Genomic DNA, 115,343 nt, shown 5'->3' with positions numbered 1-115,343 from the left:
TCAACGCTGCTCGTGGTGCTGTTATTGATACACCAGCTTTAATTGATGCTGTAAATGATGGTACTTTATATGGTGCTGCCATTGACACATATGAAAATGAAGCTGATTACTTCACATATGACTGGACAGGTAAAGAAATTGAAGATAAAACTTTACTTGAATTAATTGAAAATGAAAACATCTTAGTGACACCTCATATTGCTTTCTTCTCAGATGAAGCAGTTAGAAACTTAGTTGAAGGTGGATTAAATGCTGCATTATCTGTCATTAACACAGGTAAATGTGACACTCAATTAAACTAAGATTTGATATATAAAAATGCCTGGGACAACTTATGATGTCCCAGGCATTTTTATGTGTTGGCAGTCGACCACTGAGTGAGTCGACGAATTATTCTGTCTCACTTTTTAATACTTTTTCTTCTATCATTTGAAGTACCCCTTGTTCATCGTTACTTGGCGCTACAAATTTTGCGATATCAAATAATGATTGATCATGGCTATTTGCCATAACATAACTATGCTCTGCAAATTCTAGCATATCTTTATCATTGTTAGCATCACCGAATGCCATTAATTCTGATGGTGACATGTCCCATTTTTTTAACAAACGTTTTAACGCTTGGCCTTTTGTCATATTAGGCATAATAATATCGATACTATCATGGCCACTTGAAACCAGTTTAATTTCTTCTTTAAACTTTGTTTCTAAATCTGTGTCCAAATTGGGATGTGTCTCACGATTAATATTTAATGCAATCTTCACATATTCATCATTAGGTAAAGGTTGAAATGTATCTATTTCTTCTAATTGACGATAATAAAAATGAGCATCCTTTTTAAAGGCTTCTGACGTATCTTTTAAAATATATGCACTTTTAAGTCCACATACAATGAATTCGTCGATGTGTTGATCAAGATGAATATAATTCACTACTTTGTCATATATAGTTTGATCAAAACTACAGTAATTATACAATTGATTGCCATGATAAATCACTGCACCATTCTCAGAAATGAAATACATGTCTCGCTCTCCAAAAATAGACTTTAACTTTGCATATTGATTACCACTGGCTGCAATAAATTCAATATGTTTTCGTTTTAATTCTTGATAAATTGTCTCAAATCGCACTTTGTCATATTCTTTATTTGTATCTAAAAATGTCCCATCCATATCTACTGCAATGGCTCTAATCATGAGTGGTTTCCCCCTTACAATACTTTTCATCGTCCATTATATCCACCTTATGATTGGGATTGAAGTCAGTACTTGAAGAGTGAAACTATATTCACATTTAGAAATTACATACAAAGAATAAAATTTTATGCATAAAAACCGCTCATCAATGAGAAGATGAACGGTCAACTAAAGTATTTATTTAATTTGTTTAGCTACGAAAATTTTTCTTTTTTCCCAAACGCCTGTTTGTTGATTATAATTATCACACGTGATTAATGTCAGTTGATTGGTTTCCCCTTCATGTTCATCTAATACTTGAACATCTTCAGGGTTTACATCTCGGATGCTTGTCATTTTATATTCTCGTGTTTCATCTCCAACTTTAAAATAAACTTTGCTGCCTTTTTTTGCTGCTTTTAAATTTGTAAATTGGTAATGTGGACGATCAGTAAACGTATGTCCTGCAATAGAAATATTTTGATCATCAAGTGATTCATCACCTTCTGCAAAACTTACACCTCTATTAAGTTGTTCAAGTGTCGCAGGACCTGGGTAAACAGGTTCTTTGATTTCCGCATCGGGTACACTGATATACCCTGCCATTTTCGATTTATCTTTTGGAATCGTAGGTCTTTCTTTTGATGTATTGCTTTTATCATTTTTATCGTATTGTTCTACTTTATCGTTATTATCTTTTTGATGTAAGTAATTATCAATATATGGTTTCGCAAATAAATATACTGCTACTAATATCAAAATCACGCCAATCATGGTCATGAGTCGATTTGTCCAATTCTTCACTAAGTAGTACTCCTTTAATTTTAAAATTCTTAATTCATAGTATACCATTTATTTTTCTAAATAAAATGTTAGATTATATGACATATATTTGATTTAACTTCATGCAAGTGCTTAAATTAATAATAAATACTATAAGTAGGTGCTTATCATAATTAGAGAAGCAGAACGTAAAGATTTACCTGATATATTTAATATTTATAATGATGCTATATTGAATACAACGGCTGTATATACTTATCATCCACAAAGTCTTAATGAACGAGAAGTATGGTTCGAAACAAAAGTGCTTGCAAACGAACCTATATTTGTATTTGAAATAGATAATAAAGTAGCTGGGTTTGCCACGTATGGTCAATTTAGACATTGGCCAGCCTATTTATATTCTATTGAGCATTCTATATATGTAAATAAAGACTATCGTAGAAGAGGCGTGGCATCACATTTACTCGAACATTTAATTGATGATGCTAAACACCGCCAGTATCGTACTATAGTTGCAGGTATAGATACATTAAATGAAGCAAGTATTAAACTTCATGAAACATTCAATTTTAAACATGCTGGTACGATTGAAAACGTAGGCTATAAATTTGAACGTTGGCTTGATTTAGCTTTCTATCAATACGATTTAAAAGCGGATACATAATTCATAAAAAAATCGAGACCCTGTTATTCAAATAACTGTCTCGACTTTTTTGTTTATTTTTCATCTCTAAGCTTATCTATTTTGTTATGTTTTCTATTTTCAAGCATAAAACACATATAGTAAAAAAGAAATACAAACATTATACTCATAGACATTGATTGAAGTAAAAGATGCTCCCAAGTTCCTTCGATCGTCCATACACGTGTTAACGTTGTATTAATGATGAAGGCTAAAAATAAGATATATAATCTAAGCATATCATCATCCCCTTTTAAGTTATTCTATATTTAAAAGTGAAATATTGCAATTATTTTTTGAAATTTTCTGATAATTTAAGGCATAAAAAACCATTCTTGAATATGCTATCATTCAAGAATGGTTTAGGATTTTAAATATTATGAAAAACTATTGACTGGATCTTCTGCATTACCAAAGATTTTTTGTTTAATGGCTTCTCCTGTTGGTGTACCTGCTAAACCACCTAGTCCAGTTTCTCTAAGTTGTGCTGGTAAGTTTCGCCCTACTTTGTCCATCGCTTCGATGACTTCATCGACTGGAATTCTACTTTTCACACCAGCTAATGCTAAATCAGCTGAAATTAATGCATTTCCTGAACCAATGGCGTTACGCATGACGCATGGGATTTCAACAAGTCCAGCCACTGGGTCACACACAAGGCCTAATAAGTTACTAATAGCTAATGCCATCGCATGACCCGAAGCTTCTGGTTCACCACCAAAGACCGATACTGCAGCAGCTGCTGCCATAGCTGAAGCTGAACCTACTTCTGCTTGACAACCTCCCGTTGCTCCAGCAACACTCGCATTATTTGCAACTACACGTCCAAATAATGATGCAACAAATAGGAAATCAACCATTTGATCTTCTGTTAAACCATGTGTTTTTTCTAATTTAAATAATACGCCCGGAATCGTACCGGAGGACCCAGCTGTCGGTGTCGCGCAAATAATACCCATTGCCGCATTCACTTCATTTGTTGCTACAGCGCCTTTGACTGCTTCCATCATTTCATGGCCTGATAAAGCATGATGATTTTCGTTGTAATCACGGATTTTAGCTGCATCATGTCCCGTATAACCTGTGACACTTTCTACCCCATCTCCTGTGGTCCCTTTAACTACAGCATCACGCATGACTTGTAAATTTTCTTTCATTAAATCTCTAACTTCATCACGTGATTGACCTGATAATTCCATTTCTTCTTGAATCATAATATCCGCGAATGACATATTGTTTTCAACAGCATAATCTATAGTTTCTCTAATTGAATCGAACATTTTTAATCCTCCTTTATTTTATATAGGATATGTTTAAGTGATTATATTTTTCTTTAATTTGATTTAATGTTGATTCTTTGATTGCTTTTGTTAACGGTAAAACAACTAAACTATTATCATCATCTGTATCAACCAATTCTTCATCTATACTTACGCCAAGTTCGTTTACATCATTTAAGAAATGATTTACTTCCGACTTATTTTTAGATCCATCCATGACTAAAATAGGTAAGCCATGATTAAAGTTAACATCTATACCTTCAACACTAATTCTTCTCAATTTAATGGTACCGCCACCTATAGAATTACCAATTACTTCAATATGACGTCCATTCGCTTCAGCAATTAAATAAGCACAGTTTGGATGTTCTCCAATACTTTCTCCATCTTCTTCAATAATATCAACATGAATACCTAAATCGTTAGCAATAGTTAATGAATCTTTAATTCGACTATCGAACGTACTATAACCCATTGCACCACCTACAATTGCTAAATCTGTACCATGCCCTTGGTGTGTTTTTGCGAATGATTCATAATAATGAATTGCTAATGTTTCTGGTTTAATGCCTCCTAGTACATTAAAAGTAGCATTCCCTATTTTTACTGCTCCAGCTGTATGAGAACTTGAAGGTCCCATCATGACTGGCCCAATAATATCAAACGCACTTTGATAGTCATAACTTTTTTTAGTAGCCATTCTTAAACACTCTCCTTAGGTTGTTTTTGTTTAGATGGTAATTTAATAGATAAATCCATAAGATTGAATTTTTTAATCAATGTACTGATAACGAACGCCAAAATGATACTTGAAATTGCTACAGCAATGATTGTAATTACTGCTTTCATTGGTGTATTAAAGCCAAACAATACAATTGCACCAGCAATTGGTGTAGCCATACCTTTTACATTTATTACTAGTCCACTAAATGTTACAATACATGCATTTACTACACCAATCAAGGCATTTGTTCCATATAATTGTAATGGATATTTAGCAATTAAATCAATTTGAGTGAGTGGTTCAACAAAAACTGCAAATGCTTTAGATGGACCACCAATGTTTAATCTACTAAACATCACGTAGTTAACAAATGAAGCGCCTGTACAAGTTAATGCACCGATTGCCATTGGTACACCTGTTAAACCTAATAAGCTTGTCAGTACCATTGAACTTAATGGTGTCATACCTGTAACTGGAATTACTAATCCAAGTATCACTGCTAAAGCGTATGGATTACTATCTCCTACAGCAGTAATTGCGCCACCAATTTGTTGCAATACAGCCATTACGCCTGGGCTAATTACCGTTGCTAAGCCAAATGCAACAGCTGGAGCAATTAAAATAACTGTAATTAAGTCTAACCCTTCTGGTACTTTCTTCTCAATAAATTTAATACCAAATGAAATAACATACGCTGCAATAAATGCTGGTAGTAATTTAAAATCATGTAATACTAAACCAACGATAACTGCAAATACTGGGGAAATACCTAAATTAACACATGTCAAAATCCCTACTGCAACGCCAGCTAAACTTCCTGCTAAATCTCCAATCACTTGGAAGAAGTGAATATGGAAAACGCCACCTATCGCATAACTTAAGAATGCTTGTGGTAAGAAAGTCGCACAGGCTGCTCCCGACAGTGCTTGTAATCCTTGTTTCCCATATGGTGCAAAGTTTAAGAAAAGTGTCATTACAATTAATACTAATACAAGAGTCCCAACGCCTAAAATAATATTCATTTCCCAATAACCTCTTTCTCTCTAATTTCCTAGCCAATGTCATAGTACACCTGGCAGAAAACGTTTTCAACACCTAATATAGTAAATCCAAAATTTATTTGTGAAATAATTCACATTTTAAGTATTTTAACGAATTTAATTTTCTTGTAAAAAAATTAGACGCAAAATATTAATTTTATTCATAAAAAAACAGTAGAAATGAGAAATATACTCACTTCTACTGAAAAAGATGTTTATAAATACACTCAGTTATAATTCATCTTTTAGTAATATGAATGTTCACCACTTGATTGAATTTTATCAATTATTTATTGTTTTCTTACTCACTCTATTTCTTAACGGGGTGGATCTCTTATACACACAAACATACTTAACTATATCGTTTTACTATTCTAAAACGTTAGAATAAGTTGTTATATTTTGCGTATCGATGAGTGTATACATGATATAAAATAAATCATGAAAATGATTGGAAAAAAGTTGAAAGGATAGAAATGGCATTTCTAAACATGCATACTTATTATAAATTGTACGAATGTATACATAATATTCTAGTAATAATCGTTTAAATAATAAATTTAGGAAAAGATTCATAGAGGGTTTTAAATCATTGGAATTTAAATAAAGGGTCTCAATCATATTTACGTGTGATAGTTGATCAATGAAATGGGTATCGTTCATAACTATCACTCCTTTCCATACTTAACAGATAGTGTTATTTGGAATGAGGAATTTATATATATTATTTAATATCTATATTAGATTTTTGTCAATATATTTTTTATAAATATAATATTTTAATTATAAAAAGGAATGTTAATCGGAATTTACTATTAAAAAAGTAGGGACATAAAAACGATGTCTGTCCCTACTTTGTCATCTGATTCTTCGAGTTTCTTTCTAAATAATCATGGGCTAAACGCTTTAAATCTTTAATAATGCTTCTGTAAGTTGATGTGTATGTTGATAGATTTGTTTATAAATATTGTAATAAGATTCATATTGTTGGTGTCGTTGCAAATTTGGTTCATATATATGTTCAACGTCTATAAATTGTGCTACACAGTCATCAAAAGAATCAAACCATTGTAATCCGTACGCCGCAATCATTGCTGCCCCCATACTTGGTCCTTCTTCATGCTTCAATTTACGTATAGATGCATTAAAAATATCAGCTTGCATTTGAAGCCAAAATTCACTTTTTGCCCCTCCACCAATTGAAGTAATATGTGTAATTTCTTTTCCCGCTTCTCGCATCAATTGAATTGAATCATATAAAGAAAAGGTAATACCTTCTAGTACCGCCCGTGCAAAGTCTGATTTAGAATGGTTACCGCTAATACCAATGAAACTCCCTCGAATAAATGCATCGCCATGTGGTGTACGCTCACCAGCTAGGTAAGGCGCAAATAATAAACGATTTGCACCTATTGACGAGGTACTCGCTTGTTTAACAATTTCATCAAACGTATCGTTATCAAAAAATGTTCTCTTTAACCAATTAAGACTATATCCTGCAGCCAACGTTACTCCCATTGCATAATATGTATTTGGAACACTATGATCAAAAAAATGTATATTATTTTTATAGTGCGTTTGATTACTTTTTTCTACGTTTACGATTACACCAGAAGTACCAATACTACATAATGTATCATTATCATTGATTATACCTGCACCAATAGCACCACAGGCATTGTCTCCACCCCCAGCAAATACTTTTACTGGAGATGTAAAACCAAGTTCACTCGCTAAGGGGTCTTGAATCATTCCAACTTCGTCTGTGGATTTCACAAGTGATGGATAAACATCTCCTATATCAAATGTATCTCCAACTTCTTTTGACCAATCATGCGTTTCTGGACTAAGAAGGAGCGTACTTGCAGCGTCAGAATATTCCATGTGAATCTTACCCGTTAAACAATAACGTACATAATCTTTAGGAAGAACGAACACATCTACTTTCTTCCATAGTTCAGGCTCATGTGTACTTACCCACATCATCTTAGGAAGTGTAAAACCCTCAAGAATCGGATTTCCATTTAATCGCTCTCCATAAACCGATCGAATTTGCTTACATTGTTCTGAATTACGTGTATCATTCCAAAGGATAGCATGTCGTACAGGGTGACCTTCTTTATCTAAGGCTACTAGTCCATGCATTTGACCTGAGAATGAGATGCCCTTCACTTTATACGATTTCATTTCATCAGAATGATTTAACCGATATATGCCTGTTTTAACTGCATTAAACCATTCCTCTGGATCTTGTTCGCTATATCCAGGTTGGGATTGTATTAAATTTAAAGGCACACTTGTTGAAGTAATCACATGGCCTGTTTGATTTACCGCAATAATTTTAACTGCGCTCGTTCCAAGATCAATACCTAATACTGCTTCTTTCATACGACTCACCCTTTATATCACTATTCATATCATTATATTAATGACAATTTATTATTTTTATATTTTCTATTGTAAATAAATTAAATTTAGCTATCTATGTATTTATGATAGCGTTTTAAATAATTATTTCAATACTTATTTTGAGTAAATAAAAAAGGACAAAAACCGATTGATTTTTGTCCTTTTTTATTATCTATTCCCTACATCATGCCCAATTTCCACTGTTCTATCATTCTTATTATAAACGGCACCTTGCACACTACCAAAGTTAGGGTCGTTACGTTTTTCTTCTACACCAAAACCTAGACTTTTGAAAATATTGACATCGTTATCATCCATAGCATTTTCATAGAAGATTGTTCCACCATCATTATAAAAACGTGGCTTATTAATAGATTCTTGCAACGTACCATTTCCTCTTAAATAGTCTACAATGACTTCATTAAGAATCGTTGGAATTTTATTTCCTCCTGGCGTACCAATGCCCATATAGAAGTCGGGTCCAACAATAATAGTAGGTGACGTATAAGAACGTGGTGCTTTATGTTTCTCACCATAGTTTGGACTGTTTGGATCTGTTGAAAAGTTTGTTAGTGAGTTGTTCATGTAAAAACCTTCTTTAACATATTTACCTGTTCCAAAGAAGCTTGATAATGTATTTGTAGTACTTGCTAACTTACCGTTCTTATCAATCACTACAAAGTGCGTTGTACTTGTGTTATCAATACGTTGTGTATTGAAGTCACTACCTTGTGCGTCAAAATTGATACCGTTAATCTTATCTAATAAATAATCTTGAGACAAGTAGGTATTGCTACTAGATTCTTTGCCATTAACAATATCTCTATTTCGATACATAATATCACGAGATTTGACAATCCCTGTAATATAATCTGTACGATCATTTGCAGAATTTACGCTTTCATCAATCTTCAAACCTTGTTCCATTAAGATCCCACCTAATGGGTTAGATGCAGCATAAACAGTATTGTTTAAATATTTTGTACTAATAGGTTTCTTTTCTTCTGTTTTTACTTGTTTAAAATCCTCTTCAGTGAGTTGATTTTTTAATTGTTTAGATAAACTTTTTCCAATATGATTATAAAAATAATCCGGCCCTTTATCTCGAATTTTCTTTAAAGTATTTGCTAAAGCAGGTTGTTTTACAATTGCACCTTCACGAACTGTACGCTTGCCTTTAAAGAAAGGAGAGTTTCGATCAATGTCAGAACCAAATAATTTCAAACTACGTTCTAACTCTGAATCTACTTCAAAGCCATCTTCAGCTAATGGAATGACATAGTTTAAGATTTTTTTCTCATCCATTTTACCTTCTTTTTCATGCATATCATGTAAACCGCGTACAAAACCAGGTGTCCCTATTTTATCTCCTTTTTTGTAATTAAATGAAGATGTTGTTTTATATTCATACATGCGAGGTTCTTCACCATTTTTACCATCGTAGGTAAGTGTAGCGCCGCCACCACCTAATCCAGATGAATGAGGTTCTGTTACTGCAAGCGCGTATGCGACACCTTCCGCTGCGTCAACTGCATTACCACCATCTTCAATAATTTTATTACCTACACGTGTTGCGATAGCATTGTTTGAAGCGACACCATACGTTTTTTGCTCATCAGAGGTTGCTGATTTACGGTTAGCAATCTTGTTTTCATATAGATCATCTTTATCAGGTTTATCTTCTTTATTAAAAAAATAAAATGTAAATGAGATTAAAATTGTAATCACTAAAATGACTGATAGTGTCACTTTATTATAGATATTCATACTACTTGGCCCCTTTAGATAAATATTGCTCCGTGGCTTTATTTAATTCATTTTTTTCGTAATTATCGAGACCTTCATTTGCTCTAGCAAATGTAACCATTAATAAAATAGCAATAATAATGAGTGTTGTAACAATAGGTAACCAATTTTGTTTAATATTCAAAAGAATACCCCCCATTCTTTTCTTTCAGATGAATTGTTTTATCTTTAATATTATTGTAATAACGTTGTGACTCCATACTATTCATATGATCTTTTGTTAATTTTCCATCTGCAGAGCGAACAGGTGTAATTTGAAATTGATGATGCTGACCATCCCAATCATGTTGAACAACTATACTTTTTTGATTTTTTGATAGAAAATCAGCAGAGGTTAAATTTCCTAAACTATAAAAAATACTAGCATGTTTATATTTCTCAATACTTTGTATAACTGTATTATGGCCAATGATTACATCTGCACCTGCATCAACTAATGCATGAGCATAAGCTTTTTGGCGATCTGTTACATTACGTTCGTTAGGAATCCCCCAATCTACGTTCACAACTACAAGATCATTGTTTTCCTTTAAGTTTTTAATTAATGGTACAAAAATTTTAGGATCTAAGCTAATAGATGTCGTATTTTTTAAAGGATCTTCATAATACGATTCAATATCTGTGAACGAAACATTAGCGACTTTTTTATTTTTAACTTTTTGTTGCACTGTTTTACTATTAATTGGATTCGAACCATTTCCAGTTAAAAAATTATAATCTGTTTGTGCTTCAACTTTTTTGGATAAATCTTGCGCTTGTACATTATCTATAGTGCTATTAATTAAATTGATACTTTTAATATTTTGTTTTTTTAAAAACATAATGTTTTCTATGTTTTTGTTTAAATTTTCTTTAGGATTTTTAGAAAATTGGTTCACATATAAAGAAGCTGTGGAAAAATCACTTTGTTGTAATGGCTGTCTTAAACTTTTAAAAACATCATTTAAATTGATTTTTCTGATGTCATTATTCAAAGTGATATTTCCTAAATATGTATTTCTAATACTATTACCTGAATGTGGCATCGTCTCTACAGGTTCAACTTTAACAGCTCGAATAGCAAAAATTAGAAGTACTACTGTGATAACTAAGACAATAAACGTATACAAAAAGTTTCTTCGTTTATGTCGTTTTGATTGCTTAAGTAACCATTCGCTCGCTGATAATCGTTTTGTTTTTTTCATTATTATGCGCTCCTCGCTCGCGATTAATTAATAAAGCTATATAAGAACAAGATGACATAAGTCATACATGTTAATAACATTGTTGTAGCTAATGTAATTACAACACCTTGTTTTTGAATGGTATTGGCAATAATACCAGGAATAACAACTCCGATACCTGAAACCTCTACAACTTCAAATGGAGTGAGTGGATAAATTAAATCAAAAATAAATTTTAGAACCATACCAGTTAAAATCATCGCTGCAAATTTACGTCTACCATAAAGAATGACCCATCTACTAATACCAAACGTAACAATAAAATAAGTGAGACAACTAATGACCAACACAGATAGTAACATAATGGGTTGATCAAAAATAAGGGCTAAATAACCAGGTACAACAAGACCTGCGGGATTAATCCCAAATTTTTCTGCAAAAATTAAACTTAATACAATACCAACAAATAGGGAAAAGTATAACTCCGAACCTATCATTTTATTCTATCCCTTCTATAAATTCTGCTATTTTTCCACCTGGACCATGAATATTTCCCACACAAAATATGAGTGCTTGCTGTGATTCACTAAGAATCGCTTTTTCTATATCTGAAAAATCATGATTTTCAAGATTTATGTATGTCTTTTCAGGTAGACGTTGCATTACATCTGTAACCATTTGCGTGCTTTTTCCTGTGCAAATTAAGGTATCGAATTCGACGTCCTCAATAAAATTTTCAACGAACTGTCGCGTTCGATCTACCCTGTCAGAACGACAGTTCAGAATCACTACTTTTTTTGTATAAGGATAATCGTATGATTCCACTTTATTTAATATCGCTTTCGTAGACTGAGGCTCATTAGCAGCAAACGCATTAACAAATACATTTTTTGTGTTATTTGCATTAAAATATTTAATTTCAACCGCTCCAGGATCGGGAGGCGCATTTAACATTCCGCGCAGCGCAACGTCTTTTTCAACTCCTACAGCTTGAGCTACACCTAAAGCGATGGCTACATTATCAGGAAATACTAAATAATTAAATTTCCTTAAGTATGATTCAGGTATATCATTTTTATCTACAACAATAAGTTCAGTTTTACGTTTTTTAGCTTCTTTAGCAAAAAAGTCTGTAAACTCATCCTTCATGACTACTAATTTTCCATTTCGGGGAATCGTTGCAGTAAATGCTTGAGCAATATCTTGAAGTGTCGGCCCTAATACGTCCATATGGTCTTCCATAACATTGACAATGACACCAATATTCGCTTTTACTAAATCTTCTTGAAAGACAATTTGATAATCTGGATTAACTGCCATACATTCATTAACAAGCGCATTGCCTTTTTGCTTAACTACTTTTTGCACAATGTCTCTTTGTTCTCCTATGTTGGCGCCTTGCGGTTTTCTAAGGACAGGATATTCTTTCTCTGTAAACCAATACAACATTCTGGCATCAGTACCTGTTGTTTTACCAATGACATGATATTGATCTTCTCGCAAAATACTATAAATCATTCTTGTAATAGTTGATTTACCACGAATACCATTAATATTTATTCGTAGAGGAATCTTATTTAAACGGTGTGTATGTCGCTTTTTCTCTCTAATTCCTAGAAATAATATCAAAGCGATACAAATGATAATGAGAATCAAACTGAAGTCCCTCTCTTTAAACATATTTTTTCTTTCATTTAATATTATCTTAATGAATGCGTTAAACACTTTAATAAGGGTATGCTATCATCTTAATATTTAGTCAGTTTTAAAAATGTAAATATTCAGTTAAGAATAGTATAAAATTATAAAAAAGTTAATAAAACATAAATATTTTCTCGGATAAATTATTGATTATTTTAAATTACTATAAACAAATTTAATTATCGTACATTTATTAATAGTAAATTGATAAATATTTACTTCTTATTTACATTTACTTAAAACTCTCATGTTAGTTTATAAGTAAACATTGCTATGACTCTAGGAGGACATAAATGGATAAATCTATGGCTAAACCTGTTAAAATTGCAGTTGGCATTTATCTTGCTTTAGTTTTACTGGCTTGTTCTAGTTATCTCATCTTTATTTTGATTGGCAGTCTACAAGGAAATGACATGAGTCATTCTGTCCTAGATACTGACCCTCGTTATATCAACAATCGTTCTCAATCTTCTAACGAGACAATCAACAAAAATGAATCACCACATTCGACTTCAAACTTTACTGAAATTAAAAAAGAAGATGCTCTACCTTCACATAAAAATACTATTAATACTCAATATAAAGAAACAGATACTAACTCTAGAGAATAATACAAGTTAGTATCTGTTTTTATATTTATATAAAAATTGTAATATCGTTTATAGAGGTACATCATATGGACACTACTCATAAACGAACAAGAGAAATACTGTTTACTATGATAGGTGCCATAGTTATTATGGGACTAAGTGGTACAGTATCTGATTTACTATTCAATCAACGTCATATACATGCGGATGGGTATGTTACTTACTGCTAGACTATTAATAAGTAACATGCTGTTATTGAATTTTGATAAAATTTCTCAACCTAAACATTCGATTTTCATTGTATTTCAAATTCTTAGAATGATACTCATTTTACTCATTATTTTATTATTACCTTTTAAAAAACAGCCTAGGCAGATGTGATATCAAAGATATTTTATTCTTTATTTGAATGCTTTTAAAAATAACACTAACGTTCAAACTAGTATTTAATCTTTTCCCATTATATTTTTTAGTTGTGTAAAGAACTTTTGACGTTCTGGTAATGGGAAAATAGGATAAATATGGAATAAGTTATACCCTGGTGTAAAATCATGTTCAATCCCTTTATCATTTAACATTTTAGAGAGCTTTAATGCATCTGGATATAACGTTTCTTTTGTTCCTATAAAAATAGATATACGACCAAGACCTTCTAAATCTCCGTTAATTGGCGATATTTTATAGTCTTCTATTGGCGTATCACCAGACCATAATTGAATGAAATATTTACTTCCTTCAATTCCTAACATAGGATCTATTTTTTCATATTTTTTAGCTTCGGGATTGCTAAATGTTGCATCAAGAACTGGAGACAGCATCACAATATGTCCTGGTTGTGGTAATGGTGTTTCTTTTTTAAGATATTGTGCGAATGATAAAGCGATTTGACCGCCTGCTGAATCTCCCATTATCGTCATATGTTGCGGATTTTCAACTTCTAATATTTCTTTTTGATAAATATTTTTTAGTAATTCAAATGTTGTTCGATAGTCTCTATGAGGTACTTTAGGATAGACAGGCATAATCACTCGTGCATCCAATTCTCCTGCAAGTTGATCAATAAAATCAAAATGATTATCTAATGGATCTTGGAACCAAGCACCCCCATGAATGTAAAGCACAACATCTTGATGAGGCTCTCTTTTATCATTAACAATATATGTGACAGAACCATTAATACTTCTAGTATGCGCACGATGTTTAAACTCATAATCTGTCCCATCATATTTACCAGCTGTTAAGGGTTTGACCTCCTCTAATGCTTTTTTAGCATCATTCACATTTTCAAATGTTTTTTTCATTCCAGACATACGAATATATTTTTCAGTAATAAAGCTTTGATAACTGCGTTTTTCTTTTACTTTAATGTAAGCTAAAGTTCCAAGAATTGCAGATGTCGCTACGGTTAACAATCGTTTTTTCATTTTTTAACCTCCTATACTCTATATTATTATATACCTCATAGTCATTATATTTTAGTAAATCGCTTATTCAACTTTTAAAGATTTAAAAAAATAGTGATACGTGCTATTCTAAATACAATTATCAGAATTTTTATTTTATTTTAGAAAGTAGGTTATGATGAATGAAAAGAAATAAAATTGTGCTTATTGGTAGTGGATTCGTAGGTTCTGCCTTTGCACATGCAGTTGTAGATAAAGGACTAGTCGATGAGCTAGCTATTATTGATATTGATGAAGATAAAGCAAAAGCAGATGTATGGGATTTAAACCATGCTACACCTTTTGGAGATAAGTTTGTAGATGTACATCTTGGTTCGTATAGTGATTGTAGTGATGCTGATATCGTCGTCATTTGTGCAAGTGCAAAATTAGATAAAGGCGACACACGTTTAAAATTATTAGAAGATAATGTAAATATCTTTGTGCCTATGATTCAAAAAGTCATTGCTCATGGTTTCGATGGTTATTTTGTACTTCCATCTAATCCAGTCGATATTATGAGTTATGTCATAAAACGTGTGTCTCAATTTCCTAAGAATAAAATTATTGGATCAGGCACTTCATTAGATACAGCCCGCTTCGAATTTTTCTTAAGTCGCACGTTTGATGTGGCACCACAAAATGTCTATGCGCCTGTTATTGGCGAACATGGTGATTCTCAAGTAGCTGTTTGGTCTCATGCTCAAATTGCCGGCGAACCTGTTCTTGATTTATTGAATAAAGGAGTAGACCAAACCGCGTTCAAACAATCTATCGCTTCTCAAACTACTCAAGTGGGATATGATATTTACGTTCGAAAAGGTACTACAAACTTCGGCATATCATTAAGTTTAGTACGTATTGTAGAAGCTATTTTATTTAATAAAAATGTGATTATGAATGTGTCAAGTTATCTTGAAGGTGAATATGGATTAAATGACCTTTATATTGGAACGCCAACAGTGATTAACGGTAATGGTGCTGATCGTGTCATTGAACTGAAATTAGAAGAAGATGAACTTACTCGTTTCAAACAATCAAGTCATATTATTTTAGAGCATCAACAACGTGCTGATGCTATCATTGAATCAATCTTAAATAAATAGTAAAAAAAGCCTAAACACAACAATTCATTTATCGTGTTTAGGCTTTCTTAACTTAATTTAAACTCTCATGCATTAAACTTAACTGGTGCTCAAAATCTTGCATATCGATAAAACGCGCTTGTCGATGCATTTCTTTTCCGTCCAAAAATATTAAATCCACTGGAACAGTAAATATAGATAGTTCTCCCGCAATAGCTTCTACATTAGATTGATTGATAACAGCAAAATGTACTTTAGAATAATCATTGACGATATCTTCAATTTGTGGCAATACCGCATGACATACTGAACAATGATTCCGCATAACATGAATCACTACTAATCGATGCGTTTGAATAAATTGATGAAATTGTTCTATACTTTCAATATTTTTAGTCATATTTTCACCTACTTATTTAATTTAACGGTCTAGTTCTCTTATACATATTTATTTTACGATGTTACACTTATTTTTTCATCTAAATCCTCTTGTTAAATACGTTTAACAAGAGTTCAATGATTTTCTCTTCAAAATAGAATACATCTTATTAAATTAATGTTATAATGTTTGTGAAATAATTCACAATTTATATTGGAGGAATCAACATGAAAGCTTACATCTATGAAAAACCTGGCGTAGCTAAGCTCGTCGATAAAGAAAAACCAGTTGTTACGGAAAGTACTGACGCTATTATTAGAATAGTCAAAACAACAATTTGTGGTACTGATTTACATATTATTAAAGGGGACACACCTGAAGTTCCTCAATATACCACATTAGGTCACGAAGGTATTGGTATTGTTGAATCTGTTGGTTCTAATGTCAATAACTTCAAAGTCGGCGATAAAGTCATTGTGTCTTGTATCTCATCTTGTGGCAAATGTTATTACTGTAAAAAAGGTATCTATGCTCATTGTGAAAATGGAGGTGGATGGATATTAGGACATCTTGTTGATGGTACGCAAGCAGAATATGTGAAAGTCCCTTTTGCAGATAATTCTTTATATCATGCTCCTACTTCTTTATCTGATGAAGCACTCGTGATGCTTTCAGATATTTTACCGACTGGTTATGAAATTGGCGTATTAAAAGGAAAAGTAAAACCTGGAAGCACTGTTGCTATTGTAGGTGCTGGACCAGTTGGATTAGCTTCTTTATTAACTGCTCAATTCTACTCACCTTCAAAAATAATTATGATTGATTTAGACGATCATCGTTTAGCTACAGCCAAAAAATTTGGCGCGACTCATACAATTAATTCTAGTCATGTGAATGAAGTAATTCAACAAATCAAAGATATCAATCATCGTGGTGTCGATGTTGCTATTGAAGCAGTTGGTATTCCAGCAACATTTGATTTATGTCAAAAGTTGATTGGCGTCGATGGAACAATTGCTAATGTTGGTGTTCACGGCTTACCCGTTCAATTTGATATCGAAAAATTATGGATTAAAAATATCAACATTACAACGGGTTTAGTTTCTGCTAATACCACTGAAGAATTGTTGGAAGCTCTCAAATCTAAAATCATTCAACCAGAACAACTCGTGACACATTATAGTAAATTAAGTGACATTGAAAATGCTTATGACTTATTTAGAAATGCTACAGATCATAAAGCTATCAAATTATTAATTGAGAATGATATAACTGAATAATGTTGTATATTAAATAAAAAATAAGGGGGACAGAATTCTTTCTGAATTCGTCGTCCCGCCATGGCAAAGAGGATTAGAATTGAAAAACTTGAGACCACACCTTTTCAATTCAGTCATCGACTGTCAACACATTAAAAATGCCTGAGACACATATGATGTCCCAGGCTTGTTTTATTACTTAATTGTCATAATGCGTTTACCAGCATCTACTGAATCAACATCATCGAATGTTAATGTTTTATCACCTTGATTTGTAATAATCACTGGTGTAACGACACTTGGCGCATGTTCTTTTAAGTATGCTAAATTAATTTTCATTAATGGTTGACCTTGTGTGACAGGTTCATTGACATCGACTAAACTTTCGAAGCCTTCACCATTCAATTTCACTGTATCGATACCAATATGAATTAATACTTCAATTCCTGTATCAGATTCTAAACCGATGGCATGTTTCGTTGGGAAAATCGTTTTAACTGTACCATCAAATGGTGCTACAATTTCGCCTTTTTCAGGAACAAATCCAATACCGTCACCCATCATTTTTTCTGAGAATACTTTATCTGGCACTTCAGATAATGGAATTATATGACCTGTACCTGGCGCATAGATATCCGTTTCTTTTACCTCTTCCAACTGTACTGGCTCATCTGATGTATCTTCAGTCACAGTGGTTTCACTAGGTTTTGTGATATCTCCATTCATAATGCGTGCCATATCATGTTTAATTTGATCTGATTTAGGACCAAAAATCGCTTGCATATTATTTCCTACTTCAAGCACCCCTGAAGCACCAAGGGCTTTTAGTCCTTCAACGTCTACTTTAGATTTATCATTGACTTCAACACGTAAACGCGTAATACAAGCATCTAAATGCTTGATATTTTCTTTACCGCCCATTGCATCTAACACATCAAAAGGTAATTTACTTGCAGATGTATTAGCTACAGAGGCTTGTTTATCTTCACGACCTGGCGTTTTAAAGTTGAATTTAACAATCAAGAATCTAAATACAACATAATAAATAACAGCGTAAACTAATCCTACTGGAATCACTAACCACCATGGTGTTTTATTTGGAAGAATACCTAATAAAACAAAATCTATGAATCCTCCAGAGAATGTATATCCTAGATGTAAATGTAGTAGATAAAGTGTTAAAAATGATAATCCATCAAGTACTGCATGAATAAAGAATAATAATGGTGCTACGAATAAGAATGAAAATTCTAGTGGTTCAGTAATACCAGTTAAGAATGATGTTAAAGCTGCTGATAACATCAAGCCTCCAACTACCTTTTTATTCTCAGGTTTAGCTGTTTGATAAATTGCTAATGCTGCTGCTGGTAATCCAAACATCATAACAGGAAATTCACCTTGCATGAATTTACCTGAAGTTAAATGAACACCTTCACGTATTTGCTCAATAAAAATACGTTGATCTCCTCGAATAATTTCTCCAGCTGCATTTTTCCAAGAACCAAATTCAAACCAGAATGGCGCATGGAAAATATGATGTAAACCAAATGGAATAAGTAATCGTTTAATAAATCCAAATAAGAATACTGCCAATCCAGTATTAGAATCTAATAAACCTGTACTAAATGCATTTAATCCATTTTGAATGGATGGCCAAATCCAAGCCATTGGGAAAGCTAAAATAAACGATGTCGTTGCCATCATAATCGGCACAAAACGTTTACCCGCAAAGAACCCTAAATACGATGGTAAGGAAATATTATAAAACTTGTTATAACACCAAGCTGCTAAAGCACCTATAATAATCCCACCAAACACTCCAGTTTGAAGTGTAGGTATGCCTAAAACATTTGCGAATCCTTTAGATGGGTCTTCCAATTGTGCTGGTGTAACATTTAAGAATGCTCCCATGGTTTTATTCATAATAATAAATCCGACAAAAGCTGCAATGGCTGCTACACCATCTCCACCTGCTAGTCCTATTGCTACACCGAGTGCAAAAATGATAGGTAAGTTATCAAAAATAATACCACCAGCACCTGTCATCATATTAGCAATATTTTGAATTACTCCATTTTTAATAAATGGAAGATATTGCTGTAATGCTTCACCTTGAAAAGCTGTTCCAATTGCTAGTAATAATCCAGCTGCAGGCAAGATTGCCACAGGTAACATCAATGCTTTACCAATACGTTGCAATTGTCCAAATAGCTTTTTAAACATTTTGATTCAATCCTTTCAATATATCTTTTTTACGCATTAAAAAAGCATGACCAAATAAGCCCATCATTTATGACAAAAATAATGATAGCTTATCTGCTCATGCCTAATCGAATAGTAACACGCAGTTCTTTTTTAACAATTTAATTATACCTATAATATAAAGCGTTTTCAATATCTTTTTTACTAATATTTTACATTTTTTATATTTTAAATATTCATAAAAAAACACTGACAAAAGCATTACTTTCGTCAGTGTGTCGAATCTATTTCTTATAAGAAACGTTTAGCAGCTACAGAGATTGGTGGTACTTTATCAAAGTCAAATTCTTTATCTTCTGTGATAGATCTGTAAGCCCATTTACCATAACCATATGCTTCTTCGTTAACGATTTGACCTGGTAATGGCGCAGCGTTTGGATCAACATGTACATCAACAACAGTTGGTACATTTTCATTTAATGCTGCTTCAACAATTTCATCAATACGGTTAGGGTCTTTTAATACATAACCTTTACCACCAGCAGCTTCAGCGAATTTAGCATGATCCATATCAGAGAAGTCAATGGCATATTCTAATTCACCAGCAGCTTGTTGTTCATATTTGATGAATGATAGTTGTTTGTTATTTAATACGAAGACTGTCATTGGTAAATCGTATTGAACAGCAGTTGCGAAGTCTTGCATTACCATTTGGAATGCACCGTCACCAGTAATTGCAATTGCTTGACGACCTGGGTAAGCAATATTAGAAGCAAGGACACCTGGAAGACCGCAACCCATTGTACCTAACCATGCTGAGATAATAAATTTATTATTAACATTTAAGTCTAAGTAACGTGTACCCCAAACAGTTGAAGTACCAACATCGATTGAGTATACAGCGTCATCTTTACTGTAATCATTGATAGCTTTCATTAAACGTTCTGGACGAATTGGAGCACTTGTATTATTCATGTCTTTTTCCATCCATTTATCCCATACAGCTTTACGTTTTAACGTTTTGTCTAAGAATGAACGATGAGGTACTGGTTTGATTGCTTCAGTTAATTGATGGAATGCTAATTTAACGTCACCAACAATACCAACATTAATATCGAAACGTTCACCAATTACGTTTGGATTTGTGTCGATTTGAATCGCTTTAATATTTTTCTTAGGTAAGTAATTTGCATAAGGGAAGTTAGTACCAGCCATGATTAATAAATCAGCATCTTGAATAGTTTGATAAGACGTTTTTGTACCAATTTTACCTAAGTTACCCACACTGTATGGATGTGAATCAGGTAAAACAGTTTTAGCTGGTAATGTATGAATTACAGGGATTTTAGCTGCTTCAATGAAGTCTTGTAATTCAGTTGAAGCATTTTTTGCACCTACCCCAACAAGCATAACTGGTTTTTTACTTTTGTTAATTAATTTAGCAGCTTTTTTAATGCTACGATAAGATGGTGTTGGTAACACTGGTCTAGACGTATCTACTGGACGATTTGTAGTGTCTTTAATTTTTTGAGTTAATAGATCATTTGGACAAATAATAACGGCTATACCATTTTTTTCATATGCAGTACGAATCGCTTCATTTGTAATTTCAAATAAGTCATCACCTTTTTGAACTTGGTGATGGAATACTGCTACGTCGTCAACCATTTTAGAAATGTTAGTTTCTTGGAAGAATTTTGTACCTAATAATGTACTATTCGTTTGACCTGTAATAATAAGTTGAGGTACACGGTCCATTTTAGCGTCATACATACCATTTAATAAGTGAACAATCCCAGGTCCACCAATACTTAAAGCTACACCGATTTTACCTGTTAACTTTGTATATGCTGCAGCTGATAAGCTTGCAACTTCTTCATGACGTACATGATAAAATTTGAAAGTATCTCTAACTGTTCTTAAATTATCTACTACTGCGTCAACTGAGTCACCTGGAATACCCCATAAGTGATCAATATCCCAAGCTTGTAATGCTTTAACTAATGCTTCATTTGCTTTAATCTTCGCCATTTGATTAAATAGCCCCTTTCCTAAATATACATTTTATTTCTGTATTCCCTTTAGTAAAACAACTTAATCATAATTGGAATAAGAATTGAACTAATAACTGCTGTTAAAATCATTCCAATTGAGCTAAATGCGCCAGATTCGATGTCGTGTTCTAACGCTTTTGCAGTTCCAAAAGCATGTGATGCATTTCCGTATGTTAAACCTCTCGCGATTGATGTTTTAAATTGACCAACCTTAAGTAGCATTGAACCCATCATACTACCTATCAATCCAGTAGTAATGATAAACAGTACTGTAATCGTATCTGTACCTCCAAGTTCTTGAGAAACTTCAATTCCTACAGCAGCTGTGATTGATCTAGGTAGTATAGTTACGATTGTTTCTTCTGAGTAACCTAATAACTTTAACGAACTAAACACTAACACAAAATTCAATATCACGCCAGCCATGACGCTTGAAAAAATGACCCCAATATTTTCTACAATCTTATCTTTATTTTTATAAAGTGGATAAGCAAGACATACAACAGTGGCATTTAATAGATGGTTAATCCATTGACCGCCAATCATGTAATCGTGATAGTTTTGACGTGTTAAAAGTAAAACAATAATTATTCCAAGTGAACCGATTAATGCTGGATTCAATAATGGGTTATTATATTTACGTTGTAATATTTGAGCAAGTTTATACATTACAACAGTTAATAATATCATTAAAACGCCTTTTAATATATCCATTTTTAATGATTTCCTTTCTTAGTATGAGGTTTTTTCTTAGACATTGTTTCAGCAATAAATCCAGAAACAAGTGCCACACAGCTTGTACCAATAATAATCAAGAGGAAGAAAATAATATAACTTGTAGTGATATTAGAAACAATATCCATAATTCCTACAACTGAAGGAATAAAGAAGAAGACCATTGTAGTTAATAAGAAGTCGGCTCCTTTAGAAACCCATTCAACACGAATAATTTTAAAATGTAATAAAATATAAAATAATATCATACCGATAATACTTCCTGCTAATGGTATATGTAGCCATTTTTGTAGCAGTGAACCTATAATACTAATCGCTACCACCAATACGATTTGAAGAATAATCTCTATAATATTTAATGCTTTTTTCAAAACGACTGACCTCCATAAATTTGTCGAATTTGTTACAGCGATTTTTTAGTCTATATTCAAAATTGTAATCTATATTGATAGATTATAAAAATATTGATTTTATATATAACTTATAGTTATTTTCTATGGAACCGTTTTAAAAATAAAAAAATAGTGAGAGAACCTACGTTAAGGTTTTTCACTATTTGTAAAAATGAACCGTTTACTTGTTTTCCAATCTCTCAGTCATAAATTTTATCCATTTAGAAGTTGCATAACTTAAAAGTTTATCTTTTTTCCAAATTGCTCCAAGTTCCCAGCTCATACCTGAGTCTTCAATTTTTATACTTTTAATCTCATCTTTTAACATCTTGGCAATATGTTCTGGTAAAATACTAACGCCTAATCGTGCTATTACTAAATATTCGATGAAATTCCATTGTGATACATTGGACACTGTATTTGGGATAAAACCAGCATTTTTTGCAGCAGCTATAATTTTATCATTAAGATAAAAGTCCTCATTGAATAATATAAAATCTTCATTTTTCAAATCAGCCATAGTCACAGATGAACACTTAGCTAACTGATGTTCTTCACTCACTATAAGTCTTAAATCTTCACTATATAAAGACACGTAATCAAATGTGTTCTCATCTATAGGAATGGTCGTAATGCCAATGTCTATTTGATCGTTAATCAAACGATTTTCAATCGATTTACCGCCACTTTCATTAAGACTATAGGTAACGTTTGGATATAATTTATGAAACTCCGCCAAAATATTAATAAACTGTTGCATATCCATCACTGCTGACATCCCAATATTAATATGACCTGTTTCTAAACCAAGCAAGCCATTAATTTCATTTGGAATATTATCATATAATGCTAAAATTTCTTCACATTTTTTATAAAATACTTTTCCTGCATCTGTAAGAACTAAATAACGTTTTTGTCGATCGAATAAAGGCATGTCTAATTCTTTTTCAATATCTTTTATTGCTTTACTTATAGTTGGTTGAGCAATATATAAAGATTTAGAAGCATTTGTCATACCACCTTGATTCACAACTTCCATAAAATATTTCATATGCTTGATATCCAATTGCTCACCTTCTTAAAAAATTCTTTTTTTTATTATACATTATTTTTGTAAAAAAAATGTAAATTCATTCAATTTGAATTCATTCGAGAACTGACTCAAATATGTATACTTTATGGAAAAATAATATTTATAAATAAATTATTTTTCATATAAACAAAACTATATTTTCAAATTACAAAAAATGTTATAATCAAAATCGGCTCAAGCGAATATGAGGTGATGAATTGAGCTTTTACGAATTTATGCAAAATTTTATAGGCGATGACACACCATTAGGTGAATTGGTAAATTGGATTAATCAAGATAACACTTTTCCTAAAGACGTGAAGAGCCAAAACGAAATATTGCTATATTTTCGAACAAATCCGTGTCTTGAAAACATACCGGTGACTAGTGTTAAAAGAGCATTAGCTGTTTTTAACCAATTCACAGATGTATGATTTCAATAAAATGTAGTTATACATTACATGGAAGTATCATCTCACTAAGGCGCCCTCGTGGCGTCTTTTTTTATGCAAAGATTTAGTTACAATGTATTACATATATTTCAGAAGTATTACAGTTATTTGTATAATTCATTTCTTATATTGTATTACAACTTTTTAAATAATAATATTATTTTAGACTTTAAATTATTTAATTTTTGAGGAGAACTTAATGAAAATTAAAACATTCATTTTACGTTTAATATTAGCTACGGCAATTATTTTTACTGGAACTTATACATATCAAAATGTTGAACATACACATACTTCTGAAGCAGCTGGCTATAACTATTATAATAAATATCAATGTACTTGGTGGGCATATCAACGTCGTGTTCAATTAGGTAAACCGGTTTCAAATCAATGGGGTAATGCCAAAAACTGGTACTATAGAGCTCAGCGTGCTGGTTATAGAACAGGACATAAGCCTAAACGCTATGCTATTATGCAATCAACTGCAGGATATTACGGTCATGTTGCCATCGTTGAACGTGTTTACAGTAGTGGAAAAATTCTTGTTTCAGAATATAATTATAACCGTCCACTAGCCTACAGTACGCGTTATATTAGTGCATCTGCTGCGCGTAATTACAATTACATTTATTAATTGACATAACATAATAAGCCATGAAAGTTTAGTGATGGAATCTCTTCCATTTCTAAATTCTCATGGCTTATTTTTAAGATTGACGTATTGATTTTAAAATACGTTTAGCCGCTTCGGTATTTGCTTTAGGTTCTTGTTTAAGTTGCTCAGCAACTTTTGAAATTTCTTCACCTTTAGCGCCTACAACAATCGCTAATGATTTATATTGCAAACTCATATGTCCTTTTTGAATACCTTCTGAAACAAGGGCTCTACAAGCTGAAAAGTTCTGTGCTAAACCTACTGCAGCCACTACATGTCCTAATTCTCTAGCAGACTCAACGTTGAGTAAATCTAGAGAAGCTTTCGCGACTGGTAATACTTTCGTTCCTCCGCCAACGATGGCTAAAGTCATCGGTACTTCAATTGTGCCCACAAGACGTCCACGGGCTTTATCATATTTCCACGTGGCCATGCCTCTATACTGACCATCACGTGCTGCATAAGCATGCGCACTTGCTTCAGCACCTCGTGTATCGTTACCTGTAGCTAGAACAACGGCATGAATTCCATTCATGACTCCTTTGTTATGTGTTGCTGCCCGATGAATATCGACTTGTGCAAGCACTGACGCACGCTCCATTCTCTTAGCTACTTCTTCACCAGAATAATCGCCGCGATTTAAATCATTGATATCAATCTCACCTTCTACCCTTACAACAGAAGACGTTGCATGATTAGATAAGATACTCATTAATATCTCTTGATCTGTTAACTCATTTTTTAGATAGGCTGTCACTGCTTCTAAAATGGTATTAAGCATATTTGCGCCCATCGCATCTTTAGTATCAACAAATACTTTAAGAGATAATAACTGTTCATTAGGAAACGCATCTATGTCAATACCACGATAGCCACCCCCACGACGGATGATAGAAGGATAGGCTTCATCTGCAATACGTTTAATTTGGTTTTCTTGTTTTTGAATGCGTTGTGTTAAGTCTTCTGTATCTTTAACATCATCAAATACGATTTGTCCAATCATCAATCGTTCACTTTTTATCGTTTTAAATCCTCCAGTTTGGTTAACAAGTTTCGCTCCATAACTCGCAGCAGCAACAACTGACGGCTCTTCAACCATCATAGGTACCACATATTCTTTTTCATCTACGATAATTTTAGGTAATAATCCAACTGGTAACGTACCCTGGCCAATGACATTTTCGATGAGACTGTTTGCCACTTCCTCATCAATAACTGGATTGCTTAATAATGTTTGATAATTCGTTTTATCTAACCATCCGTAGTCTACTAATTGTTTTAATTTATCTTCTCTTGATAAATGACGAAAGTTTTTATCTAAACTTTTCATATTAATGTACTCCCTTTTCAATCATTAAAGCAATGCCTAGTCCTCCACCAATGCAAGCTGTTGCGATACCTGTATGTTGATGTTCTTGTTCTAAAGCATTCACAAGTGTTGTAACGAGACGTGCACCACTTGCACCAATAGGATGTCCTAATGCAATGGCACCACCATAAATATTTAAAATGCTATCAGGAATTTTTAAATGATCCTTAACAGGTATACTTTGAGCTGCAAATGCTTCAGTCATTTCTATAATATCAATATCATTAATGTTTTGATGTGTTTTTTCTAATAATTTTTCTACTGCATAAAAAGGTGCATAACCCATGTATTGTGGATCGCAACCTACTTCAGCGTAATCTCCTACTATGCCAAGAATTTCAAATCCATGTTCTTTTGCAAATGTTGCTTCCATTAAAATAAGGGCAGATGATCCATCATTAATACTCGAAGCATTACCACCAGTGACTGTTCCATTCTCTTTAAATATTGTTTTCAAAGTAGATAATTTTTCAACACTACTATTTGATCTTATACCTTCATCAGAAGTCATCTCATTACCTTCAGCGTCTGTCATTTTTATAATTTCGTTATCAAATTTACCTTCTTCAACGGCTTTTGCAGCTTTAGCATGAGAATGGTTAGCAAACTCGTCTTGCATTTCACGTGTTACATGATATTTTTCAGCTATATTTTCTGCTGTGACACCCATCGGAACATAATGGAAAGCATCCGTTAATCCATCATGCATAAAACTTTCTACAGGGTCTTCTCCGTCTTTTAAAATAAGTTTAGGTGCATTAGTCATACTTTCAACACCACCAACAGCAACGACTTTAGCTTCTCCTAATTGAATAAGTTGCTTCCCTAAAATAATTGCTTTAAGTCCTGAACCACATACTTCATTAATCGTCATCGCTGGAGTTGTATCAGGAATACCTGATTTAATAGCAATTTGTCGTGCAGAGTTTTGTCCTATACCACTTTGTAAGACATTTCCGAAAATAACTTGTTCAATAAGAGATGGATCGATATCAATTGATTCAATAGCTCCTTTTAAAGCTGTTGTACCTAGTTCAACAGCTGAATAATTTCTCAATTTCCCTTTATATTTGCCAATTGGCGTTCTTTTAGCACTTACAATAGCGATTTGTTTCATTCTTTATCTCCTTGCCTGTAATATAGATATAATTGTATTTTAGTAATTTATTTTGGTAAAATACAGAGTATTGTATTGTTAAAATTAGACTATTCGAAAGGATGACATGCCTGTGAATATAGGTATCGATAAAATCAATTTTTATGTCCCTAAATACTATGTAGACATGGCGAAGCTTGCAGAGGCTCGTCAAGTTGATCCAAACAAATTTTTAATTGGGATTGGACAAACACAAATGGCAGTAAGTCCAGTATCTCAAGATATCGTATCAATGGGAGCCAATGCTGCTAAAGATATTATAACAGAAGATGATAAAAAACATATTGGAATGGTTATCGTTGCTACTGAATCTGCTATCGACAACGCTAAAGCCGCAGCAGTTCAAATTCACCATTTATTAAATATCCAACCTTTTGCACGTTGTTTTGAAATGAAAGAAGCTTGCTATGCAGCTACACCTGCAATTCAACTTGCTAAAGATTATCTTGCAAACCGTCCTAACGAAAAAGTATTGGTCATTGCAAGTGATACAGCACGTTATGGTATCGAGTCAGGCGGTGAACCTACACAAGGTGCTGGTGCAGTGGCAATGTTAATTTCACATCAGCCTCGCATTTTACAATTAAACAATGATGCTGTTGCTTATACAGCAGATGTGTATGATTTCTGGAGACCGACTGGTTATAAATATCCACTTGTTGCAGGTGCATTATCAAAAGATGCATATATTGAATCATTCCAAGAAAGTTGGAAAGAGTATGCACGTCGTGAAGATAAATCATTATCCGATTTTGAATCATTATGTTTCCATGTGCCTTTTACTAAAATGGGCAAAAAAGCATTAGATTCTATCATTAATGATACTGATGAAACGACTCAATCTCGATTAACGTCTGGTTATGAAGATGCTGTATACTATAATCGTTATGTAGGTAATATATATACTGGATCACTTTATTTAAGTTTAATTTCATTACTTGAAAACAGAACTTTAACTCCTGGTCAAACAATTGGATTATTTAGTTATGGTTCTGGGTCAGTGGGAGAATTCTTTAGCGCCACAGTAGTGGAAGGTTTTGAACAACACTTAGATAAAAAAGCACATCAAGCTTTATTAAATGAGCGTCAAGAAGTATCTGTAAAAGAATACGAATCGTTCTTCAGACGTTTTGATGATTTATCTTTTAATCATGAGATTGAAAACGTAGAAAACGATAAAAATATCTTTTATTTAGAAAACATTGAAGATGATATTAGATATTATCATTCTCCTGAATAATGTATATCAATCCGATATTAAAAAAGGTGGGACGATGTACTCAAAATGAATTCGTCATCCCATCTCCCCAAAACATTATAAACGCCTAAGACAACTCATTATGTCTTAGGCGCCTTTTATTTATGGTTTAGTTGTGTATAATGGTCGATATAATTGACTCATATTCACATTTTCAATTTCTAACAATTTAATTTTATTATCAATTGTTCCACCATATCCTGTTAAACTACCATCTTTTCCTACAACGCGATGACAAGGAATGATGATAGAAATTGGATTTTTTCCTACAGCTCCACCTACAGCTTGTGCAGACATTTTTGGTTTGTTTAATACTTGACCAATATGTTTTGCAATGGTTCCGTAAGTAGTAAGCTCTCCATATGGGATCGTATTAAGATAAGCCCATACTTCTTGTTGAAAAGATGTACCATGAGGTTGTAAAGGAAAATCAATCTCTGGATTATTTCCTAAGAAATAGTCATCAAGCCATCGCTTTACTTTTTTTAAAATATATAGTTCATGATCTGTAGGAAAACGTAAATGCGTGTATTGATATAAATATTCTAATTGCGTCACTACTTCTCCGTCTGTAACGATTTCTAAATTACCTACTGGAGAGTGATAAAGCATTGAATAGAACATAATAGCTTCCTCCTTACTCTATTGTATTGTAATAAAAAATAAGAAGCGAGACTGAATTCATTTGAATTCCTCTTCTCGCTTCCATTAATCAATTCTGACACATTGATTTATAACTGTTTAATACTAAGTTTATTTTAAGAATACAATCGTTCTTAATTGAAGTTATATAATTCATAGCCTTTATCTTTAGCATATTCTAATGCTAAAATTTCTAATATATTGATAAATGCTGGCTCATCTTTAACATTTACATATTGGAATTTTAATCCATAATCTTCAGCAGTGATTGATTTAATATCGTCTTCGTTCAAGCCTTTTTGTTGAGCTAAGCCTTTTTTAAATTTTGTTGTGCCTACACCAGATTTTAAGTTATATTGTCCCATTTTGTTAAATAAGTCTTTCGTAATAGGTTGATAACCTGTTGAATATCCTCCAGTTTGACCTACAAATATTGGTGTTTTTTTATCAAAAATAACATATACACCAAATTTATCTTGAACTTTTTCACGATCTGGTTTACTAAATGATAAAGCATTATTTTTGTCATACTTAAATAATTTTTTAAGTTGTTTTTTATTATCTTCTTTAATTTGATTTAATCTTTTACTACCTTTCATATTTTACCATCCTCCAGTATAGAGTATTTTTATATTTTATAGAATTATCATTGAATCATTCTATAAAGAATACTATTTTTCTATAATTTTTTAATTTTTATTTATAATTCTAATTAATTTCTTTAAAATTTGTATACCCTATTCATCCTAGTTAAAACTTTTCTATATTATAAATTATTTAACGCTAAACATAAAAAATCATTTCTTTTATTAAATTGTAATTTATTAGTTATTCTCTATTTATTTATAGATATTTCTATTCTATAATCATATATTATGTATCTCTATATAAATATTTTATAGTTTACATGTTAGGGGAGAAAGACATGAATGATAAAGATTTAAGAGTGATAAAGACTAAGAAAGCGTTAACGAGTAGTTTATATGCTTTACTAGAAATAGAACCCTTCTCTTCTATTACAGTTCATAAAATTTGTGAAAATGCTGGTATTCATCGTACTACATTTTATAAACACTTTTATGATAAATATGAACTACTCGTCTATTTACTTGAAGTCATTGGGAAAAATTACTTTGCAATTGATATTAAGGAACGTATTAATCGTCCGTTTCAAGTTTTGTCTAATTCATTAAATCGTGAAACATTGTCTAGAATCGAACACATGCAAGAAGAGGATAATGAATACAACAAAGTTAGAAATCAGTTTCTTATAGATATTATCAAAAATGATGTTTATGAAAATATGGATCGGATAGCACTTGAAGAAACCATTCCTAAAAGCTTAGTTTTCTATGTTTTTGGTTCAATTATAGGTGGTTTTTTAGAGTGGCAAAAAAATGAGGAGACAACACTTACGCCTAAAGAAATGGATGACGTTTTTCATAAATTAGTTAATATTAAAACGATTAATTACTGATCAAACCATCGTTATATCGTTTTAATAAATAACCCCCGTCTTAATTCGACGGGGGTTATTTATTATTAATTATTGTTTTTTATATGATTTAATTTTAATTCATTTAACTCGCTAGATGCATTAATATCACAATTACAATCTGTATCGCAACTACCACATTTTCCTTGAGTAGAGCGATTAAAGAATTTATATAATGTATACGCAGCGTAACCAAAAATAGCAACAAAAATGATTACGTTTATTAATAAAGTCATTGTCATCATCCTTATATAAGTAATTTTGTTATTTGATAAAATGCAAATGTTAATATATACGCTGTAAAAATTGGATAAATTAATGCTGTAAGTGTCCATTTCCATGATGTTGTTTCTTTACGAATTGTTGCAACAGTTGAAATACATGGCACATATAATAATATAAAAATCATAAAGGCATATGCAGATAACGGTGTGAACTGTTGTTGAATGACATTGACTAAACCACCTTCACTAGAAGAATACAAGATAGCCATAGAACTTACAATGACTTCTTTAGCTAAGAATCCTGGAATTAACGTAGCGCCTGCTTGCCAACTACCAAATCCTAATGGAGCAATGAGATGTCCAAAGAATTCTCCAATACTGTGCATGAAGCTTTCATCAATCTGTACATTCACTCCATGAGGACCGATGTAACTCAATGCCCAAATGACTACAGAACCACCAAAAATAAATGTTCCTGCTTTTTTTACAAATCCTTTTGCTTTTTCCCAAGTACTTCTCCATAACGTTTTAATTGATGGAACTCTATATGTAGGTAGTTCCACAATAAATACGGAATTCTCACTTTTAAGAATAAACTTGTTAAGTAATGTACTTACAATTAATGCCACTACAATTCCTAATACATATAAACTTAGGACTACAAGAGATTGATACTTTTCAAAAAATACTCCTACAAAAATAGCATATACTGGCAATCGCGCCGAACATGACATGAAAGGTGCAATTAAAATAGTAATTAGTCTTTCTTTTTCATTTTCAATACTCCGTGTTGCCATAATACTGGGTACATTACAACCAAATCCAATAATCATGGGAATAAATGATTTTCCACTTAATCCTATTGATTCCATTGTTCTATCCATTAAAACTGCAATTCGTGCCATATATCCTGAATCTTCTAAAAGTGAAATAAAGAAGAATAATACAATAATTTGTGGCACAAATACTAAGACTGAACCTACTCCAGCTACAATACCATCTGTAATCAAATTTTGTAGAAATGGCGCAACATGTATATAATGCATGCCTGCCTTTAACCAATCTGTGAGTGGTCCGCTAAAGAAAGCATCTAGCTGATCTGATAATGGTGTTCCTATCCAAGTAAATGTCGTTTGAAAAATCAGCCACATAATGACTAGAAATATTGGAATACCTAAGTATCTATTCATTATTATTTTATCGAGTTTTTCAGTTAAAAATTGCTGTTCTTCATTCGGATATTCAATGACACCATCTAATAGACGATCAATGTATTGATTTCGAATGATTTCAATATGTTGTCGTATTGATACATCTAAGTGTTGACTTAACTTCTCTTTAATAGGTTCAATTTGTTCGGAAATAACTGAAGGTAGTTCTCGCTCGATTTCCGGATTGTCTAATAAATACTGAATTGCTATAAAGCGTAAACGTTTTGAAGGATATTCTGTATGTGCTTGAATGATAGAAGTCATTTGCTTAATCGCATCTTCAGTTTCTTTACCATAACTGATTTTGAAGTTACGTCTTTCTTTTGGGTTTAAAAAAGACAATTCATTTAGCAATTCCTCCGTACCTTTTCCTTTACGAGCAACAATGGGAAATACAGGTACTTTCAGTTTTCTCATTAGACCTTCGTATTTAATTTTAATACCTCTTTGCGTTGCCACATCTACCATATTTAATCCAATGATAATAGGTTCATTTAATTCCATTAATTGTATTGTAAGTTGAAGGTTTCTCTTTAATTGACTGGCATCAATAATGTTAATCATACCTGTAAATGTATTTGTCATCAGATAGTCTGTGACAACTGTTTCATCTTTAGAAATAGGTGATAAATCATAAATACCCGGTAAATCGATTAAATTGCCAATATCTTTCTTTAATTGTCCAACTTTCTTTTCAACTGTAACGCCACTCCAGTTTCCAATGTATTCATACGAACCGGTTAGTGCATTAAACAATGATGTCTTTCCTACATTTGGATTACCTAATATACAGAAGCTTTCGTGCATAGGCTTACTCCTCTAACATAATTAAACGTGCATCACGTTGACGAATGCTTACACATTGGCCATTAATTTCAACAACACTTGGTCCATTTAACAAGCACTTTTGTTTAATACTGATTTTACTACCTACATTTAAGCCAAAGGCACCTAAACGATATAGCATATTTTTATTTTGAATATCAATTTGTTTAACTACATACTTTTTATCTTTTGATGCAGTGTTTACATTTATCATTCCAGTCACACTTTCTATTTGTAATTAATAATCATTCTCAACACTTAAATGATAACCTTTTTCACTTACTTTTACAATCATTTATTTATTCATTTTTCATAAATTTTAGATATGATTCATACATTGTTTAGCGTATTTATTTTTTTGAGAGTATAAAAAAGCTGTGAAAAATCGAACGAATTCGACTTTCCACAGCACCTACCACTTAGTGATGTTAAAACATCTCTGATACCACTTTTTGTTCTAAAAAGTTTAATAAATAGTCAGGACTGCCTGTTTTAGCGTCTGTACCTGACATTTTGAAACCACCAAATGGGTGGTAACCTACAACAGCTGCAGTACATCCACGATTTAGATATAAGTTACCTACATCAAATTCATTTACAGCTTGAATCCAATGTTCACGATTGTTTGTGATGACCGCGCCTGTTAAGCCATAATCTGTATCATTTGCAATATCAATGGCTTCATTAAAGTTATCGAATTTGGTGAAGCCAACTACAGGGCCAAAGATTTCTTCTTGCATCACTTGATCAGAAGATGTTAATCCTGAAATGATTGTTGGATGGATAAAGTAACCTGTTGAATCATCCGCTTCTCCACCAATTTCAATTTTTCCTTCTTTACTACCAATTTCAATATATTTTTTAATTTTATCGAATTGTTTTTTATTAATAACAGGTCCCATAAATGTATTATCAACAGTATTACCTACTGTTAAATCTTTTGTTAACTCAATTGCCTTTTCTAAGACTTCATCATAAACAGCGCTATGCACAATGGCACGTGAACATGCTGAACACTTTTGACCGGAGAATCCAAACGCTGACGTTACAATAGAGTGTGCAGCTAAGTCTGTATCTACACCTTCATCTACTACAATCGCATCTTTACCACCCATTTCAGCAATCACACGTTTTAAGAAAGTTTGACCTTCTTGTACAACTGCACTACGCTCGTAAATGCGTGTTCCTGTTGCACGAGACCCCGTGAATGTCACAAAATGTGTATGCACAGAATCAACTAAGTAATCACCAATGTCTTTAGGATCACCAGGCACAAAGTTTACCACACCTTTAGGTAAGCCTGCTTCTTCTAAAATTTCAATCAGTTTATATGCAGTAAGCACTGTATCTTCAGCAGGTTTCAATAACACCGTATTACCTGCAACCACTGGTGCTAATGTTGTACCCGCCATAATTGCAAATGGGAAGTTCCAAGGTGGAATGGTTACACCTGTACCAATCGGTTTATAGAAATATTGATTGTGTTCACCTTCACGATCTAAGACCGGTTTACCATCTGCAAGTTCCATCATTGAACGAGCATAATATTCTATAAAATCAATACCTTCAGCCGCATCTCCAACTGCTTCATCCCAAGGTTTACCCGCTTCATATACCATGACTGCTGAAATTTCTTCTTTACGACGACGAATGATTGCTGCGACACGAAGCATTAATTCAGCACGATCTTTGTGTGACCATTTACGCCATGCGTCATAAGCCTTGTTTGAAGATTCAAATGCGTTATCTACATCGTCTTTTGTCGCTTTTGACACTTTAGCTACTAATTCAGATGTATTCGCTGGATTAATTGAATCGAATGTATCATCCTTAATGATATGTTCACCATCAATGACAATAGGAAGCGTTTGGCCTAAGCTATGTTTTACTTTTTCTAACGTTTTTTGAAATCTTTCAACATTTTCTTGTACAGAAAAATCAATACCAGGTTCATTTTTGAAAGGTACTACCATACTTCATTACCCCCTATATGTTTTAAATATTTAAATTCATTCTCTAACCCTTTGTTTCTTAATCATGATATTTTCTATCATTAACTTCATTTTACTATGCTTACTCCTTTATTTGCAACCGCTTACAAAATTGTTTGTTTAAACTTTTCTTCAAATACCAATATAGCCCTATCAGTACATTTTTATATAAATAATTTATAATTTAAATAAAATAAAGTATAATAATCACAACATAATTAACCGACATCTAGAAAAGGAAGTATTTATATGAAAGTACTTATCACTGGGGGAGCAGGTTTTATTGGCTCCCATGTAGCAGAATATTTTATGAAACATGACACAGAAGTACATATTATTGACAACTTAAGTTCCGGCTTTTTAAAGAATATACCTTTTGTGAACAATGAACATATTTATATCAAAGACATCACCGATTTTGAATTTGTAACACAGTTAATACAAAAAGAACAATTTGATTTTGTCATTCATTTAGCTGCTATGGTAAGTGTAGTAGAAACTATTGAAAAACCAGAATTATCCAATCGTATTAATATAGATGCTACTGTCAATATATTAGAAGCAATTCGAATATATAATCCAAATATTAAAAAAGTCATATTTGCTTCTTCTGCAGCTATTTATGGTCATCTACCCGATTTACCTAAATCTGTAGAACAATCGAAACCATTTCCATTATCTCCATATGCTATTCAAAAGTACACCGGAGAACAATATACTAAGATTTATAATCATTTATATCAAATTCCTTGTACTTGTTTAAGATTCTTTAATATTTACGGTCCTAGACAAAATCCAACATCTGATTATTCAGGAGTCATTTCTATTATGAATACTAAGTTTTTAAATCATTCAACCTTTACATTTTATGGAGATGGTGAACAAACACGTGATTTTGTTTATATCGATGATTTAATCAATGCTCTATCAATTGTTCTTAATACTACTCTAACGGATGGTTTTATCTATAACGTAGGCACAGGAACACAAACAAATTTGAAAGCTGTTTTTCAATCGTTCGAACATGGCTTTGATTATCATATACCTTATCAATTTGAAGCCCCACGTCTTGGAGATATTAAACATTCTTGTGCTGACATTACCCCGCTCAAAGCATTAGGTTACAATCCTAGATATAGTATTGAAGAAGGTATTACAGCTTATTTGACTTATAATAAACATAACAACATCACTATTTAATAGAAAAACGGTTAGCTTTTATTAATATGCTAACCGTTTTTTACTATTTGAGTAGTTTATAAAACTCTTTAAGTGCTAATTGATTATATTCTTGTGCGTTAAATACTTCATATTGAGATGATCGTTTTTGAATACACTGTTCTAATGCGACTGTGATATCATCAATATCATGACTCACAAGAGTACCATATTTACCATTACCGAGTACATAGCGGTTTGCTATAATATCTGACGCGATAATATGAACTTTTAAAGTTAATGCTTCAAGTAATACCATTGATTGTCCTTCATAATGAGACGTTAAGCAGAAGACGTCTGCTTGTTTCATGATATAGTATGGATTCTTCCTTTGTCCTAATAAAAAGACATGTTTTTCTAATTTCAACCTTTTTATTTGTTGTTCTAATTGAACACGGATAGGGCCTTCCCCCATAATATATAACTTTGTATGCGGATGACTGACATGTACTTTACTAAATGCATCAATAAGTAAGTCAAAACCTTTTTCAGGTGATAATCGTCCTGCAGTTACAATTTTGAAATCGTCTTCCTTAAATGGTACTGAACTTATATCCCTATTATTGATGCGTACGAGTACGGATTGGTGTTGTTTTTCAAATTTTTCAGAGTCATCTAATTTTAGTTGATTGATTTTATTCAAATTAATCGTATTTCTGGAAGTAACAAATTTCTTATTCAATGATTTATCATTGATCTTCTGTTTATTTTGATCTTTAGAAGCATCGGATACACATACTAATTGATCAAATTGACTATACAGCGAGCGTACACCTTTTAAATTTTGATAATGTATTTTAACACCGTTAACTTTTCTTTCCATATCTGCTTTAATATCACTATGTAAATAAATCAATTTACGTTTTACTTTTGTTGCTAAAATTAAATTAGCCCAAAACATAGAATACCCACTAAAATCAATCGCATAGTCGAATTGGCTATGACCAAATACTTTTCGCATTTCTCTTTCGTATACTTTCTTCGGATATATCAAATGTTCTAACGTACTTTTTAATCCTCTCTGTCTTACGAAATCGATACTATACATTTCTTTCAATGATGCTGCTAATGGAGGTACTCTCAAAATAATTCTAACGTTCTTATTAATACGATTTAAGTTATTTAAAACTTCAAGATTTTTACTTTTATTAGTAAACAATGTAATGTCGTATTTTTCATAATCGACATTTTCTAATAAATTAATGATAGACGTTGTAATACCATTATTTTTCATACCACCAGGATAAATTAACACTCTTTTCTTAGCACAGATCTTACGTTTAGGACGCTTACGTTTACCCTCAAACAGTATGTTAATAAGTGTTTCAGTAACAGTTCCATCATCTAGATAGGTATATTGACGTTTAAAATATTGATATTTTTTCTTTACTGAATCATCATCATATACTTTTTGCTTGATCGCTGTAATCACATCTTCAATATGATGAACGACAGGACCAGGTAGGTCACGATTAGCAATATACATACCTCGTGATGATTGATATTCATCCAAATCTGGAGTATAGAAGACAATCGGTTTATTGGTTACTAAATAGTCAAAGAAGATACTTGAATAATCTGTAATCATTAAATCGACGATCGCTAATATTTCATTGGTATCAAAATAATCAGGAATTAAATAAGGTTTTAAACGTTTTATTTTAAGCGCGTCTTTATATAAATAAGGATGGACTTTGACTAACACTTGATAATCTAGATGATGTTTAAGTTTTTCAACTTCTTCAACGATATGATTTAAACTTGCCTCTGGTGCATTGACATCCTCGCCTCTCCAAGTTGGACAATACAATAAAATACTTTGTTCTTTACTAATATGAAGATAATGATTCAACTCGCTAATCATGTCTTTTCGATTTGAATTTAAAGTTAAATCGATTCTAGGATATCCAATTTCCAAAAATTCTCCACCATAAATATTTTCAAGTCTAAAGGCTCGTTTAAAAATCGTCGTCGTATGGTGATTAGGACTAATTAAGTAATCGCTGCTTAAAAAGTTTTTAATAATATTTTGAGAACCATAAAGACTATTTTCAATGTCTAATCCCATATATTTTAAAGGTGTCCCATGCCATGTATTGATATACATTTGTTTTGGCTTTTTAATGAAATAGGATGGAAAAGTAGAATTATTAATTAAATACTTACTCTCCGTTAATGCTTTCAAATATTCTCTTGATTCTTTAATAACAAACTCTACATTTTTATAGTACTTAAATCTTGCTTTATAAAATAGCAATGTTTCGTGATGATCTACTACCCATATGTGTTTATATTTACGGTAACGAGGTTGTTGAATTAAACTTTTAAATATTGCATATGGACTATCTGTGATACTTTTTCCATCTCTCACTTGATATAATATCTGATATTCCTTAACGTTATTTTTTTTATAATATTTAGCGTAAGTCATTACTTTACTTGTATAAGCAGATTTATTTTTTCTTTGTATTGGCTTAAATAAAAAATTCAATTTACGTCTTAATTGATTTGTAAGACATGTCTTAAGTGTCATATTCATTATCCTTTCTAAGTTGCTTTTATTTCTCTTACGTTGTTTCATTAAAATGAATTGAACTATTTCAATGATGCACATATAGTAATACACACATTCAGCACTCTACAATTATATCATTTAATTATATTATATAATAAATATTTAATTTCAATACAAATTGTTATTTTACATAAAAATCAACCTTTAAGCATACGTGTTACTGCTTAAAGGTTGGTTACTATATTATTCAAAGTGATTAGGCATATTTATCATTTCATTTTGATCAATCGTTCTTATCACTTTTGCTGGCACTCCAGCAGCTAAACTATTCGGTGGAATATCGTTTGTTACAACACTACCTGCTGCAATAACTGAGCCATCACCAATTGAAACACCTGGTGTCACTGTCACACTCGCACCAAACCAAATATTACTTCCTATATGAATAGGTTTTGCCAATTCCCATCCTTTATTTCGATCTTGATAATTGAGTGGATGATGTGCTGTATATAGTCCACATGATGGTCCTATAAAGACGTTATCGCCGATCGTAATGCCACCACCATCCATCAAATAACTATTGCTATTGATAAACACGTTTTCTCCAACTTTTATATTCCAACCATAATCTGTGTCAAATGGACTGCTGATTGAAAGTTGTTTCGCTTCATAGCCAAGTAATTCTTTTAAAATCGCTTGGCGTTTTTCTATATCACTAGGTCGTGTATGATTATATTCAAAGCATAAGTCTTTAGCACGCTGTCTGCCCATTCTTAATTCCTTATCAAAGTTTGCATCATACCATTCGTGTGCTAACATTTTTTCTTTTTCAGTCATTGTCTTTTCCTCTTTTCTTTCTATAAATATAAAAAGTATTCTCCCTACGCTATACGTAGACAGAATACTTTATTATCTTCATAAGTACTACATACTAAGACGTAATATAATCGCCACCATTAACATGGATAATTTGACCTGTAATATAAGAACTATCTGCATAACTTGCTAAGAATACATAAGCTGGCGCAAGTTCAGCAGGTTGACCACGTCGACCCATTGGTGTATCTCCACCTTGATTTTCTACCTTATCTTCATCAAATGTTGATGGAATTAATGGAGTATAAATTGGACCTGGCGCTACACCATTAACACGAATTCCTTTTTCCATCAACGAAGTTGCAATAGAACGTGTGAACGACACAATAGCACCTTTAGTTGCTGAGTAATCAATAAGGTGACCAGAACCACGATAAGCCGTTACACTTGTTGTATTAACAATTGCATCACCTTTACTTAAATGAGGTACTGCAGCTTGTGTTAAGAAGAACATACCAAAAATATTTGTTTTAAATGTTTCATTGAAATGTTCTGGTTTAATATCTAAAAAGTCTTCATTAGGAAATTGCACGCCACCATTATTTACTAATATATTGAGACCACCAAAATCGTTAACAACAGTTTCAACAAGTTTTTTTGATTGATCAGCATCTTTTAAATCATGAGAATATGCTTTTGCTTTAACGCCGATTTCTTTTAAACGATTGACGGTATCTTCAGCGTCTTCATGTTCATTATAATAACCAATAGCGACATCAGCGCCTTCTTTGGCATATAAAATAGCTACTGAACGACCAATACCGGAGTCACCACCAGTGATTAATGCGACTTTTCCTTTTAGTTTACCGCCTGCCTTGTATTCTTCCATTTCAGCAATAGGTCTAGGATCCATATCTTTTTCAGAACCTGGTTGTTTTTCTTGTGTATAACCTTTAATTTTTTTATGAAAATCTAATAAGTCCATACCTCTTCACTCCTTCTTTATTTACTTAACCGTTCCCATTTCTTTGATTTTTAAAACAAAATGACTATGCTTACTACTTTTGAATGATACAAAGTCCGTACTAGAGATGCATGAAATTTTAACATAGAGTCTTTATAATATAATTAATCTAAAAAGCGTCTCATATAGAGATAAAGATAAAAAGGAGTGTTACAACATGAAAGGCATTCTAAAGGGTATCATTACCATTCTCATCATTTTAGGGATTGTAAAAACAGTTCAAGATCATGATTTAATGAATGAAGCCAACCAATACTATAATGAAGCTAAAAGTGGTGAACTTGTACGATCTATCACTCATCCTAACTTCAATAATTTTAAAGATTTAGATTTAAGCCATTTTAAACCCTCTGATTTCTTTTAATATGAATAGCTATTATGAATAAGAGAACAATATACTCATTTTATTTAGAGTAACATTGTTCTTTTTTTATTAAGCAAGATCATTGACTAATATACCCTAAGGGGGTATATTGAAGGTGGTAGGAGGTCGAACATATGACTCAAAATCATCAAATCACCTTGAATATCATTGGTATGACATGTGCCGCTTGTTCTAATCGTATTGAAAAACGATTGAATAAAATAGATGGCGTTCATGCTCAAGTGAATCTAGCAACTGAAAAAGCAACCATTGATTATCCTAACGATCAATATGAAGTAAGCGATTTTATTAAAACGATTCAAAAATTAGGATATGACGTTGAAACAGATAAAAGTGAACTAGACGTTATAGGTATGACGTGTGCTGCTTGTTCTAATCGTATTGAAAAAGTATTAAATAAAACAACAGGCGTTAAGCAAGCAACAGTCAATCTAACCACAGAACAAGCAACAATCGATTATTATCCAGGTCAAACTGATGTTGATACGCTCATTGGACGAATACAACATCTCGGCTATGATGCTAAACCTAAACAATCAAAAAAAGAACAAGCTTCTCGTAAAGTTCAAGAATTAAAAAGAAAACGTAATAAACTCATTATTTCAGCAATATTAGCTTTTCCATTACTTTTAACTATGCTTGTTCATTTATTTAATGTACCGTTACCTGAAATATTTATGAATCCTTGGTTTCAATTTATCTTAGCCACTCCCATTCAATTTATTATAGGATGGCAATTTTATGTTGGCGCATACAAGAATTTACGTAATGGTGGTGCCAATATGGATGTTCTTGTAGCACTTGGTACTAGTGCAGCTTATTTCTATAGTATTTATGAAATGAGTAAATGGTTATTAGACTCAAACGCACAGCCCCACCTTTATTTTGAAACCAGTGCTGTTTTAATCACTTTAATTTTATTTGGCAAGTATTTAGAAGCACGTGCAAAATCACAAACAACACATGCTTTAAATCAATTATTAAATTTACAAGCCAAAGAAGCACGTCTCATTAAAGATGATGGAACAGAAACAATGGTTCCGCTTCAAAATGTTCAAGTTGGAGACACCTTACTTGTTAAACCAGGAGAAAAAATTCCAGTAGATGCAAAAGTCATTAAAGGGACAACAACCGTAGATGAATCCATGCTAACTGGAGAATCCATGCCTATAGATAAAACAGTTGATAATGAAGTGATTGGTGCAACACTAAATAAAAATGGTGTCATTACCGTTCAAGCAACAAAAGTAGGTCAAGATACCGCTTTATCTAATATTATTAAAGTAGTTGAAGAAGCCCAAAGTTCAAAGGCACCTATTCAACGTTTAGCAGATATGATTTCTGGCTATTTCGTACCTATTGTTATTGGTATTGCCGTACTCGTCTTTATCATATGGATTATTTTCGTTCATCCTGGTCAATTTGAAGATGCACTCGTTGCCATGATCTCTGTATTAGTGATTGCTTGTCCATGCGCATTAGGACTTGCAACGCCAACTTCTATTATGGTTGGTACAGGACGTGCAGCAGAAGAAGGTATCTTGTTTAAAGGTGGCGAATATGTAGAACGTACTCATCAAATTGATACAGTGGTATTTGATAAAACGGGTACGTTGACACATGGTACCCCAGAAGTGACTTACTTTAAAGGTGATGATACTTTATTACGATATGTAGCTTCTGCTGAAAATAATTCTGAACATCCTTTAGCAACCGCGATTGTTAAGTACGCTAAAACAAAACAGCTTACTTTAACAAATATAGAGCACTATGAAACATTACCAGGTCATGGTATTAAAGCTATAATCAATAATAAGACATTATTCATAGGCAACCGGTCATTAATGTCAAATCATCATATTGATACAACATCTTTATTAGATGAAATCACCCAAATTGAACAAAAAGGACAAACCGTCATGTTGATTGCATATGATCAGATATTACGTGGTTATATTGCTGTAGCAGACACTGTTAAATCTGAAGCCAAAGTTGCGGTTCAAGAACTAAAAGACATGAATTTACGTACGGTAATGATTACAGGTGATAACCACTCTACAGCTCAAGCTATCGCAAATGAAGTTGGTATTGATCATGTGATCGCCAATGTTCTTCCGGAAGATAAAGCTAAACATGTTGCTCATTTTCAAGATAAAGGTGAGAACGTTGCGATGGTTGGCGATGGTATTAATGATGCACCTGCTTTAGTTCAAGCAGATATTGGTATTGCCATGGGAACAGGTACTGAAGTCGCAATTGAAGCGGCTGATATTACTATCTTAGGTGGAGACATTGCTTTAGTTCCTAAAGCGATTCACGCAAGTCATAAAACCATTCGAAATATCAAACAGAATCTTTTTTGGGCGTTCGGTTATAATGCTGCTGGTATTCCTATTGCTGCAATGGGCTTACTCGCTCCATGGATTGCTGGTGCAGCGATGGCATTAAGTTCTGTAAGCGTTGTAACTAATGCATTACGTCTAAAACGAATGAAATTATAAATGAATTTTAAGCTTTATACTTTCATAAAAATTTAAAAAGCGTAAAATATGGGTATAGTCATTATGAAGTACTCGGAGGTGACAATCAATGATTAATAAAGTCATTAAAGTAGATGGTATGAGTTGTGACCATTGTAAAAATACAATCGAATCAGCATTAGCTAAAATTAATGGTGTAAGAACTGCTGAAGTAGACCTTGATAAAAACGAAGTTCGTGTAGATTATAATGATGAACTCGTTTCAACGAAAGATTTACATGATACTATTGAAGATCAAGGCTATGATGTTAAAGAATAATAAAAAAGTTGGAGGTAACGCTCCAACTTTTTTTATTTTAATTTACTCTTAGTTTAGTCGTACCACTAGTTAAAACATCCATAGTTGCATCAAGTGCATCTACTATGAGATTTTTGACGGCCGCTTCTGTATAGAAAGCAATATGTGGTGTTAAAATAATATCTTCTCTTTTGATAAGTTGCTTTAACAATACATCATCTATCTCTTTTCCACGATAATCACCTGGGAATAACCCTCTTTCATATTCATATGTATCTAATGCAGCCCCTTTAATTCGACCACTATCTATAACAGAAAGTAAAGCTTGTGTATCTACAATTGATCCCCTTGCCGCATTCACAAATACGGCACCTTTTTTAAAGTTTGAAAAAACAACATTATTAAACAAATGATGATTATATTTCGTAGCTGGAATATGCACAGTAACAATATCAGCTTCTTTAATTGCTGCTTCTAATGTATCTTTATAATCAACAAATTTTGCTAAAGCGGTATTTGGAAATGGATCATAAGCAACAACCTTGCTGTTATAACCTTTTCCAAAAATTTCTGCCACAATCGAACCGATGCGTCCAGTACCAATTACTGCCACAGTTAAATCTCGGATAGATTGTGATAATATAGAAGGTTCCCAACGAAAATCATAATTGCGCACTTTATGTTGAATACGTTTTTGATACCTTACAATATTGATAGCTTGTGTAACAGCAAATTCAGCAATTGAACTTGGAGAATACGAGGGTACATTTGAGATAATGATGTCGTATTTAGTAGCTAAATCTAAGTCATACGTGTCAAATCCTGCACTACGTTGTGCAATTTGCTTAATTCCATATTGTTTCAATTTCGCAAAAACCTCTTCTGAAATTGGATGTTGTTGAGATAACGATAGACCATCAAATCCTTTTACAGTATCAACTGTTGTCTCTGTTAACATTTCTTTGGTTAAATCAACATCAACATTGTTTTGTTTCGCCCACTCGTTAATATATGGTATATCTTCATCTCTTACACTCATAATTTTAATTTTGGTCATATATTGATCATCTTCCTTCATAATTTTTTAAATATGCTTTGCTTTATACATATCAGCTAGGTCCATTAATCTACTAGCTGCTTCTTCTAACCATTTATCGTCTAATGCAAGTGAGATACGCACGTAATGTTTTCCATTTTCACCAAATGGTATACCTGGAGCAACTAAAATAGATTTCTCTTTTAATAAATATTGTTCAAAGGTTTCACTATCATAATCTGGAGGTGTACGTAACCATGAATAGATACCGCCTTTAGAATGCACAAATGGTAGATGGGCTTCACTTAATTTTGCTTCAAACTTGTCTCGACGCCGTTTAAATGTTTCATTCTGTTCTTCTAAAAATTCATCATAATGATTAAGTGCATACGTCGCTGCATCTTGTAACGCACCAAACATTCCAGCATTTGTATGCGTTTGATATTTCTTTAATGCTTGAATCATGTCTTTATTTCCTACTGCAAACCCTACTCTGAAACCTGACATATTATATCCTTTTGAAAGTGAGAAAATTTCAATGGCGACATCTTTACCGTGTTCTGAAGCAAGTATGCTTGGATTTTTAGCATCAAAGCCAAAAGCACTATAAGCAAAGTCGTGCACGATTTTTGTCTTTGTACCTTTGAATCGTTCAATTGCTTCATCAAATACTTCTTTTGTAGCCGTTGATCCTGTTGGATTATTGGGATACGTTAAATAAACAAGCGTTGTGTTGTCTAGTACTCTCTTATCTACATTATCCCAATTTGGCAAATAATCTGGAGGATCTAAATTTAATGGAACAGGATTGGCATCTGCAAGCATCACTCCTGCTAAATAATCTGTATATCCAGGATCTGGAAGTAGCACATTTTCTCCAGGATTAACAACACATGTAGGTAACGCTACTAATCCATTTTTTGTACCATATAAAATACATACTTCATCTTCCTTATCTAATGTCACATTGTACTGACGTTGGTAAAAATTAACAATGGCCTCTTTAAATGATTCTTTACCATGAAAGGCACCATATTTTTGATTTTCAGGAATGCGAATCGCTTCAGAAAAATGCTCAATAATACCTTCTGGTGTTTCACCATCGGGAATGCCTACTGCCATATTAATAAGTGGTAAAGGGCCATGTTCTACTCTACGGCCCATCGTTTTTCCAAAATAGCTATCAGGAATGGCTGCTAATCTTTTTGAAATAACCATGTTATTCCTCCTTAAATAAAAAGCTATATACCACTTTTGTGTGGCATATAGCTTCATAAGATATATGTCACTTATCTTTGAGGTTATTTATTATCCTCTTGGAATTAGCACAGTACTTTATATTTATGAAGCCTGTTGCTGAAGTTTCATTGGGCCAAATCCCTTCACTTCTCTCGATAAGTTCTTACGTATTAAGTCTTATTTTAACATTACACTGATAATTGTCAATTTTCAGATTTATTTATTCTATTTCATATTTTTTATATCTTCTAACATAGCCTCTGCTGTTATTTTAGCACTTGTTAATACAATGGGTACGCCTGCGCCTGGATGTGTACTTGCGCCTGCAAAATATAAATCTTTATAATCACGGGACACGTTAGGCGGACGGTAATAATTGCTTTGTGCTAAAGTAGGCATTAATCCAAAGGCTGTACCGAATTTAGCATTATAATGTGTTTCAAAATCTAAGGGTGTAAAAATAGTTTCGGATACGATATCGTTACGTAATCCTTTAAGTGATTCAATTGTTTCTGTTTTTTTGTAAATTTCATTTTTAACCTGTTCAATTATGGCTGGATTGTTCCAATCGATTTGACCTGTTTTAAGCTCAGGTACTGGCATTAAAATGTACATACTTGTTTTTCCTTCAGGAGCCAATTTCTCATCTTCAACGGAGGGGAAATAAAGATATATAGAAGGGTCTTTCGGCAATCTTCCTTCAAAGATATCGTCAATATTCCCTCTAAAATCTTCAGCAAAAATCACATTATGCAAATGAACTTTATCTTTCAAATCTCTGTTTATTCCTGCATAAATTAAAAATGCAGAACATGAATAATCCATTTTATCTATCTTAGCAGGTGTATATTTTTTAAGTGGAGAATGACTTGGCATAAGATGTTGCGCTGCATATGGGAAGTCTGCCGTACATAATACTTTATCAAAACGACGAATATCTCCGTTCACTCTTAAACCATCCGCACGTTTAAATTTAGGGTCTATAATAATTTCTTGAACGTCTGAATTTAATTCAATACTGACTCCTAAATCTTGTGTAAGACGATGAAGACCTTTAGCAAAGCTATACATACCACCTTTGATATAATATACGCCATGCATCATTTCTATCATTGGGATAATTGAATAAATTGAAGGACCTTGCTTTGGATCGATCCCTATATATAGTGTTTGAAAAGCAAGTAATTTACGAATCTTTTCATTTTTAACATAGCTATCAATAAGATGATTTGCTTTACCAAGTGTTCTTAATTTCATGCCTCTATATAAAGCAATCGGATTATAAAATTCACTTGGTTTGCGAAAAGTGCGCTCTAAGAAATACTTACGTGCAATGTCATAACGTTTATAGACATCTGTTAAAAATGACATAAATCCATGTGTAGAACCTGGTTCAATCGCTTCTAAAGTCTGACTTAATTGAGGTAAATCTGTAGAGACACTTACTTTATCTTTATCTGAAAAATAGATATCAAAAATATGTGACAATTGGTGCATATCAATATAATTTTCAAAGTGTTTGCCGCACTCCTCAAATATAGCTTTATATACATCAGGTACCATAACAATAGTTGGACCTAAGTCAAAAGTAAAACCATCTTTTTTAAGTTGGTTCATTCTTCCTCCAACTTTTCCATTCTTCTCAAATATTGTCACATGATGTCCTTGTGAAGCTAATCGTGCTGCTGACGCCAATCCAGTGATTCCTGCGCCTATAACGGCAATATCCATAAACTTCCCACCTATTCTTTTACTTTATATTCTTTCTTTAATTCACGATAAATATGATTCTTTTTCCATTTGGAAACGTAAACACGCTGACTAAATGTGTAATTCGCTTTCCTTGTCTCATCAAGAATGCTTTTATATACGCGAGCTGCTAATTCTATAATAAAACGTGCTTCTTTGTCATACACATCTAGATGATTAAGTACCGCTTCATAGTCATTCTCCGCAATCGTTGCATAATATTCCCACAATTTTTTATATTTTTCAGAAGGGCCACTATTCATTTCATCATCCATTAATACGCCACATTGTTCTAATCGTTCGATACTTAAATAAACACGTCCGTTGTGATAATCTTCACCTACATCTCGAAGTATATTTGTTAGTTGTAAAGCTTCCCCTAGTTGTTTTCCATTTTCATATGTTTCTTTTGTAGGAGAAGTAGATAATACAGGTATAAGTAATACACCAACTGTTCCAGCGACGCCGTAACAATACTCCATTAAGGCATCATCAGTATCAAACATTGTAAAGGATTGATCATTCATAACAGTATCTATTAATTCATATAATGCATAGTAATTCATTGGAAATGTTTGAGCTGTATCTGCAAAAGCAGTCATAATATGTTGATCACTTTCAAACGATTTTTGAATATCTGATTGATGCTCGATACGTTGTACATCCTGTTTAATTTTATATAAATAATCGACATCTTGGTGAATATCAATACTATCGTCAATAATCCGACACACGGAATAAATCGCCCAGATAGCTCGTCGTTGTCGCTCTGGTAATAAGTCAAATGCAAATGAAAAACTTTTAGAATAATCTTTCATTATTTTATGACAGTACTGATAACTTTCTTCTACAAAACTCATGAAGCGTCCCCCTGTTATACTTTACATGTTTAATTAATTTTAAAAGTACGCCCTTTCCATCTTACGTTTTTAGTAAAATGTGTCTGACAATATGAATTTATAAATACAAATACAAACACCACAAATAATAATGGATTCATGATTAAAAATACTATCGAAAAACTCCCTACACGCTTATGCAATCTTATAAATTGAATAAGATATAAGAAGTAAGATAATCCTCCCCATTTTTTTGATACGGTTTTCGTAATAAAACTGAGCAACAATAAGGTGTGACTAAATGTTATTCCCATCATCCATGTCATAATCATCAACATTATCGTACCTTCAGTTCCAGAAGCACCAGTCGCAAAATGTTTTGTCCAACCTTGTATCAGTGATTTAGCCCCTTCCTCATACATTCTAAATCCTACAAAACCTTTACCTTCATAACAGGATACAGGTAGATTATATTTCGAGAAAGCTTGAGCAAGAGCAAATCCTTCAATAATATGACATTCAGCATTTTTATGACCTTGGGTTAAAACGTAATCCTCTTTCTTCATTACTGTAACTGGACCAAATGCTAATGTTTGCTTATGATGAGATAAACTTGAAAATTGATTCATTCCAACAACTGTCATCAAATTAAATAAAGCTGAAAACTGTTCATATGCTTTTTTGACGAGATGATAGGGTTGAATACTTAATAGTCCACGATATGATTGTTTTTCATAAGCTTGTAATATAGATTCTAAAGCATGTGAATCTAATAGCTGTACATCAGCATCTATAAAGATAAAAATATCTGACGTTGCATACTGAACACCTTGATAACAAGCAAACGATTTACCATACCATCGTGCATCGTCACCTTCTACGACATCTATTACTTTAGCACCGTAAGATAATGCTACTACTCTAGTATTATCTTTAGATCCATCATTCATCACAATAATTTCTGGCGAGATAGACTGTTGATTTAAGCTCGTCAATAAGCGTGGTAATCGAATTTCTTCATCTCTAGCCGGAATAATAATACTGATAGATGGATAATTTTTCTTAGTTGTTTTTTTATTATATTGAAGTAGTCGTTGACGATTATACATAAAGTATCCGCTCGCTATTGAAGCACCGAGTAATGGGTATAATAGTTTAGCTAATCGTTTCATCATTGAGTGTCTCCTTAAGGCTGATATTTTAATAATTTCGCCTCTTCTATGGCATTAATTTTATCTGCTACTTGTTGTCCACTCAGTGTTACCATTGGCATACCTCCACCTGGGTTGACAGAACCGCCAACAAAGAATAAATTATCAAAATATTGACTTTGTTTAGGAAATTTAAAACCTTTGTTTTTCTTTTTATCTGCCACTACTCCATAAATGGCACCTCTATTCGATGCGTAATTGCTCTCAATATCATGAGGTGTCCATACATCTTCATAAATAATATGTTCTCTTAAATTGGTTAAACCCATGTGTTCTAGTTTATCTAAAACTCTTTCTCGAAATTCATCATATTGTTCTTTAGTAAACGGTTGATCTTGGATATACGGAATATGCGGTAGTACTTTTAAATTTTCATATCCCTTAGGAGCTTGTGCTTTGTCTGTTTTATTACTATTAACGAGATAAATGGTAGGGTCTTGTGGTAACACTTTCTCATGAAAAACTTCATGATAATTTTGTTTAGAATTATTTGAAAATAAGAAGTTGTGATGAGCCAATTGAGGATAAGATGTATTAACACCTAAATGCATCACATAACCAGAACTAGCGGGTTCAAATGTTTTTTCTAACTTTTCCAACTTTTTATCGGAAAAATGAAGTAGATCTCGATACGTTGGTATGACTTCTCTATTAGAGACAATGTAATCAGCATGAATGTGCTGACCATTATCAAGTCTTACTCCTATGACTTGATTGAAATAGGTATCAATGCTTGTTACGTCAATACCTTTATGAATCTGAACCCCTGCTTCTTCAGCAAGTCGTTCTAAAGCATTGGCTAAATGATGAATACCACCTTTGACATACCATAATCCTTGTTCATACTGCATATGTACTAACATAGTTAATACAGCAGGTGCATCATATGAAGACGATCCAACATATTTGATAAAATATCCTAACATATCTTGAAGTTCAGGTTTGTTTATATATCGATTAATCGCTTGTTGCATTGTTGAAAAATAATCTACACCTTTTAAAGATTTAAAAGGACCCTGATATTTAAGAATGTCCGTTACCGTATCTAAACCTAAAGCGAAGTATCCATCTTCAGTAAATCGATGTATTTTTTCTGCATAATTTAGAAAATGAGATAATTTCTGAATATCATAGTCTGTTAAATGGCTATTCTTATTTTCCGTCTGTTCTAAATCTTCATATAAGTCAATCACTTTACCATTTGTAAAAAAACTACGCCATTGAAGTGGTAAGCGTTCAATTGTCACATAATCTGCCATTTCTTTATTACTATGGTAAAATAAATTTTCAAAAATATGAGGCATAGTTAGGATAGAAGGGCCTAAATCGAAACCAAATCCTTCGGTTTCTAATCGATTCACTTTACCACCTATATGTGTATTTTTTTCAAATAAATCTACGTGATAACCACTTTGCGCTAAACGTATAGCAGCTGATATACCTCCTAATCCACCGCCAATAACGACAATTGTTTTATTCGCCATCATCGATACCTCTCTTGTACTTTAATTGGTAATATCTTTCTAATCTTGGTCGATTATAACGTTGTGTCAATATAATCGGTACATTTGCTAATAAAGCATATAGTATGTTTATTGTTTTAATACATTTAGGTGCTTTTACAAAGACAATAACTGGCAATATAGAAAGCCAATGTACTAATTCAGCTCGTCTCATTTCGATAATCATTTTATAAACACTTTCTTGAGTTAGTGGTTTCAAAACATGCTTATTATAAACATTTTTATTTAGGCATTCTCCTTCTGGAATATACCCTTTCCATCTATTAATAAGAAAAAGACGATTCCATAACTGCCCACCTTGTTCAAATGGAAATGTTTTAAACCAATGATGATATGTATCAAAAAAAGAACTAGGCACTTTTGTAAATAAGTGAGATAGCGACATTTGAGTAACCGACCAATATACACTATGATATAATCCTAATTTCACTATTTTGTTTATACTCAATTCATATCACCCTCTTTCAATATAGTTATATTAATTATAATTAAAATAATTAATCATTAAAAGAAAGTAGTTTGATATGTACTAAGCAAGAAATTAAAAATATTATATTAAAAAATAAAAAAAGGAGGACGACATTGTCGTCCTCCTTTTTTGATAACTCGATGTCCTATCCAGTTATCTACTTAAATCTTACCACCAACCGTGACCTTGGCGGAAAGCAATTGCTGCATCCCATGAACCATAACGTGATTTAGCATAGTTAACCATACCTTGAGTTTGTGTAGCTACTGAACCAGTACCCCATGCTTCTTTAGTTTGACCTAAACCTCTGTAACCAATTGGATTAACAGCATTTGGATTACCACCTGATTCAGGCATTACGATAGCATTCCAAGCAGCTTCAGTACCACCGTTAGCTAAGAATTGAGCTTTAACTGATCCACCAGTTGAAGCAGTTGAGTATGAAGTAGTTTTTGGTGCTGAGTATGAAGTTGTACGAGCACTGTAGTTACTGTAGCTAGACGTTTTTTGTACTGGAGCTGAAACAGCTTTTACATTTGAAGTACTAGCTTGGTTATTTGCACTTACTGATTGAGTTGAAGCTTGATTATAAGAATCAGTGTAGTCAGTAGTTGATTGAGCTGTGTCAGCACCACCAGTGTAAGTGTAGTTCCAAGACCAAGTGTTACCATTTGAAGTGAAAGTATATTTGAAACCATCTTGTACGAATGAAATGTTATATGCTCCAGCTTGTACTGGGTGAGCATTTAATTCAGATGGGTTATTTTGAGCTAAGTCAGCTAAATGAGAATAGTTAGTTGTTTGTTCAGATGCATGTGCACTGTGATCGTTTGTTAAAGCATATCCTGTTAAACCTAAAGTTACTGCTAATGACGAAGCGATTACTGTCTTTTTCATAATAAATAATTCCTCCAAAATTGAAATATATATTTTCGTTATGTTTCATTCTTTATTTAAGATTAATTTCTGTTTTGATTTATTGTTTAACTTTTGACAATAGCTACTATAACACAAAATTTGTAGAATAGTATTACGCTTATTTTACAAAAAATTACAATTAACCTATCATTTTGTAATATTGAAATATATTAAATACTTCTTGTAATATATAAAATCTATCAATATGGAGTTTATTTTTATTATAAATTAACGTTTTACAATACTTTCTTACAAAATTTACAATACTTTAACGCCATTAGTCATATTACAAATTAATATTTTGTTACATTACTGTAATATTTTTAAAATGTAATTGGTTATTTAAATTCTTTACTTTTGATAAAAAACAAGAGCTTGTGCGTAATAAGTTTCCTTATTTACTTTTAATAATCTTTTACTCCCCAAAGTACCTTTTCACAATTACGAATAATATATTTTAGTATTTCAATACGAGAGGTTTTTTTATGATCAGCAGGGACAACAAGCCATGGTGCATAGGATGTATTTGTTTTCTCAACCATATCATGACTTGATTCCACGTATAAATCCCATTTTTCTCTATTTCGCCAGTCTTCATCTGTAATTTTCCATTGTTTATTAACATTTTCTTGACGATCTTTAAAACGTTTTAATTGTTCTTCTTTATCTAATGTAAGGAAGAATTTTAAAATAATCGCTCCTTCATCTGTCCACATTTTCTCAAATGCATTAATTTCATCATATGCACGTTGCCATTCATCGATAGTAGCAAATCCTTCGACACGCTCTACTAATACACGACCATACCAACTTCTATCGAATAATTCGATGTGCCCTGTTCTTGGCATTTCTTTCGCAAATCGCCATAAATAATGATGTTTTAATTCAACATCTGTAGGAGCACTAATGCCATTCACTCGATAACCCGTTGGATCTAATTTTTCTCTAATTCGTTTAATATTTCCACCTTTACCAGCTGCATCCATACCTTCAAATACTAAAATAAGTGGAATCTTTCTATCATATAAAGCGAATTGAATTTCTCTCATACGATTTTGCAATTCCTCAATGAGCTGTTTATATTCATCTTTTTTTACTTTATCCACCTTTCTATCAAAAAGGTGTGTTTTAAAATTAGAATGAAATTTACCGTCTCGCTGTTCTTCTTTTTGCTCATGCTTCTCAATCGCTGTTTCAAGATGTTTGATAATATGTTCATACATTGTTTGGATTGCTTTTTCTCTTTCGGTATAATCAATGATTTCCCATGCTTTATCATTTTTTATAAATTGACGCATATCTTTAAGGTAAATATCTGTTGGAAGTACATTACTATATTCTTGAACTTTCCAACGCGTCAATGGGTTATCTTTGGTTTGTTGAATATGTTCTTGACGCTTTTCTTCATTAATTTCTATGAAAAACTTAATGATTTCATAGTGATCTTGTTTAAGCATATTTTCAAAAGAAGAAATTTGTTGTTTGAGTACATCATAGTTTTTATATTTGTCGTGTTTAATTTTATTTTCTCTATAATCTAGATAATGAGAATACCAGCTTCTAAAATAAATATTTATATCACCTTTTTTAGGTAAGGTATTCCAATATTTTTGTAAAAATTGATATCTTAAATCATCCTGTTTAGGTGACTGTGTCGCAATAAATTGTGTATACTTCGCATCTAAATTTAATAATAACTCATTAGATAAGCGCGTCTTCCCAGATGCAGGTACACCTTCAAATAATATCATCACTGGAATGCCTAGTTCATGTGTACGTCGTGTTAATTCTGCTGTTTTTAATGCTAAAGCTTCAATTTTTTTCGCCATTAACCCTTCATCCTTTTAATCTTTTTTCTATTTTATTGTAACATTATTGACGTTTATCATTTAAATTTAAAAATGCCTAAGACAATTCATCATGTCCCAGGCTTAATACGTTTATCCCATAAATTTGTAAATATCATTTGTAAATAATTTTAAGACTCTGCGTAAAATAACATCTAGTATAAATGCTGTTACTAAAGGTACAACAAAAAAACCAATAATAATTAGGATGATACTCATAACGGCTGAATCGACATGTAAAAATTTAAATGCACTAATCGGCCCAATCATGCCAATAAATCCAAATCCTGCAGATTCTTTTGTTCCAGCAATACCGATAAGACTACCCACTACACCAGAAATCGCTGCGGTAATCAAAATAGGTAACATAATAATTGGATATTTCACCATATTTGGCATCATCATTTTCACGCCACCAAAGAAAATAGAAATTGGTACTGCAACACGATTTACTTGACTTGTGCCAATAAGTAAAACAGCTTCAGTAGCTGAAATACCAATTGAAGCTGAACCTGCTGCTAAACCTGTAATACCAATGGCAATAGCGATAGCTACTGTTGATAATGGGGAAATAATAATAAAACTAAATACCATTGATATTAACATACACATCAATACAGGTTGTAATTCAGTGAAACTATTAATCATATTACCAATCGCAATATTTATAGTATGTACATATGGTAGGATGAGCACACCAATTGTAGCTGAGAGACCTCCAACAATTGTTGGATAAACAATCAATGCCATACTTCCTACACGTTTTTCAATAAGTAGAATAAATAAAACTGCAATTGCTGCAGTAATCATCGTATTGATGAGGTCACCAATACCTGCAATAATCCAAGCCCCATTCTTAAATTGAGCAGCGCCACTTCCTACATAAGCTGCACTTGATACGACTGCAATCGCAAGAGGAGTCATATTAAATTTAATTGCAATTAACGCACCTACTAATGCTGGTACAGTAAATTGTAATGCTTGAACAACATGTAGTAATGTTGCAAAAATAGGATGGTGATGCATAAGTGCTTTAAAGATTTCACCTAAAATGGCATTCGGTACTAAACCTACCACAATCCCAATAGCCACTCCGGAAAGTACTCTAAAAATAAAATCTCCAACGCTTATTTTTCTAAGTTCTGTTGTCATTCTTATACCTCCTATAATATTTTGTTGTTGTATTAAGTAATGATAAAAAATACTATAACACATTTTCTAAATTTTCAGAATATTTATTTTATCATTTTCTTAAATTTTTCTGGTTTTATGGATATTTTAAGAATTTTGACCAACAATATATATGTAATTTAAAAAGAAAAAACGAGTTTCTTCTATTATAATAGTTTAAAATAGAAAGAGTAATCATACTCTTTGACAACCTTCTTTGTTCGTTTAATAATTTAAAGTAATCATATTTTAAAATGAAAGGGGTGTCTTTGTGCCAAGCAATAAAGTTGATCCAAGAGTCATACGTACAAAACAATTACTCGTAGAAGCATTTCTAAATGTGTCACAAGAAAAAGAAATGACCCAAATTACAGTAAAAAATATTACTGACCGTGCTACTGTTAATCGGGCTACATTTTACGCACACTTTAATGATAAATATGAAATATTAGATTATTCATTATCAATGACTATTCTTAAAGATATTAAAGAAACGTTGTCTATTTCAGAAACGCTCAATGGTCAGATTATCTCTAAATTATTTGTCTCGATAGCATATTATTTGGAAAATGTACAAAATGCTTGCAAACTCAATCGTGAGACATTTTGTAACCATGCTCATAAATGCATTAACAACGAGTTGGAAGCTATGTTTACCCTTATGTTACAACATAAATATCCCGAACACGATTCTAGTATTATTGAAAATAGCGCAAGTTTTTTAGCCGCTGGTTTATGCGGGTTGGCAAGACATTGGTTAGATACAAGCGAACTAAGTGCTGAGCAATTTATTGATCAAAACTTACCGTTTTTACTTCACCATATTACAAATCTATAATTCTATAAACAACACTTACAGTCTTAATGATTGTAAGTGTTATTTTATAGAAAAGCATGCGACTTGCATAAAATGATTATTTACGTTATATTATAAACAACACTTGTTGTTTAGATGATGAGTGTTGTTTAGATAAAATTTAGTTAGGAGGGGTGATATGTCCAAGATAGAAAATCATGAGAGTTTTAAACGTACCTTTAAAAATCATAAATTAACATTAGGTCTATCCATACCATTTGATAGTAAAAATAAAGAGCATATTGATTTTAATGAACAAGTGAAGTTTGCACAACAAGCTGAACGATTAGGATTTACAAGTTTATTCGTGAGAGATAATCCACTTTATAGTCCTCATTTAGGACCCGTAACTGAAAATTATGACCCATTTGTTTTCCTAACGTATTTAAGTGCGTTTACCTCAAAAATTGCACTTGGGACCAGCAGTATTGTGGCAACACTACGTCATCCTATCCATTTAGCTAAATCAGCAGCCTCGCTTGATCTTATTTCCAATCAACGTTTATTACTCGGTATGGCTACCGGTGATCGCGCTTTTGAATTCCCTGCATTTAAAGTAGATGAAAGTGCATTAACAGAACGTTATCAAACAACCGTTCAATCATTAAGAGCGCTTTGGCAATCACATTCACCCCAAATTTCAAATTCGATTTTTGAATTATATGAAGATTCTGGGTTACAAGTATTGCCTAAACATAGTACGATTCCGATGTTTGGTACAGGCTACTCAAGACAGTCCATCTCCTGGTTACAACAGCATATGGATGGTTGGCTATTTTACGCCCAACCTTTTCAAGATCAAAAGAAATTAGTTGAAACTTGGCATAGTGGGACTGACCGATTCAAACCGTTTATGAATATCCTAATGATTGATTTATCCCAAAATCCAAATGAAACCGTAAAACCGATCAAAGGTGGTTTCCGTACTGGACGTAAAAATTTACTACAAATATTAAAAGCTTATGAATCCATTAATACAAATCATATTATCTTAAGATTTACAAATGATGATCGTGATATCGAAGCACTTATAGAAGAAGTTGGAACATATATTACACCCCATTTTCCAGCTCATACCATTTAGGAGGAAGAAATAATGAGAGAATTATTAGAAAGAATTAATCAATTAGCAAATAAAGAAAAAGTGGAAAGCTTGAGTGTTGAAGAAAAACAAGAACAACATCAATTAAGACAAGAATATTTAGGTATGATAAGAGGTCAAGTACTTCATACGTTCTCAACTATGAAAGTTGTCGATCCACTTGGTCAAGACGTGACACCAGATAAAGTGTATGCCTTAAGAGAAGAATACGGCAACATTCAAGAAAACTAAAATTTTATTATCAAGACTTAGACTGCCTTCAAAGTTCTGACTTTGAGGGCAGATTTTTTATGTCCATATTTTGAGTAAAGTTCTTAATTGAAACACAGTTCATTTTGTTGAAACCCTTTCCTAGGGAAACTATAAAGTAGTTCTTTGATTTTAATAATTAAAACTACTTAATGAAGTGATTGCTCACTTATGTTCGTTTATGCGACTGATTCTATATGCCACTCAACAAATATATTTCATAGTCTATCGTAGAATAGTTCAAGCCACAAATGTTTATTTATAAGATATATTCAGGTATAGAATCAAACATCATAACTTATCACGATAATAATTATGATATTATATAAAATAAATATATAATAATATATAAAACAACTAAGAAGGTGCATCTATGAATAAAGTATCAAGTAAACACCATTGGGAAAATGTATGGAAGTTTTCTAACAACAAAGAATCATATAATTTCCCACCATCAAGAATTGAAAGAGCAAAAGATAAATTAAAAACATTTATTTATAATGAATATTATTTTAGTCCATGCGATAAAGTATTAGGAGCTGGATGCAGGGATAGGGCCATCCTATTCAAACTTATTAAGAAATATAAAATTGAAGGACATGGTATTGATATTTCTGAAAATGCAAAAAGTATTGCAACTGAGTATATGATTAAAACTGGAATCAAATTTAAGTATGTTATTGGAGATGTTCAAAATTTACCTTACCCTCAAAATACATTTGATACAGTTATTCCATTAGGTGTTATAGAACATTTTCTAAACCCTGATAAAGTCATGAATGAAATGTATAGAGTATTGAAAACTAATGGACACCTTATATTAATGACACCAAATAAATATTCGTTTGGTATTTTAGATAAGAAAATAAAAATTTTATTAAAAGTTTGGAAATTTGGTTATCAAACGGAATATAGCGTAAATGATTTAGAAAAGATAGCTAATAAATATGGTTTTAAAGTAGTCTCACGAAATACTGAACTACGAAAAACTTTTAAGAACGACTCAATCAGTTTTAAACTGATTTCATCAATTGATCAAATATTAAATGTTTTTAATAAAAATTTTGGATTCTACAGTTATATCTACCTCATAAACGAGGTAGATAAAAATGATTATAAATCATATCAAACTTCAATTTAATGAGACAGTTACAAAATATGATTCTGTTTTAATTGTTTTAACCTATCAAGGACATCTTGTTTTTGTTAAAAATAAAAAAAGAGCATGGGAATTAACAGGAGGTAAGGTAAACCATAATGAAACGATGAATGAGACAGCTATCAGAGAGGCTTATGAAGAGTCTGGCGCTGTCATCAATGAAAGTGATATAGACTATTTAGGTTACTATATACTACCAAATGGCCATACCACTACAATTACAAAAGCTGAAGTAAGCTATTTTAAAGATATACCGAAATATTCAGAAACTACTGAAAGAATACTTACGAAAGAACCATTAGACAAAAATTTATTATCATTTCAAGATGGGTTATATGAAGAAATTTTTAAATATTTAGGGGCATACCATGAATAAAGTTAAAAAAGGGTATTTATTTAGTATTATTTCCGTAGCAATCATGTCTTTAACCCCAATATTAAACAAATTTTCACTCACTGATTTATCACCTATTCAAGCAAGTTTTTTTAATGCTTTGTTTTCAACTTTAATATTATTAATAACTGTATTACTCGATAAAAGTAAAATAAAAATCTATCATAACAAATTTATATGGCTCTTAGGTATTACTAATACAATAGGTATTTTACTCCAATATGTAAGTTTAAGTTTGTTAGATCCAGTTAGTGTTGGATTATTAGGAAGATTTTATATTATATTTGCGTTGTTTCTTTCAGTGCTCTTTCTAAATGAAACGTTGTGCAAAAACGATACCCTTCCTATAATTTTTGCTGTTATAGGTTCATTCTTGATTACTCATTTTTCAGGTGATTTTAACAGTATATTAGGTGTGATTGCCACCCTATCTTATACATTCTTTTTTGCGCTAACGAATATGTTAGCTAAAAAGACCGTCAAAGACATTGATTCTAAAACCATCTTACTATACAATCAGGCGACTTCTACTTTGTTGCTAGGTATCATATTAATTGTGACTAATCATTTACATACCATACATATAAGCATAGGCTTGTTCTCTATTTTACTTTCTGCTTTGTGTAGTGGCGTAATAGGACTTTTATTATTTTATGAAGGTTTGAAATACATTTCGTTTCGTGAAGCGAATATTATAAGAACCCTCAATCCTATATTTGTGTTTATATTTTCTTTCCCGTTTTTCCCTTTACCATTAACACCTAAATTCATAACCGGCGCGATTTTAATCATTATTTCTATCATTTATATGAATCTATATAAAGATAAAAAAACGTCTTCATGATAACTTTTTCATTAAAAATGCGCCCCACCATTAGATCTCATTCTAACTTTGGGGCGTATATTAATTGGCGTATTTTATAAAATTAATTGAACTAACAAACTAAGAAATTATATTTATGTCCATCTGGATCAGCAAATGTTGCACCATAATATCCTTGAGAAGTCTTAGGTTCATCAATCACCTTACCACCTAATGCTTCCACTTTATGCATTAATTCATCCACTTCATTATTAGTTTTAACACCTAATGATATGATGACTTCATTAAAGACGAAATAAAAAACTTCGGATTAAGAAGACTTAACCCGAAGTTTTCTATTAGGCTAATATTTGATCCATTGAGCGATTCACACTACTTGCATACATACCACCAAATTTAACTAAATGCACCATGAATAAATATAATCTATAAAACTCTAAACGTTTTTCTGCTCCTTTTCCTAAAGGATAATGTTTTTCATATTCATTATAAAATTCTTGTGTAAATCCACCGAAGACAGTAGTGATACCTAGGTCAAATTCTCTATCTCCATATAACGGTGCTGGATCAAATAAGGCAGGACGTCCATCTTTTAAAAACATATAATTACCACCCCATAAATCACCGTGTAAAAGAGACGGTTTACTGTTATGATTTTCTAATTCATTAATCATAACAGAACGTACTTGTTCGTATACTTTATTATCTTCTTCGTTCCATAAATTTTTACGTAATAGTTCATCTCTTAAATGATCCATACGACGTTCTACGAAAATTTCACTCCAAGACTCTGACCATGTATTATCAAATGAGACATCAGCCCCTTCATAAGGTAACTCGAATCCAAACTTACCTTCTGACTGTTGATGACTATGCATTTTGGCTACAAGTTGTCCTAATTCTTTTTGACTGCCTTTACTGCCTTCTTCTAAATAACTGAGTAATAGATACGCATCGCCATTAATTTCACCATTTTCAATCACTCTTGGTGCTGTAATATCTGCTTTTTCAAATGCCTCTAGTCCAGCTATTTCGGCAGCGTAGAAAGAGGATTTACGATTTCTTTGAACTAATAAAAAATATATATCATCGTTTGTTGTAATTTTAAATGCTTCATTTACATCTCCACCGCTTACTGGTGAAATATCTTGAATACCTTCTAAAGGTAATTGATTTTTCCATTCTGATTTCATTAATTATCCTCCTTAGTCCAATTCTTTATCTACTATTCTATTACCTAAATGGATGTGCTTTAACCTTTGTCATTCCAAAATGATATAAAGTTAGGCAATTTTTCAAACACTTTCAAATTAGACTATTCATTTTTAAACGAACGTGCTAGTCTATTAAAGGAATGTTTTTTCAATGATATTAAATGAGGATCGTAAGCCTCAAATACAATGAAATGGAGCATTATTATGTACAAATTAATTAAACCTCTTTTATTCAAAATCGAACCTGAAAAGGCACATGGATTAACAGTAGATGCCTTAAAATTCACTCAGAAAAACGCTTTTTTACTACCTTTTGTAAATAAATTATTTACATATGAACACCCCTCTCTTTCACAAAACATTAAAGGAATAACATTTAAAAATCCAGTTGGTTTAGCTGCTGGTTTTGATAAATCATGTGAAGTGCCTAAAGCACTTGAAAATGCTGGTTTCGGTGCTCTTGAACTTGGTGGCATTACACCTAAACCACAAGATGGCAATCCTAAACCGCGTATGTATCGCTTACTTGAAGATGATGCCTTAATCAATCGTATGGGCTTTAATAATATAGGTATGAATAAAGCTTTATGGAATTTAAGACGTCATGCTTACACGATTGCTGTAGGTTTAAATGTGGGCGTTAATAAAACGACACCTTACGAAGAGCGTTATCAAGATTATATTAAAGTCATCGATGCATTTAAAGCAGATGTATCATTTTTCACTGTGAATATTAGCTCACCTAATACTGAAAACTTACAAAGTTTCCATGATAAAGATGAATTTTCAATGTTATGTCATGCTTTAACAGATTATAAAGCACAACACGAAGTGAATGTCCCAATCTTTTTAAAGCTAACTTCAGATTTAGAACTTGAAGGTTTTAAAACTATTTTACCTCAAATTACAGAAACCTTTGATGGTATGATTTTAGCCAATACCACACGTCAACGTGGTGGATTATCTTCTCCAAATAAAGTAGAAGACGGAGGTTTAAGTGGTCGACCTTTATTTAAACGTAATTTAGAACTTGTAAAATGGGCTTATCAACAAACGAATGGCGAATTTTTAATCATTGGTACAGGTGGTATTTTTAGTGCACAAGATACTATTCAAATGATGCGAAATGGTGCGTCACTTGTACAAATCTACTCATCCCTCGTGATAGAAGGCCCTGGTTTAACTAAAAAAATTAATCGAGATATTGCTAAATATTTAAAAGCAAATCATTATAGTAATATCAGTGAGATTATTGGACTAGATGCTAGACGTTAAAACATTTCACTAAACGATATGTAGTGCGCTATACTAATATTACTCGTAGCACGTACTATTGGAGGGTATGTTGATGACTATAGAAACTAAACAAAAAGATTCACAAACTAAAGATAAGCATAACATTGAAGACACCAAATCTTCTCAAGAATACGATAATAATATCGGTTACAATGGTGAAAAGAAAACAGCTTTGGATCTTGAAATTGAACGTGAACTATTAGAAATGATGGAAAATAAAGATCCTGAACCTGAAAAAGAGAAGAAAGGTATAAAAATTGCTGGACTACTATCTGCCCTTGTTATTGCTATTTTAGCTATTGTGCGTTTTATCCATCGTACGTTATAACTAAAAGCGAAGGAGTAAGAAAGAATGTTTAACTCATTCTCTCTTACTCCTTTTTAAAATTGTTCTAAAAATGCTTTAGCTTCTCGATTAATTTTTTTAAAATCAATACCTTGTTCCATCGCTGCAAATACACATCCGCAATAACATTGTCTAAATATATTATAATCATTACACATTTCTATAGATCGTTCATAACCTTTATTTTTCTTAAAATCACTAGGTAAATAATATGTATTGTATAATCGTTGAACTTCCATGCCGAGTTCGTTAATTAATTGAGCATTCTTTTTAGGAGATAATGTTAATGCACTACCGAAATAATCATATCCATACTTCACTGCTGCTTCTGCGACAAGCTCTAAACGCATCTCAAAACACGCTGTACAACGTTTTCCACCTTCAGGTTCATCAGTAAGACCACGCGATTTCGCCATCTTCATAAATTCATATGGCTGATAATCAGCTTCAATATATTTTACCGAATGTCCAGTCTTCTCATTAAAATCTTTTACAAATTGTGCTTGGACTTTGGCACGTCTTAAGTATTCATTTTTAGGATGAATATTAGGATTAGCGAAATAAATAGTAATATCTGCATACTGAGATAGATATTCTAATGTATATGTGCTACAAGGTGCACAACAGCTATGTAATAAAATTTTAGGGCGAACGCCTTCACGCTCCCATTGACTAATCAGTTTTTTCAATACCCTATCATAATTGATTTTTTGATTTTTCATCTTCTTAATCATAGGTTCAGCATTTAACATTTCTCAATTCTCCTTATAAAATTATTATATATTATTGTTAGTTTGGGACTTATACAATAAGGATATATCAGCTACTATCGATTCACTATATCTTGAACTTTTTTAGTAGCATATTCTTCTATTTCTTTGAAAATTTTTATTGCTATCTGTATTTTTTATATTATTTCTTAAAGATGGTGATTGCTTAAATTCATTAATGACACACGTACCATATTGAGTACATACATTTTGAACTGGAACGAATTTACTTCCACAATGCTTACAATAAGCCACTAAAACGACTTCCAAATAATCTACGTAGTACTCCAAAATCATCGAATTGACTAATTAACAGAATTTGAAGTAGAGTGATTTATACTTTTGTTTACATGACTATCCAAGTTTAATGATTCTGATGTTGCTGTTGTAGATAGTGTAATCTGATCTAATTTTGTCCCACATTCTCCACAAAATAAATCTCCTTGTTGATATAACTGACCACAATTTGGACATTGCATCCTATATACCTTCATAAACATAAAATTCGAAATTATTATACCATTAAATTGAATTGCTTAAAATATTATTTTATCAAAATAAAAAAAGTTCGAATCTTAAAAGATTCGAACTCTAATGATAATATATTATTCAGCTTCTCTGATTTCTGCATCGATATCTGCATAATCAATTTCAGTATTAGTGAACGTTTTATTATCGATTGGGAAGTGTTGTTCAAATGTTTCAAAGTTTTGAATTTCAACTTTTACATCATCTACTTCAAAATCTAAAATGTGTCCACCGAAATTACGATCATCGTTGGCGAAATGAATATGGAAACCACCAGAACCAATGCCATGGAATAATTCAGGTGTAAAGAAGCCAATCACTGTACCGTTAACATCTTCCTGAGTTTCTTCAGGTTGTCTACGTGCTGAATCAATTAATCTTGTATATGGTGGTTCTTGTTTTGGCATCATACGAACATGCATTTTTTTAAATTTACCAGTGATTTTTACTGCTGAGAATAAATTATCACTTAACATATGTTCTTTTACTTCATTTAACACTGTTTCAGAATCTTTATTAGAAGTTTCATAAGATTCATCTGCTTCAAATTTAGTAATTGTTGCAAAAGGTGTTAATTCATCACCTTTAAGTTTAACGAATTCTTTTTTTTCATTTGCATGGTACGCTTCTCCATTAATGAAGATAACTTCACCGTCTGAACCTGTAAGTGTTGCTAGTCCTGAATCACCATGTTTTAATAATTCATCGATTGTGGCAGTTCCTTCTAATAAACCTGCCATCAATGTACCTAATGTACCATGTTGATATAATACATGACCCATATTAATATTCACTCCTATTTTTAGAAAATTAATTTAAAGAATCTGGTAACATATTTGTTGATAATTTAATATTATCTTTATAATTTACTGGAATATCAATTAAAACAGGTCCTTCTGTTTCGTAACCTTCTTTAATTGCAGCTTCAAGTTCTTCTGGGCTTGTTACTCGGATACCTTTCGCACCAAATGACTCTGCATATTTAACATAATCTACTGGACCAAATGCTACGCCAGCTGCACGTTTATATTTCATTTCTTCTTGGAATTCAACCATGTTGTATTTACCATCATTCCAAATTAATTGAATGATATTTAATTTTTTACGTACAGCAGTTTCTAAATCTTGACCTGAGAATAAGAAACCACCATCACCAGCAACTGACACAACTTGTGTGTTTGGACGTACTAATGCAGCTGCTATAGCCCATGGTAACGCAACACCTAAAGTTTGCATACCGTTACTGAATAATAAGTGTCTTGGATTGTAACTTCTAAATTTACGAGCCATCCAAATATAATGACTACCTACGTCTACTGTAACAGTTGTATCATCAGTTAACGTTTTTTGCATTGTATTAATAATTTCTACTGGATGTAAAATACCATCTTCATGTTCATATTTAATACCAGTAGCTTCGATAATATTTGCTCTTAATTCTTCTAAGTCATCTAAATGTTTTTGATCAATAATTGGTTCAGATACTTTTTCTGACATCATTTGAATTGTACCTGCAATATTACCTACTATTTCTTTTTTAGGACGTAAGTAATTTGTAATTTCAGCATGCACTTCGTCAATTGAGATAATTTCAGTATCTAATTCTTTATTCCAGTTACTTGCTTCGTATTCAATTGGATCATAACCGATTGCAACTACTAAGTCAGCTTTTCTTAGTAATTCGTCACCCACTTGGTTACGGAATAAACCAACACGACCAAAGAAATGATCTTCTAATTCACGACTAATCACACCAGCACCTTGGAAAGTTTCTACAACAGGTAAGCTTGTTTTTTCAACAAATTTACGAATTGCTTCTGTTTCTTTTTCACTAGAACTTCTCATACCTGCAAGTAATACAGGGAATTTAGCATCCTTAATCGCTTGAAGCACTTCATTCACTTCTTCATCTGCTGGTACCCCTAAATGAGGTTTTTCTGGTAAGTCGATTGCTTTATTTTGCACTTGAGATGAAATAACGTCTTGTGGAATACTAATGAAACTTGCACCATTTTTACCAGAAGTTGCAGTGCGGATTGCATTTGTCATAACTTCAGATAATGATTCAGGATCTTGAACCTCTGCACTATATTTAGTTGATGATTTTAGTAACGCAGCGTTATCTATAGCTTGGTGAGTAAGACGTAATAAATCATTTCGTTTAACTTGACCACCGATTGCTAATACAGGGTCACCTTCTGAAGTAGCTGTTAATAATCCAGTTGTTAAGTTACTTACCCCTGGACCACTTGTTACTAATGCAACACCAGGTTTGCCTGTTAAACGTCCAATGCCTTGTGCCATCATTGCAGCATTTTGTTCATGACGTGTAACGATAAGTTCTGGACCATCATCTTCTAATGCATTGAATAAATAGTCGATTTTTGCACCTGGAATACCAAATACATAATCCACATTATTATTTTTTAAAGTATCAATGACCATATCTGCGGCAGAATAGTTTTCTTTAGTCATTTTATATTCATATCCTTTCAAGTTTACATTTGTAATTTAAAGTTTTTATTTCAAAATTACTTTTCTATTTTTTTATACCCAATTAAAAAGAAGCCACACACATGTCTATTTTTTTAGGGAAAAAGAGGGAAAGACTTAGTCACATGTTAATTGCGGCTTCTTTATATTTAAATAACTTCAATTTTTAAAGTTGAAGTGTAATCTCAGTTAATTAGACATATTCAAATATGAGATGGGAGTTTTCTATTATATATGTCATGTTTAAGGGAATGATAGTAAGACATACTTATTAGAACATTTGAATACGTTGTAACTTTATTACGTTTCTTATTATAGTACGCATCGATACATTAATAAAATACATATTTTCGATAGTAACCATTCCATATTGGAATAGGTCAATATACTTTAACCATTGTAAAATGACACAATTAAAAAGGTCTAATGACTTGACTTGTCTTCTATAATTATAGTGCCAATATTGATATAATTACTACTTTTTATATTTTTAGAGTAAATATACTCTTTTTTGTTGTTTTTATTTTAGATTTATCTGATATAATCAAATCTATCATTTAAATTTTCTAGGTTTGTATTCTTGTTTAATCAAAAGTAAGAAAACTTGAAATTTTCAGAAATTTTAGACAAAATACTATTCTTTTATGCTATGATAATAAATGTTATATAGCTAACAAGCTAATTAATTAAATTTTAAACTTATTAGTGGAGGTTCATAATTATGGCCAGTTTTTTCAAAAATTTTACTAGAAAAGAAGATCCCACTATCTATCAAAGTAAAGATGGACATTTAAAACGTACTTTACGTGTTAAAGATTTTCTTGCATTAGGTGTAGGTACTATTGTATCAACATCTATTTTCACATTACCTGGTGTAGTAGCAGCAGAGCATGCTGGTCCAGCCGTAGCTTTATCTTTCTTATTAGCTGCAATTGTTGCGGGTTTAGTTGCATTTTCATATGCTGAAATGGCTGCAGCCATGCCTTTTGCTGGTTCTGCATATTCTTGGATTAACGTTTTATTTGGTGAATTCTTTGGATGGGTAGCTGGTTGGGCATTACTTGCCGAATACTTTATTGCCGTTGCCTTTGTAGCTTCTGGTTTTTCAGCCAATTTAAGAGGACTTGTGTCTCCTTTAGGTATTACGTTACCTAAGTCTTTATCTAACCCTTTTGGTGCAAACGGAGGAATTATAGACTTAGTTGCAGCAATTGTTATTATTTTAACTGCATTATTATTATCTCGTGGTATGAGTGAAGCTGCTCGTATCGAAAATATTCTTGTTATTTTAAAAGTTCTAGCGATTGTTTTATTCGTTATTGTTGGATTAACAGCAATTCAAGCAAGTAACTATGTTCCATTTATTCCTGAGCATAAAGTCACTGCAACTGGTGATTTTGGTGGATGGCAAGGTATTTATGCAGGTGTATCAATGATTTTCTTGGCATACATAGGATTTGATTCAATTGCTGCCAACTCAGCTGAAGCTATTAATCCGCAAAAAACGATGCCACGTGGTATTTTAGGTTCATTAATCATTGCGATTGTTTTATTCGTAGCTGTAGCTTTAGTATTAGTTGGTATGTTCCATTATTCAAAATATGCTGGGAATGCTGAACCTGTTGGTTGGGCACTTCGTCAAAGTGGACATGGTGTAGTAGCAGCAGTAGTTCAATCTATTTCAGTCATCGGTATGTTTACAGCATTAATCGGTATGATGTTAGCTGGTTCACGTTTACTTTATTCATTTGGTCGTGACGGATTATTACCTTCTTGGTTAGCCAAATTAAATGATAAACATTTACCTAATAGAGCGCTTGTTATTCTCACTATTATCGGTGTTTTAATTGGTTCAATGTTCCCATTTGCTTTCTTAGCTCAATTAATTTCAGCAGGTACATTAATCGCATTTATGTTTGTATCTATTGCAATGTATAGTTTAAGAAAACGTGAAGGCAAAGATTTACCAGTTCCAGCATTTAAAGTACCGTTCTTCCCTGTATTACCTGTCATTACCTTTTTATTAGTCTTGCTTGTATTCTGGGGATTAAGTTTTGAAGCTAAACTTTATACATTAATCTGGTTCTTAGTTGGTATTGTGATTTATGTATTCTATGGTATTAAACATTCTAAAAAGAATGATGAAGATGATTATGTCGTACCAAAAGATTAAAATAATGAACTCACCTATATTTCTCATACCCCCTTTAGAAACATTCATTTGTTTTTTAAGGGAAGTATACTGAAAAAGAGCAAGAAAAGACATTCACTTAACGTCTTTTCTTGCTCTTTTAATATATTTTACCAACCTTGTCCTTCTATACTATATTCATTTAAATCGCCATCTTGTAGTGCTTGAAGCGCTTCTTCAATAACATCTAACGCTTTATCTAACTGTTCATAAGTAATCACGAGTGGCGGTTGAAAACGTAAGACGTTCCCAGCAACTGCAATAATCACTACACCATGTTCAAAACAGTAATTACAAATTTTCAATGCTTCTTCAGCAGCTCTTTCTTTTGACTGTTTGTCTTTAACAATATCAATTCCAATAGATAACCCAATACCGCGCACATCTCCGACGTAATAGTATTGATCTACCCATTGATTCATACGTTGACGCACGTAGTTTCCTTTTTTAGAACTAACTGTTAGTAAGTCGTCATTTTCTATCATTTCAATCGTAGCAAGAGCCGCTTCACAACTTACTGGATTTGCTCCTGTCGTAAATAGATGTGCTGGTGCTTCAAGACTTTCAATAATTTCTTTTCGACCCACAATCGCTGACATTGGTAATCCACCTGCTAATGATTTACCAAATGTAATGAGATCTGGTGTAAAGTTAAAGTGGTCCACAGAGCTCCAAGAACCTGTACGACCTAATCCTTGTTGGATATCATCAACAGCAATTAAAATACCGTATTCTCGACATAACGCTTCAAGTGCTTCAAAATAGCCTTCTACTGGTTCTAATAATCCACCATCTCCTTGAATCGTTTCTAACACAATACAAGCTACTTCCTCAGCTGGAACATATTTAGCAAACATCTCTTTCAATGGCGCTAAATACTCTTCAACAGTGTTTGATTTAGATTGTTCAAACATCCCTCTGTATTTATCTGGAAATGGAATATGATAAAAACCATTTAATAAAGGGCCATAATGTTTACGCATATTTAAACTGATAGCCGACATTGATAACGCTCCAAATGTAGAGCCATGATAAGCATTTGTAAAGCTGATAATATAGGGTCGTCCTGTATAAGCACGTGCAAATTTGATAATACCATCATTCGCATCCGAACCACTCAAACCAAATGTGACACGTTTTTCATAATCACCTGGCGCAATATCGCATAACTTTTTAGACAGTTTCACTAAAGGCTCGTGATACATATATGCGGGGGTATAATGAATAAATTTATCTACTTGCTTTTTAATCGCCTCTGTTACCTGTTTTGGTGCATGACCCACATTTTGTGAGCTTGCACTAGCTAACAAATCGATGTATTCTTTTCCATCTATATCTACTAAAGTTGCTCCATATCCATGATCAATCACTAATGGATAATATTTTATACGTCCTGAAGTAGCAAAATACTTACTATCTTCTTTTATCATGTCCTCTGCTTTACTCAAGGTGACTCATCCTCTCCCAAAGTATGAATAACTTATATCTAACTTTCTTTATTGACTTCAATTCTTGTGATAATAATCAATATCTTACTAATAATTGTCAGATTTGTAAATATTTTCAGAAAAATTAAAATATATTTTTCTATCTTTTAAACAATGATAAATATAAATCACAAAAGGTCTCTAATAGAGACCTTTTGTGATTTATTTGTTTTCGTATGGAATAACATCATCGCCATATTCTTTTTTAATATACGCTTTGATTTCTTTAGATTGCATAACTTTTAATAATGTTTGGAATTTTTCATCATTTTTATGACCTTCTTGAACGGCAATCGTATTCGCAAATGGTGATGATTTACCTTCCATAACAATAGCATCTTTAGACGGTTTTAAACCATTATCAAGCGCATAGTTTGAATTTATAATGACTGCAGCTCCTTCACCATTCTTATATGTTTTTGGTAAAAACTCTGCACCTTGTTGATGGTTAAATTTCAAGTGTTTTTTATTTTCAGCAATATCCTCAAATTTTGCATTTTCAATTTTAACGCCTTTTTTTAATTTAATTAATCCTTCATTAACAAAGAACGATAAAAAACGTCCTTCTTCTGCAGGATTATTAGAAACGTAAATCGTCGATCCATCTGGAATGTCTTTTAAATTTTTATATTTTTTACTATATACACCCATAGGCGTCGTAAACACTTTACCTAATTCTTCAATTTTATAACCATGACTTTTCTTTTCAGCATTCAAATATGGGACATGTTGGAAGAAGTTCGCATCAACATCGCCTTTATCTAATAATTTATTAGGCACCTTATAATCATTAACTTCTTTGACTTCTAAATCATATCCTTTTTTCTTCATTTCTTCCTTAGCTTTTTTTAACACATCACCATGAGGTGCTGGCGACGCTGCTACGGTAATTTTTTTATTATCTTCTTTCTGATTTCCACAAGCTGCTAGCGTTATCGTTACTAACAAAATACTGATCATACCTATTAATTTTTTCATATGTATTGACACCTTTTTATAAATTTTCAATTCTCATTTCCTCTTACTAGATATGTAAAGACATAAAAAAATACTTTCAACTATTAAGAGAAAGCATCGACACACTTTCTCTCATCTTCTAAAGTATGATTAACTTTATGTGAATTAGCACCATGTCATACAATGACGGTTGCTGGGTTTCGTAGGGCACATCCCTCCACCACTCTTGATAAGAGTTAATAGATTATTGAATTATTAATAACTTATCATTGATTTAAACTTTGGTCAACATGTTTTTTCAATATTCTAAAAATTTAAAAAGTGTTAAATCGAATATTTCAGGGAATATTCTTATAGTATGTATATAAGAAGGAAGGAAAATTATGATCCGTTATTTTTATCATTGTCTTAGTGCTTTAGTTATAAGTATTATCTTATTAATTACAATGACTATCATGGATGGCATAGTTCAATCGACTCATCTTACTTTATTGTTAATTAACATCGATTTCTTAATTGATCCAAGCAAAACGCCGTTATTATTAGAACTAGCCATTCATGTTTTTATAGGATGGTTAATATATTTTATTTTCTTACTTATTTATCACGTCTTTAAACCATTATATAAAATAAGTTATGTCTTATTAATGATTGTTTTTGCCTCTCTTTATCCGTCACTCGTCGTTATGGCAAAGCGTTCATTCTTTCACTTTAGCTGGAATGAATACGGTTTATGGATGATTGCTCATATTATTTTTATGATTTTAATGGCTTGTTCCATTCCATATTTTTCTAAAAAGAAGTATTAATGTCCTATATAAATCATGTGATAAATATTGATTTAATGTTTACAAATTATTTATTCTTTAAGTTAAGTTAAAGATTTATTATGTTTTTTTTAAAATCCCTGTTTCTGATCTATTCAAATGCTACACTCTAGTTGTAATTGATCATGAATGAAATGGGGTTTTCATTATGAAGAAAGTATCTTTCGTTGCATCTACACTTTTAACAAGTACAATGCTACTTACAATGACTCACTCTGTAGAAGCACATCCTGCTAACTTAGTGACTAAAGATAATGTTAAACAAATTGCTACAGATGCATTATCTAATAGTGGAGGTAATCCAAACCTACAACGATTGGGTCGTACTGTTGACAAAGGAGACTACTTTGAAATTATAAGTCATAATAGATTAAATGAAGGCAATGGAATGTATAAAGTTCATAAAAATGGCGAAGTTGAGTACAAAAATGGTAGATATAGTGACTTTAATCAACTTCAAGATACACGCATTCATGCAGAATCAGGTATCGCTAAAGCCGCTAAAACAACCTCTTCTAATCATAAACAAGTTAATTCTGTTGATTGTGCACGTGAACTCAACCGTTATTATGTAGGAACGGTTGCTTCTTCTGAGGTGCCATCATCTAAGTCACTTAAAGATACTCAAACCTTACAATCTTCTGTTAAAACACTCCCAAGTACTGGTGACGATACACAACAACACTCAATTCAACTTTTAGCCTCACTTCTATTAGTTATGGGAACTTCATTATTACTAAAACAAAAACATCATAGTCATTCTTATTTATCTACTGAACATTTCTAATAAATAAAAAAAGGAATGCGTCAAGGAATTCAAAATGAATTCTGACGCATTCCTTTCGTTTAAATAGTCTACAAGATAAATCATTTCCATACTAAATGAATATACGAGAAATTGTCTCCATATTATTTATTTTTATTATCCGCTTGTTCATTATCTTGACTATCAGAATGTTGATCTTCTTTGTCATTAGTTTGTTCTACACCTTCAGGGTCTTGTTCTTTAGCATTACCTTTTTTAGGATTATAATTAACACCTTCTGTATAATCATTACCTGCATTCCATAATAAGAATTCATTAACCCCGTTATCTTTTAAAGCTTGAACTTCTTCAGATATCGCTCTTGTATCATAATCAATATAATTGCCAGCACCTAAATATGAAGCGGTAAAGTCTTGAATCCATGGTCTTGAAATAGGCTTATCTTTACCTAATGTATCTAATAAACTATTTTCTTTTTGAATATAACGATTAACTGTTTTATATGGTTCCGTATCTGGTGCTTGTAAACCGAAATCTCCATTGCTCCAATGAGATGGATAAATCATTGATGAAATGGCATCTACATTTTTAGAGATTTTAGGGAAACTTTGACCAATACCAGGTGCATTTTCAACTAATGCAGAATAACCAAATACATCAGCTGACACATTGACGCCCATTGGTTTTAATTCTTTATTTGCATATTCTAAGAATTTAGTAATTGTATCTACACGTTGGTCGCCTGAACTCATCTGACTATTTTTATATTCCCCTTTATTATACGTTAAGCTATCCGCTTGATTTTCAAATCCTTCAGGGAAGCGTACATAGTCAAATTGAATATCTTGGAAGCCTGCTTTTGCAGCTGCTTTTGCAACATCAATATCATACTTCCATACTTCCTTCATAAATGGATTAACAAAGCTATCCCCTTTACCATTTGTCCAAACAGAACCATCACTATTTTTGAATGTCCATTCAGGGTGTTCATTTGCTAATTTTGTATCTTTAAATGTTACAATACGTGCAATTGGGTAAATATTATTATCATGCAGTTTTTTTAATAATTTTTTACCATCTACAATATCAAGCGTATTTTTATCCACTTGTTTATTGCCAGTATTTAATTTCATAGTAATGTTACCTGTATCATCTTTCACATCAATAACCATGGTATTTAAATTAGAATCTTTGATGAATTTAACTAACTCATCCATTTTTTTGCCCTGTGTAGAATTACTTGTTACATAAATCCCTTTAACACCATCTTTAGGATAATCTACTTTATTTTCATTTGTATTTTTATCATTATTCTTTTTCAATGCATCACTTTGACTATTACCACTTTTATTACTAGATTGCTCATTTTTCTGATTTCCATCTTTTTGTCCACTATCAGATGCATTATCTCCATTACTACAAGCAGCCAGTAATAGAGCACTTGTTGTTAATACAGCAAAAATTTTATTTTTCTTCATTACTGTTCCTCCAAGAAAGTATATACGTATTAATTAAGAACTTAGTTATCATATATAAACGATTTAAAAATAAAGACTAACTTCAATTAATAAGAACTTAACTTATTTTAGAATAGCATATTTCAACAAAAAATATACAATACACTAAAGTTTTATAAAATATTCTATTTAATAATTACATATATTAAAATTTTAAAGAAATTAGTTTATATTTTTTAAAGAAAACGTAAAGATAATGCTTTAGAATCATCGATGATCCACTGAACATTTGGTATTGATCTTTTCATTTGTTGCATGATAAATTGCTCATTATTTTTAGGAAAATCCCAAATATACTTAATAAATTCAAAACTTAATGTTTTAGGATTTCCTCCGATATGTTCTCTTTTAAATAGTGAATATATGTAACGCTTGATTACTCTAAATATACATTTTACTTTTGGTTCTTTAATCCATATGACTTTAGTTGCATATTTTAATCTCATACTAAGTGTACTAGAATAATTTCCATCAATAATCCATTCCTCTTTTACTACAATAGATTCAAGTTTTTGTTTTAATTCTTCAAAAGTAATGACGTTTTTATTATTAAGCCATTGAATTTGATCAATATGGTAAAGTGGCAGTTGATATTTTAAGTGTAGTTGATATGCCAATGTTGATTTTCCAGAACCAGAGCTACCAATAATTAATATACGTTGTTTCATAACAATCCCCTTTGAATATGTTTGAATGTTTACATTAAATGTATAAAATACGGTAATTTCATAAAATTGTAAATTGTTAATTAAGAAATTTCAATAATTAATTACTTTATACTTGAGAATATTATTATTTTTTACGATAATAATATTGAAAGTTTATTAAAGGAGTGAAAGGCATAATGAATAAAGAACAATTAGAAAAAGTAAGTCATGGGAAAGGATTCATCGCTGCATTAGACCAAAGTGGTGGTAGTACTCCAAAAGCATTAAAAGAATATGGTGTAAACGAAGATCAATACAGCAATGATGACGAAATGTTCCAACTTGTACATGATATGCGTACACGTGTTGTTACTTCACCTTCATTTACTTCAGATAAAATTTTAGGTGCGATTCTATTTGAACAAACTATGGATCGTGAAGTTGAAGGTAAATATACTGGTGACTACTTAGCTGATAAAGGTGTCGTTCCTTTCTTAAAAGTCGACAAAGGTTTAGCTGAAGAGCAAAATGGTGTCCAATTAATGAAACCTATCGACAACTTAGATGAAACTTTAGACCGTGCAGTTGAACGTCATATCTTCGGTACTAAAATGCGTTCTAACATCTTAGAATTAAATGAACAAGGTATCAAAGACGTTGTTGAACAACAATTTGAAATTGCTAAAAAAATCATTGCTAAAGGTTTAGTACCTATCATTGAACCTGAAGTAAACATTAACGCTAAAGACAAAGCTGAAATCGAAGAAGTATTAAAAGCTGAACTTAAAAAAGGCTTAGATTCTTTAAATGATGATCAATTAGTAATGTTAAAATTAACTATCCCTACTAAAGCTAACTTATACAAAGAATTAGCTGATCATCCAAATGTTGTTCGTGTTGTTGTATTATCTGGTGGTTACAGCAGAGACGAAGCAAACAAATTATTAAAAGACAATGATGAATTAATTGCAAGCTTCTCACGTGCATTAGCAAGTGATTTACGTGCAGGCCAATCAAAAGAAGAATTTGATAAAGCTTTAGGCGATGCAGTAGATTCAATCTACGATGCTTCAGTAAATAAAAATTAATAGTCAGATTTTTATTCAAAAGTGATGAGTAACGTGCTCATCACTTTTTTCATGTTTTTAAGCAGTTATAACCATTAAATTTATTTAATAAAAAAACTGTTAACAGAACGTGATGTCCTGTTAACAGTTTTCTAATTTTTCTTATTTAGCATTAGTATTTTCATAGAAACCTAATTCTAATTGTTTAGATGTTAAACGACGAGTTTTTCTCATTAAGTCAACATCATGAATTAATGATTCACCATATGAAGGAATCATTTTTTTGATTTTTGGTTTCCATTCATCTAAATATTGTTCGAAGTTTCTTTCGATAACTTCTAACGCTACTGAAACTGATGTAGAAGCCCCTGGTGATTCACCAAGTAAAGCAATGATAGAGTGGTCTTTAGAGTCAACCACTTCTGTACCGAATTGGATGAATCCTTTACCTTCTTTTTCATCATCTTTAATAACTTGTACACGTGTACCAGCAGTATATACTTGCCAATCTTCATCACGAGCTTCAGGGTAGAACGTACGTAAGTGGTTCATACAACCTTCTTTAGTCATGATGATTTGGTCAAATGAATATTTAAGTAATGACATATTCTTAACTGCTGCAGCTAATAACGTAGTGATATTGTGTGGTTTAACTGATTTGAATAAATCTAAGTTAGAACCGTGAATTAAGAATTTAGGACCAACATTTGCGAATGGTCCGAATAATAATGTTCTTTCACCATCGATATAACGAGTATCTAAGTGAGGAACAGTCATTGGTGGTGTGCCAGGTGGCTCTTTACCATAAACTTTCGCATCATGTTGTTCGATAACTTCTGGATTTGTACAAGCGATAAATTGACCAATGATTGGGAAACCACCGATATGTTTACCTTCTTCGATACCAGTTTTTTGTAATAATGGAATAGATCCACCACCAGCACCGATGAATACATGGTCAGCTTCTTTAGTAAAGACTTTATTGTTAGCTAAGTCTTTAATTTTAACTTGCCATTTACCGTTAGATAAACGTTTGAAGTCTTGTACTTCATGATTATAGTTGACGTTTACGTTTGAATCGTCGTTTTGTAAGTTATGTGCCATTTTACGAGTTAATTCACCGTAGTTAACGTCAGTACCTTCGTCGATTTTACTAGCAGCCATTAAGCCATCATCGAAACGACCTTGCATCATTAATGGAATCCATTTTCTCATTACTTCGATGTCTTCAGTATATTCGATATCATCGAACATTGGGAAATCTTTCATTTTTTCGTAACGTTCTTTTAGGAATTGAACGTTGTTTTTACCACGTACGAAACTGATATGTGGTAAAGGATGAATGAAATCTCTAGGATCTTTAATTTGTCCTGATTCTACTAAATGACCCCAAAATTGTTTAGAAATTTCAAATTGTTCATTAATTTCTTTTGCTTTTTCAATGTCAATCGTACCATCTGGTTGTCTTACAGTATAGTTTAATTCACATAATGCAGCGTGACCAGTACCAGCATTGTTACGTTCATTTGAACTTTCAATACCTGGACGATCTAAACGTTCATAAAGATCGATGTTCCAGTTAGGTACAAGTTCATTGAACATAGATGCAACTGTTGTACTAATTACACCAGCACCGACAATAATCATATCTTTTGATTCTGTCATGTTTGTACACCTCTCCAAAAATTATGTTTCACAATATAATATAATTACCTGTTGCTCTTGTTTCCCTAATATCTAGTAATCAATATATTGTTTTTAGTAATGTGTTAAGTCTTTCATTACTATGTTAAAACAAATATTGTCAATTGTAAATCAGAAAAACTTAATTATTTGAATTAATGAATTCATTATCATTAAATTAAGCAGAAAGATTTATCAATATAAGCTAAATAGTAAGAATAGTTGAATGATCAAAGTTTTATTATAACATGATGTCATTACAATCACTTAATGATTTACTTACAACCTTATATGATGATTATTTATTATTTTGTAAAAACTTTTCAATATAAAAAGCTGATTCTTCAATTGATTTATACTCAGTATTAATCACTGTAGCATTTAATTTTTTAAATACTTCTTCTGCATAACTGAGTTCTTCTTTTATACGATTTAAATTATTATATTGAGACGCTTTTGACAAACCTAATGTTTCAGCACGACTTTTTCGTATATTTGCAATATACTGTGGACTTGCAGTTAATCCAAATACTTGTAACCCTTTTTGCTTAAAAACACTGTCTGGAATACTAACTTCAGGTACTAAAGGAATGTTTGCTATTTTGTAGCCTTTATTCGCTAAATACATACTTAATGGTGTCTTTGAAGTACGCGATACCCCTACAATCAATGCATCCGCTTCACCTATATCAGAAAAATGCTTACCATCATCATATTTAACTGAATATTCAATGGCTTCAATACGCTTAAAATAAGCTTCATTTAACTTTCTTAATGCACCACTTTCCATCAATGGTTTTTCACCTGTCACGTGTTCAACAATGCTAATTAAATCAGACATATAATCTACATATGGGATATCATGTTCTCTAGCAAATTCGTGACCAAGTGCATTAAATGATTCACTTACTAATGTCGTAGCTACTATTGCGTTGTGTTCTTTCGCTAAATTTAATATATTTAAAAATTCTTCCTCATCTTTAATATAAGGAAATTTTTTTATTTCTACATTATTTAAATCTGGAAACTGGGTTAAGGTTGCATGAATCATACGTTGAGCAGTTTCTCCAATTGAATCTGAAACAATAAACAATTTTAAATTATGCGCTTGTGACTCGACTTCATTCATTTTTGATTACTCACTTTCCTCCACTTGACTCTGAGCAGTCGCTAAAATTGCTCCTGGAATTCGGAATGGTGAACATGATACATAATCAATTGATAAGTGATTGAAATAATGAATAGATTTCGCATCTCCACCTAATTCACCACATACACCAATCTTAATATTTTCGTTCACTTTCTTTGCCTGTTTAACTGCCATTTCAATTAGTTTTCCAACGCCATCTTTATCTAATGTTTGGAACGGGTCAAGTTTCAATATATTTCTTTCAGTATACACATTTATAAACTTCCCTGCATCATCTCTAGAAAAACCAAATGACAATTGTGTTAAATCGTTCGTACCAAAGCTGAAGAAATCACAATGTTTTGCTAATTCGTCTGAAATAAGACATGCACGAGGCGTTTCTATCATTGTTCCCATTAAATAATCTACGCTTTCCTGATGTTGTTTTTCTATTTGGGTAATCGTCTTAACAAGGTTTTCTTTTAAAGTGGTAAATTCTTCTACTGTAGACACTAACGGAATCATAATTTCTGGTTTACACTGAATACCTTCTTCTTTTAATTTAAATACACTTTCAATAATCGCTTCTACTTGCATTTCATATAACTCAGGGTATGTGATGGCTAAACGACAACCACGATGTCCAAGCATTGGATTCACTTCGTTTAAATCCACAATGCGTTTATCTAATGTTTCTTTCGGTATATTTAATTGCTTCGCAACATTCGCAATATCTTCCTCAGAATGTGGTAAGAACTCATGCAATGGCGGATCAAGTAAACGCACTATGGTAGGATGTTCACCTGATAATTTAAAAATTTCTTTAAAGTCTTCTACTTGATATTGTTTAATATGATTCAGTGCTTCGAGACGATCTTCACGAGATGATGATAGAATGAAACGTCTCATCTCTACTAGTCGCTCAGCCCCAAAGAACATATGCTCTGTACGTACTAATCCGATGCCTTTAGCGCCAAATTGGTAACCTACTTTAATATCTTGAGGTGTTTCTGCATTCATACGTACTTTTAAACGAGCTGTTTTTTCTGACCACTCCATAAATTGATTGAATGACTCACTATGCTCAGCATTGACTGTTTTAATCTCACCTAAATAAATGTCACCTTCTGAACCATCAACTGAAACCATATCTCCTTCATGTAGTGTTTGATCGCCATAGTATACCGTCTTAGCACTCGTATTAATTTCTAAATCAGAACATCCTGTCACACAACATTTACCCATTCCACGAGCTACAACTGCTGCATGAGACGTCATGCCACCATGTGTGGTTACAATCGCTTCACTTGCAATCATACCTTCAATATCTTCAGGAGACGTTTCTGGTCTCATCAAGATCACCTTTTTACCTTGCTCTGATTGTGCTTTCGCCTCTTCAGCAGTAAATACAATTTGACCTGTTGCAGCACCTGGGCTCGCTGGCAATCCCATTTTAGATACAACTGTTGCTTCTTTTAATGAAGACTCATCGAAATTAGGATGTAAAAGTTGATCAATTGATTTTACTTCAACTTTTTTCATTGCTTCTTTTTTAGTAATAATGTCTTCATTCACTAAATCTACAGCAATTTGAATAGCCGCACGTGCTGTACGTTTACCATTACGAGTTTGGAGTAAATATAATTGTCCATTTTCAATTGTAAATTCAATATCTTGCATATCTTTATAATGTTTTTCTAATTGTTTTGTCACATCTACAAATTCTTGATGAACCTCTGGCATTTGATCGTGTAATGTTGAGATGTCTTTAGGTGTACGAATACCTGCAACAACATCTTCTCCTTGCGCATTAAGCAAATATTCACCAAATAATTTATTTTCGCCAGTCACTGGATTACGTGTAAAAGCAACGCCTGTCCCACTATTATCTCCACTATTACCGAAAACCATTTCTTGGATATTTACTGCTGTACCAATGTCGTGTGGAATATCATTTAAATCTCGGTAAATACGAGCACGATCATTATCCCAAGATTTAAATACAGCTTCTATAGCTTCTTCCAGTTGTTTCAAAGGCTCTTGCGGGAAAGGTTGATGTACTTCTTCTACATATATCTCTTTAAAGCGCTTACAAATTTCTTTTAAACCATCTGCACTAATGGCAGCGTCATTCTCAAAATGATGTTGTTTTTTATACTGTTCGAAATATGTATCAAATGCTTGCATAGGCACACTATATACGACTTCACCAAACATTTGTAATAAACGACGATAACAGTCATAAGCAAAACGTTTATCCCCAGTTTTTTCAGCTAATTTTTCTACATTTTCATCATTTAAACCCAAGTTTAATATTGTATCCATCATTCCTGGCATAGAAATTTTTGCCCCACTTCTTACAGAAACAAGCAATAAATTCGTATCAGAAGAGAAGATTTTTCCGGTTCTCTCTGAAAATGAAGCCAAGTGATCAATTAATTCTGTTTTGATCTCAGTAGATAATGACTTCCCTTGTTTTAAATACTCAATACATGCTGTTGTGGTAATGGTGAAACCATCTGGTACAGGTAAACCTAAGCGTTTCATTTCAGATAGATTAGCTCCTTTACCTCCCAATAAATCTCTCATTGATTTTTGTCCTTCATCAAATGCATAAATATATTTAGTCATTATAAATCACCTCAAATTTTTATTATGTCATACTAATTATTTAAAAGTATGTCATAATAATGCATGAAATACAATTAAAATTATCTTTATTTTCAATTTTTTTAAATATAGACATATTTCCAACATTGATGTTATCTGATACATCAGTATGCTCATCATAAAAAAACACTGATAAATTAGTGACATACTAATTTATCAGTGTGATGAATATGATTATTTATTTTGAGCGTTGTTATGTTTTGTGCGTTCAGCTTCGCGTAATTCAACACGACGAATTTTGCCAGAGTTTGTTTTTGGTAAATCTTCTACAAATTCAATCGCCCGTGGATATTTATATGGTGCGACTACTTTTTTAGAGAAAGTTTGTAACTCTTTCACTAAATCATCATTTGGTTTATAACCCTCTTTTAAAATAATAAATGCTTTAACAATATTGCCACGAATTGGATGTGGACTTGCTACAACTGCACATTCTTTTACCGCTTCATGATTTGTGAGTGCATCTTCAACTTCGAAAGGTCCAATAGTATAGCCAGAACTAATAATAATATCGTCACGGCGACCTTCAAACCAGAAATAGCCATCTTCATCGATATGTGCTAAATCTCCAGTAATATAATAATCTCCTGCATGTGCATCTTTTGTACGTTTCTCATCTTTAAAGTAACCTTTAAATAATCCAGGGAAATCAAGTGGTAATGCTATATTACCTTTTACATTTGTATCCACTTTGTTTCCCTCATCATCAACAACGGCTACACGACTACCAGGAATAGCTTTACCCATAGAACCAGGACGTTGTTCTGTATCTTTTAAGAAACCAATTAATAGCGTACTTTCTGTTTGTCCATATCCGTCACGCACTGTTAAATTAAAATGTTTACGGAATTGTTCAACTACTTCTCTATTTAATGGTTCTCCTGCAGATACTGCACTGTGTAAATGATCTAAATTGTATTTATCTAAGTTATCTAATTTTGCCATCATACGGTATTCTGTTGGTGTACAACAAAGCACATTAATTTTAAATTTTTGTAATAATGATAAATAACGAGAAGGATTAAATTTACCATTATACACAAATGCTGTCGCTCCTGATCCCATAATAGATAGGAATGGACTCCATACCCATTTTTGCCAACCAGGTGCAGCTGTTGCCCACACCAAGTCATCTTCTTTTATAGCTAACCAATGTTCAGGTGCCATTTTCATATGAGCATATCCCCAACCATGAGAATGTGTAACAGCTTTTGGATTACCTGTAGTTCCAGAAGTATAAGATAAAATAGCAACATCATCTCTTGTTGTATTGGCTGTGTCTAATTCATCACTTTGCTTTACTTTTTCCTCTTCAATACTAATCCAATTCTCTTCATTTCCATTAATAACAAATTTTGTTAATTCATGATATTCTTTAATATCTCTAAATTCTTCTATAAAATCAGCTAACGCAATAACTGCATTAATTTCTCCATGCGTAATACGATATTGTAAATCTTTTGTTCTTAACATTTCAGAACTCGGGATAATTGCAATACCTAATTTTAATGCTGCAATATAAAGTTCATACGTGATGATAGCACGTGGCATCATGATTAACACTTTATCGCCTTTTTTTAGTCCATGGTTTAATAATACATGTCCTACTTTATTAGCGTTTTTAATTAATTCAGAGTATGTCACACTAATGGGTTCTTCTACACCATTTTCATAAATAATTGCTTGTTTATTTTGATTTGAAGCATGTTTTTCTATTTCAGATACAATATTATATGTTTCTGGTGCTAATAAATTTAAATGATTCATTACTTTACTTTCCTTCCAATTTTTAAGTCTTCATTGTTCATAAAATCATACATCTTAATTTCATGCAATTCTACGCGGTATTTGTTTTAAATATAAAAAAGATTAAGTTTCTATACCAGTATATTACTTTTTTAGAAACTTAATCTTTGAATATTAAACATATTATCTATATCAATACTCGTTTCTAAATTAGCAAGTTCTATTCTTACATTATAAGATAAATCGCGATTAACTATTTTATTATCGACACCTTGTTTAGTGCCTCTTTTTTTATGCGTTTTACCATAAGCGTCTGAACTTTGCCAATCATAGAACGATTGTCGATCTTTCCATAACGTCAAAATAATATAATGACGATGCTTAGTTTGAGGACGTAAAAAACGTAAAGCTTTGAATCCTGGCACATCTTGTAAATATTTAGTGCGCTTTAAAAATTTAGATTCAAATTGAGGTTCATTACCTTCATTAACAAACAAGTGATTTAAAACACACATTGAATCGTTTGTTAACTCATTTATTGACTCAAGTACTGTATATAATTGAACATCATTATTTTTTTCGATAGACATCGTTTGATCTTCTTTTTCTTCTATGACATATGTTTTATAACTATCAGTTAAAGTCATTTCTTTGTTCCTTCATTTCTTAACTAGCTTTAAGCTATCATTTTTTATTTTTGCTATTCACATCTATCTTCCTTCATATAACGAAAGGGAACGTTTAACAATTTCTAAGCATTCATGATCTAACATCGACATCTTAGAAAAGTAATCAAGTATATTTTCAGCAAGATATTCATGTTTTGGAAAATCTTGGTCTTGATTTATCCATGATGCAAGTTCACCTAATGGGGTCTTATCATCAATAAATCCTTGCATAAAATCATAGAAACTCATCAACTCACCCCAATATCTAGATATAGAATAATACTATCATGACACATTCTTTAATACTAGAATATCAACTCGACTTCTACTTTAAAAATGTAAATTGATTTCTTATAAATATATAATATAGTATGACTGCTTATTCAATAGTTAGATAGTTTAATACCACAGCACCTACTGCTTCTGCTGCAACTAACATACTTGATTCATCAATCGTAAATTTAGGATGATGATGTGGATATGCTTTACCCTTTCTAGGTTTTGCTCCAGAATATATAAAAGTACTTGGCAATGTTTTAGCATAAAAAGCGAAATCTTCAGATGGCGGTTGAGGTTCACATATTTCTACGCCTTTAACATCAGCTAATTTTGACTGTTTAATTGTTTCTGCAACATATTCAGTAAAGTCAGGATCATTATACAATGCAGGATAATCTTTACTAAATGTAAACTCACAATTTACACCAAATGTTTCTTCCAAACCGTGAACCATTTGTTTTAAAGCCGTTTCAATACGATCACGTGTAGCATCTGTCAAAGCGCGAACGTCACCTTCAATGGTTACTTTATCTTTAATCACATTAAATTGACCTTTACCATCAAATGATCCAATTGTGACGACACCCGTTTCAAATGGATTAAGACGACGTGAGACCACTGTTTGAGCGGTAGTAACGAAATGAGCTCCCGCTACAATCGCATCATTTGCAGTATGCGGAGAAGAACCATGTCCTCCTTCACCTTTTACAATTAATTTAAAGTAAGAACGTCCTGTTTGAACGTTACCCTTATGATAATAGACTTTACCAGGCGCCATATTAGTCATCACATGGGTACCTAAAACATGGTCCACGCCATCCAATACGCCATCTTCAATCATACCTTTAGCTCCACCAGGTGGCATTTCTTCAGCGGGTTGATGAATAACAATTACTTTGCCACTGAACTGAGATTTCATTTCTATCAATGTTTCTGCCAAAATAAGCATATATGCTGTATGTGCATCATGTCCACACGCATGCATGACTCCCTCGTTTTTAGAAACAAATGATAAACCAGTATCTTCTTGAATGGGAAGCGCATCAAAATCTGCTCGAATAGCAATCGTTTTCCCAGGTTTACCACTATCTATCGGCACTTTTACGCCATGTTGTCCTATATTTGTTTCTACCTTACAATCTTTATCTTTATAAAAATTAGCAATATATTTGGGTGTCTCAGTTTCATGAAATGATAGCTCAGGATATTCATGTAAATGTCTGCGAACCTCGATCATACGTTTTTCCTTATCTTGTAAACGTTGCACTAAATCTTTAATTATTTCATTTCACTCCTTCTCTTTCATTCATTATATGCCTTTACGTATTAAAAATGTTGTAGAAGGGGATATTTAAAATAAAAAGGTCAGAATCATCTTTGATTCCAACCCTTATTTCATATAACTATTTTATTAATGTTTATAGTATGGATCGAATTCCATTGCTCCAGCGTTTTCATCACTAACACCATGTTTATAGTAATCAACATATTGTGGTTCTAATGGTTTTTTACCACGAATGATATCAGCTGCTTTTTCAGCGAGCATTAAAACTGGTGCATGAATATTACCATTAGTAGTGCGAGGCATAGCAGACGCATCAACAACACGTAAATTTTCCATACCATGTACTTTCATAGTTAATGGATCTACAACTGCCATTGGATCTGACGCTGGCCCCATTTTAGCACTACAAGAAGGATGTAAAGCAGTTTCACCATCTTTACGTACCCAATCAAGAATTTCTTCATCTGTTTGTACAGATGGTCCTGGTGAGATTTCACCGCCATTATATGGATCCATCGCAGGTTGAGATAGAATATTACGTGCTACTCGAATTGCTTCAACCCATTCTTGTTTATCTTCTTTTGTTGATAAATAATTGAATACAATACTTGGTTTTTCAAATGGATCTTTTGATTTAATTTTTAAACTACCACGTGAATTTGAATACATAGGACCAACATGTACTTGATACCCATGCGCCACTGGTGCTTTTTGACCATCATATCTTACAGCAATCGGTAAGAAATGGAACATTAAATTTGGATATGCAACTTGATTGTTAGATCTAACAAAAGCGCCACCTTCAAAGTGGTTTGAAGCTGCTGCACCTTTACGTGCAAATATCCATTGTAATCCAATCCAAGGCATACGTTTTACATCTAAGCTTGGTTGTAGTGAAACTGGCTGCTTACATTTATGTTGAATATATACTTCTAAATGGTCTTCGAAGTTTTCTCCAACACCAGGTAAGTGCATGCGTGGTTCTATACCTTTAGATTTTAAGAATTCAGAATCACCGATACCAGACAATTGCAATAACTGAGGTGTATTAAATGCACCACCTGAAAGAATCACTTCACCGGCATTCACAGTATGAAGTTTACCATTACGTTTAAACGTTACACCAGTAGCTTTCTTACCTTCAAAATGGATTTTAGTAACAAATGCACGTGTTTTAACTGTTAAATTTTTACGCTTCATTGCAGGACGTAAATAGGCACGTGAAGCTGAAACACGACGACCATTATGTACTTGGCTATCAAATGGACCAAAGCCTTCTTGTCTATATCCATTGACGTCGTTTGTTTTATGATAACCTGCTTCAACACCTGCATCGAAGAATGATTTAAATAATGGATTTGTGGCTGGCCCACGTTTTAATTTAATCGGACCATCATGTCCTCTATATTTATCATATGGCGCAGCTCCAAATGTTTTTTCTAGTTTTTTAAAATAAGGTAAACAATGTGCAAAGTCCCAAGTTTCCATTCCTTCTGGTTCAGCCCAGCCTTCATAATCCATTGGATTACCACGTTGATAAATCATGCCATTAATTGAACTTGAACCACCTAATACTTTACCTCGAGCATGGTCTACCTTACGTCCCATATGCGGTTCTTCTTCAGTTTGGTATCTCCAATCGTAAAATGGATTTCCTGAAGGAAACATCAATGCTGCAGGCATTTGTATAAATAAATCCCATGGATAATCACTACGTCCTGCTTCTAGTACAAGTACTTCTTTATTTTTATCTTCTGACAAACGATTTCCTAATACTGATCCAGCGCTTCCTCCGCCAATAATTACGTAATCATATGATTGATTTTTACTCATATATTGTCGTCCTCCCCTAAAAATATAAATCTTCTATTTAAATACAATTTAGTTTGATTTGATACATCTTTATACTTCAAAATAAATGGACCGTAAAATAATACGCCTACGGTCCTTTATAGTTAAATTGTAAAAGTTATTTACTAAAGAAATTTACAGGTTCTGGATTTCTATTTGTAAGAATATGTTTAGAGATTAAATATTCTTCTAATCCTTCTTTACCTAACTCACGTCCAATACCAGATTGTTTATAACCACCCCATGGCGCTTGAGCGAAGTAAGGATGGAAGTCATTAATCCAAACTGTGCCTAGTTTTAGTTTATTAGCTACACGTTGTGCTTTTCCTATATCTTTAGAAAATACTGCACCTGCTAAACCATAAATTGAATCATTAGCGAGTGCAATCGCTTCTTCTTCATTATCGAACCCTTCTACTGTAACAACAGGACCAAATACTTCTTCTTGAACAATTCTCATATGAGTATTGCAATTAGTGATTACAGTTGGTTCAAAGAATAAACCATCTTTTAAATCTTCATCGTCTGGACGTTTCCCACCGATAGCAATTGTTGCACCATCATCTTTAGCAACTTTCATATATTTTTCAATTTTATCTCGATGTTCTGGAGAAATCACTGGACCCATTTCTGTATCACTATCAAATCCATTACCTAATTTAATTTTTCCAACACGTTCAATTAATGCTTTTTCAAATTTATCTTTAATATCGTTATGCACTAAAATTCTTGAACCTGCTGAACAAACTTGACCTGCATGGAAATATCCGCCATTTAATGCTTGATCTACAGCTAATTCAAAATCAGCATCATCAAAAATAATATTTGGATTCTTTCCGCCAAGCTCTAATGCAATATTAGTTACATGATTTGCAGCATTCTTCATAATGTGTTTACCAGTTTCAATTCCACCCGTAAATGATACTAAATCAACTTCTTTATGACCTGATAATGTATCTCCTACTTCTTCACCACTACTTAATATTAGGTTGATAACCCCTTTAGGGAATCCAACTTCTTCCATTAATTCAAATACACGAATTGTTGTTAATGGCGTAATTTCACTTGGTTTCATTACTAATGAGCAACCAGTTGCTAATGCAGGTGCAATTTTCCATGAAGCTTGTAATAATGGATAATTCCAAGGCGTAATTTGTGTAACTACACCTACAGGTTCTTTGACAAGTTTACTTTCAGTGTTAGGTATTGGAGAATCAATAATTTCTCCTCCGTCTTTATCCGCTAAACCTGCAAAATAATTAAACACATTTGCAATATCATCCATATCTGCATAAGATTCCTCTAATGTCTTACCAGTATCTAGCGTTTCTAATTTGGCTAATTCATCACGATTTTCTGTAATTTTATCAGCAATTGCTCTTACTTTTTTACCTCTGACTTCACTTGTTTCTTGTGACCACTCACCATTTTCAAATGAACGACGTGCTGCTAAAATAGCCTGTTCTGCATCTTTCTTAGTCCCTTCAGTAACAGTAAAAATCACTTCTTGATTATATGGATTAATAATATCTCTAGTATTTTTGTTAGCGCTCTCTACCCATTCACCATTGATATATTGGCGATTAGACAATGCTTTTACAAGTTCCATCATACTACCTCCGTTAAGTTTGTTAAATTTTTATTTAACGAATTTTACAAAAGTAGCTTATCATATTTCTTACTTCATTGCAAAAATCATCTTTATATATTTTTTTATATCATTTTAAATATTGTGGGAATTAAAATTGACTTTTGAAACTCTTAAGAAAAAATCATATAATGAGTGAGAATGTAAAATTTGTGTTAATATTTCACATCTTATGAAGATGAAAATAAGTGAGGTGCAATATGAGCAATTCTTATAATATTAATCAAAAAATAGAGGAAGCGAAAGATTTAGTTATTAACTCAATTGGTGAAACCATGGATTTATATGGTACAAACCGTAGTGTTGGTAATCTTTACGGTACGATGGTTTTTGAAGGTAGTATGACGCTTGATGAAATGCGTGAACATTTACAAATGAGCAAGCCTAGTATGAGTGCGGGTGTAAAAAAATTGCAAGAATACGATATCGTTAAGCAACAATTTACCCGTGGCAGTCGCAAACAACATTTTATAGCCGAGAAAGATTTTTTTAATTTTTTTCGAAACTTTTTCACACAAAAATGGGAACGTGAAGTCGATACAAATTTAGAAGCGACGAAAAAAGCAGAAAACATTCTTCACAACATAATACAAACTAATCATTTAAGTGAAGAAGAAAAAGAAAAAATAGATAGTATACAATCCCAATTGAACCACACAAAATTATATTATAAATGGTTAAAAAATTTAAGCTCTGCGATTGAATCTGGAGACATTTTCGAACATTATCCTATACCAAAAGAAGAAGATTTATAACTTACTTCATTATCAATATGATTCAAAAATCCTCAGAAATTAGATTTATTATCTAATTTCTGAGGATTTTTAAATGTACTATCATTTTTCACATTATAAATTATCGTCTTCAGGATCTGATTTAACTTGAACAATACGAAGTGAACGTCGTTCTACTTCTTTTAGTTTATCTGCTCTTGTTTCCAGTTTAATCCGATCTTTATTAAGTGTGATAATAAAGGATATCATCATAAACGTAAATATAAATAGAAGTGGTACACTTGCTAATAATGAAGCAGTCTTTAACACTTCAAGAGCTCGTTCTCCACCAACTAACATAAGGGAGAAAGGTAATAGACATAAAGCGAAAGCCCAAAATAAACGATTCGCTTTTAATGGTTCCCCTATTACCTTCTTCTGAGAAGCAGCTGCTAAAATATAAGAACCTGAATCAAAAGTCGTTGCTAAGAATAAAAATGCAGATATTAAGAACAACACTATAATTAAAGAACCCATTGGCAATTGGTGCATAACCTCTATAATTGTTGCTTCAGTACTATGTTTATTTAAAAAATCAACCACATTAAACTGTCCACTAATTTGTAAATAAACGGCATAGTTACCAAAAATACCAAAGAATAAGACACATCCCAATGTACCATAAGCAATTGTTCCTAATATGACTTCTTTGAGACGACGACCTTTTGAAATTCGAGCAATAAATAAGCCAATAAATGGGGCATATACAAGCCACCATGACCAATAAAATATCGTCCAATCTTGAGGGAAATTTGTTTCTTTACGGTTTCTAATTCCACCAAATGGCTCCATCCATGTTGCCATATGGAAGAAATCTCGCATCATATTCCCAAAGCCAGTTAAAGTGGTTTCCATAATAAAAATTGTTGGACCTACAATAAATACAAATGCAAGTAGTAAGAATGATAACCATACGTTAATATCACTTAATTTTTGTATTCCTTTTTTTAAACCAGTATAAGAACTAATTGCAAAAATGACTGTGATTGTGAAAAGTATAATTGAGCGAATAACCATATTGTCTCCATCTATACCTGTTAATCGTTCAATTCCAGAAGAAATTAATGGCACACCTAATGCTAAAGAGGTTGCCGCTCCTCCTAATAGTCCAAATATAAATAAGATATCTACTAATTTACCTAAAAATTTATCAGTTTGTCCTTTCAGTACTGGACGACAAGCTTGACTAATTTTATATACTGGTTGTTTCTTTACAAATACTAAATAGCCAATAGGCAAAGCTGGTAATACATAAATTGCCCATGCAATAGGTCCCCAATGAAACATACCATATTGCGTTGCATATGTAAGCGCCTCATCAGTCATTCCTTTAGCCCCATTTGGAGGTACCTGATAATAGAAGGCCCATTCGATAACACCCCAATAAAGAATATCTGAACCAATACCTGCACAAAATAGCATTGCAGCCCAACTAAAATTATTGAATTCAGGTTTATCACTTGCTTTTCCTAAAGTCACATTACCATATCGGCCGAAAGCAATATAGAGTACAAAGGATAAAACAGCTAAACCTATAAATAAGTAAACAGATCCTATCGAGTTAGAAATAGCACTATTTATATCAGTAATAACTTTCTCACTTGCACTTGGAAAGACCATCATAGGTATAACTGCTGCAAGTAAGACAATAACAGTACCTATAAAGGTGGGCCAATCCATTATTTTTTCTTTTTTCAACTAAGATCCTCCTTTGAATATTATATGTACGACTTATAATGTATTTACGTGAATGAACCACATGATGACAATATCTAAAATTAAATAAAAATGCAAATTATATTCATAAAATTATTTGAGCAAAACTGAATATTTATATATTTTATTTCATTAAAACTATCGAAAAATTTAACTATATCAATAGTGTTAAATTAAAAATAAACGTTTTAAACAAATATTAAATTATAAACATTGAATTTTTATTCACTTTTAATGAATATATATTTTTTTGAAATTCTCTGTTTTAAATTAAAAATAAGAGAAGAATGCAATTCATAATAGAATTCACATTCTTCTCTTCAATATTCAAAAAGGCACAAAAGGTCTTCTCAATCTATTAAATTTTCATGAAACTTTACATCGTTTATATGAATAATACTCTATTATAAACTAATATCCTAATATTATTTTTATTATAAAACCAACAATAACTGAAATACCTATTGCAAAGAATCCTGGAATAATAAAGCTTGTAGGTCGTGTACGTCCTGTTTCATCTAAATTAACTGCGAATAATAACGTTGGTTGCGCAGGTATAACAAAGTTAACATTTAATGTTTGTACCATTGCTACAAAATACATGGGTGGAATTCCCATACTCATGACGATGGGTACCATAATCGATGCTGTTGCTGTTTGTGAAATAACAATCATCGCTACTACAGCTACAAGAATAATCACAAGCCAGGGCATATGTTGAATCGTTTTGCCAACATCATTTTGTATGATATGTAAATTATGAGGTGCGTTAAATACTGTCGCACCTAACCAACCAGGTCCGAGTACTGCAAATAATGCACCAATAGCAGATTGTGTAATATTTGAAGAGAGAATATCACTCGTATTCACTTTTAACATCAATAAATTAATTGCTGCACTTAAATACATAAAGAATTGTACAATTTCTGTCATTGATACAGTGACCTCTTTTCCATTGACATTAAACGAAGGCATGAATTGAGGAAAAATACCAAACGTAAGAATACCAAACACACAAAAAATAAATGCTAAAACACCTATCTTTACTCTAGTAGAAAAAGCATGATTTACATCAACGTCAGGTGTATGAGCAATTTCACTTTTAGTAATTGTATTTTTACGTCCTACAAACGTACAAAATATACTTAACATAAACATAGTGATTAATGATGTAGGTAAGACAATACTCAAATATTGACCCATTGAAATGTCATGACCTGCAAGTACTGAAATAATATAGGCTGTTGCGGATGCAGCTGGACTACAAAGTAAAGCCAAATTAGCAGTTAATACTGAAGCAATGAGTGGTCGCTTAGGTTGGATTTTAGCTTTTACTGCGGTTTGAGCAATAATAGGTTCTAGTGATAAAGCAATGTTTGCAGTCCCTACTCCAAATACGAAGACAAATACAATCATCGGTGCAATAAAAATAATTGATTTTGGAAACCGTTCAATGATTTTCGAAGCAAGATAGACAAGATAATCAATTCCGCCTGTAGCTTGTAACGTTCCTCCAGCTATACCAATTGCCAGAATAATTAGGACTGCTGTAACAGGGGCAGAACCAGGAGGAAGTTGAAAACCAAATATCATAATCAGTTGGGCCACAATAGCAAAAATACCACAGCCTAAAGCACCTGCTGTGCGCAATCCTAGCATAATGGCTACAATCATTATGATAATTTCTACTATAAACAGTAGCATTATAATAACTCCTAACTTTAAATAATTCATGTGAATTTTTTAACATATCTATTTTATCACTTTTATTTGTTAAAAGTATATAATTGCATAAAGTTAATTAATATAAATATTTTGATAATAAAAAACCTTTAAAAATCAAACAGATTCTTAAAGGTTTATGAATATTTATTGTTTTTTATCATCTTCGTTGAGTGATGCACGACCTTCTTCATCATATGCTACGTCATCATCGGTATGGCCTTTTGCCATTTTAAGATTTTTCTCAATACGTGCTTCTTCTTCTTTTTTAGAACGACTTCTATAAAAGCGTTCCTCAAAAAGCGAACCCCAAATGAGACCAAATATGACGCCAATCGTAATTACCACAATTGCGATCACTAGGATCCATTGAAGTACTCCTAACGCCATTGTGAATCACCACCTTTATATTTGAACACTATAAGAACTAGTAGTTATATATTCCCTTTATAAAGCGATTTAAATCATATTAAATATAATTTTTAAAAATAAAAAAAGAGCAAGGTAGAATTCGTTTTGAATTCATATACTTGCTCTTTTAAATAACATTATTGTTTAAATATCTTAGCCATTATTTTACATTAATGTTTAAATAATTTATTTCCTTAAATTATGAAATGTAATTGTATGAACTTGCTTGACTTGCTGAAATTGTACGTGTAGATACTACACCTACGCCTTGATAGTTCATTTCAGATACTGTAACAGAACCATCACTATTTACATTTTCAACATATGCAACGTGACCATAACCACCTTGAGTTGTTTGCATCACAGCACCTGCTTTAGGTGTATTGTTTACAGTATAACCAGATTGCGCTGCTGCGTTAGCCCAGTTATTTGCATTACCCCAAGTGTTACCGATTGAACCACCAACTTTATCATATACATAATATGTACATTGACCCCAAGTATAGTAATTCGCACCTGAATTTGTTTTACCTGAAAATGCTTGAGTCGAAGCAGTTGATTGTGTTCTTGGTGCACTTTGAGTTGTAACTTTTACATTACTATTTGATGTTGATGCAGTGTTAGCGCCTAATCCACCTGTCGTATTATTAGTTGTATAAGATTGATTATTGTTAGTAGATGTTTGGTTATTGTTTGTTGTATATGAATAATTGCTATTGTAGTTATAGCTATTATTGTTGTAATTATTATAGTTAGATTGACTATGATTTGAGTCATTAGTGTGATTTAAACGATCAGGACTCCAATTACCTTTCCATGTGTAATGATAGTTACCTTGTTGATCAATTGTATAAGAGTAGCTATATGAAGTTGGGTCATTAGGGTTATATCCATTATTTTCCGCTGCATGTGCGTCATGATGCGCAAATCCAACTGTAGCGATTCCGGCTGTGGCGATAGTTACTGTAGCGATTTTTTTCATAATTAAATATCCTCCTAGAAATTTAAAACATTCTTCCTTTATTTATCACGTGGCTACTTTCAAATGACATCTCAATATTAAATTACTTCGAATTATTTTTTCTCGTTAATTAACGACAAGACATACTTTATCAGATAAACAAGCGTTTGTGGGCGTTGTTAATACCTTGTAATTGAATCATAATAATAGGATGGTTTTTGTAATTAAATCTCTCTTTTATTACATCATTCAAAATGCTTTATTATCAATCTTTTTATCAATTTAATCAACAGTGTCATTACAGATGGTGTAATATATCTGATTATTTTAAATATGTTTTATTTCATAAAATAAGGGAATATTAACTATTATTTTCAAGAATTTATAGCAAAAAAACGAGTGAGACAACATTCATTTTAAATTCGTTATCTCACTCGTTTGGTTATTCATTAAATATATTTGTGTTCTTTTAAGTAATTAAGAATATGTTCAACTGATTCATCTATACTTTGTGTTTCAGTATTAATAGTTATTTCAGGATGTTTTGGCGCTTCATAAGGCGCACTAATTCCTGTAAATTCTTTAATTTCACCTGAACGTGCTTTTTCATATAAACCTTTAGGGTCTCGTTTCTCACATTCTTCTACACTGCACTCCGTATATACTTCAATGAATTCTCCGTCTTCTAAAATATCACGTACTTCATCACGATCTTCTCTATATGGAGAAATAAATGCAGTAATTGCAATTGTCCCTGCATCTACAAGCAATTTACTTACTTCACCGATACGACGAATATTTTCTTTACGGTCTTCTGGACTAAAACCTAAATTTTTATTTAAACCGTGACGGACATTATCGCCATCTAATCGATATGAATGTTTACCTTTTTCAAATAGCGCTTTTTCAAGTGCCACAGAGATTGTTGACTTACCAGAACCAGATAACCCTGTAAACCAAATGACAGCACTTTTATGACCATTTTGGTGTTGTCTATCTTCTTTAGTTACTTCTGAATCATGCCATGTAATATTTGTTGATTGACTCATATTATATACTCCCCCAAATTACTTTTGTCTTAATCCTTTAATTAATACTTCTGCAACTTCAGGTCTTGAGAATTCTTTTGGTAATGATTCGCCATTACGTAATTTTTCTCTTACTTTTGTACCACTTAAATGTACATGGTCTGATGCATCATGTGGACACGTTTTAGCTGTAGCCATATTGCTACATTTTTTGCAGTAAAATGCATGTTCAAATTTTAGAATATGAATATCTAATTCATCTTCAAATTGAGAGATAAGTTCTTGTGCTTCATAAGTACCATAATAATCACCCACACCTGCGTGATCACGTCCAACAATAAAGTGTGTACAACCATAATTTTTACGAACTGTAGCATGTAAAATTGCTTCACGTGGACCTGCATAACGCATCGCTGCGGGATAGATAACTAAACGTGCTCTATCTTTAGGAAAGTAATTTTTCAAGATAGCTTGATAACTTTCCATACGTACATCTGCAGGGATATCATCCGCTTTAGTTTCGCCAACTAAAGGATTTAATAATAAACCATCTACAATTTCTAATGCAGATTTTTGAATATATTCATGTGCGCGGTGGACAGGATTACGTGTTTGAAATCCGACTACTGTTTTCCACCCTAAGTCTTTAAACAATTGGCGTGTTTCAGCAGGATCTAAATGATAATCTGAAAATTCATCATGTTTAGGACGATTTACTAATTGAATAGGACCTGCTAAATAAACATTCCCTTTTTCATATACTTTTTTGACACCTGGATGCGCTTCTTCAGTCGTACCGTAGACATTTTGAGCTTCTTTTTCTTTATCATACGTATATTTTTCTTCAAGTTTTAAAGTACCATAAAGTACTCCATCTTCACCATATAAAGCAATATCATCGCCAATATTAAATTCATTCGCTTGTGTCTCAGTGACAGGTAAAGTGATAGGAATACTCCATACTAGTCCATTTTCAAGATGTGTATCTTCAACAACTTTTTTATAATCCGCTTCTCCCATAAATCCAGTAAGTGGACTAAAACCACCAATAGCGATTAATTCTAAATCTGAAATGGACCAAGGATTTAAAGTTAATGATTTAAAAGCGTTCGCTTTTTCAATTAATGCTTCTCTTTCCTTTCCTTCTACAACTCGATTAATTAACTCTCCACCATGTGGCTTAATTGTATAATTGATAATATCTTCATTTGTTGTCATCATTGATAACCCCTTTTCTAATTATTTTGATTAGTTTACTCGGCTTTATTTATAAGAAAAAGACAATTTTTTGTTACGAATAATAGTAATAATAACTAATACAATAATCGCACAAATAATTGCGAATCGAATAACATTTATCACTGTAGTGTCTTTGATGAAATACGTCATTAAAGCATTACTATTTGTAAAAATAATAAGGCCACCTACACAAATTGCTAAAATATTAATGGGTAATATTTTAGTTAAATAGGCTGAAATTGGTGCGGCAATCATACCGCCTATACTTAATGCAATGACAAACCACCAATTAATTTGAGTAAATCCTAAAAAGATAATAAAACTTAATGATGTTGAAAGTGTTACAAAAAATTCACTTGCAGACACTGTACCAATGGCATAGCGTGGTTGAATTTTATGACTTGCAAGTAACAACGGTGTATTGACTGGTCCCCAGCCTCCACCACCAATAGCATCTAGAAAACCAGCAACGGCTCCTTGTGGAACAAGTTTCACACTACTAAGTGTTCCTACGTGTGTATGAAAGTCTTTATGACGTTTAAATAAGAACTGATACAAAATATAAAAACCCATTGAAAGTAAGAATAGTGCTATATAAGGTTTAATATAGTCACCATGTATTTGAGTTAATAATGCTGCACCGATAAATCCACTAATCGATCCTGGTATTGCAAGTTTCAACATGGTTGGCTTATGTACATTTTCAAATTTCCAATGTGATGTACCAGATGCAGCAGTCGTTGCTATTTCTGAAAAATGTACCGTTGCTGAAACAATCGCAGGTGCTATTCCATATGTTAATAATATGGATGATGAGGAGGCACCGAATCCCATTCCGAGTGATCCATCAACAAGTTGTGCTAAAAATCCAGCTAATGCAAATATAAACAATTTTCTCATATATCACATATCCCTTCATACCTAAACTTGTAAATGAAGCCATCGTGTGAATTCTCGTTGCTTAACCTCATCTAAATACTCATCAGATAAAATGTGTTGTAATAAATCCTGTTTCCTAGATGGCTCGATTGATAATTGTTTAATTAGTTGTCTACTTTCATATAAAAAATCAATATACATTTCATATGATTCATCGTACATATCGCTTATTCTTGAAATAATTTTTTTATTCAATTTAGGACTTGCCCCATTGGTTGACACGCTAATAGAAAGTTTTCCACGTTTTAAAATACTTGGAATCGTAACATTTCCAACTTGGGCTTTCGAAGCATGATTACATAATGCATAATGAGGAACACTTTCTAACACCTTTGTATTGACGTCGTTATTATTTGTGGCAATCACTACAAGATCGGCATGTTCAACATCTTGTGGCTCAAATTCTTTTTGGCTCCAAGTGATCATTTCGTTATCTAATAGTTCTTTTAAAGTTGTTGAAATAATAGGACTAACAATATGAACATCATCACAATATTCGATTAAAGTTGAAGCTCGTTTCGTTGCAACTTTTCCGCCACCTACTATGACAATCGATTTCTGGCTTAAATCAATCATGAGCGGCATATGGTTCATATTGTCGTCCTCCTATATTAGATATTTTTCAAATTATGGTAATGTCATTTCAACATCTGATACTTGTTCTTTGAACCAGCTAATTTTTTGACGCATATTTACCACATCACCAATCACAATCATTGCAGGATTTTTGATTTCAGATGCACATTGTACAATGCTACCTAATGTTCCAGTGACTGTTTTTTGAGAAACTGTTGTCCCTAAATGTACTAGCGCTACAGGTGTATCTACTGACTTACCATGACGCACTAACAGTTCACAAATTTCAGGCAAACGTTTTACACCCATATAAATACACAATGTTTCAGGACCATGGGCTAAATGTTCCCAATATGCTTCTTTCGTCATACCTGGTTTATTCACAGCTGTAACAAACGCAACGGATGAACTATAATCTCTGTGAGTAACAGGAATTCCTGCATAAGCAGGAGCTGCAATTCCTGATGTAATCCCAGGAACAATTTCAAATGGAATTTGATTATCCGCTAATATTTCTGCTTCTTCGCCACCACGTCCAAAAACGAAAGGATCACCACCCTTTAATCGTGTAATGGTGTGCCCTTTTTTCGCTAAATTCACTAACATACGATTTGTTTCTTCTTGTGGCAATGAATGCTTATTTGGATCTTTACCACAATAGAAGAACTTTGTGTGAGGTTTTGCAAAATCTAAAATTTCCTTGTTCACTAAGCGGTCATATAAAATCACATCTGACGCTTGAATCGCTTTCATACCTTTTACAGTTATTAAATCAGGATCACCAGGTCCTGCACCTACAAGATAAACCTTTCCCATCTTATCACCCCGTTCGCCTTCTATTTCTTTAAACATTAGCTGTGAAAATCTCTACCATCATGAACTTTAGCTACTACACCCGAACGAATAACGAAGTCTCCGAAATGTTCACCTTCGAGACGTGATTTTCCATAATCCATTAAAATTGGACGTAAGCTTTCGAGAATTTCTTTTTCATCGATGTTTTCTTTATATAGTTTATTTAAGCGATCACCGTTAAAGCTTCCACCTAAATACATATTATATTTGCCAGGTGCTTTACCAATAAATGCAATCTCAGCTAATGCAGGTCGTGCACATCCATTAGGACAACCTGTCATACGTATAGTAATCTCTTCTTCACTAACACCAGCTTCATCTAATAAATCTTCAATTTTAGATAATAGCGTTGGTAAATAACGTTCTGATTCAGCCATTGCTAAACCACAAGTTGGAAATGCTACACAAGCCATTGAATTACGTCTTAAACCACTATAATTTTTACCATCAGTTAAACCGTATTTATCAATAAGAGATTGAATATCTGCTTTTTTCTCTTCAGTTACATTAGCAATAATTAAATTTTGGTTTGGAGATAATCTAAAATCACCAGTATGTGTTTCTGCAATTTCTCTTAACGCCGTTTTTAACTTATAGTCTTCTGTATCTTTTACACGTCCATTTTGAATGAATAATGTATAATTCCATACACCTTTTTCACCTTCAATCCAACCTAAACGATCGCCATTATGTTCAAATTTAAATTCGCGAGCTTCACTGATTTCCCAGCCTAGACGTGTATTTAATTCTTTAACAATATTATCTACACCAAAACGATCTACTGTATATTTAAAACGTGCATTTTTACGATTTGAACGATTACCAAGATCACGTTGAATTGTAAGTAATGCTTCACATACATCTATGACTTTATCTTTAGGAATAAATCCAGCAATGCGTCCTACTTGAGGGTATGTATCTGGATTACCATGCGTCATACCCATGCCGCCACCAATAGCCACATTAAATCCAACGAGTTCATCATTTTCTACAATTGCAATTAAACCAATATCTTGTGAAAATACATCAATATCGTTTGATGGTGGTACGGCAATACCAATTTTAAATTTACGTGGTAAATATTTTTCCCCGTACATTGGCTCTACTTCTTCTTTAGAATCAAGCACTTTCTCTCCATCTAACCAAATTTCATGATAGGCATTCGTTTTAGGTAATAAATGATCACTAATGGCTGTAGCATAATCAAGTATTTCTTTATTAATATTTGATTGATATGGATTTGGGTTACACATTGTATTACGATTGACATCTCCACATGCTGCAATCGTATCTAACACTGATTCATTAATTTTTTTCATAGATGATTTTAAATTTCGTTTTAAAATACCATGAAATTGGAAAGTTTGACGTGTTGTGAGTTTCAATGTATGATTCGCATAATTATTAGAAATATCATCCATTGCAATCCATTGCTCAGGTGTTGCTTTACCTCCAGGTAGTCGCACACGAATCATGAAAGCATATGCAGGTTCTAATTTTTGTTTACGACGTTCATCACGTACATCTCGGTCATCTTGTTGATAACTCCCATGAAACTTAAGTAATTTAGTATCGTCATCAGAAATGGCACCAGTTAAAGGATCTGCTAAGCCTTCTTCAATCGTACCGCGTAAATAATTACTTTCAGTTTTTAAATGTTCTAACGCATCAAGGTTTTCATTTAACTCATCAGCAATTTGTTTAATCGTTTTAGCCATTCACTCTCCACCCTTTCTTTAGTACACGTCACGTTGATAACGTTTATCTTTTTTCATTTGTTTTAAGTAGCTTTCAGCATCTTCTTCAGTTAAATTTTGTTCTTTCACTAATACATTGCGTATCGCTTGATGTACATCTTTAGCCATATTTTTTTCATCACCACAAATGTAGATCGATGCACCTTTTTCTAACCACTCATTAAATTCTTTACTATGTTCAGCAATGCGATGTTGTACATATACTTTTTGATCTGTATCACGTGAGAAAGCGACATTCATTTTTTCAAGAACACCATCTTTTAACCATTCTTGCCATTCTGTTTGATATAAGAAATCAGTAGTAAAGTGTTGATCGCCGAAGAATAACCACGTATTACCTTTATAACCATATTCTTCACGTTCTTGCATATGTGCTCTAAATGGTGCAATTCCTGTACCAGGTCCTATCATAATGACAGGTGTATCTCCATCTTTAGGGAATTTAAAGTTTGGATTACGTTTAAGATAAATTGGAACAGTATCTCCTGGTTGAATACGTTCAGCAAATTGAACAGAACATACACCTGAACGATCTCTACCGTGTGTGTTATATCTTACTGCACCAACCGTAATGTGAACTTCATCAGGTAATGATTGATAACTACTTGATATAGAATATTCTCTAGGAGGTAATTTTCTAAGGATTTGATATAAATCTTCAGGTTCTAATTCTTCAGGTGGGAAATCATTGAGTAAATCAATAAAATCTCTACCTTCAATATAATTTTGTATCCACTCACTATCTTGAACTTTGTCTTCTAACGCTTCATTATCAAAATATGCTGCTGCATTTTGAAGTAATGGTTTCGTTAATTTTGTAATTTCAAAGTAAGATGTTAATGCTTCTTCTAATGAAATCGTATCTCCATCTTCTGAGATTTGAATTTGATCGCCCGGATCCCATCCTAACGTACTCATCAGTAATTCAACTAAAGCTGGATCATTTTGTGGTAAAACGACTAAGCAATCTCCTACTTCATATTCTTCACCAAAGTTATCTAATAAGAATTCAATATGACGTGTTTCTTTATTAGATCCTCTACCATTTAAATTAATATTTTCTAATACTTCAGCTTGATATGGATTCGCCTTTGAGTATTTTTTCTCTTTCGCAGATTTGATTGATTCACTTACAACTTGTTCACTTTGTGTACCTTCAGGTGCTGAGTCAATAGTATTAATGACATTAGCCATCCATTTTTCGGCATCTTCTTCATAATCAACATCACAATCAACACGTTCATATAATCGTTCGGCCCCAAGTTCTTCAAGTTTTTTATCAAAATCTCTACCTGTTTGGCAGAAGAATTCATAGGTTTGATCACCTAATGCAAGTACTGAAAATCTTACTCCTTCTAATTTAGGGGCTTTTCTACCATGAATAAATTCATGTAATTCGGCTGCATTATCCGGTGGATCTCCTTCACCTTGTGTGGAAGTAATAATAAATAAATCTTCGACATTTTTAAGATTTTTAGGTTTAAATTCATCCATTGCCTTTAACGTTACATTATGTCCAATATTTGAAAGACGTTCTTCAAATATTTCTGCTAAACCTTGCGCATTTCCTGTTTCTGAACCATATAATAATGTAATCGCACGTTTTTCAGGTTGAATTGTTGGTTCATTTTGTTGAAGCATTGTTTCAGTATCCTTTGAAATAGCTCCTATTTGTGAACCTTGTGTCTCAGATGTTCCTGATGTAAGTTGCTGATTTGCGACTAAATAGCCACTTAGCCATACTTTTTGTTCTGGCGTAAGTGTCTGTAATAATTCATTAATTTGTGTGGCTTGTCCTTCAGTAAAAGGACTATTGGTAACACTTAGATTCAATTCATCCACCTCTATCATTTCAATCTTTATTTTATTTAAAATACTTACTATCTCTATATTATGTAATCTATATTCGACTTTCCAGTAAAAATCGAATATAGAATATTTTTAAATCCTTATCAGAATACTATGTTTTATATAAAAAATTTTTTAAACCTTACATCACGGTTTATCTGCAACATGAAGTCCACATTCTGTTTTTTCAAAACTTGACCAACGTCCTGCTCTGGAATCATCAGAATTGAATACTGGCGCTGTACAAGGAATACAACCAATACTTGGATAATGCTGATCATGAAGTTCATTATAAGGTAAATCATGTTGTTTAATATAATCCCAAACGTTATCTTCCGTCCAATAAATTAAAGGACATACTTTAATCGATTTAAAACGTTCATCTTTATTAATGAAATTTGTTTTAGCACGAGTCGGAGATTGATCTCTTCGTAGTCCTGAAATCCAGGCAATCGCGCCACCTAGTACCTCTTCTAAAGGTTTAATTTTACGAATATAACAACATTGATTTGGATTATTTTTCCATAATGCAGGATTGTATTTCTCAGCTTGTTCTTCAAGCGTCAATTCTGGTTTCTTCATTTCAATACGTAACTTAGGAAAACGTTCTTTTACTCTATCAATTAAATCGTATGTTTCTTGAAAATGTAAATCTGTATCTAAAAATACAATTTGAGCATCTGGTTTAATTTGATAAATCAAATGAATAAGTACCATGCTCTCTGCCCCAAAACTACATGAGTAAACGATATCTTCACCATACGTAGTATAAGCCCATTTTAAAATTTCATAGGCACCCTTTGTCGCGTCGTCAGTAGAAATGGAGTCAATAAATGGATCGCCATCAAAACTCTCATACGTTATCTTTGATACTGACATAAACCTATGGTCCCTCCTCAGTATTTACAAATTTATTAATCTAATACCTATCAGAATTGTCAGAATAATATGCTAATACTTTAACGAGTTTTGAGAAGAAAGTCAAGAAAGTTTAGAGAATATTTACTTTAAAATAAACATACATTTTTGATTCGAACTAAAAATATAAGTTTTATTTTATTCCTACCTAAATAAGTGCCTACTTCATAACCGTTTTTTTCATTATTGAAGCAACTCCAACTGTAATTACTACCTTTTCTTTAAAACTAGGATTATAATTAACTACTAAATCCTTGTAATCAATTCATAATCTATACACTCTATATGAATTTTATATTTTCCGACTATCTTTTTAACTTCCTTTTTAGTCATACTTGAAAAACTATATATCCATTCACACTTATATTTATTCATGATTTCAAATGACTTTAAAGATATTTTCTATAAATTTATTATAGTATATAAAAATAATAATGAAGTGTTTCTCACTTCATTATTACTAATTAGTTATTCTTTTCATAACGTACTTTTTGACGGTAACCATATGTGCTTTCTTTAATTAATTGATCATTAAGCAAACCTGCGCCTATTGCTCCTGCAACAGTAGATATTGAGGTTGCAAACCAAGGAATACTTAAATAAAGTTGGACACTGGCTGGTCCTTTTAAACCTACTTGTTGTCCTAAGAATCCTGGAGGTAATAACACAAGCTCTGCAATTAAGAATAATAAATATAAAATCATATAATATATCACAATGGCTATCAATAAAGTCATGATCGTTGTTAAATTATATAACATTACAATTCTTTTATGCTTAGCTTTTTTTGTAGATTCCCATAGACCATGGGAGACCATTATCCAAACGAGCATACCTAAAATTGCCATGATGGAAATTCCAAATAATCGCCATACAGAAAAATCAAGACCCATATTCCACATGGTTGAAAAAATCAATCCGAATGCGCCTGTCGTAAAAGCAATCGCTACAATATTACTTAAACTTGCCATCATATTCAGTGGGTTATTCGCAAAGGTCATCCCACTGACAAGTCGTATCATTCCAAGACTACGTGAATTTGATAAATATCTTAAATGATTATTTCCTGTTTCTTTTAAATGTACTTCTGTTTTCTCAATACGTGAAAAAGGAAATTGTTTATTGATTTCTTTCTTAACCCTATTATTGTCATCATAACCCACATGCTCTCTTTCAGAATAATGAAGTTCATTAATAATGGTTACGATAGCATGTTTAAAACGATTCTTTACAGGACGCCATCCAAAAGCAGGATACGAAAATATTGCAGCGCCATTTTTTTTATTAATATCTAAAGCAAGTACATTTTGATGATAGAACATAGGTAAGTCTGTAATTCCTACAACATAATCCCATTCTCTTTTATTATGATAATCTTGAATTTTTTTGAATATTTCTTCCACACTTTCCGCAAAACCAGTAAGAGGATCCACCACGAGATCAACTTTCCAGTCACGTTGGTGATTATCTTGTTCTGATAATATATTGGGGATGTCATTAATTAAACTTTGTGCTAATTTCTCTGTCACTCCTGGCGCCACAACGAGACCAATTAATTTTTCTTCACTCATGTTGTTTCCTCCTCTCTATGATCTTGTTTTTTATGTTCATCTTGTTGATTATCATTATTTTGTTTATTGGATGCACTTTCTTCAACTTGTTGATTTGATGCATCATGAGAAGATGATTGAGCTTGTTCTTTTTCTTTCTTCTCTTGTTCTGCTTCTTTATAACGATGATATTGTCGATACGAATAAGTAATCTGACGGATCTTCTCTTCATTCTCTACAGTAGATCCCATTGCCCCAGCAAGTAAACCTAGTGAAGATACAAACCATACTAATTTTACATAATTTATAAACGTAAAATGAGGATGTGCGCTAGTCCATTGATTAAATAAACTTGGTGGAACAAACAATGATACACTTATCGCTAATAAAAGATATAAAATAATATAATTTAAAAGTGTAATAATAAATAATGTAAATATGGTAGTGAAATTATAAATATAGCGATACACACGCTGTGATTTAGTTGTTTTACGTTCAATCAATTGATGTGCATAGAGTAACCAGCCTGTCATACCTAGGATAGCAATAAGCATAAGTATAATAAATCTTACTATGGAGTACTGTATACTCAGTTCCCAAGGCATGGAGAAAATTGATACATAAGTCCCAGTTGCAAAAGCAACTGAAATAATCTTTTTGAAATTAAAAATATTTTTCCATGGTTCATTTGCCCGTGTTAACCCTAAAATAAGTTGGATCCAACTGAGAATAAACCATCGATGAATATAACGTTGCTTTGGCGTTTCATCTTCATTTGGTTCTACTGCTTTAGGATGTATAAGAGGATGAATCTTGGGAGCCACTCTTGAAGTTGAATAATACAATTGTTCAATAATAGAAGTTAAACTATCTCTTAATTTTCGTCGTAGGTCTATCCAACCTAATGAAGGTAAAGATAGCATCGCTACTTGTTTATCATTATTAAAATCACTAATCACTACTTTATTTCCAGAAATACTTGGTAAATCTGTAATACATACAACAAAATCCCAATCATGTTGATCTTTCATTTTTGCCGCTTTATCAATACTTTCATGTACATCTTCAGCTGAGCCAATCATTAAATCAACGTGTAGTTGAAATACCCATTCTTGTTGATCATTCACACGTTGATTCAGCTGTTCTTTTATATCTGGAATAACAGCTTCTACGTGTTTACGAGACACACCCGGTGAAGGTATCAAACCAATTTTGTGCATTGTGTTATCCTCCTTTCTTTATAAATATAAAAAGTAAGGTGTACGTTGAAAAAGTCTACTCTTTTCAAACGTACACCTATTTATAAATAATTATTTAGCAAGTACAAGTGGTGAAAAGATAATGTAAGCAAGTACTACTAAACCTAGAACAATACCGCCTGTAACATAACGGTATTTCCAAGGTGTAAGATCCACTTTAGCTTGATTAGTATTTAAGTCAAACGTATTGGAAGGTTTAAATTTATTAAAGACAAGTATAATAGCTAAATCAATAAAGAACATAAAACTAAAAGTATATAGATAATTTAATTGTGGCACCATAAAACTAATTGCAGCATATAACACAATGTGTGTAACTAAAGCTACTTTAGCGCCTAGTTTAGATGTGTGCTTAGAATAAAATGCAACTAAGACCAATGCAAGTACTGGCATACTATATACACCATTGAACTGTTGCACAATCGCATATAATCCACTTGGGAAAAGGGCAATAAGTGGAGATATACCTACTACAATAATGCCAATCACAACTGTCGCGATATGACCGACACGTGCAATATGTTGATCTGAAGCACGCTTACCAAAAATAGGTTTATAAAAGTCTAAAGTAAAGAGTGTTGTTGTACTGTTTAATGATCCAACAAATGAACTTAATATGGCTCCAAAAATAACTGCTCCGAATAGACCATAGCCCCAATCAGGTAAAATCGCCTGAATCAATGCAGGATAAGCATTATCATTAGATGTTATACCCCCATTGAAATAATTATATGCAATAACACCAGGAATCACTGTAAAAATAGGACCAAATACTTTAAATAAACTTAAATATATCGCACCTTTTTGTGCTTCTTTTAAATTCTTACCAGCTAATGCTTTTTGTACAATCATTTGGTTCGCACACCAAAAGAATAAATTATTAAAGAACATACCAAAGAATAATGTTGGCCATGGAACAACATTTGAATCAATAGCTCCAAAAGCGTTTAGTTTTTCAGGCGTACGTTGGACCATGTGGTCGAATCCTTTCACAAAATTCCCATCACCTAAATGATGTAAACCTAAAATTGTAATAATCAAACCACCTATAATTAATCCGACACCATAGATTGAATCACTAAATGCACTCAGTGACAAACCACCGATAAATAAATAGATAACACCTACTGCACCAATGACAAATGCAATAATAATCGTTGCTGTTGCATCACTTACTCCTAAGTATTTTCCAATATTAAACATTTTATTAAATACTAATGAACCAGAATATAAGACAACTGGTAAAAATGATACAACATAAGTGAAAATAAATAATATAGAAACGAAACGTTTAGTAAAGGTACCATAACGCATTTCAAGTAATTCAGAAATGGTATCCACACCGTACCTTAAATATTTTGGTAAGAATATCCATGCAAGTAAGACAACTGCTACAGCAGCTGTGACTTCCCAGGCCATCACTTCCATACCCTTACCATAACTTTGACCATTCTGTCCTACAATTTGTTCTGTAGATAGATTAGTCATAATAATCGTTGAGGCAATCGTAAATCCTGTTAAACTATTGCCTCCCATAAAATAGCCATCTGCACTATCAGTCTTTATTTTTTTTGAACGCCAAAACGCATAAAGACTGACCCCCATAACAACGGCTAAAAATAAAATAATTGCTAGCCAATTCATAATACGTGTCGCTCTCCTCAATATTTTATTTGTAAAAAATAAAAACGTTAAATCTTCATTCAACGTTAAACTGTTTATTACTTATCCTATAAAGCACCTATTTAGGGTAACTTCTATTTTAAACACGGTATATCTGATTTTCAATCATATAATTGAAAATTATTATAAAAATAAATTATATAAATTTTTATTTTTATATTCAAATAAAAAAGTAATCAATATAATCTTTAATGGGAGCGCTTGACTTCTGATAATAGAAGTCATAAAGTGAAACTATAGTTAAATCATATGCACTAGGGGTGTTTTAAAACTGAGATGAGGTGTAACCTCAAACCCTTTGAACCTGAACTAGCTTATACTAGCGTAGGAAAGTGTCTTATAAAATAAGATGACCTGTTGAGATGTGTCAAACTGTTCTCAATAATGATAGATCTATTTTAATGCAACTTTCCTAATGTGAAGGTTGCATATTTTTTTGCTGTAAATGAAGTAAATGGAGGCACAATCTTTATGACGAGAACAGTATTAGTAACTGGAAGTAGCCGTGGTTTAGGTGCGGTCATTGTGAAAACATTAGCTACACAAGGATTTGAAGTCATCATTAATTACAATCAAAGTCGTGAAGCGGCTGAGGCACTTGCAAAGGAGCTTGGTGACAAAGCTATCGCAATTCAAGCAGATGTCACACAACGTGCTGAAGTTGATCGTTTAGTTAATGAGGCAACACATCATTTTGGAAAAATTGACGTTGTGGTCAATAACGCATTAGTTAATTTTAAATTCGATCCTAATGCGCAAAAGGCCTTTAAAGACTTAGCATGGGAAGACTACCAACAACAAATTGACGGTACCCTAAAAGGCGCTTTTAATGTTACTCAAAGTGTCATTCCACAATTTATAGAGCGTGGTTCTGGTGCCATTGTAAGCATTGGCACAAATTTGTATCAACATCCCGTTGTCCCATATCATGAATACACAACAGCTAAAGCTGGGTTGATTGGATTCACGCGTAATGTTGCAGCCGAATTAGGGCAATATGGTATTACTGCTAATGTAGTGTCAGGAGGATTGCTTAAAACAACTGATGCTAGTGCTGTCACTACACCAGATGTTTTTGATTTAATTGCACAGACGACTCCATTACGTAAGGTGACTACCCCACAAGATGTTGCTAATATGGTTGCTTATTTAAGTAGCGAAGCTGCAGATGGTATGACTGGTCAAAATATTACTGTCGATGGTGGTTTAACCATGAATTAATATAGGTCTGGTCTTCCTTAGCTTAGAATAGAAATAAAATGAACATTGGAGTGAGAAATTAAATTGACTCATCAACATCAACTTCATCTCGGTGTATTAATCTATGGATGTGGTCATCATCAAGCTGCTTGGCAACTTCCCAATTCAAGTATTGAACGTCTCGGTGATATTCATTACTATCAAGAATTAGCCCAGTTATCTGAAAAAGGACTGTTAGACGTAGTTTTTTTCGCAGATAACCAGTCTTTTATCCCTAGCTATACGTCGATGCCAAGTTTTTGGTTTGATCCACTGATTAACTTAACTGCTATATCTCAAGTCACACAACATATTGGATTAGTTCCTACGATTTCAAGTACATTTTCTAATCCATTCACTGCAGCACGTCAGTTACTTAGTTTAGATCATATTAGTGGTGGACGAGTGGGATGGAATTTAGTCACTTCCATGACAGATGCCGAAGCTCAAAATCACAGCATGGATCATCTACCTAATCATGATGAACGCTATAAGAAGGCTGAAGAGTTTGCTCAAGTCATGAATGGATTGTTTGATTCTTGGCATACTGAAGATTTCAAACCCAACCGGCATCACCATACAATGATCAATCGCAACATCAAACCGCTTCACCACAATGGCAAATATTTTCAAGTTCATGGACCATTGACAACACCAAGTAGCATTCAGGGAAAACCTGTGGCGATGCAAGCAGGTGCCTCTAAACAAGGTATTGCATTAGCTACAAAATATGCAGATGCAGTATATTCCGTTTCTTGGAATATGAAGCAAGCAAAACGGTATCGCGAGCGCTTAGATAGTGAAATGGCACAACGTGACCATCAGCGTTATATTAAAGTGTTTCCTGGACTAGTCACTTATGTGGGTCATACACATGAAGAAGCATTGAAAAAGAAAGCAGAACTTGATCAACGACTTCCTATCAAAGCCGCTTTAAAGCAACTCAGTTTTTTCATTCAACAAGACTGTAGTCAGTGGGAATTAGATGCTCCTGTGCCTAAACTACCTTCCTTAGAAGAGTTTAACGGTCCCGCGGGTCGATATGAAACCATCTTAGAAATTATTCAAGATAAGCAACCTACTGTAAGAGAACTGCTAAGTTACCTTAATGCGGGTGGTGGACATCTGACACTCATAGGTACGCCAAAAGAAATTGTAGATGAAATGGAACGCTGGTTTAATGCAGGTGTTGCAGATGGATTTAACTTAATGCCACCTTCTTTACCAGATAGTTTAAACGACGTAGTTACACTCATTGTACCTGAATTACAACGTCGTGGCTTATATCGACATCAGTATAAAGGTTCTACACTAAGAGAACACTTAGATTTAATTTAATGTCTAATATATTTTATCCAAACCATATAGTAGAAATTAACGTAAAAAGCGATGGTATTAACTTAGGAATACCATCGCTTTTATATATCATATTATTAATATTTGTATGGATTGTTATCTTTTTCTTCTTGAAGCTTTCTTGCTTCATCTTGAATAAAATCATTACTTCGTTTATTCGTTTTATGATTTGAATAACGTTGATCACGATAGTCGTCATCCTTTGAATCATTTACGTGTGTATCGTGCTCTCTTTCATTATTATTGTCCGCTGCTTGATCTTTATTTGAATAATGATCTTTAATATAACGTTGTTGCTGTTTTTCTTCTTCTTCATTCAAAATGAATGCATTATTATTTGCATTTACATCATGATGATCTCTTTTGTAATGATCATTATAATCAGCATTGCCATACATGTCATGCTTAGGTTTACGAACAAGTAACATAATACCTGCAATTAACCATAAAATTAAACTGATCCAGTTTGTAGCAATCGCTAAAATACCTGCAATAATTAATAAGATACCTGCAAGTTTAGGTTTTTTATTAATTAAAATACCACCAATAATTGCAAGAATTAATGGGATGAACGCGCCCCATGTAAAGAAATTAAATAAACCACCTAATGCATCCATACCATTATTTATTTCTGTTATAGAAACCTCATTGCCTTGCTTTTGTGTTTCATTAATAATTTGTTCTTTAAAATCAGCATTACCAATAAATGGTTTAATCATTAAAAACATAATTGCAACTAATGCTTGAATCGCAACACCTATCCAAGTAAGAACGTGTTCACCAGTACGTTTAATGTTATTGTTACTATTTCTAATTGTTGCATCATCATATTGTTTCGCCATTATTCCGCCTCCTTTTTTTATCCTTATACCCTACTGTCTAAAATTTTACACTCATTGATATAATGATGATTTATTTTCAGTATTATATCAATGATGAATAAGACGATAATATACACGAGACGTCATTACATACATCAAAGCATAGATTATCATTACAAACACTAAGACACCGATATAAGTTGTTAAAAATAATTTTATATCATTAACATCTAAAATACCAAGCAAAGTATAAATCATTTTAGAAGCACATAGTACATGTATCATAGATACTATAATAGGTAAAGTAAAAATAATAACTACTTGGTCATGAATAACAGATCTAATCCGTTCTTCTTCTAAACCTACTTGACGCATAATTCGATAGTTTTTCCGATCTTCATATCCCTCAGCAATATTTTTGTAATACATCATCGTAAATGTACCAATCATTAAGACTAAAGAAACAATAGTTCCAACAAAAATGAGACCACCATAAATATCAAACATATCCTTATTTAATTCATCTTTATTATCAATTTGAATATCATATTGTTTCATCAATTTAGACTTAATATGATCTATGGACTGTGTATCTTTTGTTTTAAGATTAAAAGCAATGTATGAGTTAATATTTGCTGTTGTTTGATAATAATGAATCAATTGACGTTGTTGATTTACATTATGAGTAACAAGTGTGACTCCACCTGGAAATGAAAAATGATCTCCTTTTAACTGATTTGTTTTAAATGTTTGATTCATTAATTTGATATGGTCTAACTTTTGAAATATGAAATGATTCGCTAATATTCCCATTTCATTATGTTTAAGTCGCAGGTGCGTATGATTGATTGTATTGTAATCTTTCTGATTCATTACAATTAAATATATACTATTTAAATCTAATGGACTGTTTTCATTATCTCGCTTTACAAATGAACCCTTCTTATAAGTGACTGCAACACTTCCACTTGTATATTCCCTGAAAGCATCAACATCAGCATGTCTCTTAATCTCATTTTCTAGCTGACGTACTTTATGTTTGCTCGTAGTACTATGATGCACATCTCCACTCAATTCAATACGATATTGTGTTGGCATTAAATGATTCGCACGTTGGTCTACACTACGATATGTAGCGACGCTCATTCCTAGAGTCACAATAAGAAAAGTACATAGCATGGTTAAACTAGCCAAACCAATAGAATTAGAATTCATTCTTGAACGTAAACCAGAAATAGTAAAAAAATATTTAGGTCGATAATAAATACTCGGAACCCTTTGAAGCCAATCTATCACTAAGACACTCAATGATATAAATAAGCAATACGTTCCTATTGTCACTAAAATAAGGGCAATAAAAATATTACGTAATGAAACCAAAATGAGTGTATCTTTTAAGGCAATCATATAACTGTCAACAACAGTTATGATCCCAACAATCAATAAGATATAGAGTAAAGGTTTGGACCATTGTTTTTCCGTTGGATGTTGTTGTTGTATTAACTTAATAGGACTTTGAAATGTGATTTTTATATTGTTGACAATAAATAAAAATAGCATCATTATTGCTAACATCAATAAGGTGTATCTCATTGCACTTATATCAAATGGATATTTTTTTAAAGTTACATGTGTATAACCTAATATTCTATTTAACGACATATAAGTTAATGCACCAAATAAATAACCACCTATAATACTCAGACATCCAATGATAATATATTGATATATTCCTTCTATAAACAGCATTAACCTAAAATGCTTTTTTTCCATACCCAAAATCATATTCATGGCAAGCTCTTTTTGACGACGTCGCATAATAAAACGATTAGCATAAAGAATAAAAAGGAGTCCAAATAGACACATAAAAAAATTTCCTATACTAATAAAAACTGGAATAACATCACTATGCTTATGAAGCGACGTATTCATGTTTAAGGATAATAAAATAAATTCAATACCAAATAATGTACTGATGACTAGAATAAATGGAATTATAATATGACGCTGTGTCTTAAAATTCTGAATGACTAACGTCCAAACCAAGCGAAAAGTCATTTTAATCACCACTTTCGTGAAGCATTGCTAAACTATCAGCAATACGTTTTTGAAACTCTGATTGTAGTTCCTCCCCACGATAAATTTCATGATATAAACGGCCATCTTTAATGAATAAAATACGTTTGGCATAGGAAGCATCTACAGCCGAATGTGTCACCATTAAAATGGTTTGCTCATTTTTATTAATGTCTCTAAATAGTTCCATAATCGTTTTAGAAGTTTTAGAATCAAGTGCACCTGTAGGCTCATCTGCGAGTAACAAATCTGGTTCATTAATCAGTGCTCGACAGATAGCCACGCGTTGTTGTTCTCCTCCTGATATTTCAAAAGGATATTTATTAAGAAGTGGTTCAATATGTAACTGATAACTTAAGCGATAAAGACGATGACGCATCGTTTGATGTGAGCGATTCGCAAGTACAAGTGGCATTAAGATATTATCTTTATTTGTCATCGTCGGTAAAATGTTAAAATCCTGAAAAACAAAACCTAAATGGTCTCGACGGAAATAAGCGATTTCTTTATTACGCAATTGACGGATATTTTGCGCGTCAATCGTTATCGTACCTTCAGTAGCTTTATCATAAGTTGCAATTAAATTAAGTAAAGTGGACTTCCCAGATCCAGATTCACCCATAATCGCTACAAATTCACCCCTATCCACATTAAATGAAATGCCATTTAATGCGGTAGTAGCATTCAGGCCTCTTCCAAATATTTTTTTTACATTATTCACGTCTAACAACATGATATCCATGCTTCCTTTCTTTTTATTAAACTCTTTAATTTATCACTTACTTCTATCATAAAACAAAAAGAAACCAGTAACATTAATCATTTCTTAAAAATGTTACTAGCTATCCTTACATTATTGAAAGTTTAATTATTTTCTGGGAAATGTATGTCAAATGTAGTTCCTTCATGGAGCGTTGAAGATACTTCTACTTTATGATGTAAATGTGCCGATATATGTTTAACAATAAATAAT

The 115,343-nt window shown here is 32.4% G+C and carries 107 protein-coding genes, 1 pseudogene and 3 riboswitches (2 of these 111 running past the window's edge); of the genes and pseudogenes, 29 read left to right on the top strand and 79 right to left on the bottom strand.

Annotated features, from left to right (window positions below; all coding sequences use genetic code 11):
- A protein-coding gene (locus BDW25_RS05165) for a D-lactate dehydrogenase (RefSeq protein WP_002454848.1) crosses the window boundary here: on the top strand, positions 1-302 show its 3' portion. The gene continues 691 nt to the left of window position 1, outside the view; only the last 302 of its 993 coding nucleotides appear in the window; its start codon lies beyond the left edge, outside the window; it ends in the stop codon at positions 300-302.
- Between the two features lie 88 nt (positions 303-390).
- On the opposite strand, the gene BDW25_RS05160 is transcribed toward BDW25_RS05165, so the two are convergent.
- Complete coding sequence (locus BDW25_RS05160) at positions 391-1,200, bottom strand: Cof-type HAD-IIB family hydrolase (protein ID WP_133945005.1); 810 nt, start codon at positions 1,198-1,200, stop codon at positions 391-393.
- 177 nt (positions 1,201-1,377) lie between these two features.
- Positions 1,378-1,983 (bottom strand): class A sortase SrtA, encoded by a 606-nt coding sequence (gene srtA / locus BDW25_RS05155; protein WP_002449272.1) that lies wholly within the window; start codon positions 1,981-1,983, stop codon positions 1,378-1,380.
- A gap of 148 nt (positions 1,984-2,131) precedes the next feature.
- On the opposite strand from srtA, the gene BDW25_RS05150 reads away from it, so the two are divergent.
- Positions 2,132-2,629 (top strand): GNAT family N-acetyltransferase, encoded by a 498-nt coding sequence (locus tag BDW25_RS05150; protein ID WP_049419110.1) that lies wholly within the window; start codon positions 2,132-2,134, stop codon positions 2,627-2,629.
- 53 nt (positions 2,630-2,682) lie between these two features.
- On the opposite strand, the gene BDW25_RS05145 is transcribed toward BDW25_RS05150, so the two are convergent.
- From BDW25_RS05145 to pgsB, 10 genes are all read right to left on the bottom strand, one after another.
- Complete coding sequence (locus BDW25_RS05145) at positions 2,683-2,886, bottom strand: hypothetical protein (protein WP_077700026.1); 204 nt, start codon at positions 2,884-2,886, stop codon at positions 2,683-2,685.
- A gap of 138 nt (positions 2,887-3,024) precedes the next feature.
- Entirely contained in the window at positions 3,025-3,927 is a 903-nt protein-coding gene (gene sdaAA, locus BDW25_RS05140; RefSeq protein WP_002449485.1) for an L-serine ammonia-lyase, iron-sulfur-dependent, subunit alpha, read from the bottom strand.
- Between the two features lie 13 nt (positions 3,928-3,940).
- Positions 3,941-4,627, bottom strand: a complete 687-nt coding sequence (locus BDW25_RS05135) for a serine dehydratase beta chain (protein WP_002449314.1) — start codon at positions 4,625-4,627, stop codon at positions 3,941-3,943.
- A 2-nt stretch (positions 4,628-4,629) separates the two neighbouring features.
- Positions 4,630-5,673 (bottom strand): PTS sugar transporter subunit IIC, encoded by a 1,044-nt coding sequence (locus tag BDW25_RS05130; RefSeq protein WP_002449239.1) that lies wholly within the window; start codon positions 5,671-5,673, stop codon positions 4,630-4,632.
- 924 nt (positions 5,674-6,597) lie between these two features.
- Entirely contained in the window at positions 6,598-8,079 is a 1,482-nt protein-coding gene (xylB, locus tag BDW25_RS05120) for a xylulokinase (RefSeq protein WP_002449317.1), read from the bottom strand.
- A gap of 189 nt (positions 8,080-8,268) precedes the next feature.
- Entirely contained in the window at positions 8,269-9,867 is a 1,599-nt protein-coding gene (locus BDW25_RS05115; RefSeq protein ID WP_133945001.1) for a gamma-glutamyltransferase, read from the bottom strand.
- A 1-nt stretch (position 9,868) separates the two neighbouring features.
- Positions 9,869-10,030 carry a hypothetical protein gene (locus tag BDW25_RS10895; RefSeq protein ID WP_002449238.1) on the bottom strand — a complete coding sequence of 54 codons (162 nt, stop codon included), beginning with the start codon at positions 10,028-10,030 and terminating at the stop codon, positions 9,869-9,871.
- The gene (locus BDW25_RS05110) at positions 10,020-11,090 is read right to left on the bottom strand and encodes a CapA family protein (protein WP_133944999.1); all 1,071 of its coding nucleotides are present in this window, start codon (positions 11,088-11,090) and stop codon (positions 10,020-10,022) included. The genes BDW25_RS10895 and BDW25_RS05110 overlap by 11 nt, the downstream gene beginning before the upstream one ends.
- 23 nt (positions 11,091-11,113) lie before the next feature.
- Positions 11,114-11,566, bottom strand: a complete 453-nt coding sequence (gene pgsC, locus BDW25_RS05105) for a poly-gamma-glutamate biosynthesis protein PgsC (RefSeq protein WP_002449243.1) — start codon at positions 11,564-11,566, stop codon at positions 11,114-11,116.
- Position 11,567: 1 nt separating this feature from the next.
- The gene (gene pgsB, locus BDW25_RS05100) at positions 11,568-12,725 is read right to left on the bottom strand and encodes a poly-gamma-glutamate synthase PgsB (protein ID WP_002449457.1); all 1,158 of its coding nucleotides are present in this window, start codon (positions 12,723-12,725) and stop codon (positions 11,568-11,570) included.
- Between the two features lie 338 nt (positions 12,726-13,063).
- Between pgsB and BDW25_RS05095 the strand changes: the two genes are divergently transcribed.
- A complete protein-coding gene (locus tag BDW25_RS05095) occupies positions 13,064-13,381 on the top strand; it encodes a hypothetical protein (RefSeq protein ID WP_002449367.1) in 318 nt (105 codons plus the stop codon).
- A gap of 65 nt (positions 13,382-13,446) precedes the next feature.
- Positions 13,447-13,590, top strand: coding sequence for a hypothetical protein (locus BDW25_RS10890; protein ID WP_002449276.1), 144 nt, complete (start codon positions 13,447-13,449; stop codon positions 13,588-13,590).
- 216 nt (positions 13,591-13,806) lie between these two features.
- Here BDW25_RS10890 and BDW25_RS05090 read toward each other — a convergent pair whose 3' ends face one another.
- A complete protein-coding gene (locus BDW25_RS05090; RefSeq protein ID WP_133944997.1) occupies positions 13,807-14,784 on the bottom strand; it encodes an alpha/beta hydrolase fold domain-containing protein in 978 nt (325 codons plus the stop codon).
- Positions 14,785-14,945: 161 nt separating this feature from the next.
- Here BDW25_RS05090 and BDW25_RS05085 point away from each other — a divergent pair, with 161 nt between their 5' ends.
- On the top strand, positions 14,946-15,908 hold the full coding sequence (locus tag BDW25_RS05085; RefSeq protein WP_002488272.1) for an L-lactate dehydrogenase: 963 nt from the start codon (positions 14,946-14,948) through the stop codon (positions 15,906-15,908).
- A 52-nt stretch (positions 15,909-15,960) separates the two neighbouring features.
- Here the strand turns inward: BDW25_RS05085 and BDW25_RS05080 are convergent, their stop codons facing one another.
- Positions 15,961-16,287: a thioredoxin family protein gene (locus BDW25_RS05080; RefSeq protein ID WP_002454835.1), complete on the bottom strand. Its 327-nt coding sequence runs from the start codon at positions 16,285-16,287 to the stop codon at positions 15,961-15,963.
- 206 nt (positions 16,288-16,493) lie between these two features.
- On the opposite strand from BDW25_RS05080, the gene BDW25_RS05075 reads away from it, so the two are divergent.
- Positions 16,494-17,546, top strand: a complete 1,053-nt coding sequence (locus BDW25_RS05075; RefSeq protein WP_133944995.1) for a zinc-dependent alcohol dehydrogenase family protein — start codon at positions 16,494-16,496, stop codon at positions 17,544-17,546.
- Positions 17,547-17,720: 174 nt separating this feature from the next.
- Here the strand turns inward: BDW25_RS05075 and ptsG are convergent, their stop codons facing one another.
- From ptsG to cidR, 5 genes are all read right to left on the bottom strand, one after another.
- On the bottom strand, positions 17,721-19,748 hold the full coding sequence (ptsG, locus tag BDW25_RS05070; RefSeq protein WP_049334756.1) for a glucose-specific PTS transporter subunit IIBC: 2,028 nt from the start codon (positions 19,746-19,748) through the stop codon (positions 17,721-17,723).
- A gap of 270 nt (positions 19,749-20,018) precedes the next feature.
- Positions 20,019-21,758, bottom strand: a complete 1,740-nt coding sequence (locus BDW25_RS05065; RefSeq protein WP_133944993.1) for a pyruvate oxidase — start codon at positions 21,756-21,758, stop codon at positions 20,019-20,021.
- Between the two features lie 50 nt (positions 21,759-21,808).
- Positions 21,809-22,495, bottom strand: a complete 687-nt coding sequence (locus tag BDW25_RS05060; RefSeq protein ID WP_002449420.1) for an LrgB family protein — start codon at positions 22,493-22,495, stop codon at positions 21,809-21,811.
- A gap of 2 nt (positions 22,496-22,497) precedes the next feature.
- A complete protein-coding gene (locus BDW25_RS05055; protein WP_002449529.1) occupies positions 22,498-22,887 on the bottom strand; it encodes a CidA/LrgA family protein in 390 nt (129 codons plus the stop codon).
- Positions 22,888-23,089: 202 nt separating this feature from the next.
- Positions 23,090-23,974, bottom strand: coding sequence for a cidABC operon transcriptional activator CidR (gene cidR, locus BDW25_RS05050; RefSeq protein WP_002449213.1), 885 nt, complete (start codon positions 23,972-23,974; stop codon positions 23,090-23,092).
- 224 nt (positions 23,975-24,198) lie between these two features.
- On the opposite strand from cidR, the gene BDW25_RS05045 reads away from it, so the two are divergent.
- Both BDW25_RS05045 and BDW25_RS05040 read left to right on the top strand, forming a co-directional pair.
- Complete coding sequence (locus BDW25_RS05045) at positions 24,199-24,414, top strand: sterile alpha motif-like domain-containing protein (RefSeq protein ID WP_002454831.1); 216 nt, start codon at positions 24,199-24,201, stop codon at positions 24,412-24,414.
- 217 nt (positions 24,415-24,631) lie between these two features.
- A complete protein-coding gene (locus BDW25_RS05040) occupies positions 24,632-25,066 on the top strand; it encodes a CHAP domain-containing protein (RefSeq protein WP_049417125.1) in 435 nt (144 codons plus the stop codon).
- A gap of 73 nt (positions 25,067-25,139) precedes the next feature.
- Here the strand turns inward: BDW25_RS05040 and BDW25_RS05035 are convergent, their stop codons facing one another.
- Positions 25,140-26,417, bottom strand: a complete 1,278-nt coding sequence (locus BDW25_RS05035) for a hydroxymethylglutaryl-CoA reductase, degradative (RefSeq protein ID WP_077700657.1) — start codon at positions 26,415-26,417, stop codon at positions 25,140-25,142.
- A 1-nt stretch (position 26,418) separates the two neighbouring features.
- On the bottom strand, positions 26,419-27,573 hold the full coding sequence (locus tag BDW25_RS05030) for a thiolase family protein (RefSeq protein WP_002449441.1): 1,155 nt from the start codon (positions 27,571-27,573) through the stop codon (positions 26,419-26,421).
- A 112-nt stretch (positions 27,574-27,685) separates the two neighbouring features.
- On the opposite strand from BDW25_RS05030, the gene BDW25_RS05025 reads away from it, so the two are divergent.
- Positions 27,686-28,852 carry a hydroxymethylglutaryl-CoA synthase gene (locus tag BDW25_RS05025; protein WP_037555820.1) on the top strand — a complete coding sequence of 389 codons (1,167 nt, stop codon included), beginning with the start codon at positions 27,686-27,688 and terminating at the stop codon, positions 28,850-28,852.
- A 120-nt stretch (positions 28,853-28,972) separates the two neighbouring features.
- On the opposite strand, the gene BDW25_RS05020 is transcribed toward BDW25_RS05025, so the two are convergent.
- Both BDW25_RS05020 and BDW25_RS05015 read right to left on the bottom strand, forming a co-directional pair.
- Positions 28,973-29,494, bottom strand: a complete 522-nt coding sequence (locus tag BDW25_RS05020; RefSeq protein WP_002449174.1) for a methylated-DNA--[protein]-cysteine S-methyltransferase — start codon at positions 29,492-29,494, stop codon at positions 28,973-28,975.
- Between the two features lie 152 nt (positions 29,495-29,646).
- Positions 29,647-30,111 (bottom strand): hypothetical protein, encoded by a 465-nt coding sequence (locus BDW25_RS05015; RefSeq protein ID WP_002449534.1) that lies wholly within the window; start codon positions 30,109-30,111, stop codon positions 29,647-29,649.
- Positions 30,112-30,437: 326 nt separating this feature from the next.
- Between BDW25_RS05015 and BDW25_RS05010 the strand changes: the two genes are divergently transcribed.
- Entirely contained in the window at positions 30,438-30,989 is a 552-nt protein-coding gene (locus BDW25_RS05010; protein ID WP_002449497.1) for a TetR/AcrR family transcriptional regulator, read from the top strand.
- 65 nt (positions 30,990-31,054) lie between these two features.
- Here the strand turns inward: BDW25_RS05010 and BDW25_RS05005 are convergent, their stop codons facing one another.
- The 4 genes from BDW25_RS05005 to pruA all read right to left on the bottom strand — a co-directional run bounded on the left by BDW25_RS05005 (position 31,055) and on the right by pruA (position 35,240).
- Positions 31,055-31,243 carry a FeoB-associated Cys-rich membrane protein gene (locus BDW25_RS05005; RefSeq protein ID WP_002449289.1) on the bottom strand — a complete coding sequence of 63 codons (189 nt, stop codon included), beginning with the start codon at positions 31,241-31,243 and terminating at the stop codon, positions 31,055-31,057.
- Positions 31,244-31,254: 11 nt separating this feature from the next.
- Positions 31,255-33,249 (bottom strand): ferrous iron transport protein B, encoded by a 1,995-nt coding sequence (feoB, locus tag BDW25_RS05000; protein WP_065581128.1) that lies wholly within the window; start codon positions 33,247-33,249, stop codon positions 31,255-31,257.
- Positions 33,250-33,253: 4 nt separating this feature from the next.
- On the bottom strand, positions 33,254-33,481 hold the full coding sequence (locus BDW25_RS04995; protein WP_049414278.1) for a FeoA family protein: 228 nt from the start codon (positions 33,479-33,481) through the stop codon (positions 33,254-33,256).
- A gap of 214 nt (positions 33,482-33,695) precedes the next feature.
- Complete coding sequence (gene pruA, locus BDW25_RS04990; RefSeq protein WP_049419029.1) at positions 33,696-35,240, bottom strand: L-glutamate gamma-semialdehyde dehydrogenase; 1,545 nt, start codon at positions 35,238-35,240, stop codon at positions 33,696-33,698.
- Positions 35,241-35,507: 267 nt separating this feature from the next.
- Between pruA and BDW25_RS04985 the strand changes: the two genes are divergently transcribed.
- Complete coding sequence (locus BDW25_RS04985) at positions 35,508-36,458, top strand: NAD-dependent epimerase/dehydratase family protein (protein ID WP_002449260.1); 951 nt, start codon at positions 35,508-35,510, stop codon at positions 36,456-36,458.
- A gap of 43 nt (positions 36,459-36,501) precedes the next feature.
- Here the strand turns inward: BDW25_RS04985 and BDW25_RS04980 are convergent, their stop codons facing one another.
- The 3 genes from BDW25_RS04980 to BDW25_RS04970 form a co-directional block, all read right to left on the bottom strand.
- Entirely contained in the window at positions 36,502-39,009 is a 2,508-nt protein-coding gene (locus BDW25_RS04980) for a glycosyltransferase (RefSeq protein ID WP_133944991.1), read from the bottom strand.
- Positions 39,010-39,234: 225 nt separating this feature from the next.
- Positions 39,235-39,828: a sugar O-acetyltransferase gene (locus tag BDW25_RS04975; protein WP_037554294.1), complete on the bottom strand. Its 594-nt coding sequence runs from the start codon at positions 39,826-39,828 to the stop codon at positions 39,235-39,237.
- A 94-nt stretch (positions 39,829-39,922) separates the two neighbouring features.
- Positions 39,923-40,792 (bottom strand): SDR family oxidoreductase, encoded by an 870-nt coding sequence (locus BDW25_RS04970; protein WP_002488266.1) that lies wholly within the window; start codon positions 40,790-40,792, stop codon positions 39,923-39,925.
- A 196-nt stretch (positions 40,793-40,988) separates the two neighbouring features.
- Between BDW25_RS04970 and BDW25_RS04965 the strand changes: the two genes are divergently transcribed.
- The 3 genes from BDW25_RS04965 (at position 40,989) to copZ (ending at position 44,015) form a co-directional block, all read left to right on the top strand.
- The gene (locus BDW25_RS04965; protein WP_002454819.1) at positions 40,989-41,195 is read left to right on the top strand and encodes a hypothetical protein; all 207 of its coding nucleotides are present in this window, start codon (positions 40,989-40,991) and stop codon (positions 41,193-41,195) included.
- A gap of 134 nt (positions 41,196-41,329) precedes the next feature.
- Complete coding sequence (locus tag BDW25_RS04960; RefSeq protein ID WP_049432726.1) at positions 41,330-43,717, top strand: heavy metal translocating P-type ATPase; 2,388 nt, start codon at positions 41,330-41,332, stop codon at positions 43,715-43,717.
- An 88-nt stretch (positions 43,718-43,805) separates the two neighbouring features.
- Positions 43,806-44,015, top strand: coding sequence for a copper chaperone CopZ (copZ, locus tag BDW25_RS04955; RefSeq protein WP_002449345.1), 210 nt, complete (start codon positions 43,806-43,808; stop codon positions 44,013-44,015).
- A 37-nt stretch (positions 44,016-44,052) separates the two neighbouring features.
- On the opposite strand, the gene BDW25_RS04950 is transcribed toward copZ, so the two are convergent.
- From BDW25_RS04950 to BDW25_RS04905, 10 genes are all read right to left on the bottom strand, one after another.
- Entirely contained in the window at positions 44,053-45,051 is a 999-nt protein-coding gene (locus BDW25_RS04950) for a D-lactate dehydrogenase (protein ID WP_002454817.1), read from the bottom strand.
- Positions 45,052-45,078: 27 nt separating this feature from the next.
- Positions 45,079-46,248: an aminotransferase class I/II-fold pyridoxal phosphate-dependent enzyme gene (locus BDW25_RS04945; protein WP_133944989.1), complete on the bottom strand. Its 1,170-nt coding sequence runs from the start codon at positions 46,246-46,248 to the stop codon at positions 45,079-45,081.
- Positions 46,249-46,316: 68 nt separating this feature from the next.
- Positions 46,317-46,431, bottom strand: a riboswitch (SAM riboswitch).
- A 63-nt stretch (positions 46,432-46,494) separates the two neighbouring features.
- The gene (locus BDW25_RS04940; RefSeq protein ID WP_002454815.1) at positions 46,495-48,000 is read right to left on the bottom strand and encodes a phytoene desaturase family protein; all 1,506 of its coding nucleotides are present in this window, start codon (positions 47,998-48,000) and stop codon (positions 46,495-46,497) included.
- An 11-nt stretch (positions 48,001-48,011) separates the two neighbouring features.
- Positions 48,012-48,878, bottom strand: a complete 867-nt coding sequence (locus tag BDW25_RS04935) for a phytoene/squalene synthase family protein (protein WP_049419045.1) — start codon at positions 48,876-48,878, stop codon at positions 48,012-48,014.
- 29 nt (positions 48,879-48,907) lie between these two features.
- Entirely contained in the window at positions 48,908-50,029 is a 1,122-nt protein-coding gene (locus BDW25_RS04930; RefSeq protein WP_186308215.1) for a glycosyltransferase family 2 protein, read from the bottom strand.
- A gap of 14 nt (positions 50,030-50,043) precedes the next feature.
- The gene (locus BDW25_RS04925; RefSeq protein WP_133944986.1) at positions 50,044-51,552 is read right to left on the bottom strand and encodes a phytoene desaturase family protein; all 1,509 of its coding nucleotides are present in this window, start codon (positions 51,550-51,552) and stop codon (positions 50,044-50,046) included.
- Positions 51,542-52,039, bottom strand: coding sequence for a glycosyl-4,4'-diaponeurosporenoate acyltransferase CrtO family protein (locus BDW25_RS04920; protein WP_002449252.1), 498 nt, complete (start codon positions 52,037-52,039; stop codon positions 51,542-51,544). The genes BDW25_RS04925 and BDW25_RS04920 overlap by 11 nt, the downstream gene beginning before the upstream one ends.
- A 189-nt stretch (positions 52,040-52,228) precedes the next feature.
- Positions 52,229-52,957, bottom strand: a complete 729-nt coding sequence (locus BDW25_RS04915) for an aggregation-promoting factor C-terminal-like domain-containing protein (RefSeq protein ID WP_002449188.1) — start codon at positions 52,955-52,957, stop codon at positions 52,229-52,231.
- Between the two features lie 425 nt (positions 52,958-53,382).
- Positions 53,383-54,807 (bottom strand): phosphate--AMP phosphotransferase, encoded by a 1,425-nt coding sequence (locus BDW25_RS04910; protein WP_133944984.1) that lies wholly within the window; start codon positions 54,805-54,807, stop codon positions 53,383-53,385.
- 111 nt (positions 54,808-54,918) lie between these two features.
- On the bottom strand, positions 54,919-55,977 hold the full coding sequence (locus tag BDW25_RS04905) for a PTS sugar transporter subunit IIC (protein ID WP_002449546.1): 1,059 nt from the start codon (positions 55,975-55,977) through the stop codon (positions 54,919-54,921).
- A 289-nt stretch (positions 55,978-56,266) separates the two neighbouring features.
- Here BDW25_RS04905 and BDW25_RS04900 point away from each other — a divergent pair, with 289 nt between their 5' ends.
- The 6 genes from BDW25_RS04900 to BDW25_RS04875 all read left to right on the top strand — a co-directional run bounded on the left by BDW25_RS04900 (position 56,267) and on the right by BDW25_RS04875 (position 60,599).
- Positions 56,267-56,833 carry a TetR/AcrR family transcriptional regulator gene (locus BDW25_RS04900; protein ID WP_002449214.1) on the top strand — a complete coding sequence of 189 codons (567 nt, stop codon included), beginning with the start codon at positions 56,267-56,269 and terminating at the stop codon, positions 56,831-56,833.
- Positions 56,834-56,990: 157 nt separating this feature from the next.
- Complete coding sequence (locus BDW25_RS04895; protein WP_133944982.1) at positions 56,991-57,935, top strand: LLM class oxidoreductase; 945 nt, start codon at positions 56,991-56,993, stop codon at positions 57,933-57,935.
- 12 nt (positions 57,936-57,947) lie between these two features.
- A complete protein-coding gene (locus BDW25_RS04890) occupies positions 57,948-58,184 on the top strand; it encodes a DUF896 domain-containing protein (RefSeq protein ID WP_002449423.1) in 237 nt (78 codons plus the stop codon).
- Positions 58,185-58,575: 391 nt separating this feature from the next.
- Positions 58,576-59,343: a class I SAM-dependent methyltransferase gene (locus tag BDW25_RS04885; protein WP_133944980.1), complete on the top strand. Its 768-nt coding sequence runs from the start codon at positions 58,576-58,578 to the stop codon at positions 59,341-59,343.
- Entirely contained in the window at positions 59,312-59,737 is a 426-nt protein-coding gene (locus BDW25_RS04880) for an NUDIX hydrolase (RefSeq protein ID WP_002449463.1), read from the top strand. The genes BDW25_RS04885 and BDW25_RS04880 overlap by 32 nt, the downstream gene beginning before the upstream one ends.
- Positions 59,730-60,599: a DMT family transporter gene (locus BDW25_RS04875; protein ID WP_002449219.1), complete on the top strand. Its 870-nt coding sequence runs from the start codon at positions 59,730-59,732 to the stop codon at positions 60,597-60,599. Before BDW25_RS04880 ends, BDW25_RS04875 begins: the two co-directional genes overlap by 8 nt.
- Positions 60,600-60,690: 91 nt before the next feature.
- Here BDW25_RS04875 and BDW25_RS04870 read toward each other — a convergent pair.
- Both BDW25_RS04870 and BDW25_RS04865 read right to left on the bottom strand, forming a co-directional pair.
- Positions 60,691-60,864, bottom strand: a pseudogene (locus BDW25_RS04870) (VOC family protein); the annotation flags it as partial.
- A 52-nt stretch (positions 60,865-60,916) separates the two neighbouring features.
- Positions 60,917-61,771, bottom strand: a complete 855-nt coding sequence (locus BDW25_RS04865; RefSeq protein ID WP_002454808.1) for a fructosamine kinase family protein — start codon at positions 61,769-61,771, stop codon at positions 60,917-60,919.
- A gap of 225 nt (positions 61,772-61,996) precedes the next feature.
- Here BDW25_RS04865 and BDW25_RS04860 point away from each other — a divergent pair, with 225 nt between their 5' ends.
- A complete protein-coding gene (locus BDW25_RS04860; protein WP_133944978.1) occupies positions 61,997-63,067 on the top strand; it encodes a quinone-dependent dihydroorotate dehydrogenase in 1,071 nt (356 codons plus the stop codon).
- A 73-nt stretch (positions 63,068-63,140) separates the two neighbouring features.
- Positions 63,141-63,416, top strand: coding sequence for a hypothetical protein (locus tag BDW25_RS04855; protein WP_049419066.1), 276 nt, complete (start codon positions 63,141-63,143; stop codon positions 63,414-63,416).
- Between the two features lie 53 nt (positions 63,417-63,469).
- Here the strand turns inward: BDW25_RS04855 and BDW25_RS04850 are convergent, their stop codons facing one another.
- The 5 genes from BDW25_RS04850 to alsS all read right to left on the bottom strand — a co-directional run bounded on the left by BDW25_RS04850 (position 63,470) and on the right by alsS (position 67,207).
- On the bottom strand, positions 63,470-64,186 hold the full coding sequence (locus BDW25_RS04850; protein WP_049419069.1) for an epoxyqueuosine reductase QueH: 717 nt from the start codon (positions 64,184-64,186) through the stop codon (positions 63,470-63,472).
- A gap of 102 nt (positions 64,187-64,288) precedes the next feature.
- Positions 64,289-64,474: a hypothetical protein gene (locus tag BDW25_RS04845; protein WP_243830611.1), complete on the bottom strand. Its 186-nt coding sequence runs from the start codon at positions 64,472-64,474 to the stop codon at positions 64,289-64,291.
- Positions 64,475-64,509: 35 nt separating this feature from the next.
- A complete protein-coding gene (locus BDW25_RS04840; RefSeq protein ID WP_002449264.1) occupies positions 64,510-64,683 on the bottom strand; it encodes a zinc ribbon domain-containing protein in 174 nt (57 codons plus the stop codon).
- Between the two features lie 126 nt (positions 64,684-64,809).
- Positions 64,810-65,514 carry an acetolactate decarboxylase gene (gene budA, locus BDW25_RS04835; protein ID WP_002449310.1) on the bottom strand — a complete coding sequence of 235 codons (705 nt, stop codon included), beginning with the start codon at positions 65,512-65,514 and terminating at the stop codon, positions 64,810-64,812.
- A 28-nt stretch (positions 65,515-65,542) separates the two neighbouring features.
- On the bottom strand, positions 65,543-67,207 hold the full coding sequence (alsS, locus tag BDW25_RS04830; protein ID WP_002449412.1) for an acetolactate synthase AlsS: 1,665 nt from the start codon (positions 67,205-67,207) through the stop codon (positions 65,543-65,545).
- A gap of 739 nt (positions 67,208-67,946) precedes the next feature.
- Here alsS and BDW25_RS04825 point away from each other — a divergent pair.
- On the top strand, positions 67,947-69,398 hold the full coding sequence (locus BDW25_RS04825; RefSeq protein ID WP_133944976.1) for an APC family permease: 1,452 nt from the start codon (positions 67,947-67,949) through the stop codon (positions 69,396-69,398).
- 128 nt (positions 69,399-69,526) lie between these two features.
- Here BDW25_RS04825 and BDW25_RS04820 read toward each other — a convergent pair whose 3' ends face one another.
- Both BDW25_RS04820 and BDW25_RS04815 read right to left on the bottom strand, forming a co-directional pair.
- Entirely contained in the window at positions 69,527-70,864 is a 1,338-nt protein-coding gene (locus tag BDW25_RS04820; protein WP_077700039.1) for an aspartate aminotransferase family protein, read from the bottom strand.
- A gap of 201 nt (positions 70,865-71,065) precedes the next feature.
- The gene (locus tag BDW25_RS04815; protein ID WP_002449288.1) at positions 71,066-71,881 is read right to left on the bottom strand and encodes a MetQ/NlpA family ABC transporter substrate-binding protein; all 816 of its coding nucleotides are present in this window, start codon (positions 71,879-71,881) and stop codon (positions 71,066-71,068) included.
- Positions 71,882-71,989: 108 nt separating this feature from the next.
- A riboswitch (SAM riboswitch) is annotated at positions 71,990-72,096 on the bottom strand.
- Between the two features lie 147 nt (positions 72,097-72,243).
- Here BDW25_RS04815 and BDW25_RS04810 point away from each other — a divergent pair.
- Both BDW25_RS04810 and BDW25_RS04805 read left to right on the top strand, forming a co-directional pair.
- Positions 72,244-72,669, top strand: coding sequence for a hypothetical protein (locus BDW25_RS04810; RefSeq protein ID WP_002449431.1), 426 nt, complete (start codon positions 72,244-72,246; stop codon positions 72,667-72,669).
- 166 nt (positions 72,670-72,835) lie between these two features.
- On the top strand, positions 72,836-73,474 hold the full coding sequence (locus tag BDW25_RS04805; protein WP_049432770.1) for an LPXTG cell wall anchor domain-containing protein: 639 nt from the start codon (positions 72,836-72,838) through the stop codon (positions 73,472-73,474).
- Between the two features lie 122 nt (positions 73,475-73,596).
- Here BDW25_RS04805 and BDW25_RS04800 read toward each other — a convergent pair whose 3' ends face one another.
- Together BDW25_RS04800 and BDW25_RS04795 are read right to left on the bottom strand one after the other, a co-directional pair.
- The gene (locus BDW25_RS04800; protein ID WP_002488281.1) at positions 73,597-74,931 is read right to left on the bottom strand and encodes a putative glycoside hydrolase; all 1,335 of its coding nucleotides are present in this window, start codon (positions 74,929-74,931) and stop codon (positions 73,597-73,599) included.
- Positions 74,932-75,146: 215 nt separating this feature from the next.
- A complete protein-coding gene (locus BDW25_RS04795) occupies positions 75,147-75,638 on the bottom strand; it encodes a P-loop NTPase family protein (RefSeq protein WP_133944974.1) in 492 nt (163 codons plus the stop codon).
- A 176-nt stretch (positions 75,639-75,814) separates the two neighbouring features.
- On the opposite strand from BDW25_RS04795, the gene BDW25_RS04790 reads away from it, so the two are divergent.
- Entirely contained in the window at positions 75,815-76,705 is an 891-nt protein-coding gene (locus tag BDW25_RS04790) for a fructose bisphosphate aldolase (protein WP_002449395.1), read from the top strand.
- A 141-nt stretch (positions 76,706-76,846) separates the two neighbouring features.
- Here the strand turns inward: BDW25_RS04790 and lqo are convergent, their stop codons facing one another.
- The 9 genes from lqo to betB form a co-directional block, all read right to left on the bottom strand.
- Positions 76,847-78,349 (bottom strand): L-lactate dehydrogenase (quinone), encoded by a 1,503-nt coding sequence (lqo, locus tag BDW25_RS04785; protein WP_002449218.1) that lies wholly within the window; start codon positions 78,347-78,349, stop codon positions 76,847-76,849.
- Positions 78,350-78,665: 316 nt separating this feature from the next.
- Entirely contained in the window at positions 78,666-79,496 is an 831-nt protein-coding gene (locus BDW25_RS04780; RefSeq protein ID WP_002449455.1) for a pyruvate, water dikinase regulatory protein, read from the bottom strand.
- 6 nt (positions 79,497-79,502) lie between these two features.
- Positions 79,503-82,127, bottom strand: coding sequence for a pyruvate, phosphate dikinase (gene ppdK, locus BDW25_RS04775; RefSeq protein ID WP_133944972.1), 2,625 nt, complete (start codon positions 82,125-82,127; stop codon positions 79,503-79,505).
- Positions 82,128-82,340: 213 nt separating this feature from the next.
- Entirely contained in the window at positions 82,341-83,933 is a 1,593-nt protein-coding gene (mbcS, locus tag BDW25_RS04770; RefSeq protein ID WP_133944970.1) for an acyl-CoA synthetase MbcS, read from the bottom strand.
- A gap of 131 nt (positions 83,934-84,064) precedes the next feature.
- Positions 84,065-84,559, bottom strand: coding sequence for an antibiotic biosynthesis monooxygenase family protein (locus BDW25_RS04765; RefSeq protein ID WP_002454796.1), 495 nt, complete (start codon positions 84,557-84,559; stop codon positions 84,065-84,067).
- A 63-nt stretch (positions 84,560-84,622) separates the two neighbouring features.
- Positions 84,623-84,829, bottom strand: coding sequence for a sterile alpha motif-like domain-containing protein (locus tag BDW25_RS04760; protein WP_002449386.1), 207 nt, complete (start codon positions 84,827-84,829; stop codon positions 84,623-84,625).
- A gap of 130 nt (positions 84,830-84,959) precedes the next feature.
- Positions 84,960-86,096, bottom strand: coding sequence for an amidohydrolase (locus BDW25_RS04755; RefSeq protein WP_411912929.1), 1,137 nt, complete (start codon positions 86,094-86,096; stop codon positions 84,960-84,962).
- 174 nt (positions 86,097-86,270) lie between these two features.
- The gene (gene betA, locus BDW25_RS04750) at positions 86,271-87,977 is read right to left on the bottom strand and encodes a choline dehydrogenase (RefSeq protein ID WP_002449442.1); all 1,707 of its coding nucleotides are present in this window, start codon (positions 87,975-87,977) and stop codon (positions 86,271-86,273) included.
- Between the two features lie 136 nt (positions 87,978-88,113).
- Positions 88,114-89,604 (bottom strand): betaine-aldehyde dehydrogenase, encoded by a 1,491-nt coding sequence (betB, locus tag BDW25_RS04745; protein WP_077700667.1) that lies wholly within the window; start codon positions 89,602-89,604, stop codon positions 88,114-88,116.
- 239 nt (positions 89,605-89,843) lie between these two features.
- Here betB and cudC point away from each other — a divergent pair, with 239 nt between their 5' ends.
- Entirely contained in the window at positions 89,844-90,398 is a 555-nt protein-coding gene (gene cudC / locus BDW25_RS04740; RefSeq protein WP_133944966.1) for a choline uptake/conversion transcriptional regulator CudC, read from the top strand.
- Between the two features lie 93 nt (positions 90,399-90,491).
- On the opposite strand, the gene BDW25_RS04735 is transcribed toward cudC, so the two are convergent.
- The 15 genes from BDW25_RS04735 to BDW25_RS04665 form a co-directional block, all read right to left on the bottom strand.
- Positions 90,492-92,114 (bottom strand): BCCT family transporter, encoded by a 1,623-nt coding sequence (locus BDW25_RS04735; protein WP_019835179.1) that lies wholly within the window; start codon positions 92,112-92,114, stop codon positions 90,492-90,494.
- Positions 92,115-92,543: 429 nt separating this feature from the next.
- Complete coding sequence (locus tag BDW25_RS04730) at positions 92,544-93,836, bottom strand: anaerobic C4-dicarboxylate transporter family protein (RefSeq protein WP_070508437.1); 1,293 nt, start codon at positions 93,834-93,836, stop codon at positions 92,544-92,546.
- 165 nt (positions 93,837-94,001) lie between these two features.
- A complete protein-coding gene (locus BDW25_RS04725) occupies positions 94,002-94,244 on the bottom strand; it encodes a hypothetical protein (protein ID WP_002449304.1) in 243 nt (80 codons plus the stop codon).
- Positions 94,245-94,464: 220 nt separating this feature from the next.
- Positions 94,465-95,247 (bottom strand): CHAP domain-containing protein, encoded by a 783-nt coding sequence (locus BDW25_RS04720; RefSeq protein WP_002488240.1) that lies wholly within the window; start codon positions 95,245-95,247, stop codon positions 94,465-94,467.
- A 428-nt stretch (positions 95,248-95,675) separates the two neighbouring features.
- Positions 95,676-96,275: an adenylyl-sulfate kinase gene (gene cysC / locus BDW25_RS04715; RefSeq protein ID WP_002449233.1), complete on the bottom strand. Its 600-nt coding sequence runs from the start codon at positions 96,273-96,275 to the stop codon at positions 95,676-95,678.
- A gap of 18 nt (positions 96,276-96,293) precedes the next feature.
- The gene (sat, locus tag BDW25_RS04710; RefSeq protein ID WP_019835184.1) at positions 96,294-97,472 is read right to left on the bottom strand and encodes a sulfate adenylyltransferase; all 1,179 of its coding nucleotides are present in this window, start codon (positions 97,470-97,472) and stop codon (positions 96,294-96,296) included.
- 45 nt (positions 97,473-97,517) lie between these two features.
- Complete coding sequence (locus tag BDW25_RS04705) at positions 97,518-98,393, bottom strand: sulfite exporter TauE/SafE family protein (protein ID WP_002449439.1); 876 nt, start codon at positions 98,391-98,393, stop codon at positions 97,518-97,520.
- 21 nt (positions 98,394-98,414) lie between these two features.
- Positions 98,415-99,026, bottom strand: a complete 612-nt coding sequence (locus BDW25_RS04700; RefSeq protein ID WP_133944964.1) for an NAD(P)-binding protein — start codon at positions 99,024-99,026, stop codon at positions 98,415-98,417.
- A 33-nt stretch (positions 99,027-99,059) separates the two neighbouring features.
- A complete protein-coding gene (cobA, locus tag BDW25_RS04695) occupies positions 99,060-99,824 on the bottom strand; it encodes a uroporphyrinogen-III C-methyltransferase (RefSeq protein WP_019835187.1) in 765 nt (254 codons plus the stop codon).
- 35 nt (positions 99,825-99,859) lie between these two features.
- Positions 99,860-101,581: an assimilatory sulfite reductase (NADPH) hemoprotein subunit gene (gene cysI, locus BDW25_RS04690; protein ID WP_049334804.1), complete on the bottom strand. Its 1,722-nt coding sequence runs from the start codon at positions 101,579-101,581 to the stop codon at positions 99,860-99,862.
- 18 nt (positions 101,582-101,599) lie between these two features.
- Positions 101,600-103,453, bottom strand: coding sequence for an assimilatory sulfite reductase (NADPH) flavoprotein subunit (locus BDW25_RS04685; protein WP_133944962.1), 1,854 nt, complete (start codon positions 103,451-103,453; stop codon positions 101,600-101,602).
- A 162-nt stretch (positions 103,454-103,615) separates the two neighbouring features.
- Positions 103,616-104,347 (bottom strand): phosphoadenylyl-sulfate reductase, encoded by a 732-nt coding sequence (locus BDW25_RS04680; protein WP_002488232.1) that lies wholly within the window; start codon positions 104,345-104,347, stop codon positions 103,616-103,618.
- A 503-nt stretch (positions 104,348-104,850) separates the two neighbouring features.
- Complete coding sequence (locus BDW25_RS04675) at positions 104,851-105,957, bottom strand: 5,10-methylene-tetrahydrofolate dehydrogenase (RefSeq protein ID WP_087436288.1); 1,107 nt, start codon at positions 105,955-105,957, stop codon at positions 104,851-104,853.
- Positions 105,954-107,156 carry a 5,10-methylene-tetrahydrofolate dehydrogenase gene (locus BDW25_RS04670; RefSeq protein WP_002488245.1) on the bottom strand — a complete coding sequence of 401 codons (1,203 nt, stop codon included), beginning with the start codon at positions 107,154-107,156 and terminating at the stop codon, positions 105,954-105,956. The genes BDW25_RS04675 and BDW25_RS04670 overlap by 4 nt, the downstream gene beginning before the upstream one ends.
- Positions 107,157-107,246: 90 nt before the next feature.
- Positions 107,247-108,839: a solute:sodium symporter family transporter gene (locus tag BDW25_RS04665; protein WP_133944960.1), complete on the bottom strand. Its 1,593-nt coding sequence runs from the start codon at positions 108,837-108,839 to the stop codon at positions 107,247-107,249.
- 285 nt (positions 108,840-109,124) lie between these two features.
- Positions 109,125-109,226, top strand: a riboswitch (TPP riboswitch).
- Positions 109,227-109,349: 123 nt separating this feature from the next.
- Here BDW25_RS04665 and BDW25_RS04660 point away from each other — a divergent pair.
- On the top strand, positions 109,350-110,099 hold the full coding sequence (locus BDW25_RS04660) for a 3-oxoacyl-ACP reductase (protein WP_002454777.1): 750 nt from the start codon (positions 109,350-109,352) through the stop codon (positions 110,097-110,099).
- Positions 110,100-110,162: 63 nt separating this feature from the next.
- Complete coding sequence (locus tag BDW25_RS04655; RefSeq protein WP_002449506.1) at positions 110,163-111,455, top strand: LLM class flavin-dependent oxidoreductase; 1,293 nt, start codon at positions 110,163-110,165, stop codon at positions 111,453-111,455.
- 95 nt (positions 111,456-111,550) lie between these two features.
- Here BDW25_RS04655 and BDW25_RS04650 read toward each other — a convergent pair whose 3' ends face one another.
- The 4 genes from BDW25_RS04650 to BDW25_RS04635 all read right to left on the bottom strand — a co-directional run.
- Entirely contained in the window at positions 111,551-112,315 is a 765-nt protein-coding gene (locus BDW25_RS04650; RefSeq protein ID WP_133944958.1) for a DUF4064 domain-containing protein, read from the bottom strand.
- An 87-nt stretch (positions 112,316-112,402) separates the two neighbouring features.
- Positions 112,403-114,352, bottom strand: coding sequence for an FtsX-like permease family protein (locus BDW25_RS04645; protein WP_133944956.1), 1,950 nt, complete (start codon positions 114,350-114,352; stop codon positions 112,403-112,405).
- Position 114,353: 1 nt separating this feature from the next.
- On the bottom strand, positions 114,354-115,103 hold the full coding sequence (locus tag BDW25_RS04640) for an ABC transporter ATP-binding protein (RefSeq protein ID WP_002449305.1): 750 nt from the start codon (positions 115,101-115,103) through the stop codon (positions 114,354-114,356).
- Between the two features lie 131 nt (positions 115,104-115,234).
- Positions 115,235-115,343, bottom strand: partial view of a sensor histidine kinase gene (locus tag BDW25_RS04635; RefSeq protein WP_002488276.1) — the final stretch only. Its footprint extends 788 nt past the window's final position; 109 of the gene's 897 nt are visible here — the last part of the coding sequence; its start codon lies off the right edge, out of view; it ends in the stop codon at positions 115,235-115,237.

It is taken from the genome of Staphylococcus sp. AtDRG32 (genome assembly GCF_004365845.1).
Lineage (GTDB): Bacteria > Bacillota > Bacilli > Staphylococcales > Staphylococcaceae > Staphylococcus > Staphylococcus hominis.
Note: the sequence above shows the minus strand (reverse complement) of the source record. Positions and strands in the feature narration are given on the sequence as shown.

Excerpts from the sequence above, each read along its gene's own strand:
- BDW25_RS04640 (WP_002449305.1), bottom strand. The coding sequence starts at position 115,103 with ATGTTGTTAGACGTGAATAATGTAAAAAAAATATTTGGAAGAGGCCTG.
- BDW25_RS04960 (WP_049432726.1), top strand. The coding sequence starts at position 41,330 with ATGACTCAAAATCATCAAATCACCTTGAATATCATTGGTATGACATGT.
- cysI (WP_049334804.1), bottom strand. The coding sequence starts at position 101,581 with ATGGCTAAAACGATTAAACAAATTGCTGATGAGTTAAATGAAAACCTT.
- cobA (WP_019835187.1), bottom strand. The coding sequence starts at position 99,824 with ATGGGAAAGGTTTATCTTGTAGGTGCAGGACCTGGTGATCCTGATTTA.
- BDW25_RS04885 (WP_133944980.1), top strand. The coding sequence starts at position 58,576 with ATGAATAAAGTATCAAGTAAACACCATTGGGAAAATGTATGGAAGTTT.
- BDW25_RS05035 (WP_077700657.1), bottom strand. The coding sequence starts at position 26,417 with ATGAAAAGTTTAGATAAAAACTTTCGTCATTTATCAAGAGAAGATAAA.
- BDW25_RS05110 (WP_133944999.1), bottom strand. The coding sequence starts at position 11,090 with ATGAAAAAAACAAAACGATTATCAGCGAGCGAATGGTTACTTAAGCAA.
- BDW25_RS04975 (WP_037554294.1), bottom strand. The coding sequence starts at position 39,828 with ATGACTGAAAAAGAAAAAATGTTAGCACACGAATGGTATGATGCAAAC.
- BDW25_RS04825 (WP_133944976.1), top strand. The coding sequence starts at position 67,947 with ATGGCCAGTTTTTTCAAAAATTTTACTAGAAAAGAAGATCCCACTATC.
- BDW25_RS05160 (WP_133945005.1), bottom strand. The coding sequence starts at position 1,200 with ATGATTAGAGCCATTGCAGTAGATATGGATGGGACATTTTTAGATACA.
- BDW25_RS04880 (WP_002449463.1), top strand. The coding sequence starts at position 59,312 with ATGATTATAAATCATATCAAACTTCAATTTAATGAGACAGTTACAAAA.
- BDW25_RS05080 (WP_002454835.1), bottom strand. The coding sequence starts at position 16,287 with ATGACTAAAAATATTGAAAGTATAGAACAATTTCATCAATTTATTCAA.
- ppdK (WP_133944972.1), bottom strand. The coding sequence starts at position 82,127 with ATGACTAAATATATTTATGCATTTGATGAAGGACAAAAATCAATGAGA.
- pruA (WP_049419029.1), bottom strand. The coding sequence starts at position 35,240 with ATGGTAGTACCTTTCAAAAATGAACCTGGTATTGATTTTTCTGTACAA.
- BDW25_RS04800 (WP_002488281.1), bottom strand. The coding sequence starts at position 74,931 with ATGAAGAAAAATAAAATTTTTGCTGTATTAACAACAAGTGCTCTATTA.
- BDW25_RS04910 (WP_133944984.1), bottom strand. The coding sequence starts at position 54,807 with ATGGCGAAAAAAATTGAAGCTTTAGCATTAAAAACAGCAGAATTAACA.
- BDW25_RS04930 (WP_186308215.1), bottom strand. The coding sequence starts at position 50,029 with ATGAAACGATTAGCTAAACTATTATACCCATTACTCGGTGCTTCAATA.
- cudC (WP_133944966.1), top strand. The coding sequence starts at position 89,844 with ATGAGCAATTCTTATAATATTAATCAAAAAATAGAGGAAGCGAAAGAT.
- BDW25_RS04895 (WP_133944982.1), top strand. The coding sequence starts at position 56,991 with ATGTCCAAGATAGAAAATCATGAGAGTTTTAAACGTACCTTTAAAAAT.
- BDW25_RS04645 (WP_133944956.1), bottom strand. The coding sequence starts at position 114,352 with ATGACTTTTCGCTTGGTTTGGACGTTAGTCATTCAGAATTTTAAGACA.
- BDW25_RS04755 (WP_411912929.1), bottom strand. The coding sequence starts at position 86,096 with ATGATCGAGGTTCGCAGACATTTACATGAATATCCTGAGCTATCATTT.
- BDW25_RS04680 (WP_002488232.1), bottom strand. The coding sequence starts at position 104,347 with ATGTCAGTATCAAAGATAACGTATGAGAGTTTTGATGGCGATCCATTT.
- alsS (WP_002449412.1), bottom strand. The coding sequence starts at position 67,207 with ATGACTAAAGAAAACTATTCTGCCGCAGATATGGTCATTGATACTTTA.
- BDW25_RS04665 (WP_133944960.1), bottom strand. The coding sequence starts at position 108,839 with ATGAATTGGCTAGCAATTATTTTATTTTTAGCCGTTGTTATGGGGGTC.
- BDW25_RS05060 (WP_002449420.1), bottom strand. The coding sequence starts at position 22,495 with ATGGATATATTAAAAGGCGTTTTAATGATATTATTAACTGTTGTAATG.
- BDW25_RS05095 (WP_002449367.1), top strand. The coding sequence starts at position 13,064 with ATGGATAAATCTATGGCTAAACCTGTTAAAATTGCAGTTGGCATTTAT.
- BDW25_RS10890 (WP_002449276.1), top strand. The coding sequence starts at position 13,447 with ATGGACACTACTCATAAACGAACAAGAGAAATACTGTTTACTATGATA.
- pgsC (WP_002449243.1), bottom strand. The coding sequence starts at position 11,566 with ATGATAGGTTCGGAGTTATACTTTTCCCTATTTGTTGGTATTGTATTA.
- BDW25_RS05145 (WP_077700026.1), bottom strand. The coding sequence starts at position 2,886 with ATGCTTAGATTATATATCTTATTTTTAGCCTTCATCATTAATACAACG.
- BDW25_RS04660 (WP_002454777.1), top strand. The coding sequence starts at position 109,350 with ATGACGAGAACAGTATTAGTAACTGGAAGTAGCCGTGGTTTAGGTGCG.
- BDW25_RS04670 (WP_002488245.1), bottom strand. The coding sequence starts at position 107,156 with ATGCACAAAATTGGTTTGATACCTTCACCGGGTGTGTCTCGTAAACAC.
- BDW25_RS04860 (WP_133944978.1), top strand. The coding sequence starts at position 61,997 with ATGTACAAATTAATTAAACCTCTTTTATTCAAAATCGAACCTGAAAAG.
- lqo (WP_002449218.1), bottom strand. The coding sequence starts at position 78,349 with ATGACAGAATCAAAAGATATGATTATTGTCGGTGCTGGTGTAATTAGT.
- BDW25_RS04875 (WP_002449219.1), top strand. The coding sequence starts at position 59,730 with ATGAATAAAGTTAAAAAAGGGTATTTATTTAGTATTATTTCCGTAGCA.
- BDW25_RS04935 (WP_049419045.1), bottom strand. The coding sequence starts at position 48,878 with ATGAGTTTTGTAGAAGAAAGTTATCAGTACTGTCATAAAATAATGAAA.
- BDW25_RS04675 (WP_087436288.1), bottom strand. The coding sequence starts at position 105,957 with ATGAGTGAAGAAAAATTAATTGGTCTCGTTGTGGCGCCAGGAGTGACA.
- BDW25_RS05135 (WP_002449314.1), bottom strand. The coding sequence starts at position 4,627 with ATGGCTACTAAAAAAAGTTATGACTATCAAAGTGCGTTTGATATTATT.
- BDW25_RS04965 (WP_002454819.1), top strand. The coding sequence starts at position 40,989 with ATGAAAGGCATTCTAAAGGGTATCATTACCATTCTCATCATTTTAGGG.
- BDW25_RS05020 (WP_002449174.1), bottom strand. The coding sequence starts at position 29,494 with ATGTTCTATTCAATGCTTTATCACTCTCCAGTAGGTAATTTAGAAATC.
- BDW25_RS04925 (WP_133944986.1), bottom strand. The coding sequence starts at position 51,552 with ATGGCGAATAAAACAATTGTCGTTATTGGCGGTGGATTAGGAGGTATA.
- BDW25_RS05040 (WP_049417125.1), top strand. The coding sequence starts at position 24,632 with ATGAAAATTAAAACATTCATTTTACGTTTAATATTAGCTACGGCAATT.
- betB (WP_077700667.1), bottom strand. The coding sequence starts at position 89,604 with ATGGAACTTGTAAAAGCATTGTCTAATCGCCAATATATCAATGGTGAA.
- BDW25_RS04725 (WP_002449304.1), bottom strand. The coding sequence starts at position 94,244 with ATGGCGTTAGGAGTACTTCAATGGATCCTAGTGATCGCAATTGTGGTA.
- BDW25_RS04865 (WP_002454808.1), bottom strand. The coding sequence starts at position 61,771 with ATGAAATCAGAATGGAAAAATCAATTACCTTTAGAAGGTATTCAAGAT.
- BDW25_RS05065 (WP_133944993.1), bottom strand. The coding sequence starts at position 21,758 with ATGGCGAAGATTAAAGCAAATGAAGCATTAGTTAAAGCATTACAAGCT.
- BDW25_RS04945 (WP_133944989.1), bottom strand. The coding sequence starts at position 46,248 with ATGGTTATTTCAAAAAGATTAGCAGCCATTCCTGATAGCTATTTTGGA.
- BDW25_RS04855 (WP_049419066.1), top strand. The coding sequence starts at position 63,141 with ATGACTATAGAAACTAAACAAAAAGATTCACAAACTAAAGATAAGCAT.
- BDW25_RS04805 (WP_049432770.1), top strand. The coding sequence starts at position 72,836 with ATGAAGAAAGTATCTTTCGTTGCATCTACACTTTTAACAAGTACAATG.
- mbcS (WP_133944970.1), bottom strand. The coding sequence starts at position 83,933 with ATGAATCATTTAAATTTATTAGCACCAGAAACATATAATATTGTATCT.
- BDW25_RS04700 (WP_133944964.1), bottom strand. The coding sequence starts at position 99,026 with ATGAACCATATGCCGCTCATGATTGATTTAAGCCAGAAATCGATTGTC.
- BDW25_RS05130 (WP_002449239.1), bottom strand. The coding sequence starts at position 5,673 with ATGAATATTATTTTAGGCGTTGGGACTCTTGTATTAGTATTAATTGTA.
- BDW25_RS05085 (WP_002488272.1), top strand. The coding sequence starts at position 14,946 with ATGAAAAGAAATAAAATTGTGCTTATTGGTAGTGGATTCGTAGGTTCT.
- BDW25_RS04730 (WP_070508437.1), bottom strand. The coding sequence starts at position 93,836 with ATGCTACTGTTTATAGTAGAAATTATCATAATGATTGTAGCCATTATG.
- BDW25_RS04980 (WP_133944991.1), bottom strand. The coding sequence starts at position 39,009 with ATGACACTTAAGACATGTCTTACAAATCAATTAAGACGTAAATTGAAT.
- BDW25_RS04940 (WP_002454815.1), bottom strand. The coding sequence starts at position 48,000 with ATGGATATTGCCGTTATAGGCGCAGGAATCACTGGATTGGCGTCAGCA.
- BDW25_RS04850 (WP_049419069.1), bottom strand. The coding sequence starts at position 64,186 with ATGTTAAATGCTGAACCTATGATTAAGAAGATGAAAAATCAAAAAATC.
- BDW25_RS04765 (WP_002454796.1), bottom strand. The coding sequence starts at position 84,559 with ATGACTTTAACTGATAGTTATAAAACATATGTCATAGAAGAAAAAGAA.
- xylB (WP_002449317.1), bottom strand. The coding sequence starts at position 8,079 with ATGAAAGAAGCAGTATTAGGTATTGATCTTGGAACGAGCGCAGTTAAA.
- BDW25_RS04985 (WP_002449260.1), top strand. The coding sequence starts at position 35,508 with ATGAAAGTACTTATCACTGGGGGAGCAGGTTTTATTGGCTCCCATGTA.
- copZ (WP_002449345.1), top strand. The coding sequence starts at position 43,806 with ATGATTAATAAAGTCATTAAAGTAGATGGTATGAGTTGTGACCATTGT.
- BDW25_RS04995 (WP_049414278.1), bottom strand. The coding sequence starts at position 33,481 with ATGATAAATGTAAACACTGCATCAAAAGATAAAAAGTATGTAGTTAAA.
- BDW25_RS04810 (WP_002449431.1), top strand. The coding sequence starts at position 72,244 with ATGATCCGTTATTTTTATCATTGTCTTAGTGCTTTAGTTATAAGTATT.
- BDW25_RS05075 (WP_133944995.1), top strand. The coding sequence starts at position 16,494 with ATGAAAGCTTACATCTATGAAAAACCTGGCGTAGCTAAGCTCGTCGAT.
- BDW25_RS04890 (WP_002449423.1), top strand. The coding sequence starts at position 57,948 with ATGAGAGAATTATTAGAAAGAATTAATCAATTAGCAAATAAAGAAAAA.
- BDW25_RS04790 (WP_002449395.1), top strand. The coding sequence starts at position 75,815 with ATGAATAAAGAACAATTAGAAAAAGTAAGTCATGGGAAAGGATTCATC.
- BDW25_RS05015 (WP_002449534.1), bottom strand. The coding sequence starts at position 30,111 with ATGAAAGGTAGTAAAAGATTAAATCAAATTAAAGAAGATAATAAAAAA.
- BDW25_RS05010 (WP_002449497.1), top strand. The coding sequence starts at position 30,438 with ATGAATGATAAAGATTTAAGAGTGATAAAGACTAAGAAAGCGTTAACG.
- feoB (WP_065581128.1), bottom strand. The coding sequence starts at position 33,249 with ATGCACGAAAGCTTCTGTATATTAGGTAATCCAAATGTAGGAAAGACA.
- BDW25_RS04650 (WP_133944958.1), bottom strand. The coding sequence starts at position 112,315 with ATGGCGAAACAATATGATGATGCAACAATTAGAAATAGTAACAATAAC.
- BDW25_RS05005 (WP_002449289.1), bottom strand. The coding sequence starts at position 31,243 with ATGACTTTATTAATAAACGTAATCATTTTTGTTGCTATTTTTGGTTAC.
- sdaAA (WP_002449485.1), bottom strand. The coding sequence starts at position 3,927 with ATGTTCGATTCAATTAGAGAAACTATAGATTATGCTGTTGAAAACAAT.
- BDW25_RS04840 (WP_002449264.1), bottom strand. The coding sequence starts at position 64,683 with ATGCAATGTCCAAATTGTGGTCAGTTATATCAACAAGGAGATTTATTT.
- BDW25_RS05030 (WP_002449441.1), bottom strand. The coding sequence starts at position 27,573 with ATGAAACAAATCGCTATTGTAAGTGCTAAAAGAACGCCAATTGGCAAA.
- BDW25_RS05090 (WP_133944997.1), bottom strand. The coding sequence starts at position 14,784 with ATGAAAAAACGATTGTTAACCGTAGCGACATCTGCAATTCTTGGAACT.
- BDW25_RS05115 (WP_133945001.1), bottom strand. The coding sequence starts at position 9,867 with ATGAATATCTATAATAAAGTGACACTATCAGTCATTTTAGTGATTACA.
- BDW25_RS04705 (WP_002449439.1), bottom strand. The coding sequence starts at position 98,393 with ATGAGAAAATTGTTTATATTTGCATTAGCTGGATTTTTAGCACAACTT.
- BDW25_RS04720 (WP_002488240.1), bottom strand. The coding sequence starts at position 95,247 with ATGAAAAAAATCGCTACAGTAACTATCGCCACAGCCGGAATCGCTACA.
- BDW25_RS04780 (WP_002449455.1), bottom strand. The coding sequence starts at position 79,496 with ATGAATGAAGTCGAGTCACAAGCGCATAATTTAAAATTGTTTATTGTT.
- ptsG (WP_049334756.1), bottom strand. The coding sequence starts at position 19,748 with ATGTTTAAAAAGCTATTTGGACAATTGCAACGTATTGGTAAAGCATTG.
- cysC (WP_002449233.1), bottom strand. The coding sequence starts at position 96,275 with ATGAGTCAATCAACAAATATTACATGGCATGATTCAGAAGTAACTAAA.
- BDW25_RS04795 (WP_133944974.1), bottom strand. The coding sequence starts at position 75,638 with ATGAAACAACGTATATTAATTATTGGTAGCTCTGGTTCTGGAAAATCA.
- budA (WP_002449310.1), bottom strand. The coding sequence starts at position 65,514 with ATGGGTCATGTATTATATCAACATGGTACATTAGGTACATTGATGGCA.
- BDW25_RS04970 (WP_002488266.1), bottom strand. The coding sequence starts at position 40,792 with ATGGACTTATTAGATTTTCATAAAAAAATTAAAGGTTATACACAAGAA.
- BDW25_RS04905 (WP_002449546.1), bottom strand. The coding sequence starts at position 55,977 with ATGACAACAGAACTTAGAAAAATAAGCGTTGGAGATTTTATTTTTAGA.
- BDW25_RS04915 (WP_002449188.1), bottom strand. The coding sequence starts at position 52,957 with ATGAAAAAGACAGTAATCGCTTCGTCATTAGCAGTAACTTTAGGTTTA.
- sat (WP_019835184.1), bottom strand. The coding sequence starts at position 97,472 with ATGACAACAAATGAAGATATTATCAATTATACAATTAAGCCACATGGT.
- BDW25_RS04760 (WP_002449386.1), bottom strand. The coding sequence starts at position 84,829 with ATGAGTTTCTATGATTTTATGCAAGGATTTATTGATGATAAGACCCCA.
- betA (WP_002449442.1), bottom strand. The coding sequence starts at position 87,977 with ATGAGTAAAAATCAATCATATGATTACGTAATTATTGGCGGAGGAAGC.
- BDW25_RS04815 (WP_002449288.1), bottom strand. The coding sequence starts at position 71,881 with ATGAAAAAATTAATAGGTATGATCAGTATTTTGTTAGTAACGATAACG.
- BDW25_RS04950 (WP_002454817.1), bottom strand. The coding sequence starts at position 45,051 with ATGACCAAAATTAAAATTATGAGTGTAAGAGATGAAGATATACCATAT.